87 protein-coding genes, 1 tRNA gene and 1 pseudogene (2 of these 89 cut by a window edge) are annotated in these 115,343 nt (G+C 71.1%); 45 read left to right on the forward strand and 44 right to left on the reverse strand.

What is annotated here, in order from left to right; all coding sequences use genetic code 11:
• On the forward strand, positions 1 to 127 hold the final stretch of the coding sequence (locus FHG10_RS05130) for a DUF2516 family protein (protein ID WP_152352246.1). It extends 200 nt beyond the left edge of the window; the window shows 127 of its 327 coding nt (coding positions 201-327); the start codon falls outside the window, past its left edge; it ends in the stop codon at positions 125 to 127.
• Between the two features lie 232 nt (positions 128 to 359).
• Here the strand turns inward: FHG10_RS05130 and fbaA are convergent, their stop codons facing one another.
• The 3 genes from fbaA to FHG10_RS05145 form a co-directional block, all read right to left on the reverse strand.
• The gene (gene fbaA / locus FHG10_RS05135; RefSeq protein WP_152352247.1) at positions 360 to 1,388 is read right to left on the reverse strand and encodes a class II fructose-bisphosphate aldolase; all 1,029 of its coding nucleotides are present in this window, start codon (positions 1,386 to 1,388) and stop codon (positions 360 to 362) included.
• A 171-nt stretch (positions 1,389 to 1,559) separates the two neighbouring features.
• On the reverse strand, positions 1,560 to 2,258 hold the full coding sequence (locus tag FHG10_RS05140; protein ID WP_152352248.1) for a TrmH family RNA methyltransferase: 699 nt from the start codon (positions 2,256 to 2,258) through the stop codon (positions 1,560 to 1,562).
• Positions 2,251 to 2,952 (reverse strand): DedA family protein, encoded by a 702-nt coding sequence (locus tag FHG10_RS05145; RefSeq protein ID WP_152352249.1) that lies wholly within the window; start codon positions 2,950 to 2,952, stop codon positions 2,251 to 2,253. Before FHG10_RS05145 ends, FHG10_RS05140 begins: the two co-directional genes overlap by 8 nt.
• Positions 2,953 to 3,087: 135 nt before the next feature.
• Between FHG10_RS05145 and ypfJ the strand changes: the two genes are divergently transcribed.
• The gene (gene ypfJ, locus FHG10_RS05150; protein ID WP_152352250.1) at positions 3,088 to 3,993 is read left to right on the forward strand and encodes a KPN_02809 family neutral zinc metallopeptidase; all 906 of its coding nucleotides are present in this window, start codon (positions 3,088 to 3,090) and stop codon (positions 3,991 to 3,993) included.
• 9 nt (positions 3,994 to 4,002) lie between these two features.
• Here the strand turns inward: ypfJ and FHG10_RS05155 are convergent, their stop codons facing one another.
• The 3 genes from FHG10_RS05155 to FHG10_RS05165 form a co-directional block, all read right to left on the reverse strand.
• The gene (locus FHG10_RS05155; protein WP_152352251.1) at positions 4,003 to 4,647 is read right to left on the reverse strand and encodes an orotate phosphoribosyltransferase; all 645 of its coding nucleotides are present in this window, start codon (positions 4,645 to 4,647) and stop codon (positions 4,003 to 4,005) included.
• A gap of 87 nt (positions 4,648 to 4,734) precedes the next feature.
• Positions 4,735 to 5,580 carry an SDR family NAD(P)-dependent oxidoreductase gene (locus tag FHG10_RS05160; protein ID WP_152352252.1) on the reverse strand — a complete coding sequence of 282 codons (846 nt, stop codon included), beginning with the start codon at positions 5,578 to 5,580 and terminating at the stop codon, positions 4,735 to 4,737.
• Positions 5,581 to 5,589: 9 nt separating this feature from the next.
• The gene (locus FHG10_RS05165) at positions 5,590 to 6,897 is read right to left on the reverse strand and encodes an amidohydrolase (protein ID WP_193636200.1); all 1,308 of its coding nucleotides are present in this window, start codon (positions 6,895 to 6,897) and stop codon (positions 5,590 to 5,592) included.
• A 125-nt stretch (positions 6,898 to 7,022) separates the two neighbouring features.
• On the opposite strand from FHG10_RS05165, the gene FHG10_RS05170 reads away from it, so the two are divergent.
• From FHG10_RS05170 to FHG10_RS18385, 7 genes and pseudogenes are all read left to right on the forward strand, one after another.
• On the forward strand, positions 7,023 to 7,841 hold the full coding sequence (locus tag FHG10_RS05170; protein ID WP_152352254.1) for an exodeoxyribonuclease III: 819 nt from the start codon (positions 7,023 to 7,025) through the stop codon (positions 7,839 to 7,841).
• 90 nt (positions 7,842 to 7,931) lie between these two features.
• Positions 7,932 to 9,149 carry a hypothetical protein gene (locus FHG10_RS05175; protein WP_152352255.1) on the forward strand — a complete coding sequence of 406 codons (1,218 nt, stop codon included), beginning with the start codon at positions 7,932 to 7,934 and terminating at the stop codon, positions 9,147 to 9,149.
• Complete coding sequence (locus FHG10_RS05180; RefSeq protein WP_152352256.1) at positions 9,146 to 10,405, forward strand: TadA family conjugal transfer-associated ATPase; 1,260 nt, start codon at positions 9,146 to 9,148, stop codon at positions 10,403 to 10,405. Before FHG10_RS05175 ends, FHG10_RS05180 begins: the two co-directional genes overlap by 4 nt.
• Positions 10,402 to 11,517: a type II secretion system F family protein gene (locus FHG10_RS05185; protein ID WP_152352257.1), complete on the forward strand. Its 1,116-nt coding sequence runs from the start codon at positions 10,402 to 10,404 to the stop codon at positions 11,515 to 11,517. The genes FHG10_RS05180 and FHG10_RS05185 overlap by 4 nt, the downstream gene beginning before the upstream one ends.
• A gap of 117 nt (positions 11,518 to 11,634) precedes the next feature.
• Positions 11,635 to 11,973 carry a DUF4244 domain-containing protein gene (locus FHG10_RS18195; RefSeq protein WP_227488046.1) on the forward strand — a complete coding sequence of 113 codons (339 nt, stop codon included), beginning with the start codon at positions 11,635 to 11,637 and terminating at the stop codon, positions 11,971 to 11,973.
• A gap of 155 nt (positions 11,974 to 12,128) precedes the next feature.
• Positions 12,129 to 12,488, forward strand: coding sequence for a TadE family type IV pilus minor pilin (locus FHG10_RS05195; protein WP_227488047.1), 360 nt, complete (start codon positions 12,129 to 12,131; stop codon positions 12,486 to 12,488).
• 74 nt (positions 12,489 to 12,562) lie between these two features.
• Positions 12,563 to 12,772: pseudogene (locus FHG10_RS18385) on the forward strand (Rv3654c family TadE-like protein); the annotation flags it as partial.
• Between the two features lie 32 nt (positions 12,773 to 12,804).
• On the opposite strand, the gene FHG10_RS05205 reads toward FHG10_RS18385, so the two are convergent.
• Positions 12,805 to 15,270, reverse strand: a complete 2,466-nt coding sequence (locus FHG10_RS05205) for a DEAD/DEAH box helicase (RefSeq protein WP_152352258.1) — start codon at positions 15,268 to 15,270, stop codon at positions 12,805 to 12,807.
• A 109-nt stretch (positions 15,271 to 15,379) separates the two neighbouring features.
• On the opposite strand from FHG10_RS05205, the gene FHG10_RS05210 reads away from it, so the two are divergent.
• The 3 genes from FHG10_RS05210 (at position 15,380) to topA (ending at position 20,956) form a co-directional block, all read left to right on the forward strand.
• Positions 15,380 to 17,008 (forward strand): DUF7059 domain-containing protein, encoded by a 1,629-nt coding sequence (locus FHG10_RS05210; RefSeq protein WP_152352259.1) that lies wholly within the window; start codon positions 15,380 to 15,382, stop codon positions 17,006 to 17,008.
• Complete coding sequence (locus FHG10_RS05215) at positions 17,005 to 18,117, forward strand: phosphatase PAP2 family protein (protein ID WP_264674026.1); 1,113 nt, start codon at positions 17,005 to 17,007, stop codon at positions 18,115 to 18,117. Before FHG10_RS05210 ends, FHG10_RS05215 begins: the two co-directional genes overlap by 4 nt.
• Positions 18,118 to 18,226: 109 nt before the next feature.
• Positions 18,227 to 20,956 carry a type I DNA topoisomerase gene (gene topA, locus FHG10_RS05220; protein ID WP_152352260.1) on the forward strand — a complete coding sequence of 910 codons (2,730 nt, stop codon included), beginning with the start codon at positions 18,227 to 18,229 and terminating at the stop codon, positions 20,954 to 20,956.
• 877 nt (positions 20,957 to 21,833) lie between these two features.
• On the opposite strand, the gene FHG10_RS05230 is transcribed toward topA, so the two are convergent.
• Genes FHG10_RS05230 through FHG10_RS05240 form a run of 3 tightly spaced genes read right to left on the reverse strand, consistent with a single transcriptional unit; the run spans position 21,834 to position 25,150 of the window.
• Entirely contained in the window at positions 21,834 to 22,778 is a 945-nt protein-coding gene (locus FHG10_RS05230; protein WP_152352262.1) for a carbohydrate ABC transporter permease, read from the reverse strand.
• Entirely contained in the window at positions 22,775 to 23,824 is a 1,050-nt protein-coding gene (locus FHG10_RS05235) for a carbohydrate ABC transporter permease (RefSeq protein ID WP_227488048.1), read from the reverse strand. Before FHG10_RS05235 ends, FHG10_RS05230 begins: the two co-directional genes overlap by 4 nt.
• A 3-nt stretch (positions 23,825 to 23,827) precedes the next feature.
• Positions 23,828 to 25,150 carry an ABC transporter substrate-binding protein gene (locus FHG10_RS05240; protein ID WP_152352263.1) on the reverse strand — a complete coding sequence of 441 codons (1,323 nt, stop codon included), beginning with the start codon at positions 25,148 to 25,150 and terminating at the stop codon, positions 23,828 to 23,830.
• Between the two features lie 272 nt (positions 25,151 to 25,422).
• Here FHG10_RS05240 and FHG10_RS05245 point away from each other — a divergent pair, with 272 nt between their 5' ends.
• From FHG10_RS05245 to FHG10_RS05255, 3 genes are read left to right on the forward strand one after another with little or no spacing between them, the layout of a single operon-like run.
• Positions 25,423 to 26,517: a Gfo/Idh/MocA family protein gene (locus FHG10_RS05245; protein ID WP_152352264.1), complete on the forward strand. Its 1,095-nt coding sequence runs from the start codon at positions 25,423 to 25,425 to the stop codon at positions 26,515 to 26,517.
• Positions 26,517 to 27,251, forward strand: coding sequence for a dTMP kinase (gene tmk, locus FHG10_RS05250; protein WP_152352265.1), 735 nt, complete (start codon positions 26,517 to 26,519; stop codon positions 27,249 to 27,251). The genes FHG10_RS05245 and tmk overlap by 1 nt, the downstream gene beginning before the upstream one ends.
• Positions 27,248 to 28,459 (forward strand): DNA polymerase III subunit delta', encoded by a 1,212-nt coding sequence (locus tag FHG10_RS05255; protein ID WP_152352266.1) that lies wholly within the window; start codon positions 27,248 to 27,250, stop codon positions 28,457 to 28,459. The genes tmk and FHG10_RS05255 overlap by 4 nt, the downstream gene beginning before the upstream one ends.
• A gap of 343 nt (positions 28,460 to 28,802) precedes the next feature.
• On the opposite strand, the gene FHG10_RS05260 is transcribed toward FHG10_RS05255, so the two are convergent.
• From FHG10_RS05260 to FHG10_RS05275, 4 genes are all read right to left on the reverse strand, one after another.
• A complete protein-coding gene (locus FHG10_RS05260) occupies positions 28,803 to 29,879 on the reverse strand; it encodes a DUF3027 domain-containing protein (protein ID WP_227488049.1) in 1,077 nt (358 codons plus the stop codon).
• Positions 29,880 to 29,892: 13 nt separating this feature from the next.
• On the reverse strand, positions 29,893 to 30,279 hold the full coding sequence (locus tag FHG10_RS05265; protein WP_152352267.1) for a cold-shock protein: 387 nt from the start codon (positions 30,277 to 30,279) through the stop codon (positions 29,893 to 29,895).
• A gap of 182 nt (positions 30,280 to 30,461) precedes the next feature.
• Positions 30,462 to 31,253 carry an NUDIX hydrolase gene (locus tag FHG10_RS05270; protein WP_152352268.1) on the reverse strand — a complete coding sequence of 264 codons (792 nt, stop codon included), beginning with the start codon at positions 31,251 to 31,253 and terminating at the stop codon, positions 30,462 to 30,464.
• Positions 31,250 to 31,975: an endonuclease III domain-containing protein gene (locus FHG10_RS05275; RefSeq protein ID WP_227488050.1), complete on the reverse strand. Its 726-nt coding sequence runs from the start codon at positions 31,973 to 31,975 to the stop codon at positions 31,250 to 31,252. Before FHG10_RS05275 ends, FHG10_RS05270 begins: the two co-directional genes overlap by 4 nt.
• A 190-nt stretch (positions 31,976 to 32,165) precedes the next feature.
• Here FHG10_RS05275 and FHG10_RS05280 point away from each other — a divergent pair, with 190 nt between their 5' ends.
• Entirely contained in the window at positions 32,166 to 32,843 is a 678-nt protein-coding gene (locus FHG10_RS05280) for a Crp/Fnr family transcriptional regulator (protein WP_152352270.1), read from the forward strand.
• Positions 32,844 to 32,995: 152 nt separating this feature from the next.
• On the opposite strand, the gene FHG10_RS05285 is transcribed toward FHG10_RS05280, so the two are convergent.
• From FHG10_RS05285 to FHG10_RS18200, 3 genes are all read right to left on the reverse strand, one after another.
• Positions 32,996 to 33,832: an MBL fold metallo-hydrolase gene (locus FHG10_RS05285; protein ID WP_152352271.1), complete on the reverse strand. Its 837-nt coding sequence runs from the start codon at positions 33,830 to 33,832 to the stop codon at positions 32,996 to 32,998.
• A complete protein-coding gene (locus tag FHG10_RS05290; RefSeq protein WP_152352272.1) occupies positions 33,832 to 34,002 on the reverse strand; it encodes a DUF4177 domain-containing protein in 171 nt (56 codons plus the stop codon). Before FHG10_RS05290 ends, FHG10_RS05285 begins: the two co-directional genes overlap by 1 nt.
• A gap of 173 nt (positions 34,003 to 34,175) precedes the next feature.
• The gene (locus FHG10_RS18200; protein WP_283257913.1) at positions 34,176 to 34,478 is read right to left on the reverse strand and encodes a WhiB family transcriptional regulator; all 303 of its coding nucleotides are present in this window, start codon (positions 34,476 to 34,478) and stop codon (positions 34,176 to 34,178) included.
• 324 nt (positions 34,479 to 34,802) lie between these two features.
• On the opposite strand from FHG10_RS18200, the gene FHG10_RS05300 reads away from it, so the two are divergent.
• The 6 genes from FHG10_RS05300 (at position 34,803) to FHG10_RS05325 (ending at position 42,493) form a co-directional block, all read left to right on the forward strand.
• Positions 34,803 to 37,175 carry a transglycosylase domain-containing protein gene (locus FHG10_RS05300; RefSeq protein WP_152352273.1) on the forward strand — a complete coding sequence of 791 codons (2,373 nt, stop codon included), beginning with the start codon at positions 34,803 to 34,805 and terminating at the stop codon, positions 37,173 to 37,175.
• A gap of 14 nt (positions 37,176 to 37,189) precedes the next feature.
• Positions 37,190 to 38,221 (forward strand): metallophosphoesterase, encoded by a 1,032-nt coding sequence (locus FHG10_RS05305; RefSeq protein WP_193636201.1) that lies wholly within the window; start codon positions 37,190 to 37,192, stop codon positions 38,219 to 38,221.
• A gap of 80 nt (positions 38,222 to 38,301) precedes the next feature.
• A tRNA-Pro gene (locus FHG10_RS05310) sits at positions 38,302 to 38,378 on the forward strand.
• Between the two features lie 686 nt (positions 38,379 to 39,064).
• Positions 39,065 to 40,153: a C40 family peptidase gene (locus FHG10_RS05315; protein ID WP_152352274.1), complete on the forward strand. Its 1,089-nt coding sequence runs from the start codon at positions 39,065 to 39,067 to the stop codon at positions 40,151 to 40,153.
• A gap of 255 nt (positions 40,154 to 40,408) precedes the next feature.
• Positions 40,409 to 41,818, forward strand: a complete 1,410-nt coding sequence (locus FHG10_RS05320) for a beta-N-acetylhexosaminidase (protein WP_152352275.1) — start codon at positions 40,409 to 40,411, stop codon at positions 41,816 to 41,818.
• 21 nt (positions 41,819 to 41,839) lie between these two features.
• Positions 41,840 to 42,493 (forward strand): LytR C-terminal domain-containing protein, encoded by a 654-nt coding sequence (locus FHG10_RS05325; protein ID WP_152352276.1) that lies wholly within the window; start codon positions 41,840 to 41,842, stop codon positions 42,491 to 42,493.
• Positions 42,494 to 42,562: 69 nt separating this feature from the next.
• On the opposite strand, the gene FHG10_RS05330 is transcribed toward FHG10_RS05325, so the two are convergent.
• Entirely contained in the window at positions 42,563 to 44,779 is a 2,217-nt protein-coding gene (locus FHG10_RS05330) for an Ig-like domain-containing protein (RefSeq protein ID WP_152352277.1), read from the reverse strand.
• Positions 44,780 to 44,908: 129 nt separating this feature from the next.
• Between FHG10_RS05330 and FHG10_RS05335 the strand changes: the two genes are divergently transcribed.
• Positions 44,909 to 46,468 (forward strand): phosphotransferase, encoded by a 1,560-nt coding sequence (locus tag FHG10_RS05335; protein ID WP_152352278.1) that lies wholly within the window; start codon positions 44,909 to 44,911, stop codon positions 46,466 to 46,468.
• On the opposite strand, the gene FHG10_RS05340 is transcribed toward FHG10_RS05335, so the two are convergent.
• The 7 genes from FHG10_RS05340 to FHG10_RS05370 form a co-directional block, all read right to left on the reverse strand.
• The gene (locus FHG10_RS05340; protein ID WP_152352279.1) at positions 46,455 to 47,069 is read right to left on the reverse strand and encodes a hypothetical protein; all 615 of its coding nucleotides are present in this window, start codon (positions 47,067 to 47,069) and stop codon (positions 46,455 to 46,457) included. The two genes, FHG10_RS05335 and FHG10_RS05340, sit on opposite strands and share 14 nt — an antisense overlap.
• A 301-nt stretch (positions 47,070 to 47,370) precedes the next feature.
• Positions 47,371 to 50,757 (reverse strand): ATP-binding protein, encoded by a 3,387-nt coding sequence (locus FHG10_RS05345; RefSeq protein ID WP_152352280.1) that lies wholly within the window; start codon positions 50,755 to 50,757, stop codon positions 47,371 to 47,373.
• A 129-nt stretch (positions 50,758 to 50,886) separates the two neighbouring features.
• Complete coding sequence (locus tag FHG10_RS05350; RefSeq protein WP_152352281.1) at positions 50,887 to 51,819, reverse strand: hypothetical protein; 933 nt, start codon at positions 51,817 to 51,819, stop codon at positions 50,887 to 50,889.
• A gap of 373 nt (positions 51,820 to 52,192) precedes the next feature.
• Positions 52,193 to 53,578, reverse strand: coding sequence for an ABC transporter substrate-binding protein (locus FHG10_RS05355; RefSeq protein WP_227488051.1), 1,386 nt, complete (start codon positions 53,576 to 53,578; stop codon positions 52,193 to 52,195).
• Between the two features lie 151 nt (positions 53,579 to 53,729).
• A complete protein-coding gene (locus FHG10_RS05360) occupies positions 53,730 to 54,656 on the reverse strand; it encodes a carbohydrate ABC transporter permease (protein WP_227488052.1) in 927 nt (308 codons plus the stop codon).
• A complete protein-coding gene (locus FHG10_RS05365) occupies positions 54,653 to 55,594 on the reverse strand; it encodes a carbohydrate ABC transporter permease (RefSeq protein WP_152352282.1) in 942 nt (313 codons plus the stop codon). Before FHG10_RS05365 ends, FHG10_RS05360 begins: the two co-directional genes overlap by 4 nt.
• A gap of 316 nt (positions 55,595 to 55,910) precedes the next feature.
• Positions 55,911 to 56,786 (reverse strand): DUF4194 domain-containing protein, encoded by an 876-nt coding sequence (locus tag FHG10_RS05370; RefSeq protein ID WP_152352283.1) that lies wholly within the window; start codon positions 56,784 to 56,786, stop codon positions 55,911 to 55,913.
• Between the two features lie 41 nt (positions 56,787 to 56,827).
• Between FHG10_RS05370 and FHG10_RS05375 the strand changes: the two genes are divergently transcribed.
• The 6 genes from FHG10_RS05375 to FHG10_RS05400 all read left to right on the forward strand — a co-directional run bounded on the left by FHG10_RS05375 (position 56,828) and on the right by FHG10_RS05400 (position 64,258).
• The gene (locus tag FHG10_RS05375) at positions 56,828 to 57,169 is read left to right on the forward strand and encodes an MGMT family protein (protein WP_152352284.1); all 342 of its coding nucleotides are present in this window, start codon (positions 56,828 to 56,830) and stop codon (positions 57,167 to 57,169) included.
• 203 nt (positions 57,170 to 57,372) lie between these two features.
• Positions 57,373 to 59,292 carry a glycosyltransferase gene (locus tag FHG10_RS05380; protein ID WP_152352285.1) on the forward strand — a complete coding sequence of 640 codons (1,920 nt, stop codon included), beginning with the start codon at positions 57,373 to 57,375 and terminating at the stop codon, positions 59,290 to 59,292.
• Positions 59,292 to 60,539, forward strand: a complete 1,248-nt coding sequence (locus FHG10_RS05385; protein ID WP_152352286.1) for a CDP-glycerol glycerophosphotransferase family protein — start codon at positions 59,292 to 59,294, stop codon at positions 60,537 to 60,539. Before FHG10_RS05380 ends, FHG10_RS05385 begins: the two co-directional genes overlap by 1 nt.
• A 234-nt stretch (positions 60,540 to 60,773) precedes the next feature.
• Entirely contained in the window at positions 60,774 to 61,712 is a 939-nt protein-coding gene (locus FHG10_RS05390) for an ABC transporter permease (protein ID WP_227488053.1), read from the forward strand.
• Positions 61,699 to 62,583 carry an ABC transporter ATP-binding protein gene (locus FHG10_RS05395; protein ID WP_152352287.1) on the forward strand — a complete coding sequence of 295 codons (885 nt, stop codon included), beginning with the start codon at positions 61,699 to 61,701 and terminating at the stop codon, positions 62,581 to 62,583. Before FHG10_RS05390 ends, FHG10_RS05395 begins: the two co-directional genes overlap by 14 nt.
• A 103-nt stretch (positions 62,584 to 62,686) precedes the next feature.
• Complete coding sequence (locus tag FHG10_RS05400) at positions 62,687 to 64,258, forward strand: glycosyltransferase (protein WP_152352288.1); 1,572 nt, start codon at positions 62,687 to 62,689, stop codon at positions 64,256 to 64,258.
• A 57-nt stretch (positions 64,259 to 64,315) separates the two neighbouring features.
• On the opposite strand, the gene FHG10_RS05405 is transcribed toward FHG10_RS05400, so the two are convergent.
• The 3 genes from FHG10_RS05405 to FHG10_RS05415 form a co-directional block, all read right to left on the reverse strand.
• Entirely contained in the window at positions 64,316 to 66,847 is a 2,532-nt protein-coding gene (locus FHG10_RS05405; RefSeq protein WP_152352289.1) for a glycosyltransferase family protein, read from the reverse strand.
• Positions 66,848 to 67,048: 201 nt separating this feature from the next.
• Positions 67,049 to 68,803, reverse strand: coding sequence for a CDP-glycerol glycerophosphotransferase family protein (locus FHG10_RS05410; protein WP_152352290.1), 1,755 nt, complete (start codon positions 68,801 to 68,803; stop codon positions 67,049 to 67,051).
• A gap of 122 nt (positions 68,804 to 68,925) precedes the next feature.
• Positions 68,926 to 69,942: a hypothetical protein gene (locus tag FHG10_RS05415; protein WP_152352291.1), complete on the reverse strand. Its 1,017-nt coding sequence runs from the start codon at positions 69,940 to 69,942 to the stop codon at positions 68,926 to 68,928.
• A gap of 224 nt (positions 69,943 to 70,166) precedes the next feature.
• Between FHG10_RS05415 and FHG10_RS05420 the strand changes: the two genes are divergently transcribed.
• Positions 70,167 to 70,853, forward strand: coding sequence for an IspD/TarI family cytidylyltransferase (locus tag FHG10_RS05420; RefSeq protein ID WP_152352292.1), 687 nt, complete (start codon positions 70,167 to 70,169; stop codon positions 70,851 to 70,853).
• On the forward strand, positions 70,846 to 71,553 hold the full coding sequence (locus tag FHG10_RS05425) for an SDR family NAD(P)-dependent oxidoreductase (RefSeq protein ID WP_152352293.1): 708 nt from the start codon (positions 70,846 to 70,848) through the stop codon (positions 71,551 to 71,553). The genes FHG10_RS05420 and FHG10_RS05425 overlap by 8 nt, the downstream gene beginning before the upstream one ends.
• Before the next feature lie 114 nt (positions 71,554 to 71,667).
• Here the strand turns inward: FHG10_RS05425 and FHG10_RS05430 are convergent, their stop codons facing one another.
• Genes FHG10_RS05430 through FHG10_RS05440 form a run of 3 tightly spaced genes read right to left on the reverse strand, consistent with a single transcriptional unit; the run spans position 71,668 to position 75,244 of the window.
• Complete coding sequence (locus FHG10_RS05430) at positions 71,668 to 72,717, reverse strand: NAD-dependent epimerase/dehydratase family protein (protein ID WP_152352294.1); 1,050 nt, start codon at positions 72,715 to 72,717, stop codon at positions 71,668 to 71,670.
• 2 nt (positions 72,718 to 72,719) lie between these two features.
• Positions 72,720 to 73,439, reverse strand: a complete 720-nt coding sequence (locus FHG10_RS05435; protein WP_152352295.1) for an IspD/TarI family cytidylyltransferase — start codon at positions 73,437 to 73,439, stop codon at positions 72,720 to 72,722.
• Positions 73,436 to 75,244, reverse strand: a complete 1,809-nt coding sequence (locus tag FHG10_RS05440) for a CDP-glycerol glycerophosphotransferase family protein (protein ID WP_152352296.1) — start codon at positions 75,242 to 75,244, stop codon at positions 73,436 to 73,438. The genes FHG10_RS05435 and FHG10_RS05440 overlap by 4 nt, the downstream gene beginning before the upstream one ends.
• Positions 75,245 to 75,746: 502 nt before the next feature.
• Between FHG10_RS05440 and FHG10_RS05445 the strand changes: the two genes are divergently transcribed.
• Entirely contained in the window at positions 75,747 to 77,330 is a 1,584-nt protein-coding gene (locus FHG10_RS05445) for a polysaccharide pyruvyl transferase family protein (RefSeq protein ID WP_152352297.1), read from the forward strand.
• A gap of 92 nt (positions 77,331 to 77,422) precedes the next feature.
• Here the strand turns inward: FHG10_RS05445 and FHG10_RS05450 are convergent, their stop codons facing one another.
• From FHG10_RS05450 to FHG10_RS05460, 3 genes are all read right to left on the reverse strand, one after another.
• Positions 77,423 to 78,127 carry an acyltransferase gene (locus FHG10_RS05450; protein WP_152352298.1) on the reverse strand — a complete coding sequence of 235 codons (705 nt, stop codon included), beginning with the start codon at positions 78,125 to 78,127 and terminating at the stop codon, positions 77,423 to 77,425.
• A 208-nt stretch (positions 78,128 to 78,335) separates the two neighbouring features.
• Positions 78,336 to 79,736: a hypothetical protein gene (locus FHG10_RS05455; protein ID WP_193636202.1), complete on the reverse strand. Its 1,401-nt coding sequence runs from the start codon at positions 79,734 to 79,736 to the stop codon at positions 78,336 to 78,338.
• Positions 79,737 to 80,080: 344 nt separating this feature from the next.
• Complete coding sequence (locus FHG10_RS05460) at positions 80,081 to 81,844, reverse strand: polysaccharide pyruvyl transferase family protein (RefSeq protein WP_193636203.1); 1,764 nt, start codon at positions 81,842 to 81,844, stop codon at positions 80,081 to 80,083.
• A 549-nt stretch (positions 81,845 to 82,393) separates the two neighbouring features.
• Between FHG10_RS05460 and FHG10_RS05465 the strand changes: the two genes are divergently transcribed.
• From FHG10_RS05465 to FHG10_RS05485, 5 genes are all read left to right on the forward strand, one after another.
• Positions 82,394 to 84,277 (forward strand): hypothetical protein, encoded by a 1,884-nt coding sequence (locus tag FHG10_RS05465; protein WP_152352301.1) that lies wholly within the window; start codon positions 82,394 to 82,396, stop codon positions 84,275 to 84,277.
• Positions 84,278 to 84,386: 109 nt separating this feature from the next.
• Entirely contained in the window at positions 84,387 to 84,572 is a 186-nt protein-coding gene (locus tag FHG10_RS05470) for a hypothetical protein (RefSeq protein WP_152352302.1), read from the forward strand.
• Positions 84,573 to 84,674: 102 nt separating this feature from the next.
• On the forward strand, positions 84,675 to 86,012 hold the full coding sequence (locus FHG10_RS05475; protein WP_152352303.1) for an AI-2E family transporter: 1,338 nt from the start codon (positions 84,675 to 84,677) through the stop codon (positions 86,010 to 86,012).
• Entirely contained in the window at positions 86,012 to 87,193 is a 1,182-nt protein-coding gene (locus FHG10_RS05480) for a patatin-like phospholipase family protein (protein ID WP_152352304.1), read from the forward strand. The genes FHG10_RS05475 and FHG10_RS05480 overlap by 1 nt, the downstream gene beginning before the upstream one ends.
• 126 nt (positions 87,194 to 87,319) lie before the next feature.
• A complete protein-coding gene (locus FHG10_RS05485) occupies positions 87,320 to 87,751 on the forward strand; it encodes a VOC family protein (RefSeq protein ID WP_152352305.1) in 432 nt (143 codons plus the stop codon).
• A 49-nt stretch (positions 87,752 to 87,800) separates the two neighbouring features.
• On the opposite strand, the gene FHG10_RS05490 is transcribed toward FHG10_RS05485, so the two are convergent.
• On the reverse strand, positions 87,801 to 88,658 hold the full coding sequence (locus FHG10_RS05490) for a Gfo/Idh/MocA family oxidoreductase (RefSeq protein WP_152352306.1): 858 nt from the start codon (positions 88,656 to 88,658) through the stop codon (positions 87,801 to 87,803).
• Positions 88,659 to 88,895: 237 nt separating this feature from the next.
• On the opposite strand from FHG10_RS05490, the gene FHG10_RS05495 reads away from it, so the two are divergent.
• Positions 88,896 to 90,518 (forward strand): amidohydrolase, encoded by a 1,623-nt coding sequence (locus FHG10_RS05495; protein WP_152352307.1) that lies wholly within the window; start codon positions 88,896 to 88,898, stop codon positions 90,516 to 90,518.
• A gap of 10 nt (positions 90,519 to 90,528) precedes the next feature.
• On the opposite strand, the gene FHG10_RS05500 is transcribed toward FHG10_RS05495, so the two are convergent.
• Positions 90,529 to 92,082 (reverse strand): APC family permease, encoded by a 1,554-nt coding sequence (locus tag FHG10_RS05500; protein WP_152352308.1) that lies wholly within the window; start codon positions 92,080 to 92,082, stop codon positions 90,529 to 90,531.
• A gap of 153 nt (positions 92,083 to 92,235) precedes the next feature.
• On the opposite strand from FHG10_RS05500, the gene FHG10_RS05505 reads away from it, so the two are divergent.
• On the forward strand, positions 92,236 to 92,790 hold the full coding sequence (locus FHG10_RS05505; RefSeq protein WP_152352309.1) for a YdeI/OmpD-associated family protein: 555 nt from the start codon (positions 92,236 to 92,238) through the stop codon (positions 92,788 to 92,790).
• Positions 92,791 to 92,869: 79 nt separating this feature from the next.
• Here the strand turns inward: FHG10_RS05505 and FHG10_RS05510 are convergent, their stop codons facing one another.
• Positions 92,870 to 94,348: a DUF3375 domain-containing protein gene (locus FHG10_RS05510; RefSeq protein WP_152352620.1), complete on the reverse strand. Its 1,479-nt coding sequence runs from the start codon at positions 94,346 to 94,348 to the stop codon at positions 92,870 to 92,872.
• Between the two features lie 485 nt (positions 94,349 to 94,833).
• Here FHG10_RS05510 and FHG10_RS05515 point away from each other — a divergent pair, with 485 nt between their 5' ends.
• Complete coding sequence (locus FHG10_RS05515) at positions 94,834 to 97,908, forward strand: glycoside hydrolase family 2 TIM barrel-domain containing protein (protein WP_152352310.1); 3,075 nt, start codon at positions 94,834 to 94,836, stop codon at positions 97,906 to 97,908.
• 261 nt (positions 97,909 to 98,169) lie between these two features.
• Positions 98,170 to 99,180, forward strand: a complete 1,011-nt coding sequence (locus FHG10_RS05520) for a hypothetical protein (protein ID WP_152352311.1) — start codon at positions 98,170 to 98,172, stop codon at positions 99,178 to 99,180.
• Positions 99,181 to 99,254: 74 nt separating this feature from the next.
• On the opposite strand, the gene tgt is transcribed toward FHG10_RS05520, so the two are convergent.
• Genes tgt through rfbA form a run of 4 tightly spaced genes read right to left on the reverse strand, consistent with a single transcriptional unit; the run spans position 99,255 to position 103,987 of the window.
• Entirely contained in the window at positions 99,255 to 100,616 is a 1,362-nt protein-coding gene (gene tgt, locus FHG10_RS05525; protein WP_152352621.1) for a tRNA guanosine(34) transglycosylase Tgt, read from the reverse strand.
• Positions 100,617 to 100,656: 40 nt separating this feature from the next.
• Positions 100,657 to 102,081: a sugar nucleotide-binding protein gene (locus tag FHG10_RS05530; RefSeq protein WP_152352312.1), complete on the reverse strand. Its 1,425-nt coding sequence runs from the start codon at positions 102,079 to 102,081 to the stop codon at positions 100,657 to 100,659.
• A complete protein-coding gene (gene rfbB, locus FHG10_RS05535) occupies positions 102,078 to 103,091 on the reverse strand; it encodes a dTDP-glucose 4,6-dehydratase (RefSeq protein ID WP_152352313.1) in 1,014 nt (337 codons plus the stop codon). Before rfbB ends, FHG10_RS05530 begins: the two co-directional genes overlap by 4 nt.
• Positions 103,091 to 103,987: a glucose-1-phosphate thymidylyltransferase RfbA gene (gene rfbA / locus FHG10_RS05540; RefSeq protein ID WP_152352314.1), complete on the reverse strand. Its 897-nt coding sequence runs from the start codon at positions 103,985 to 103,987 to the stop codon at positions 103,091 to 103,093. The genes rfbB and rfbA overlap by 1 nt, the downstream gene beginning before the upstream one ends.
• A 274-nt stretch (positions 103,988 to 104,261) precedes the next feature.
• Between rfbA and FHG10_RS05545 the strand changes: the two genes are divergently transcribed.
• A complete protein-coding gene (locus FHG10_RS05545) occupies positions 104,262 to 105,590 on the forward strand; it encodes a UDP-glucose dehydrogenase family protein (RefSeq protein ID WP_152352315.1) in 1,329 nt (442 codons plus the stop codon).
• A gap of 147 nt (positions 105,591 to 105,737) precedes the next feature.
• Here FHG10_RS05545 and FHG10_RS05550 read toward each other — a convergent pair whose 3' ends face one another.
• Positions 105,738 to 106,814, reverse strand: coding sequence for a glycosyltransferase (locus FHG10_RS05550; protein ID WP_152352316.1), 1,077 nt, complete (start codon positions 106,812 to 106,814; stop codon positions 105,738 to 105,740).
• 232 nt (positions 106,815 to 107,046) lie between these two features.
• On the opposite strand from FHG10_RS05550, the gene FHG10_RS05555 reads away from it, so the two are divergent.
• The 3 genes from FHG10_RS05555 (at position 107,047) to FHG10_RS05565 (ending at position 113,860) form a co-directional block, all read left to right on the forward strand.
• Positions 107,047 to 109,329, forward strand: coding sequence for a DUF6541 family protein (locus tag FHG10_RS05555; protein WP_152352317.1), 2,283 nt, complete (start codon positions 107,047 to 107,049; stop codon positions 109,327 to 109,329).
• 170 nt (positions 109,330 to 109,499) lie between these two features.
• Complete coding sequence (locus tag FHG10_RS05560) at positions 109,500 to 112,349, forward strand: SGNH hydrolase domain-containing protein (RefSeq protein WP_152352318.1); 2,850 nt, start codon at positions 109,500 to 109,502, stop codon at positions 112,347 to 112,349.
• A gap of 155 nt (positions 112,350 to 112,504) precedes the next feature.
• On the forward strand, positions 112,505 to 113,860 hold the full coding sequence (locus tag FHG10_RS05565) for a M18 family aminopeptidase (RefSeq protein ID WP_152352319.1): 1,356 nt from the start codon (positions 112,505 to 112,507) through the stop codon (positions 113,858 to 113,860).
• A 65-nt stretch (positions 113,861 to 113,925) separates the two neighbouring features.
• On the opposite strand, the gene FHG10_RS05570 is transcribed toward FHG10_RS05565, so the two are convergent.
• Together FHG10_RS05570 and FHG10_RS05575 are read right to left on the reverse strand one after the other, a co-directional pair.
• Positions 113,926 to 114,567: a cysteine hydrolase family protein gene (locus FHG10_RS05570; RefSeq protein WP_152352320.1), complete on the reverse strand. Its 642-nt coding sequence runs from the start codon at positions 114,565 to 114,567 to the stop codon at positions 113,926 to 113,928.
• Between the two features lie 85 nt (positions 114,568 to 114,652).
• Positions 114,653 to 115,343 carry the 3' portion of a cation diffusion facilitator family transporter gene (locus tag FHG10_RS05575; protein ID WP_152352321.1) on the reverse strand. The gene runs 344 nt beyond the window's last position, so 691 of the gene's 1,035 nt are visible here — the last part of the coding sequence; its start codon lies off the right edge, out of view; its stop codon occupies positions 114,653 to 114,655.

Genomic DNA, 115,343 nt, shown 5'->3' on the forward strand with positions numbered 1-115,343 from the left:
GGTGGGCCGCGGGGGCGCCTCGATGCTGCTGATGGTGATCGGGATCGTGATCTCCGGCGTCTTCCTGGCCGACGTCCTGCCGGCCCTGCGCTCGGTCATGGAGCGCTCGCGCAACAACAGGTACTGACCCCGCCGCGCCGGTCGCGCGCCCACCGGTCGATCTGACGTTCGGGTGGGAATTCATGCTCGATTCCCACCCGAACGTCAGATCGACCCGCGGGAGGGCGCCCCGGACGCGGAACGGGGCACCCACCTCGATGGTGGATGCCCCGTTCGAGCGTCGACCCGTCGGCCCGCCGATCCGCCGGACCATCGGATCGGGCTTGTCGGATCGGGCCTGTCGGATCGGGCCTCTCGGATCAGGCCTCGTGGGATCCCGCGCTGCGCAGGTTCTGCGCGGCCTCGACGATCCGGGCGGCCATGCCGGCCTCGGCCTTCTTGCCCCAGGCGCGGGGGTCGTAGGCCTTCTTGTTGCCGACGTCGCCGTCGACCTTGAGGACGCCCTCGTAGTTGTCGAACATGTGGCCGGCGGCCGGGCGCGTGAAGGCGTACTGGGTGTCGGTGTCGATGTTCATCTTGATGACGCCGTTGTCCACCGCCTCCTGGATCTCCTCGAGCGAGGAGCCGGAGCCGCCGTGCATGACCAGGTCGAACGGCTTGTCCTGGCCGTACTCCTTGCCCACCGCGTCCTGGATGTCCTTGAGGACGGAGGGGCGCAGCTTGACGTTGCCCGGCTTGTAGACGCCGTGGACGTTGCCGAAGGTGAGCGCGGTGAGGTAGCGGCCGTTCTCGCCCAGGCCCAGCTTCTTGGCGGTCTTCAGGCCGTCCTCGGGGGTGGAGAAGAGCTTGTCGTTGGAGACGTCCGCCTGGACGCCGTCCTCCTCGCCGCCGACCACGCCGACCTCGATCTCGAGGATCTTCTTGGCCTCGGCGGACTTCGCGAGCAGACGCTCGGCGATCTCGAGGTTCTCGTCGACCGGGACCGCGGAGCCGTCCCACATGTGCGACTGGAACAGCGGGTCGAGGCCCTTCTTCACGCGGTTCTCGAGGTCCCACTCGATGAGGGGCTCGACCCAGGTGGGCAGGACCTCCTTGGCGCAGTGGTCGGTGTGGAGCGCGACGTTGATCGGGTAGTTGTCAGCGACGGCGTGGACGAACTGCGCGAGGGCGATCGAACCGGCGACGCGGTCCTTGACCGTCGAGCCGGACAGGTACTCCGCACCGCCGAAGGACACCTGGATGATGCCGTCGGTGTTCGCCTCGGTGAAGCCCTGCAGGGCGGCGATGGCCGTCTGCGAGCTCGAGACGTTCACGGCGGGGTAGGCGAACGCGCCCTTCTTGGCGCGGTCGATCATCTCGGCGTACTTGTCAGGGGATGCGATGGGCATGTGTGCTCCTCACGCGAGTGCGAGTAACGGCATCGGGACACGCGCCGCGAAGGCGCGCAGTGCTGTTGATTCTCTCACGCCCACGCCTGAAGGGAACCTCCGGTCCGCGCCCGTGGACACGGGTCCGCCGACGCTGCCGTGCGGACCCCGGCCGGAGGCGTCGGAGCGCGATCACACCGCGCCCGCGCTCCCGCTTCCCTCTCCGCCGGGAGCGTGCTGGCGCATCCAGCTGTGCATGGCGATCGCTGCCGCCGCCGCGACGTTGAGCGAGCGGGTCGAGCCCAGCTGGGTGATCTCGAGGACGTCGTCGCAGACCGCCAGCAGCTCCGGGCTGATCCCCGGCCCCTCCTGGCCGAAGACGAGGACGGCGCGCTCGGGCAGCCGGGCGTGCTCGAGCGGCCTCGCGCCGGGGAGGATGTCGATCGCGATCAGCGGTCTGCCGCTCTCGTGCGCCCAGGCGGCGAGGTCCGCGGCGTCGGGGTGGTGGATCTCGTGCTGGTAGCGGTCGGTGACCATGGCGCCGCGGCGGTTCCAGCGGCGACGCCCGACGATGTGGAAGGCGCCGACCGCGAAGGCGTTCGCGGTGCGCACGATCGAGCCGATGTTCGCATCGTGCTCGAGGTTCTCGATCGCGACGTGCAGCTCGGTGCGGTGGGCGTCGAGGTCGGCGATGATCGCCTCGCGCCGCCAGTAGCGGTAGCGGTCCACGACGTTGCGGCGGTCCCCGCCCGCGAGCAGCTCGGGGTCCAGGCGCGGATCCTCGGGCCACGGCTCGGGGTGCGGGCCGACGCCGATCTCCCGCTCGGGGCCGACGGGCTCAACGGGCTCGACGGGCTCGACGGGGTCAGTGGGCTCGCCCGGGTCAGTCATGACTCGTCGTCCTGTCGTCCCGGTCCATCCCGTCGTCGCCGTGCTCCTGCGCGCGGACGCGGAGGTCCGGGTCGGGCAGGCCCTGGGCGCGTCGGCGCCGCTCGCGCCGCACGAGCCGCACCACCCAGATCACGAGGAGCAGCGCGATCACCGCGTACACGATGTTCGAGATGACCTCGGTGAACGGCTCGATGACGTGCCAGTTCGCGCCGAGCGTGAAGCCCAGGGTGATGAACAGGGCGTTCCAGATCGCGCTGCCCGCGAGGGTGAGCAGGGTGAAGCGCCAGAACGGCATCGCGAACAGGCCCGCGGGGATGGACACGAGCGACCTGATCCCGGGGACCATGCGTCCGAAGAACACGCCCTTGGTGCCGTGTCGGCGCATCCAGTCGACCGTCCGGTCGAAGTCCTCGACGTGCAGCAGCGGCAGGCGCAGGAACAGGGAGCGCAGGCGGGCGGGTCCCAGGGCCCGGCCCAGTCCGTACAGCAGCCACGCGCCCGCAATCGACCCGACGAGGGAGAACAGCAGCATCTCGACGAAGGAGTGGCCCTCCTTCGCGGCGGCCACGCCCGCGAGCGGCAGGATCACCTCGGAGGGGATCGGCGGGAACACGTTCTCGAGGAAGATGAGGAGGGCGACGCCGAGGCCGCCCAGGGCGTCCATGGTGTCCACGGCCCAGTCGACGACGTTCATCGGAACGCCCCGGCTCGCGGGACGGATGCGGGGGCGCAGGTCATGGGGGCCTCTCGCTCGTGGACGGGCAGCACCATCGTAGAGGTCGCGCCGATCAGCTTCCTGGCACGGACCTGACCTTCTACTGTGTGCCCCATGACCTTCAATCCGAACGCCGACATCCGCTCGGACAACGTCTCCCGGGGCGGCGGAGGCGGCCGCGGCCGCGGCATCGCCATCGGCGGCGGGGGCGGCGGGTGCCTGCTGCTGGTGATCGTGGTGGTCTACGCGGTCATGGGCGGGAATCCGCTGGACCTGCTGCAGGGCTCGGATTCGGGCAGTTCGCAGTCCCAGGACCAGGGCGCGGGCGGGGACACCGGGTGCTCGACGGGCGCTGATGCGAACGCCTCGGACGACTGCCTCGTGCAGGCCACCGTCGAATCGGCCGACGCCACCTGGCGGGGCCTCGCGCCGCAGATGGGCATCTCCTTCAGCGAGCCGCGCGGGAAGCTGTTCTCCGGGCAGACGAACACGGGCTGCGGCGCCGCCTCACGGGACGTTGGCCCCTTCTACTGCCCGGCCGACAGCACCATCTACATCGACACGAGCTTCTACGACGAGCTCAGCTCGACCTACGGGGCATCCGCCGGCGCCTTCGCGAAGGAGTACGTGGTCGCCCACGAGTACGGGCACCACATCCAGAACCTGCAGGGCACGATGGGCCGCATCGACCACTCGCAGAAGGGCCCGAGGAGCGACGGGGTGCGCCTCGAGCTGCAGGCCGACTGCTACGCGGGCGTGTGGGCGGACCATGCCTCGTCCTCGAAGGACCAGGAGGGCCAGGCATTCCTCGAGCCGCTCACCGACGAGGACATCTCCGACGCGCTCTCGGCGGCGAGCGCCGTGGGCGACGACCACATCCAGGGCGAGGTCTCGGGCGGCGACGTGAACCCCGAGACCTGGACGCACGGCTCCTCCGCGCAGCGCCAGAAGTGGTTCACCACCGGCTACGAGTCCGGCGATCCGGCGTCCTGCGACACCTTCTCGACCTCGGACCTGTGACGGGTCCGCTCAGATGGTGAGCTCGTCGACCGAGAACGCGGAGAGGTACCGGTAGCCGGCCGCCTCGATCTTCTCGAGGGCGCCGGTGCCGCGGTCCATGATCACCGCGACGGCCCGGATCCGCGCGCCGGCCTCCTCGATCGCCTCGCACGCGGTGAGCACGCTGCCCCCGGTGGTGGAGGTGTCCTCGACGGCGATCACGTCGCGGCCCGCGATGTCGGGGCCCTCGATGCGGCGCTGCAGGCCGTGGGCCTTGTTCGCCTTGCGCACGACGAACGCGTCCAGGCGCGGCGAGGGCAGGGCGGAGGCGCCCTCCTCCGCCGCGAAGTTCGACCAGGGATGGGCGCCCGCGGCGGAGGCATCGTGCGCGGCGGTGTGGAGGATCGAGGTCGCGACCGGATCCGCGCCGAGCGTCAGGCCGCCCACGGCGGTCGCGGCGTCGGCCCCGTGGACCAGGCCCTCGGAGGCGAGCAGGTCGAGCATGACGCGGCCGACGAGCGGGGCCGCCTCGTGGTGCAGGGTGATGCGGCGCAGGTCGATGTAGTAGTCGGCCTCGGCGCCGGAGGAGAGCGTCACCTTCCCGCGCACCACGGCGAGGTCGTCGATGAGCTGGAGCAGGCGGGCGCGCGCGTCGGCGGTCGAGATGTCGGGCATGGCACCAGGGTAGACGCAGGGCGCGTCCCGCCGCGTCCCTCGTTCAGCCCGCCGTCGAGCGGCGGCCCGGGCTCTCGGGGGTCGCGCTCAGCCGTCCTCGCGCTGCCAGGGGGCCTTCAGCCGGCGCCGGGACGCGCGCCGGCGCGCGCGGCCGAGGGCCCGTCGGCCGGCCGCGGCCTCCCACCGGGGGGAGGCGAGCAGGCGCACCAGGCGTCGGGGCGCGAGGCGGGAGACCTCTCCCGCGGCCCGGTACTTGACCGAGGGGATCGAGAGCACCTGGCCCTTGGCGGCGTCGCGCAGGGCCTGCTCCACCACGAACGGGGCCTTCAGCCAGGTCACGCGCGGCAGGCCCTCGACGCTGATCGCGGCGCGCTCGTGGAACTCCGTGGCGACGAAGCCGGGCAGCAGCGCGGTCGCCGTGACCCCCGTGCCCTTGAGCTCGGTCGCCAGGGACTCGGTGAACACGGTGACCCAGCTCTTGGAGGCCGCATAGGGGCCGGCCGCGGTGTACCCGGCCAGGGAGCTGACGTTGATGATCGCGCCGCAGCGACGCTGGACCATCACCCGCGCGGCCGCGTGGGAGAGCACCAGGACGGCCCGGATCAGCGTGTCCATCTGCTTCTCGTGCTCCTCGACGCCGACCTCGAGGAAGCGTCCGCGCAACCCGTATCCCGCGTTGTTCACGAGCAGCGAGACCGGGGCCACGGGATCGGTGACGGCGGTGGCCACGCGATCCAGCTCGCGTCGCACGGAGAGGTCGGCCGCGAGCACGTCCACCTCGACATTGTGCACGTGGCGGATCTGCTCTGCGACCGCGCGCAGGCGCCCCTCGTCACGGGCGACGAGCAGCAGGTCGTGCCCCGTCCCGGCGAGCTGCCAGGCGAACTCGAGGCCCAGTCCGGCGGTCGAGCCGGTGACCAGTGCGCGTGCCATGTCCTGATGCTAGTCGCGCGAGGGCGCGCCAGCGGCCCTGTCCGAGGTGTCGGCGGAGGACTGCTCCGGGGCGCCGGAGTCCGGATGCTCCGAGGCGGCCTCGCCCAGGTACGCGAGGGCGGCGGCGACCTGCGCACGCGTCATCGCCTCGAGGGTGGGATGGAGCTCGGGCACGAAGGCGCTCTGGTGATTCGCGGGGACCTCGCTCGCGACCGTGCCGTCGGCCTGGGCGCGGCGGTACAGGTCGGGATCGGTGCCGCCGACGGTCCAGTACACGTACGGGGCACCGAAGGCGTCGGGGAGATGCGAGAAGTCCTCGCTCGCGGTCGACGGCGCCATCGTGATCACCTGGCCGTCGTCGAACGCCCCCTCGAAGGCGGCCCGCACGATCTGCTCCTGCTCCGGATCGTTGCTGGTCAGCGGGTACTGGTCGTAGTACTCGAACTCCGGTTCCCGCGTGCAGCCGGAGGCCGCGCACTCGGCCCGCACGATGCGCTCGAGGGCGGCGATCACCTCGTCGCGCACGTCCGGGTCGTAGTGGCGCAGGTTCAGGCGCAGCTCGGCGGTCGCGGGGATGACGTTGGACTTGGTCCCGGCGTTCAGCGCGCCGACGGTCACCACGGAGAACGCGCCCGGCGGGATCTCGCGGGACACGATCTGCTGCAGCCGCAGCACGATGCTGGAGGCGAGGACCACGGGGTCGACGGCGAGGTGCGGCATGGAGCCGTGCGCACCGCGCCCGTGCAGGGTGATGTGCACGGAGTCGCCCTGGGAGAGGACGGGACCGTCGGTGATCGCGACCTGGCCGGCGATCCCGGGCATGACGTGCTGGCCGAGCGCCACGTCGGGCCGCGGCACGGCCTCCGCGAGGCCGTCGCGGAGCATCGAGAGGGCGCCGTCGGCCTCCTCCTCGCCGGGCTGGAACACGGCGACGTAGGTGCCGCTCCAGTCCTCGCGGTTCTCGACCAGGGCGCGCACCGCGCCCAGCAGCGCGGAGAGATGGAAGTCGTGCCCGCAGGCGTGCATGACCCCCTCGGTCTCGGAGCGGTAGTCGACGATCTCGTCCTCGGTGACGGGCAGGGCGTCGATGTCGGCGCGGGCGAGGACCGTCGGCCCCTGCCCGTTCTCGATCACGGCGACCACGCCCGTCCCGCCGAACCGGCGCGTCTCCAGGCCCAGCTGCGCGAGCTCGCTCTCGATCCTCCCGGCCGTCCGCTCCTCCTGCATGCTCAGCTCGGGGTGGCGGTGGACGTCCTTGTAGAGGTCCTCCTGCCAGTTCCCCATCGATGTCAGGCTCTGCTCGATCGCGATGTCCATGCCCCTACTGTGCATCCTCGGTCGGCCGGTGTGCAGGGGGATCGGACGCGGCGGGTCCGGCGGGCCGGAGGCGCCGTGCCGATCGAGGGGACGGGCGCGTCGGCCCGCCCGCATAGACTCGTCCCATGCGGATCGCCACCTGGAACATCAACTCCCTGCGCGCCCGGATGGATCGGCTGCTCGCGCTGCTCGAGCGCCAGGAGATCGACGTGATCGCCCTGCAGGAGATCAAGGCGAAGCCCCAGCAGCTGGACCTCAGCGGTCTCGAGGCCGCCGGGTACGAGGTCGCCGCGCACGGCCTGAACCAGTGGAACGGCGTCGCGATCGCTTCGCGCGTCGGCCTGGCCGATGTGCGCACCGAGCTGCCGGCGGTCCCCGTCTGGCCCGAGGACGAGGACGGCGTGGTCGAGGCGCGCGCGCTCGGCGCCGTCGTCGGCGGCGCCGAGGACGGCTCCGGCGGCCTGCGCCTGTGGTCCCTGTACGTGCCCAACGGCCGCGAGATCGACCACCCGCACTACGGCTACAAGCTGCGCTGGCTCGAGGCGCTCCGCGCCGAGGGAGCCCGCGAGCTCGCGGCCGACGCCGACGCCCGTGTGCTGCTGACCGGCGACTTCAACGTCGCCCCCGAGGACGACGACGTCTGGTCGATCGAGTTCTTCGAGGGGAGGACGCACGTCACCGAGCCCGAGCGCTCGGCCTTCCGGGCCGTGGTCGACGAGGGCTACGCGGACCTCGTGCGCCCCGACCACCCGGGCCCCGGCGTGTACACGTACTGGGACTACCAGCAGCTGCGCTTCCCGAAGAAGGAGGGCATGCGCATCGACTTCGCGCTCGGCTCCCCCGCCGTGCAGGCGGCCTACCGCGCCTCCTTCATCGACCGCGAGGAGCGCAAGGGCAAGGGCGCCTCCGACCACGCGCCCGTGGTGCTCGACCTGGAGCTCTGACCCCGCTCCGCGGATCCTCCACAATGCCCGTTTATCCCCCATCCGGGGTGCAGGGCTGACGGGGAGGCCGCTCGCGCCGACGCTGGGGGCATGACCAGCCTCCTGGACCGCCCCGCACTCCGCACGCCCTCCCGATTCCCGGCCGCCTCCTCCCCGCCGGGTGCCGAGGGCCCGCGCGAGCGCACGCCGGTCCTTCGGGGACGCGGGCCGGCGTCCGGGGCCGCGGGCGGTGCGCCGGCCGTCGTCGTCTGGCACGACGCCGCCGCGGAGGACGATGCCGCGGGGAGCCTGCGGGCGCTGGTCGCGGACCATGCCGGCGCCGCCGGCGCCGTGCTGCGGGACGCTCGCGCGCTCGCCGCACCGGGACCTTCCGGACCTGCCGGACCGGCCGGGCCGGCCGGACCTGCCGGACCGGCCGGGTCCGCGGGAGCGGGCGAGGCGCTGCACCTGTGCACGCCCGCCGCGCTGCTCGCCGATCCGCCGCGCACCGCCCGCTCCAGGCTGCTCGTGGTCACCGATCGCCCGGTCTCCGAACCCGTGTGGCGGCGTGCGCTCGAGCTCGGGGCGGCGGCCGTGCTGCGCCTCCCGGAGGACTCGACGCGTCTGCTCTCTCTGCTGGGGGACGCGCTGCGACCGCGCCGGAGCGCGCGCATCATCGGGGTGGTCGGCGGGTGCGGCGGGGCGGGCGCCTCGAGCCTCGCGGCGCGGCTCGCCGGGGCGGCCGCCCGTGCCGGCCGCTCGAGCGTGCTGATCGACGCCGATCCGATGGGCGGCGGCCTCGACGCGCTCGTCGAGGCCCCGGAGCTGCGCGGCGCCTGCTGGGAGGATCTCTCCGGGATCGATGCGGCCGACGGCGAGGCCCTGGTCGCAGGACTCCCCGAGGTCGACGACGTGCGCCTGCTGGTGGCTCGGGAGGATCCCGCTCCCAGCGGCATGCAGCTCGACCACGTGCTGGCCGCGCTCGACTCCCTCACCGCGCAGGTCGTGGTCGACCTCGCCCCGGATCTGGTGGGCCCCGCGATCGCTCACCTCGACCGCCTGTACGTGGTGCTGCCGGCGACCGACCATGCCCTGCGCGCCACCGCCCGGCGCCTCGCCGCCTGGCATCTGCCGCCCGGGGGCGCCGAGGCTGTGCTCCGCGGTCGCGGACCCGTGTCCTCCGCGGATGTCCGGGAGCTGCTGCACCTGGGCGTCGCCGGGCGCTTCGCGGACTCCTCGCGCGGGACCGTGCCGCTGCTGGACGTGCGGCGTCGAGGCGCGGACGGCCTCGCCCGTCGCCTCGCGGCGAGCTGGGAGGACGGGCGATGAGCGCCGTGGACGCCCCGGAGGGCGCTCTCGACGCGGTGATCGACCGCGTGCGCGAGGATCTCGCGGCGGAGCCCGGCCCCGTCGACGTCCCTCGGGTCTCCCGGGCGCTGCGCCGGGAGGGCCGTGTGCTCGGGGCCGCCGCGATGCTCGAGATCACGAGCCGGGTGCGCGACCACGTCTCCGGGCTCGGGCCGCTCCAGGATCTCGTGGAACCCGGCGTCACCGACGTGCTCGTCAACGGCGACGGCAGCGTGTGGGTCGACGGCGCCGAGGGGCTGCACCGCAGCCCTGTGCATGTCACCCCCGAGCAGGCGCGCTCTCTCGCCGTGCGTCTGGCGACCCTGGGCGGCAGACGCCTCGACGACGCCGTGCCCTGCGCGGACGCGCGCCTGCCCGGCGGCATCCGGTTCCACGGGGTGCTCTCGCCGCTCTCGCCCACGGGCGCCCTGATCTCCCTGCGCCTGCCCTCCCGGCGCACGATGAGCCTCGCGGATCTCGAGGCCGCAGGTGCTCTCCCGGACCCGCTGCCCGAGGTGATGCGGGCGCTCGTCGCCGCACGCGCCGCGTTCGTCGTCACCGGCGGCACCGGGACGGGGAAGACGACCCTGCTCGGGGCGCTGCTCGCCCTCGTCCCCGAGAGCGAGCGCATCGTCGTCATCGAGGACGCGCAGGAGCTGCGCATCGACCATCCCCATGCCGTCCACCTGCAGTCCCGGCACGCCAACAGCGAGGGCACGGGGGCGGTGGACCTGGCCGACCTGGTCCGCCAGAGCCTGCGCATGCGTCCGGATCGCCTGGTGCTGGGCGAATGCCGCGGCGCCGAGGTGCGCGAGCTGCTCCAGGCGCTGAACACGGGACACGAGGGCGGGTGCGGGACCCTGCACGCCAACACCGCCCTGGACGTGCCTGCCCGGCTCGAGGCGCTCGGCGCGCTGGGCGGACTGGACCGGCAGGCGCTCGCCGCACAGGCCGCGAGCGCCCTCGAGGTGGTCGTGCACCTCGGCCGTCCGCACGGCCGACGCCGGATCGTCGAGCTCGCGGTGCTCGAGCGCGGAGACGACGGCGCGCTGCGCGCAGTGCCCGCGCTCGTCCTTCGCGAGGAGGTGACCGTCCCCGGTCCCGGATGGGACCGGCTCGCCCACCGCCTCCGCCTCGACATGCCGCCGACGGCGGGACCCGCGAGCACGGACCGCGCCAGGGGGCGCCACAGCGCCCGCGCGGACGGCAGGGCGGCGCGACCGGAGGCCGACCGATGAGCATCCTCCCGCCCCTGCTCGCCGCCCCTCTCGTCCTCCTCGTGGTCTGGAGCAGGGGCCCTGCCGTCGCGGCACCCGGCCGGCGACCGCCGCGCCCTCCCCGTCGGCCGCAGCACGCGAGCACGCTGGACGTGGCGCGCATGGTCGAGCGGCTCGCGGTGGTGCTCGGCAGCGGGTCGCCCGTGCGCGGCGCATGGAGGATCGTCGCCGACTCGCTGCCGCCCGGCGACCTCTCCCAGCTGGCCGCCCGGGTGAGCGCAGGCGCCGACCCGCACCGCGCCGCCCAGGGACGCCTCTCGCGCTCCGCGGAGATCCGGGCGCTCGGCACCGCGCTCGAGGTCTGTGAGCACAGCGGCGCCCCCATGTCCTCCCTGCTCGAGGGGCTCGCAGGCGCCCTGCGCGGGCTGCACGACGCCGCGGCCGCGCGCCGCGGCGCCTTCGCGGGTCCGCGGGCGACCGGCCGCATCCTGCTGGGGCTGCCCGTCGCCGGCATCGCCCTGGGCGCACTCCTGGGCGCCGATCCCCTGCGGATCCTGTTCGGCACCACCACCGGCCATCTGCTGCTGATCAGCGGCTGCGCTCTGACCCTCGCCGGCTGGTGGTGGATGCGCTCCCTCCTGCGCACCGCGGAGGGGCACGCGCACAGAGGTGTGGACCCCTCCGTGCTCCTGGATCTCATCGCCGGGGCGATGACCTCCGGGCTGCCGCTGGCCGGTGCCGCGTCCGTGGTGGCGCAGGCCCTCGCCGAGGATCCGTCCTCGCAGGTCGCCGCGAAGGACCTGGACCGCTTCGCGCAGTCCCTCGCGGCGGGCGTCCCCTCCGTGCTCGCGGCGCGGCACCTGCCGCCCGATCTCACGGTGCTCGGGGAGTCCGCGCTGCTGGCCGAGCGCTCCGGCGCGGACCTCACGCGCGTCCTCCGCGGGGCCGCGCGGGACGCCCGTCGCGACCGCGTCCGCGACGCCGAGGCGGCCGCCGCGCGCCTGGCCGTGCGACTGGTCCTGCCCACCGGCACCACCCTGCTCCCGGCCTTCGTGCTGCTCGGGATCATCCCGACCGTCGCCTCGCTGCTGAGCGGATCCCTGGGCGTCGAGACCTGGCTCCCCGTCGTCTGACCGCCGCTCGTCCTCCGACCTGCCTCACCCCTGACCCCCGGGCTCGCGCCCGGTCCGCGCCGCCGATCGGCGGCGCGCCATCACCCGCACGCGCGGGTCCACCCGAAGGAGATCACCATGTCCGCACCCGTCCTCACCCAGTCCGTCCCGCGCCGCCGGCGCGCGGCCGCCACCCGCCCTGCGCGCATCGGGCCCAGGACCACCCGGGCCGCGGCGGACCCGTCCCCGCGCCCGCGCGCCCACGCTCCCCACGGCGGCACCGGCGTGTTCGGGCCCACCCGGCACCGCCTGGGTGCGGCCCTGCGGGACGACGCCGGCGCGTCGACCGCGGAGTACGCCATCACGGTGCTCGCGGCCTGCGGCTTCGCGGCCGTGCTGGTGCTGCTGCTGAAGTCCGGCGAAGTGCGGGAGCTGCTGATGAACATCATCACCTCGGCGCTCTCGCTGGGGCAGTGACCGTCTGCTCCCCCGCCCCGCCCGCGCAGCGCGCGCACGCCGACGAGGCGTCCCGGCAGGCCCCTTCCCGGGCCGGCCGGGGCGTCCGCCGCCCGCATCCGCAGGCACATCGTCCGCGACTCCTCCGTCGCCGGCTGCGCGGCAGCACCGGCTCGGTGACGGCGGAGACAGCGATCGTGCTGCCCGTGGTCGTGCTGATGGTGCTCGTGATCCTCGTGGCCGGGATCGGGATCGGAACACAGGTGCAGCTCGAGTCCGCGGCCCGCGGCGCGGCCCGCGAGCTCGCGCGCGGGCAGAGCGAGGGCGAGGCCGTGCAGAGCGCACAGCGGATCGCCGGCGACGGCGCGCAGGTGAGCATCGGGTCCGACGGCGCGTGGGTGCGCGTGACGGTGACGCGCACCGTGGGCGCCCGGGGCGGCCTGCTCTCCGGTTCGAGCTGGGACCTCAGCGGCTCGGCACAGGCGCGCCGGGAACCGCACCTGGTGGGCGACGGGCAGGGAGGAGGCGCGCCGTGACGCCGCGACGCGCGCGTCAGGGCGCATGGGAGGAAGGATCCGCGCCCGCGAGCGTCCTCGCCTACATCGGGGCGATGACGGCAGTGCTGGGCGCGGTCGTCGTCATCGGGCAGGGGCTGCTCGCGCTCGCGGCCGCGGACACCGCCGCGGACCTCGCCGCGCTCGCGGGCGCCGACTCGCTCGCCGTCGGCGGCAGCGCACCGTGCGCTGTCGCCTCCGAGGCGGCCGCCCGCAACGACGCGACCCTGCTCGCGTGCACCGTCGCGGGTCAGGACGTGATCGTCGAGGTCAGCACGCCTGCCGGCGTGCTCCCGGATCAGCGCTCGCGGGCCCGCGCCGGTCCTGCGCCGTCGAGCAGCTCGAGGACGGCGAGCGCGCCCGCCTTGGACAGCGGCTCGTTGCCGTTGCCGCACTTCGGGGACACCACGCACGCCGGGCAGCCGGCCTCGCATGCGCACTCGCGCACCATATCCTCCGTCGCCCGCACCCAGGCGGCCGCGTCCTCGGCGCCGCGCTCGGCGAACCCGGCGCCGCCGGGCGCGCCGTCGTACACGAAGATCGTCGGCTGGCCGGTGTCCTCGTGATGGGCCGTCGAGACCCCGCCGATGTCCCAGCGGTCGCACGTGGCCAGCAGGGGCAGCATCGAGATCGCGGCGTGCTCGGCGGCGTGCAGCGCGCCGGGGAGCAGCTCGTCGACGATGCCGTCGGCCTCGGTGGTCTCCTCGGGCAGCACGAACCAGACTGCGCGCGTGGTGAGCGTGCGCGGCGGCAGGTCGAGAGGATGCTGGCCGAGGACCGCCTGGGTGTACACGTCGCGCACCTGGTAGCCCGTGACCTGGTCGGTGACGTCCACCGTGCCGAAGCACAGTCTCACGCCCCGCCCCCACTCCTCCTCGCGGTCGGTGGAGCGGACGCGGATCGTGGAGGTCGACTGCGGATGCGTGGAGTGGAGGGGGTCCTCGCGGTGCACGAGTGCGACCGCCCGCTCGACGTCCAGGTGGTCGACGACGAAGTTCCTGCCCTGGTGCATGTAGACCGCGCCGTCATGGACCTGGGTGTGGGCGCTGCCGGCGTCGACGGTGCCCAGCAGGGCGCCGCTGGACGCCTCGACGATCCGCACGGGCTCACCGCCGCTCCCGCGCAGGTCGGTGAGGTCGTGCGCGCTCTCCGTCATCGTCCAGTACCAGCCCGTCGGGCGGCGTCGCAGCACGCCGCGGGCGGCGAGGGTGTCCAGCAGCTCCCGCGCGGCCGGCCCGAAGATCTCCTCCTCGCCCTCGCGCAGCGGGAGCTCCGCGGCCGCGGCGCACAGGTGGGGAGTCATCACGTAGGGGTTCTGGGGGTCGAAGACGGCCGCCTCGACCTCCATGCCGAACACGGAGTCCGGATGGTGCACGACATAGGTGTCCAGGGGGTCCTCGCGGGCGACGAACAGGGCGAGCGCATCACCCTCCTGGCTGCGCCCGGCGCGTCCCGCCTGCTGCCAGAGCGAGGCGCGGGTGCCCGGCCAGCCGGCGATCAGCACGGCGTCGAGGCCGGAGATGTCGATGCCCAGCTCGAGGGCGTTGGTGGAGGCCAGCGCCCGCAGCTCACCGGAGCGCAGAGCGTCCTCGAGCGACCTCCGCTCCTCCGCGAGGTACCCGCCGCGATAGGCGGCGATCCGCCCCGCCCGGCGCGCGAGCTCGCCGTCCATGGTCTGCTCCGCCTCCTGTCCGAGGAGGCGCTGCGCGCCCGTCGAGACGAGCTCGGCACCGCGCCGGGAGCGGGCGAAGACGAGGGTCTGCACGTCGCGGCGCACGAGGTCCGCGAGCAGCGCGCCGGCCTCGCTCGTCGCCGAGCGGCGCAGCGGCTCCTCGCTGCGCTCGGTGTGCTCGGTGTGCTGGTCGACGAAGGCCTCGCCGCCGGGCCCATCGGGGCCACCGGTCCCGCTCGGGCCCGGCGGACGGCGGCCGTCGACGACGGACCTGGTGCCGGGCTCCCACAGCCCGAACGTGACGCCTCCGCGCGGCGAGCCGTCCTCGGTGACGGCGACAGCGTCCCCGCCGATCAGACGCGAGGCCGAGAGCTCGGGGTTCGCGGTAGTGGCCGAGGCCAGGATGAACGTGGGGTCGCTGCGATACGCGGCCGCCACGCGGCGCAGGCGCCGCAGGACCATCGCGACGTGGCTGCCGAAGACGCCGCGGTAGCTGTGGCACTCGTCGACGATCACGTACTTCAGGGCCCGGAAGAAGCTCGCCCACTGCTCGTGACCGGGGAGGATCCCGAAATGCAGCATGTCGGGGTTGGTGAGCACGAAGGTGCCATGGCGACGGATCCAGCGACGCTGCTCCGTGGGGGTGTCGCCGTCGTAGACGGCCACGCGGGCGTCGCGCAGCTCGGCGCCGTCGGCGAGCGCCGTGATGTTGGTGAGCTGGTCCGCGGCCAGGGCCTTCGTCGGCGCGAGGTACAGGGCGGTCGCGCGCGGCGCGGAGCGGTCGAGCTCGCGTGCGCCGATCGCGCTCAGCGAGGGAAGCAGGTACGCGAGCGACTTACCGGAGGCGGTGGCGGTGGAGAGGACGACGTGCCGTCCGTCGTGGGCGAGCTGCGCAGCCCGCTCCTGGTGGATCCAGGGGGCCGTGATGCCGCGGGTGGCGAGATGCTCGCGCAGGCGCGGATCCGTCCACTCCGGGAACTCGCCGGTGCGCCCGGGGCGCGCGGGCACGTGCTCCACATGGGTGAGGCAGGTGCGCCGCTGCAGGGGTGCGCTGAGGTCCCGCAGCAGCTCGTCGGCCCGCCCTCGTCGCACCCGCTCCCCTTCCCGACCGCGGTCCGGATCGGTGCCGGGACGGTGTCCCGGACCTTTCGTCCAGCGCATGCCCGGTTCACGTCCGGGCACCTGGGGCACAATCGTAGCCATGCCCGCCGACATCGCCCCCGCCACGCGCGCCCCCGCGTCCGCCGAGCGCGCGCCGGCGCCCCCGCGCGTGCAGACCGCCCTGCTCGATGCGCTGCGCAGCGACCTCGCGGCGGCTCCCTTCACCGCGCAGGCCTGCCGCGATCTGCTGGGCCCGCTCGCGCACGACGCCCTGGGGCGGGAGAACCCGATCCCCGCACGCCGCCTCCTGGCCGAGGACGAGAGGCCGACGGCGGTGCTGCTGTGGCTGTTCACACTGGGCGGCGCGCTGCGCCGGGACCTCGTCGAGCGCGCACTGCCCGCCCTCGGCCTCGAGGGGGCGCTCGCGCTGGGCCTCGTCGAGGAGATCGAGGAGAGTGCGCACAGCGAAGAGAGCGGAGCGAGCGAGCAGAGCGACGGGGCCGTGCGCGTGCGCGCCGTCATCGACCTCTCCCCCTACGCTGCGAGCGACGACCTCGGCGAGATCCAGTGGTGGATCGCCTCGGACCTCTCCGAGATCGCGACCGGCGCACCTCTCTCCTCGGACCACGTGCTCGGGGTCGGCGGCGCCTCGCTGACCCTCGCCAGGATCACGCCCCGCGGACACGTGGGGGGGGTGCTGGACCTGGGCTGCGGCGGCGGCATCCAGGCGCTGCACGCCTCCCGGCACGCCGACCACGTCGTGGCCACCGACCTCTCGCCCCGCGCGCTCGCCTTCGCGGCCTTCAACGCGGCGCTCAACGGCATCGAGCTCGAGCTGCGGGAGGGATCGCTGCTCGAGCCCGTCGCCGGCGAGCAGTTCGACCTGGTGGTGAGCAACCCGCCGTTCGTCATCACGCCCCGCAGCGGCGGGGTCGAGCAGTGGACCTACCGCGACGGCGGCCGCACGGGCGACGTGCTGACCGCCGAGCTCCTCGCCGACCTGCCCCCTCACCTGGCGCCCGGCGGGAGCGCCCTCATGCTCTCCAACTGGGAGATCAGCGCGGACAGCGCATGGGACGTCCATCCGCGGGCATGGCTCGAGCCGGTCCTGGCCGACGGGATCGACGCCTGGGTGATCCAGCGGGAGAGCGAGGACGCCGCCCAGTACGCGGAGACCTGGGCGCGCGACGGCGGGATCACCGTGCGGGATGCGGCGTGGCCGAGCATGCAGGAGGCCTGGCTCGAGGACTTCGCGGCCCGCGGCACCACCGGCATCGGCTTCGGCTACCTGATGCTGCGCCGGCCCGCGGCGCCGCGCCCGGACGGCGCCCGGGTGCTCCTCGAGGAGGTCACCGGGACGGGGAGCGGCACCCTGTCCGAGCACGTCGGGGCGGGGCTGGCGGCCTTCGACGCTCTCGCCCGCCTCGACGACGAGGCCCTGCTCGCCTCCCGTCCCGTGCGCGCGGCGGACGTCGTCGAGCGGCGCCACCTCACCCCCGGCGAGTTCGACCCGATGCTCATCGAGCTCGTGCAGGGCGGCGGCTTCGCCCGCGCCGTGCGCGAGGACCAGGTGCTCGCCGCCGTCGTCGGCGCCCTCGACGGGACGCTGACGCTCGGCCAGATCCTGGGCGCGGTGTGCGCCCTGACCGACGAGGACGAGGACGCCGCCCGCGAGCGCGTGCTCCCGCAGCTGCGCGAGATGATCCGCACCTCGATGGTGACGCTGTGAACGCGCGGCACGAGGACGCCTCGCACGAGGACGCGTGGCCCGAGGACGATCCGCGCGGCTCCCATCTCCCGGGGCCCGGGTACGGGCACAGCACGCCCGTCGAGCCCGACGAGCCCTATGACGTCCGCGAGCCCGACGAGGCCCGCGAGCCCTACGACCCCCGCGAGCCCGACGACGTCGGCGCGGTCGCCTCCCCCTCCGGACCCCATCGCCGCAGCGGCCTGGTGCCGCGGCTGCTCGTGGGCCTGCTGGGCGCGGCGGTCTGCACGGCGCTCGCGGTCCTGCTCGCGAAGGGCGCCGTCGGCACGGCGCGCGGGCAGCGGCTCGACCAGCTGATCCTCTCGGCCGCGCAGAACGACCACGGCCCGATCACGCAGGTCATCTTCCCCGCGCTGAACACGGTGACGGTCCCCGTGGTGCTGCTCCTGCTCGCCCTGGCTGCGGTGTTCGCGCTCGTGCGGCGCCGGCCGTCCCTGCTGCTGCAGATCCTCGTCATCGTGGCCGGCGCCAATCTCACGGTGCAGGTCGTGAAGTCTTTTGTCGTGGACCGCACCGCGCTCGCGGCGGACATCGACGTCACCCCCAATTCCTTCCCCTCCGGGCACACGGCGCTCGCGATCTCCGTGGCGCTCGCCCTGATCCTCGTCTGCCCCGCGAGGATCCGGGGCCTGGTCGCGATCCTGGGGACGGCGTGGGTCGCCGCCGCCGGGGTGGGCACGATCGCGGGTGGCTGGCACCGGCCCAGCGACGTGCTGGGGGCTCTGCTGGTCGCGGGAGCATGGACGTTCCTGCTGCTCGCGGTCGACGCGGCGCTCGCCCTCGCCCGCACCCCGCGAGGCCCCGAGGGGCTCGCGCATCCGCGCGACGCGCGGGCCGGGCGCGGCGCGGGACCGCTGCTCGCGGTGCTCGGCGCGGTCGCGGTCGCCGCGGGGATGGTGGTGCTCGCCACGGTCCCCACCCCCATCGACCTCGACGACGCGTCCCACCAGGCCCGCGCCTATCTGGCCACGGTGCTCGTGATCCCTGGAGCCGTCGCCGTCCTCACCGCCGCCGCGCTGGGACTGCGCGTGCCGGACCTCGCACGTCCCGCGGGACCCCGGTCCCGGTGACCACGTGGCCGGAGCGTGTACGGTGAGCACGCCGGAGCCACCCAGGCACCGCGCAACGGCCTCCCGGACCCGGTCCGGAGCCGCCAGAACCCCCGGAAGGACGGTACAAGTGCCCGGCTCGCGCCATCTCGTGATCGTGGAGTCCCCTGCCAAGGCGAGGACGATCGCCCGGTACCTCGGGGACGACTACGTCGTCGAGGCGTCCGTCGGCCACATCCGCGACATCCCCGTCCCGAGGGATCTCCCGGCGGACATGAAGAAGGGCCCCTACGGCAAGTTCGGCGTCGACGTCGAGAACGGCTTCGACCCCTACTACGTGGTCAGCGCCGACAAGAAGAAGACGGTCGCGGACCTCAGGAAGAAGCTCAAGGACGCCGACACCCTCTACCTCGCCACCGATGAGGACCGCGAGGGGGAGGCGATCGCCTGGCACCTGCTGGAGACCCTCAAGCCCAAGAAGTCCCTGCCGGTGCACCGCATGGTCTTCCACGAGATCACGCGCGACGCGATCCAGGCGGCGCTGACGAACACCCGCGAGATCGACGACCACCTGGTCGACGCGCAGGAGACCCGCCGCATCCTCGACCGGCTCGTGGGCTTCGAGCTCTCCCCCGTGCTGTGGCGCAAGATCCGCCCCTCGCTCTCCGCGGGCCGCGTGCAGTCCGTGGCGACCCGCCTGGTCGTCGAGCGCGAGCGCGAGCGCATGGCCTTCGTCCCCTCCGACTACTGGGACGTGACCGGCACCTTCGCCGGATCGGACGCGGCCTTCTCGGCCCGCATCGCCAGCGTCGACGGCTCGCGCGTCGCGACCGGCTCCGACTTCGCCGACGACGGCACCCTGAAGAAGAAGGCTGCCACGGCCACGGTGCTCACCGAGGAGTCGGCGACCGCCCTGGTCTCCGCGCTCGAGGGCGCGCAGGCGCGGGTCGCGAGCCTGGAGTCCAAGCCGTACACCCGTCGGCCCGCAGCACCGTTCACCACGTCCTCCCTCCAGCAGGAGGCCTCGCGCAAGCTGCGCCTGGGCGCCCGCCAGACCATGCGCGTCGCGCAGGGACTGTACGAGAACGGGTACATCACCTATATGCGTACGGACTCGGTCGCGCTGTCGGGCGAGGCGATCAGCGCCTCCCGCGCCCAGGCCGCCGAGCTCTACGGCTCGCAGTACGTGCCCGAGAAGCCGCGCCACTACCAGAACAAGTCCCAGAACGCGCAGGAGGCGCACGAGGCGATCCGCCCCGCCGGGGACCGCTTCCGCACGCCCGCACAGGTCGCCGGCCAGCTCTCGGGCGACGACTTCCGTCTCTACGAGCTGATCTGGAAGCGCACGGTCGCCTCCCAGATGGCCGACGCCAAGGGCACCACGAGCTCCGTCGAGCTGGCCGTCGAGAAGGCCGGCCGTGCCGCCACCTTCCGCGCCTCGGGCACCGTGATCACCTTCCGCGGCTTCATGGCCGCCTATGAGGAGGGCCGCGACGCCTCCCGCTACGGCGAGCAGGACGAGAACGACAAGCGCCTGCCGCAGATGGACGAGGGCGACATGCTGGACGTCGAGGCCCTCGTGCCCGACGGCCACACCACCACCCCGCCGCCGCGCTTCACGGAGGCCTCGCTGGTGCGCGCGCTCGAGGAGCGCGGCATCGGCCGCCCTTCGACCTACGCGTCGACCGTGACCACCATCCAGGACCGCGGCTACGTGCTGCGCCGCGGCTCGGCGCTCGTGCCCAGCTGGACGGCGTTCGCCGTGGTCAAGCTGCTCGAGGAGCACTTCGGGCCGTTCATCGACTACGACTTCACCGCCCAGATGGAGGAGCAGCTCGACAAGATGGCCCGCGGCGAGCTGGGCCGCAGCGAGTACCTCGAGGACTTCTATCGGGCCGACGGGACCGACGGCCCCATCGGCCTGCAGCCCATGGTCGAGCACCAGGGCGATATCGACCCCCGCGAGATCAACTCGATCCCGATCGGGGAGGGCATCACCCTGCGCGTCGGCCGCTACGGCGCGTACGTGGAGCGCCCCGCGCCCGTCGACCCGGACGCCGCTCCCGCGGCGCCCGACGCCGAGCCGGCCCCGCCCCAGCGCGCGAGCCTGCCCGACGATCTCGCGCCCGACGAGCTGACCGTCGAGAAGGCGCGCGAGCTGCTCGAGCGCCAGAAGGACGACGGTCGCGTGCTCGGCCAGGACCCGGAGACCGGCCACGACGTGATCGTCAAGGACGGCCGCTACGGCCCCTACGTCACCGAGGTGCTGCCGGAGGACCCGGACGACAAGACCCCGAAGTCCAAGCGCCCCAAGCCCCGCACGGCCTCGCTGCTGCAGTCCATGGACCTGGCCACGGTCGACCTCGACGACGCCCTGAAGCTGCTCTCGCTGCCGCGCGTGGTGGGGGCCGACGAGGACGGCACGGAGATCACCGCGCAGAACGGCCGCTACGGCCCGTACCTCAAGAAGGGCACGGACTCGCGCTCTCTGGAGACCGAGGAGCAGATCTTCTCGATCACGCTGGACGAGGCGAAGAAGATCTACTCCCAGCCCAAGCAGCGCGGCCGCGCGGCCGCGAAGCCTCCGCTCAAGGAGCTGGGCACCGACCCGACGAGCGAGAAGCCGATCGTGGTGAAGGACGGCCGTTTCGGCGCCTACATCACCGACGGGACGACGAACGTGACCCTGCGCCGCGACGACTCCCTGGATGCGCTCACCCACGAGGTCGCCGTCGAGCGCCTGGCCGAGAAGCGCGCGAAGGGCCCGGCCAAGAAGGGCGCCCGCAAGACGACGACGAAGAGCTCGTCCAGGAGCACGACGAAGAAGGCCGCACCCAAGAAGGCCGCGCCGAAGAAATAGGGCCCGCTGAGGCAGCGGGCCGCGGCGAGGAAGCGGGCCGGGGCTGAGCAGCGGGCCGCGGTTGAGCAGCGGGCCGCGGCGAGGAAGCGGGCCGGGGCTGAGCAGCGGGCCGCGGTTGAGCAGCGGGCCGCGGCGAGGAAGCGGGCCGGGGCTGAGCAGCGGGCCGCGGTTGAGCAGCGGGCCGCGGCGAGGAAGCGGGCCGGGGCTGAGCAGCAGGCCGCGGCTGAGCAGCGGGCCGCGGCTGAGCAGCGGGCCGCGGCAGGTCGCACCGCAGCAGCACCCTTCGCGGTGGCCCTCCTCGAAGCGGACCCCGTCGACGTGGGCCTCAGCGGCGCAGATCGCTTCGACGCGGACTTCTCGACGGCGAGCAGCTCGGGACACCGCGACGAGCTGACCGCCCCGGGCATGATCAGCCCCCGCTCCCCGTCATGGGATGGCCTATGGGCGACATCCGTGCGAAATAGTGCGCGGATGTCGCGCATAGGCCGCTCGGTGACGCTCCGCCCCATGAGCGGGACGCTGTGGGCGAGACCCTGCCCCCTGAGTGGGAGCCTGCGCCTTGAGCGGGACCCGCCACCAGCTCCACCATCCCGCGAACCCCGGCTCCGTGCCATCGGCAGGGATCCGCTCGGCTCCGTGCCGTCGGCAGGGATCCGCTCGGCCAGGGGCCGTCAGCCGGCCGCCGTCAGGTCACGACCTCGCAACAAACCGGCGAAACGCCCGTTCCGGGTGTGTCCCGGATCACCGGAAAGGCCTAGAGTGGCGGCGTCATGGAGTCGCTGGGCCCGAGCACCATCCGGTCGCCCGCCCCGTGATCGTCCGCCCCCGTCAACGACGCCGGGGGCGGACCCGTTCGTCCTCCCGATGCGGACCGGCGCTACTTCACGGAGCCCGCCGCGAGGCCGCCGATGATGCGGCGCTGGAAGACCAGCACCAGGATGATCAGCGGCACGGTGACGATCACGCCGGCGGCCATCTTGGTGCCGTACGGGGTGTCGAATTGCGAGGAGCCGGTGAACTTGGAGATCGCGACGTTCGCGGTCTGCATCGCGGGCTGGTTCACCATCGTCAGCGCGATGAGGAACTCGTTCCAGGCCGCGATGAAGGTGATGATCGCGGTGGTGAACACGCCCGGCGCGGCGAGCGGCAGGATGATCCGCCAGAACGCACCGAACCGGGTGGTGCCGTCCACCATCGCCGCCTGCTCGAGCTCGACCGGCAGCTGCCGGAAGAACGCGTTGAGGTTCCACACCGCCAGCGGCAGCGCGAACGACATGGTGGGCAGGATCATCGCCTGGTAGCTGTTGATCCAGTTGAAGGGCCACCACTCGAAGCCGCCGCTGAAGAGCTTCAGCAGCGGGACCACGAGCGTGATCACCGGGAACATCGAGGTGGCGACGATCATGAACATGACCAGCACCTTCCCGGCGAAGTCCAGCCGCGCGAGGGCGTAGGCCCCGAAGGTTCCCAGCAGGAGCACCAGCACCGTCGTGCCGCCCGCGACGACCAGGGAGTTCGCCAGCGCTCGGGCGAAGTGGTTGTCCGGGTCGAACACCGCCACGTAGTTCTCGAAGCTGATCGGGTGCGGGAGCAGCTCCGTGGAGCGGCCCTCGCTGGGCAGGCGGAGGGAGGAGACGGCCATCCAGTAGAAGGGCAGCAGGCAGTAGACGAGGATGAACGCCATGCCGATCGCGATGACGATCGACCCGGCGCGTCCGCCCTTGATCTTCTTGGGCGAGAGCACCTCGCCGGTGCGCGAGCGGACCTGCGCGCCGCCGCTCCGCGTGCGGCCTCCGGATGCGGTCTGGGCTGCGCTGCTCATGCCATGCTCCCCTCTGCGGTGGTGCGGAGTCTGCGGGCGGCGCGCCGGGACGTGCCCGGCCCGTCGGTCCCATCGGTCCCGTCGGCCCCGTCGTCGCCGCGGCCGCGGCCCCGACCGCGGCGCTTGGCCGGCTTGTTCTGCTCGCCGATGACGTCGGCCCCGAGCACGCGGATGAACACGAACGCCACCAGGCAGATGTAGGCGAACAGGATCATCGAGTACGCCGAGGCGAGGCCGTAGTTCGTCTTGCCCGCGGCGTCGGAGGCGAGCATCGAGAGGGTCTGCCCCGACTCGAGCCGCCCCAGCAGGACGTAGGGCAGGTCGAACATGCGCATCGCGTCCAGGAGGCGGAAGAGCACCGCCACCACGAGCACGGGGCGCACCAGCGGCAGCGTGATCCGCCAGAAGGTGTCCCAGCGGTTCGCGCCGTCCATCTTCGCGGCCTCGTAGACCTGGTCGTCGATCGTCTGCAGGCCCGCGAGGGTCAGCAGCCCGATGTACGGGGCGGTCTTCCAGATGTCCGCGATGAGCACGGCGACCTTGGCCTGCCAGCCCTCGGTGGTCCACAGCACCTGGTAGTGGATCACCCGGTTGAAGATGCCGTTGGCGTCGAAGATCAGCTGCCACATGAGGGCCGAGACCACGGTCGGGATCGCCCAGGGCACCAGGATCGAGGCGCGCACGATGCCGGTCGAGCGCATCGCGCGCGCCATGATCAGGGCCATGGACACGCCCAGCACGGTCTCGATGCTCACGCCCACCACGGTGAACAGCGTCGTGTTCCAGAAGGCGTTCCAGAACCCGGCGCCGGCGCCCGAGCCGGTGAACGCCTCCACGTAGTTGGTCAGGCCGACGAACGTGTCGCCCTGCTCGATGATCCCGGTCTCGGGGTCGATGTCACCGCCGGACTGGGTCAGCGACTGCCAGGCCGAGAGCACGAGCGGGAAGCCGACCACGAGAGCCAGCAGCACGAGCGTCGGCAGCAGCAGGAGATAGGCCATGCGGCCCTGCCCGCCGGTGACACGGCGGGAATGCGCGTCCGCCATGGGTCACTTCTTCGTCAGGTCGGTCAGCTGCTTCTGCAGATCGCTCAGCGCGGCGTCGGTCTCGATGTCACCGGAGAGGCAGCCGTAGGCGGCCTCCTGGATGGCCTGCGTGACGTCGCCGTACTTCACGACCTGCGGACGCACGGCGCCCTTGTCGATCGAGTCCTTGAGGGTGTCGAGGAAGGGGTACTTCTTCTTGAGGTCCTCGTCCTCGTAGACGGCCGTCGCGGCAGTCGGGTTGCCGGTCTGCAGGAACCAGGCCTTCTGCTGTTCGGCGGCGCCCATGAACGCGATGAAGTCCAGGGCCGTGCCCATGTTCTTGGCGAACGCGCTGATCGCGTAGTTCAGGCCGCCGACGGTCGACGTGCCCTCGCCCTTGACCGCGGGCACCAGGGAGACGGAGACCTTGTCCTTGACCTTCGAGGAGCCGTCGTCGGCCTGGAACTTGTCGTAGACGTACGGCCAGTTCTGCAGGAACACGAGCTTGCCGTCCTGGAAGGCCTGGCGGGACTCCTCCTCCTTGTAGGTCAGCGCCTCCTTGGGGATGTACTTCTTGTCGAAGCCGTCGCGGAGGGTCTGCAGGCCGAGGTTCGCGGCGTCGCTGTCGGCCTGGGGCTTGCCGTCCTTGTCGAACAGCTCTCCTCCGGCGGACTTCACGACCCCGGTGAGCTGGCAGGTCAGGCCCTCGTACTTGGCGAACTGGCCGCCGAAGCCGTTGATGCCGTCCTCATCGGCCATGACCTTCTCGATGATCTCGTACATCTCGTCGTAGGTGGCCGGCGGCTCGTCGTACCCCGCGTCCTCCAGCAGGTCCTTCCGGGAGAACAGCAGCTGCCCGTTGGTCGCGTAGGGCATCGCGTAGAGCTTGTCGAAGTAGGTCGCGGTCTCGACGGTCGCGGGGATCATGTCGTCGATCGGGAGCTTGTCCTTCGGCAGCTCGACGACCCACTGGTTCGCCGCGAACTCCGCGGTCCACACGACGTCCAGGCCCAGCACGGTGTAGGCGTCGGACTTCGCCTGGGCGTTGTTGATGAACTGGCTGCGCTGGTCGTCGGCGCTCTCGGGGAGCTCGACCAGGGTGACCTTCTCGTCGGCGTGGTCCTTGTTCCAGCGGTCGAGGAAGTCCTTGAGGACGCCCGAGGTGTCCTTGCCGGTCGCGAACGTGATCGGCCCGTGCTCGTCGAAGTCCGCGCTCGCGCCGCCGCCGGATCCGCCCGAGGACGAGTCGTCCGAGCCGCCGCACGCGGCGAGACCGAGCGCGGAGGCGCCGAGTCCGCCGGCCGCGAGGACCGAGCGCCGACCGAGACCGTGGTTGCTGCTGCTCATCTGGGGCTCCTTCATGCCGTGTTCCGTGCCGCTGCATGCGGTGGACGATGCGCTGACGGCGGTCGCCGCCGGCGGCTCGTGCGAAGGACCCGCGGAGGCTCCGTCGCCTGCGCTGAGAGTAACCCGGGCGCACCTGTGGCGTACCTCTCAGTCGACATTTCGGGCACATTCTTCACCGATCCGTGACCTGCGGGCTTGGGGATCGGCCGACGGGCCGCGGCGCCCCGTCCACACCGGCCCCGGGTGTCGGGGCGGACCGATAGATTGAAGGCATGACGTCCCGACCCCCGCTCGAGCTGCCCGTGTCGGCGGTCGCGGACCCGCGCGAGGCCCCGCCGCTGCGCTGGGCCGTGGTCTCCCCGGGGCACATCGCCACGCAGTTCACCGAGACGCTGAGCCGGGCCACCGCCTCGCGCGCCGTGGCCGTGGCATCGCGCTCCGCCGAGCGCGCGGAGGCGTTCGCCCGCACGCACGGCCTGGACGCGGCCTTCGACTCCCTGCCGCGGATGCTCGCCGCCGGCGGGTTCGACGCCGTCTACATCGCGTCCCCGCACTCCGCGCACCACGAGATGGCGCGCGCCGTGCTCGAGGCCGGCTTCCCGGTGCTGCTGGAGAAGGCCTTCACCATGACGGCCGACGAGGCCCGCGACCTGGTGTCCCTCGCGCGCGAGCGCGGGCTCTTCCTCATGGAGGCGCTGTGGTCGCGCTTCCTGCCGCGCTTCGACGTGGTGCGCAGCGTGCTCGCATCGGGCCTGCTGGGGGAGATCGTCTCGCTGCGCGCGACCCACGGCCAGCACTTCCCCTTCGACCCTGGGCATCGGCTCCACGCACCGGAGCTGGGCGGCGGCGCCCTGCTGGACCTGGGCGTCTACCCTCTGAGCTTCGCGCAGATGGTGCTCGGGGACCTCACGGAGCTGACGGCCTCGGGCACCCTCACCCCGGCGGGCGTCGATGAGACGGTGCACGTCCTCGCGTCCTCGGCCGCGCTCCCGCGGGCCCGGGCCTCGCTCGTCACCACCCTCGCGTCGCGCGGCGGCAACGATGCCGAGATCCTCGGCACCGCGGGCCGTCTCGTGCTCGAGGGCATGTTCTTCGCCCCCGGCGAGGTGCGCGTGGAGATGCACGACGGCCGCACCGCGTCCGTCCCCGATCCGACCTCGGCGCCCGACGCGCCCGTCGGCCCCGATGACGGCCTCGCCTACGAGGCCGCGGAGGCGGCGCGCCGGATCACCGCGGGCGACCTCAAGTCCCCGCTCATGACCTGGCACGACACCGTCGCCGTGATGGAGGCGCTCGACGCCGCCCGCGCCCAGGTCGCCGCACCGCGCACCACCCCTGATGCCCGACCCGAGGAGACCGCCCGCTGATGACCGGATCGTCGATCGGCATGCGCACGCTGCGCGTCCCCGCGCCCCATCCCCCGCGCCGGGGGCTGTTCATCTCGTTCGAGGGCGGGGAGGCCGCGGGCAAGACCACCCAGATCGGGATGCTCCGCGATCACCTCGTGCATCGCCGCGAGGTGGCCGAGGATCTCGTGCTCACCACGCGCGAGCCCGGCGGCACCGAGCTCGGGAAGAGCATCCGCGAGCTGGTGCTGCACGGCGATGACGTGAGCGCGCGCGCCGAGGCGCTGCTGTACGCGGCGGACCGTGCCCACCACATCGAGACGGTGGTGCGCCCGCACCTGGCCCGCGGCGGTCTCGTGCTCGCGGACCGCTACCTGGACTCCTCGATCGCCTACCAGGGCGTGGGCCGCTCGCTCTCGCAGGAGCAGATCGCCGCCCTCAGCCTGTGGGCGACCGACGGTCTGCTCCCCCATCGCACGATCCTGCTGGACCTGCACCCCGACGCCCTCTCGGAGCGCCGCGAGGCGCATTCGCTGGACCGGCTCGAGCGCGAGGGCCGCGCCTTCCACGATGCCGTGCGCGCCGAGTTCCTCGAGCTCGCCGAGGCCGAGCCGGACCGCTTCGTGGTCGTGGATGCCTCCCGCAGCCCCCAGGAGGTGCACGAGGAGGTCCTCGCGGCGATCGCCGACGACCTCGCGACGCTCGACCCGACCTTCGAGGTCGACACCTCGCATCCCGGGGCCGACGACCGATGAGCGCGCCGACGAGCACGGGTTCGACGGGCGCGGGCCTGACGAGCACGGACCCGACGGACCCGGGTCCGGCGGGGGTGTGGGCCGACGTCGTGGGCCAGGAGGCCGCGGTCGCCCAGTTCCGTCGCGCCGCCTCCCCCGAGGGCTCCCTCGCACAGGCCTGGCTGATCACGGGCCCGCCCGGATCGGGCCGGTCGACGGCCGCCCGCGCCTTCGCGGCGACCCTGCAGTGCGAGACCGGGGAGGGCTGCGGGCACTGCCATGCCTGCCGCACGGTCCTCGCGGGCACTCATCCGGACGTCACTGCGGTCGCGACCGACAAGCTGTCGATCTCCAAGGAGGAGGTCCGCTCCCTGGTGCTCACGGCGCAGCGCTCACCGGCGACCGGCGCGCACCGGGTGATCATCATCGAGGACGCCGATCGTATGAGCGCGGGCACCTTCAACGTGCTGCTGAAATCGATCGAGGAGCCGCCCCCGCACACGGTGTGGATGCTGTGCGCGCCGTCGGCCGAGGATCTCGCACCCACGATCCGCTCCCGCTGCCGTGTGGTCACCCTCGCGATCCCGCGGCCGTCCGACGTCGCCGAGCTGCTCGTCCGGCGAGACGGCGCCGACCCGGACCTCGCCGAGCGCGCGGCCCTCGCCGCGCAGGGGCACATCGGGCTCGCCCTGCGGTACGCGACGCAGCCCGGTGCGCTCGAGGCGCGCGAGGAGTCGGCCCGCACCCTGCTGGGTCTGCGCAGCAGCGGCCAGGCCGTGCTCGCGGCGGGCACGCTCGTGGAGCGCGCGAACGCGGAGGCCGCCGCGACGGCCGACGACGTCGCCGCGAAGGAGAAGGAGCGCTTCCTGCGCTCGGCGGGCATCGAGGACGGCAAGGTCCCCCCGTCCCTGCGCTCGCAGATGCGCCAGCTCGAGGACGACGCGAAGCGCCGGCGCACGCGCCTCGTGCGGGACGTGCTGGACCGTTACCTGCTGGATGCCCATTCCGTGCTGCGCGACGTGCTCGTGCTGCAGCTGGGCACGGACGCCGAGCTCGTGAACCCGGGCGTGCGCGAGGAGATCGTGCACGCCGCCGAGGGCGCGGATCCGCAGGTCACGCTCGCCCTGCTCGACGCGGTGCAGCAGGCGCGCACGCGGATCGCGGGCAACGTGCCCCCGCTGCTCGCGACCGAGGCGCTGCTCGCCCGGATCGCCGTCCGCGCCGGCTGAGCACTCGGGGAGTGTCTGCTCCTCGAAAAGCAGGACCAGGGTCCCGCGACGCGAGCCCCTGTCAGGTCAGGTCACGTCAGGCGGCGAGCTCGGGCGAGCGACCGCCGGAGCGTGGTCTCATCCCGGGGCGTGCACCACGTGTAGTAAGAGGTCGGGTGACGGCATATATGGCACGTCACCCGACCTCCTGCTACGTGTACTGCACGGGGTCGTTTCACGCTCCCGATCGGTCGCCCCGGATCCACTGATCCGCACGCCTCACGCGTGGGCCAGCGCATGGCACATGAACGCTGACGGCTGACGGTTCGCCGCGCGGTCTGCACCGATCAGAGGCGCAGGTCGCTCAGGGTGCGACGGTGTGCGAGTCGTCCGCCGTCGCCTCCGAGGCCGCGTCAGGTGCTTCTCCTGCGGCATCGGCCTCACCGGTCGCCACCGTCCCGCCGGCGGACTCGGTCTCTCCCGGCGCCACGGCCTCACCGGGCTCCTCGGCTGCAGCAGGTGCCTCGGTCTCCGCATCGCCCTCGGTCTCCGCGACGCCGTCAGCATCCGCAGCACTCTGGCCACTGCCCGTGCTGCGATCGAGGTCGACCCGGTACTCGTCGACCACGACGCCCTCGTCGGGGCCGGAGTCCTGCTGGGGCTCCTCCTTACCGGTCTCCGAGTGCGAGCCGCAGCCGTAATCGAGGTGCACCACATGGCCGTCGGCCACGGACCACTCGTTCGTGCACACGCCGAACTCGGTGCGCAGCGAGCCGGCCATGAGCGTGAGGAACCCGCACGAGGAGCAGGTCGCGGTCACGGTGCCCCGGCGCTTGCGGGCCGAGACCGGACGCGGGCCGAAATCGCCCGCGAACCAGCGGTCGGCGGCCTCCTCGCGCCCGAGGGGCGAGAGCACGCGCGGGCGTCCGAGCCCGAGCTCCCATTGCGCGACGCGGTCGGCCTCGGCGTCGTCGGTCTGCTCGTAGCCCTGTTCGAGGCGCTCGTCGGCCTCCTGGTAGGGCAGCAGATCGTCGGCCCCGACGTCGGAGGGCTTCAGGCGCTCCGACCAGGGCTCCCAGTCGGGGGCGAGCAGTGCGCCGTCGCCGGGCAGCAGCACGGTCTCGCACACAGTGGCCTGCTTCGCGCGGGGAGCGCGGGCGAGGACCACGTTCCACACCCAGCCGCTGTAGCCGGGCATCTCGCACGCGAACACGTGCGTGACCAGTCGTTCCCCGCTCGCCGCGACGCGCAGGTGCTCGCCCACCTGGCCGGGCTCGGTGACCTCGAGCAGCGCCTCGCGTGCGAGGTCGACCGCCGCGGCGCTCACGGCGTCGAGCTTCGGACGCGCGGTGCGCGCGCGGGGCCGCCGGGCGGCGACGGGGGCGGCGGGAGCGGCGCTCTCGCCGGTCTCGGGGGTGTCGGTCTCTGCAGTCATCGGCATGCGGTGGGTGTCCTCAGGCCTCGAAGTTGTCGGCGACGGCGCGCAGCACTGTCGCGATCTTGTGGGAGTGGCCGGCGTCGGGGTAGCGCCCCTTGCGCAGGCCGTTCCCGGCATCATCCAGCAGACGGATCAGGTCCTCGACCATCCCGGCCATGTCGTCGGGCTTGGGCCGGCGGGCGCGGGTCACCGAGGGTGCGGCCTCCAGGAGGCGCAGCGACAGCACCTGCGGGCCGCGGCGGCCGTCGGCGATGTCGAACTCGACCTTGGTGCCCGGGCGCAGCGTCTCGGCGCCCTCGGGGAGGGTGGAGGCGTGCACGTACACGCTCTCGCCGGACTCGTCGTCCCGCACGAAGCCGAAGCCCTTCTCGGCGTCGTAGAACTTCACCTTGCCACGAGGCACGCGGATCCCTGTCCTTCACGGAGTCGTCTGGGTGATGATGGTCGGTCGCGTCATGCCTTCGCGGGCGGCCCCGGCGGGCGTAGCCCGGGGCGGTGTCTGCGGGCGCAGACGCGGCGCTCCAGTCTAGCGCTCGCGCGGGCACGACCGCGCGGGGATTCTCCGCCGCGGTGAGGGGCGCCGCATCAGGCGCGCGGGCCCTCGCGGCGCCGCTCGGGCGGGATCTCGATGCGCGGCGGTGCGGCGGGCACTGCGCTGCCCGCATCCGACTCGTCCGCGGCACGTCCCGCGGCGGCCCGCGCCTCGCGGGCCGCATCGTCCGGGGCGAGGCCCATGATCTCGAGCGCGCCCTCGACGAGCATCGCCGTGAATCCCCAGACGAAGCGGTCCTGGCTGAGCGAGAACATGGGCCCGACGGCCCGCCCGTCGAAGCTGCCCATGAAGCGGCAGGACGGGTCGGTGAGCGAGTCGGGGCCGATGAGCGGGAGGCGGACCACGCGCTCCACCTCCACGGGGTCGCCGACGGCGAGGTCGGGACGGCGGGGCGCCCAGGCGGCGACGGGGTGGACGACCTGTCCGCGCCAGGGCATGGGGATGGGCGCGAACTCCCCGAGCACACGCACCTGCCCGGCGTCCAGGCCGATCTCCTCGCGCGCCTCGCGCAGGGCGGTCGCGCGGACGTCGGCGTCCTCCGCCTCGACCCCGCCGCCGGGCAGGGCGAACTGGCCGGGCTGGGAGCGCATGCGGTGTCCGCGCTCCTCGACGACGAGCTCCGCCTCCTCCAGAGCGGTGCCGCTGAGCAGGAGGAGGACCGCGCTGCGCCGGGTGATCTCGCGCGCGGGGCCGGGGCTGCGGGGCAGGGCGAGAGTGCGGTCCCCCGCGCGGGCGCTCTCGGCGAGCGGGCGCAGGAAGCCCGGCAGCTCGGGCCGGTCCGGGGTTCCCGTCCCCGTCGCCCCTTCGCCGTCGGCGCCGCTCATGCGGCCACGCCGATCCGCGGGCAGAGGTCCGCGAGCGTGCACTCCGTGCAGTGCGGTGACCGGGCGGTGCACACGCGCCGGCCGTGCAGGATCAGCCGCAGGGACAGGGCGGTGAGATCAGTCGACTCCGCCGCCGCGTCGCTCTCCCCCGCGTCATCCTCCTCCGCACCGCTCTCCCCCGCAGCGCGGTCTGCGCCGTGCACGAGGGCGACGACATCGCGCTCGACGGCTCGGGCCTGCCGGGAGCGGGTCCAGCCCAGGCGGCCGGCCACCCTGGTCACGTGCGTGTCGACGGCGAGCAGCGAGCGCCCGAAGTGCACGCCGCGCACTACGAACGCCGTCTTGCGGCCGACGCCCGGCAGCGACTCGAGGGCCTCCTGGTCGTCGGGCACCTCGCCCCCGTGGTCGGCGAGGAGCGCGCGCGCCAGGGCGATCGTGCGTGCGGCGCGGGTGGGCCCCATGCCCAGGGGCTTCAGCACCTGCTCGAGCTCGGCGGGATCGGCCCCTGCGAGTCCCTCCGGTCCCGGCCAGCGCTCGAACAGCTCCGGGGTCACGGAGTTCACGCGCGCGTCGGTGGTCTGGGCGCTGAGGACCGTGGCGACGAGCAGCTCGAAGGCGTCGCGGAAGTCCAGCTCGGTGCGTGCCCGGGGGTGCTCCGCGCGCAGCCGGGAGACGACCTCGCGGACGTCGGCCGGTCCGTCGGCCGATGAGACTCCCGACACTCGCTGCTCCTTCGTGGGCCCTCCGCGGCCCCTGCTCCCGGCGCCCCAGGGGCCTCCGCGGGGCGGGCCGGATGCGCCGTGCGACGCACGGATCGGGTGAGCAAGCACGCATATCCGCGCCACATCGGTCACAATGGTTCCCATGACGACGGTCCCGGACCCGACGGGATCACCTAGATCAGGAGGTTCCGTGGACGAGAACATCGTACGTTCATCCCCGCTCTTCGCGGCGCTCGACGACGACGGCAAGCAGGCCGTGCTGGCCTCGATGTCGCAGGAGGACTACCACCGCGGCGCGGTGATCTTCCGCGAGGGCGACCAGGGCGACCGCCTGTTCATCATCGGCGCGGGCAAGGTCAAGGTCGGCCACGCCTCGGGCGACGGCCGCGAGAACCTCCTCGCGGTGCTCGGCCCGGGCGAGACCCTGGGCGAGCTCTCGCTGTTCGATCCCGCTCCCCGCAACGCGACCGCCACGGCGGTCGCCGAGTCCACGCTGTACTCCCTCACCCAGCAGGACCTGTACCGCGTGCTCTCGCAGCGTCCCGAGGTGGCCCGCCACCTGCTGGCCTCGCTCGCCCGTCGTCTGCGCAAGACCAACGAGTCGCTCGCCGATCTCGTCTTCGCGGACGTCCCCGGCCGCGTCGCCAAGAACCTGCTGGACCTCGCCCAACGCTTCGGCCGTCAGACGGACGACGGCGTCATGGTCTCCCACGGCCTCACCCAGGAGGAGCTCGCCCAGCTCGTCGGCGCCTCCCGCGAGACCGTCAACAAGGCCCTCGCCGACTTCGCCTCGCGCGGCTGGATCCGCCTCGAGGCCCGCGCCGTGCTGCTGATCGACGTGGAGCGCCTGCGCCGCCGCGCACGCTGATCCTGCGCCGACCGCTCGACGCCCGCACCGCGGGCGCCGACGGCGGAACGAGGAGCGGGGCGTGACGATGACACCGGTCATCGTCACGCCCCGCTCCTCGTGCACGCTGGGCACCGGCTGAGCGACCCGCGGAACGGGCCCGCCGGTCGCGCTCAGCGGGTGCGGGCGATGTGGTCGAGGACCGCGCGCAGCGAGTCCTCGGCGGCGCCGCGCAGGGCCGGGTCGAGGCCCTCGCCGTAGACCGCGCGCAGCAGCCGGTCCATGCTCAGGGCGCCCGCGGCGCGGGCCTCCTTCACCTGGGCGATGCGCTCCTCGCGGTGGGCGATCATCGCCTCGATCGCGTCGATCGCCTCGAGAGGGTCGGTCGCGGGCGAGCCGTGCCCGGGGTGCAGGGAGGAGATGCGTCCGTCGATCGCCAGGGCGCGCAGGATCGCGAGGGACTGCATGTGCTCGGTGAGGCTGCCGTCGGGCGGACTGATCACGGTCGAGGAGCCGTCGCCCAGCAGGGTGTCTCCGGTGAGCATGCGCCCGCCGTCGACCAGCAGGCCGAGGGAGTCGGCGGTGTGCCCGGGCAGGTGGATGACATGCCCGACGACGCCGGCCTCGCTGATCAGGGAGGCCGGGGGCTTGCGCGCTCCGGCGACGGCACGGGTGTCGGCGGCCCACAGCGCGACCTCGCAGCCCGTGCGGTTCTGCAGCTGGCGGCGCAGGGTTCCGGCGCCGTCGGTGTGGTCGGCGTGGCGATGGGTGACGAGCACGCCCGCGGGACGCGAGCCGCAGGCGCGGATGATCGCGGCCAGGTGCTGGGCGTCCAGCGGGCCCGGGTCCACAACCCAGGACTCCTCGCCGTCACGCAGCACATAGGTGTTGGTGCCCTGCAGCGTCATCGGCCCCGGGTTGTCGGCGCGGATGAGCTCGAGCGCGACGGGCGGGGCGTCGGGGTCCCTCTGGAAATCGTCCTGGCCGCCCGGGGGGACGTCGTCCTCCATCAGGCGTCCGCGAGGGGGCGCTTCATGTAGGCGACGAGCGACTCGGGGTTCGGGCCGGGGATCACCTGCACGAGCTCCCAGCCGTCGGAGCCGTAGTTGTCCAGGATCTGCTTGGTCGCGTGGATCAGCAGGGGCACGGTGATGTACTCGAAACGCGTCACGGAGGTCATGCCCCGACCCTACCGGCCCACCCTCGGGCCCTGTGCGGACGAGTCCTGTGCGGACGAGTCCTGTGCGGACGGGCCCTGTGCGGACGCTCGGCAGCCGCGCGAGGTCCGGGCCGAGGTCATCTCGCACGGCCGGCGGCCGGGCAGCGGGTCAGCGCCTCGGCGGCGAGATCGATTCACCCGCCCGCCGCGCGGCGTGCAGTGCGGCCCAGCACGTCGTACCAGTCCTCGACGTCGGGATGCTGGCGCAGCAGTCGGCGCCGCTCGCGCTCCGTCATCCCGCCCCAGACGCCGAACTCGATCCTGTTGTCGAGCGCGTCGGCCAGGCATTCCATGCGCACCGGGCACCCCTGGCACGCGATCTTGATCTTCTGCTGGTCGGCCCCCTGCACGAAGAAGCCGTCCGGATCCAGCTGTGTGCACGCCCCCCGGGCGGCCCAGCTGCGATCATCCGTGCCGCGGATCCTGCTGATCGTCACGAATGTCCCCTCTCGAATCCTCGTCGATCCGTTCTGGTGCGTCAGCGTATCGAGATCGGCACAGGGGCGCCAATCCCGCCCCCGGCCGGCCCCCGCAGATCCGGTATGGGCGACGGGCGATCGGACGTGGGCCCCGTGGGATCCGGGCCCATCCAGCGTCGAGGCAGCCGTGCACGGACCCCGTCGGACGCGCATCCGGCGCCGGGGCAGGATCCGTGCGCACGTGAGCACGGGTGAGATCCATGCACCCGCGAGCGCGGGTGATATGCACCGGCACGGCCGCGCCTCGTGGTCCGCGCCCGCCGTGGGCCGTACTGTGTTCCCATGGCTGACCGTGACTCCGCTCCGCTCGGGAACCTCAGCTCCGAGGCGACCTCCGCGCCGCCGACGGGCCCCGCCACCGTGCCCGGAGCCGCGCTGCGCGCGCTGATGCTGCTGCTGGGGATGCTCGCCGTCGCGGGCATCGCCGGCGTGCTCCTGGCCGCCTTCTTCCTGCCCGCGGTGTCGATGAGCTCGGCCGTCGCGGAGGACGGCGTGGACCTCTTCGACTCCCTCCCGGCGGAGCTCGAGACCCAGCCGCTGAACGAGGCCAGCAGGATCGAGGCGTCCGACGGGTCGCTCCTCGCGACGTTCTACAGCCAGAACCGCATCATGGTCCCGCTCGACGAGATCTCGCCGAATGTCCAGCACGCCGTCGTCGACATCGAGGACCACCGCTTCTACGAGCACGGCGGCATGGACTTCACGGGCACGGTCCGCGCGCTCGCGAACAACGCCGCCTCGGGCGCCACCCAGGGCGGCTCCACGCTCACCCAGCAGTACGTGAAGAACGCGCTGCTCATGGACGCCGAGCAGCGCAACGACAAGGAGGCGCAGGCGGAGGCGACCGAGCAGAGCTACGGCCGCAAGCTGCGCGAGGCGAAGCTCGCGATATCCCTGGAGAAGCGCTGGAGCAAGGACGAGGTCCTCAACGCCTATCTCAACGTCGCCCAGTTCGGGCCCTCGCAGTACGGGGTGCAGACCGGCGCCCAGCACTACTTCTCGAAGGACGCCAAGGACCTGAACCCCGGTGAGGCGGCTCTGCTCGCGGGCATCACGAACTCGCCCAACGGCAACGACCCCGTCGCGAACCCGGAGGCCGCGAAGAAGCGGCGCAACGAGGTGCTCTCGGCGATGCTCCGCTACGACCACATCAGCCAGAAGGAGTACGACAAGTACTCCGAGCAGTCGATCGACGACATGCTGGAGGTCAAGAACGTGAAGGCGGGCTGCGGCGACGCCGGCACCAACGGCTTCTTCTGCGACTACGTGACCCGGTCCCTGCTGAACGATCCGACCTTCGCGGACACCTACGAGGAGCGCCAGAAGCTCCTGTACGGCGGCGGCCTCACCATCAAGACGACCCTGGACCCCGACCTCCAGAAGGACGCGCAGGACATCGTGGACCGCAAGGTCCCCCAGGACTCCGACAGCGGATTCGGCCACTCGATCGTCACCGTCGAGCCCGGCACGGGCGAGGTCCTGGTGATGGCCGAGAACCGCACCTTCGATCCCCACGCGGACGCCAGCGAGGGCGAGACCTCGCTGAACTACAACGTCCCGCAGGCGCTCGGCGGCTCGAGCGGCTTCCCCGTCGGCTCGACGTTCAAGCCCTACGTGCTCACCGACTGGCTCGAGCACGGCAAGTCGATCTACGACAAGGTCGGCACAGCCCGCCAGACCCTGAAGACCTTCCCCGCCCAGTGCCTGAACAGGGGCCGCTGGTACGAGACCCAGGGCTACAACCCGGACAACGCCGTGTCCGTGCCGCTGTCGGCCCAGGAGACGGTGCTGAACGCGACCAAGTTCTCCGTGAACACGGCCTACGCGAACATGGCCCGCCAGCTCGACCTGTGCGACATCGCCGAGCAGGCCCGGTCGCTGGGCGCGATCCCCGCCACCTACAACCCCTTCGACAAGTCCACCTGGGACATGTCGATCGAGGACATGTACGGCACCGAGCTCGCGCCCTCCGTGGTGGTCCTGGGCGAGCTGCGCATCTCGGCGCTCGACCAGGCCGCGGCCTACGCGACCTTCGCCGCCGAGGGCACCTACTGCAAGCCCACCGGCATCTCCGAGGTCATCGACCGCGACGGCAAGAAGATGAAGGACGTCGGCGCCGGGCAGTGCGAGCAGAAGATCGACAAGAAGACCGCCGACCAGGTCGCCTGGACCCTCGAGCAGGACCTCAAGGACCCGCGGGCGACGGGCAAGGGCAAGGTCATCCCCGGTCATGACGCCGGCGGGAAGACCGGCACCTCCGGTTCGCAGTTCCACACCTGGTACGTGGGCTTCACCCGCCAGATGTCGACCGCCGTCTGGTTCGGCAACCCCGCGCGCAACGTCCGCCCCGGAGGCTTCTCCGTGGACGGCGAGTACCTCGAGCGGGGCAAGGTCTGGGGGAACACCGTGTCCCTGCCCACCTGGCAGGAGTTCATGATCAAGGCCCACAAGGGACTGCCCGACGAGAAGTTCCCGAAGCAGCCCGCCGGCGCCCCGAAGGACACCGATCCCGGCAACGGCGGCGGCGGCAAGGTCGACACGGGCGGCGCGGCCTCCGGCACCAATGACACCGGCGGAGCCGCAGGCGGCGATGGTGGGGACGCAGGTGGGGACGGCGGAGACCAGGACTCCGGCGACCAGGACACCGGCGACTGAGCGGGCGAGCGAGCATGACCCGCACCCGTTCCCGCGGCGCGGGCGCCGGACGCGTCGCGCTGGCCCTCGCCGGGGCCGGCGCGATCGCCGCCGCGGCCGCCGACGTCTGGTCCCGCCACATCGAGATCCACCGCTTCACCGTGCGCGAGCACGAGCTGCGGATCCTGCCTCCCGGCACGCGCCCCGTGCGCATCCTGCACCTCAGCGACGCGCATCTGATGCCCGACCAGGCCCGCAAGATCGCCTTCCTGCGCCATCTCGAGACGCTCAAGCCGCACCTGGTGATCGACACCGGCGACAACATCGCCTCCGCGGCCTCCATCCCCGCGCTCGCCGACGCGATCGATCCCCTGCTGCGCCGTCCGGGCGCGTTCGCGATGGGGTCGAACGACATGTTCGCTCCTCACCGCAAGAACCCGTTGCGCTACTTCCTGCGCGACCCTCGGCCCGAGGGATTCACAAAGCGCCACCGCGAGCCGGACCTGCCCCTCGACTCCCTGCGCAGCGCGCTCACCTCCCACGGCTGGAAGGACCTCACCAACACCCGCGCGAGCCTCCGCCTCACGGGGCTGCAAGTGGACTTCGTGGGCGTGGACGATCCGCACCTGGAGCGCGATGTGTTCCCTGGGCGGGACGCCGCGCCGGATGCAGGGGCCGACGGGTCGGGGCGGACGCCCGCCGCTGACGCCGCTCCGGCCGCCGCCACCGGGGCCGACGAAGCCTCGGCGACCGACGTCCCGGACGTCCCGCACCTGCGGATCGGTGTCGCCCACGCGCCGTACCAGCGGGTACTCGACGCCTTCGTGGACGACGGAGCGCAGCTCATCTTCGCCGGCCACACCCATGGCGGCCAGCTGCGCGTGCCCGGGTTCGGCGCGCTGGTCACCAACTGCGACCTGCCGCGCGCCCAGGCTCGCGGCCTCTCCACGTGGCGCGGCGTGCCGCTCAACGTGAGCGGGGGGCTCGGCGCGAACCCCTACTCGAACTTCCGCTTCGCCAATCCGCCGGAGGCGACCTTGCTCACGTTGCGCCCTCAGCGGCGCTGAGAGGTCGCGACCACCGCGGGCGACTTGGTATCGTTGCTCGTCGGAGAGCGGCGCTCGCGTCTGCTCGCCGAACACGACCTCGGGGTGTGGCGCAGCTTGGTAGCGCGCCTCGTTCGGGACGAGGAGGTCGCAGGTTCAAATCCTGTCACCCCGACCAGATGTCGAAGGGCTCCGCTGCGGCGGGGCCCTTCGTCATATCCGGGCCCTTCGTCATATCTGGGCCCTTCGTCATGTCCGGGGGCGTTCGGCGGCTGACGCATCGGCAACGGTTTCGGCATCATCGGCTGCACCGGTAGCACCGGTAGCACCGGCATCACCGGCATCACCGGCATCACCCGAGGCGTCAGAGCCCCTCGAGCACTCCCGGGAAGCGCCGGTCGGGCGGCGAGCTGTCACGCGCCGGCGTATGGCGGACACCTCTGCCGTATATGGCAGAGATGTCCGCCATACGCCGTTCGCCGACACCAGTCCGACGCACTCCGAAAGGCTCTCTCACGCCCGCCGAACACCCTTGAATCACATCGGTGTGATTAACATATCGAATTCGGACATCGCCGGTACGACACGGCGAAAATCGTCGATTTAGTTAAAATCTTGGCAAAGGCCCTTGATAGCAGTCGCAAAGGCCCTGCGTGAAGGTCCTGGGTGGACCCATACAGTGACCACGGTGCCTCTCCCCAGGCGCCGGTCGAGAAGTCGCTCCCGCCACCGTTCTCGATCACTTCCTCACTTCCCTGGGTGGCGGGCGCAGCGAACCCCTCGGGTGTCGCCTCTCGGGTGTCGCTTCCCGCGGGCGGAACGCGAGCGGTGCCTGTGCGGCGACAGAGAAAGCGACCTCATCCGATGTTCCGCTCCAGCGCCCCGCGCACGCATCGCGCCGCGGGCCCTGCCGTGATCGACTACCGGGGCCTCACGGCCCCTGTCGGTCGCACCGTCGGCGGTCTCGCCGTCGTCGGTGCCGTGACGGCCACGGCCTCCATGCAGGCCATGGGTTCCGCCGACGCAGCAACCACCCCAGCCCCCACTCACCCGGCCACCACCGCGCCGACCTCGCCCCTCGCGGGCGCGGCCGCCGCGACGGCCGCGAAGTCCCTGGCACCCGCCGCCTACTCGAACGTGAAGCTGCGCTACGGCGCACGCGGATCGGCCGTCTCGGAGCTGCAGCGCAGCCTCCGGTCCCACGGTTCGGGCATCGCGGTCGACGGCGTCTTCGGTTCGAAGACCCTGAGCGCCGTGAAGTCGTTCCAGCGCAGCGCCGGCATCGGCGTCGACGGGGTCGTCGGCCCCAAGACCTGGAACGCCCTCGGGTCGTCCGCGTCCACGGGATCCTCGTCGAGCCACCCGAAGCTGCGCAGCGGCTCCCGCGGCTCGGCGGTCAGCACCCTGCAGAAGCAGCTGAACAAGCACGGTGCAGGCATCTCGGTCGACGGTGTCTTCGGGTCCAGGACCCTGAGCTCCGTGAAGGCCTTCCAGCGCGCGGCCGGCATCTCCGCCGACGGCGTGGTCGGACCCAACACCTGGTCGAAGCTGTCCTCGAGCAGCGTGTCCATCGGCGGGTCCGGCGGATCCTCGAGCGGTTCCTTCAACGGGCAGGGCATCATCGCCAAGGCCCGCAGCGTGAAGGGCACCAAGTACACGTGGGGCGGCTCGAGCCCCTCCACCGGGTTCGACTGCTCGGGCCTGGTGAAGTACGCGTACAACGCGAACGGCATCACCGTGCCCCGCACGGCGAAGCAGCAGACGTTCGCAGGCCGGATCATCCCCCAGTCGCAGGCGAAGCCCGGCGATCTGGTGGCCTTCACCGGCAACGACTACGGGCACATCGGCATCTATGTGGGCAACAACCAGATCATCGATGCCTCGGGCTCGCAGCAGAGGGTCGTGGAGCGCACCATCTGGAGCGCCCCGCACGTCTTCGTGACCTACCGCTGATCAGCGCAGGCCACCCGGACCACGTCATGCCTGCTCGGTGCTGAGCGCACCAACGGGAAGGAGCAGGACGGCGTGTGAGGAGCCCGGTCGGGGAACCGACCGGGCTCCTCTGCGTCCGGGGGCCGAGAGGGAGACGGCCGCAGCCCCGTGGCCCCGTTCGACAGGCCCGGCGCGTCGGCCCGACCCGGCCGATCGGCGGCGGAGTCTGTGACAGACTTGACCTGCACCACATCCCGGTCAAGGAGGATCCCTCGCATGTCCGACCCGATCAGCCTGGTCCCGCTCCCCCGCTCCGTCATCTGGTCCTCGGGGACATGGGAGACGACCGACCCGTGGGCCGGCCTGTCGGTCGGCATCTCGGAGGACCTCCCGCGCGCGGAGTACACCCTGTCGATCACGCCGTCGGGCGCGAACCTCACCGCCGGCAGCGAGGCGGCCCTCGCCGACGGCCGCAACACCTTCAACCAGATCGTGCTCACCGGCGAGACCTCGATCCCGTGCGTGACGATCAGCGACAGCCCGAAGCACGCCTGGCGCGGCCTGCACCTGGACGTCTCGCGCCACTTCTTCGACATCGACACCCTGCACCTGTTCATCGACGCGATGGCGCTGCACCGCCTGAACGTGCTGCACCTCCACCTCACGGACGACCAGGGCTGGCGCGTGGAGATCAAGGGCTACCCGCGGCTCACGGAGGTCGGCTCGAAGCGTCCGCGCTCCCTCGAGGGCCACATGAGCGGCGACCCCGAATCCTGGACCTTCGACGACACCCCCGTCGAGGGGTTCTACACGCAGGACGAGCTGCGCGAGCTCGTGGGCTACGCGCAGAACCGCGGCGTGATGATCGTGCCGGAGATCGACCTGCCCGGCCACATGCAGGCCGCGATCGCGGCCTACCCCGAGCTCGGCAACTTCCCCGCCAGCCCCGTGCAGGTGCGTGAGGTCTGGGGGATCTCCGACCATGTGCTCGGCGTCTCCGACGAGGTGTTCGACTTCGTGCGCGATGTGCTCGAGCAGGTCGCGGACATCTTCCCGGCCCCCTTCTTCCACATCGGCGGCGACGAGTGCCCGCGCGTCGAGTGGGAGCAGTCGGCCGATGCCCGCACGCGCATGAACGAATGGGGCCTCACCCGCGTCTCCGAGATCCAGGGCCGCTTCACCGACTTCGCCGCCCAGGTGCTCGCCGACAAGGGCAAGACGGTCGTCGCCTGGGACGAGGTCCTCGAGTCCCATGTGCCCGACGACGTGGTGGTCATGAACTGGCGCACGGAGGACGGTCTCGAGGAGTCCCTCGAGCGCGGCTTCCGCACCGTCGTCTCCACCTCGAAGGATCTCTACTTCGACTACTACCAGGCCTCCCCCAAGAAGGAGCCGCTCGCGATCGGCGGCGACCTCACGCTCAAGGACGTGTACACCGACCGCCTGCTGCCCAAGAAGCTCGACGACGACAAGGCCGCGCTCGTCCAGGGCATCCAGGGCCAGCTGTGGACCGAGTACATCGCCACCCCCGAGCACCTGGGCTACATGGCCTTCCCGCGCGTGTGCGCGCTGGCCGAGCGCGCCTGGGGCTCGCCCGAGCAGTCCTTCGGCGAGTTCGAGGAGCGGCTGCGCGGCCATCTCCCCCGTCTCGACGCGCTCGGCGTCTCCTACCGTCCTCTGGACTGACGAAGAGCGGATGGCACGGCCATGAGCTCCTCGCACCGCGACGCGCACCCCTACGGTCGCTCGAACGACGACGTGCGCCGGCGCGACCAGCGCCGGCGCCGTCAGCGCCGCGTCCGGATCACCCAGCTGGTGGTCTTCTCTCTCGCGATGATCGGCATGATCTGTGCGCTGACCTTCGCGTTCACCCAGCTCGCCGCCGACGACGACGTGGTGGCCGCCGGGCCCTCCGATGCCGGGGCCGACGTGGCCACGGGGAAGGACGGCGTGCACTGCCCGGACCCCGGTGCGAAGCCCGCGAAGCCGAAGAAGGTCGAGGTGAGTGTGCAGAACGGGACCTCCCGCAGGGGCCTCGCGGCATCGGTCACCGAGTCCCTCGCCGATCGCGGCTTCTCCACGGGGAAGGCCGGCAACACGAAGGCCGCCTCGGGCGCCGTGACGATCGTCTACGGGCCCGCGGGGTATCTCGAGGCCACCGCCGTGGCCGCGGAGTTCTCCAAGCCGTCCCTGAAGCTCGATGACCGCGAGGACTCGACCGTCGACGTGCTCGTGGGCGGCGGCTTCAAGGACCTCGTCGACGAGGACGACGCCGCCGAGGCCCTCACGAAGGCCGTGAAGATGCCCCAGGGGTGCTCCGGGGACGCGAAGGACTCGTCGACCGAGGGCGCGGAGGGCTGACCGTCCGAGCGGACTGTGGGCCGAGCGGTCGGCGGGCCGACGGCCCGAGCGAGCAGGGCCGGGGCCGGCTCAGTCCTTCCAGGTGCGGCGGTCGGACTCCATGCGGGCGCCGATGAACAGCGAGATCACGCCGGCGAAGCCCATCAGGACGACGATCGTGAGGAACACGGCCGAGGTCGAGGTCGCGCTGGGCATGAGGCCCGAGAGCATCGTGTTGATCCCGGCGCTGGAATCGCCGCGCGGATCCGAGGCGCTCGCGAGCTGCGGGTCCACCTGCACCGAGACGTTCGCGCGGTACTGGACGCCCTCGCCGTCCTGCACGGTGTAGTTGATCGACGTGGTGCGCCCGCGGAAGCCGCGAGCGGGCGTGAACCGCAGCACGCCGTCGCTTCCCACCTGGTACTCCCCCTCTCCGGGGACAACCAGGTGCGTGCCCGAATAGCGCTCGAGGTCGTCGAGGTTGGAGGCCTCCAGGGAGCTGATCCGCACGGTGGCGGGCGACAGCGGGTCGGAGGGGGCGCCGGCGGTGTCGTTCGCGAGCAGGTCCACCTGCACGGACTTCCCGGGCGCCGTGCGCAGCTCGTCGTCGCGCAGCACCGCTCCACTGTCGGTGACCAGCGCCGTGAGCGTCGCGCTCGAGCTGGTGGAGTCGGCGTACGAGCCGCTGCCGACGAGCTGCACCGTGCTGCGCAGTCCGTTCTCGGCGCCCGCTGCCGGTTCGAAGGTGACCGCACGCGCGTCGAGATCGATCTTCCAGCTGCCCTGCCCGGGGATCGTGAGCTCGCGGCCGTTGGAGGACACCTTCGCCGCGCTGGGCAGGTCGTCGTGCGCGAAGCGAAGGGAGTCGGCGCGCACGAAGCGGGCGTCGTCCATGGGTGCGAAGGTGATGGAGGAGCCAGCCGTGCCCACCTGCGTCTGGTCGAGCATCGCCGGGTAGCCGGGGGCGAGGGTCGCGACGCCCGCCTTGTTGCCCTCGGAGTCCTCACCGGTCAGCCCGATCGGGTCGGCCGCCTTCACCGAGTCGTCCGCGGGGTCGAAGCGGACCGTCTGCGTCGTACGGTCCAGCGTCCAGGTGCCCTGACCGGCCACGACGGCGCGCGTGCCCTTGCTGTTGACCTCCACGCCGTCGTCGGCCGAGTCGTCGGTCGTCGGGCTCCCGTCGGCCCCCGTCGTGGACTTCCCGTCGGCCCCGGCGGTGGAGTCCCCGTCGGTCCCGTCCCCGGCTCCGGCCGATCCGCTGCCGTCCGAGCCGCCGTCGCTCGCGGCCGTCGAACCGGCGTCCGCGCGGGTGAGCGGGACCAGGCGCAGCGTCGAGGTCTTCACGTCCTCCTGGCCGTCCGCGACGTCGAACTCGATGGGGTCGCCGAAGGGCGCGGCACGCACGAGGTCGGGCAGCACGGGCGTGGTGAGGCTGACGATCCCGGTGGTCAGCACGGTGCCGTCGGCTGATTCGGCGACATAGCGCATGGGCTCGGGCGAACGGCCCAGGTGGCTCGAGGACGGCGTGAACGTGAGCTCGGTGGCGTCCTCGGAGACCTGCCATTCGCCCTCACCGACGGCGATCAGACGGCGGCTGTCGCCCGAGAGCGTGCTCCCGGCGGGCATCGTGTCCAGCAGCAGGCGCACGCGCTTGGTGCCCGACGGGCGCAGATCTCCCTTGAGGGACACGCGGATCTCCCCGCCGGCGGGCGCAGCGATGCCCGCGTCGGCGACGGGGCTCGGGTCGACGGGAAGATCGGAGGGCAGGGAGCGGATCCCGTTGGTCGCCTCGATGGTGATCGCGATCGGGGCCGGATCGCTCTCGGACTCGGACGCCGGCGTGAAGACGAGCTCCTCGCCCTGGATCGTCCAGGTCCCTTCCCCCTCGACGGCGAGCGAGGTGCCGTCGGAGGCGAGGGTCATCGCGGACAGCTGCGCGTCCGGGGCGTCCGACGGGACGGCGAGCCGCACCGTCTCCAGGTTCAGCTCCGACTCGGCGTCGTCGTCGAGGAGGCTGGTCAGGGGGATGCGGTTGACGACGCCCGGCGCGATGGTGATGGTGTCGCGCGAGAGCGGCAGGTCGAAGGGGCCCTTCTCGCCGAGCGCGAGCGCCGCGGACGCGGTGAGCGAGCTCAGCACGCCGAGGGCGAGGGTCAGCGCGAGGACGAGGAGGGATCGCCCGGGGACCGTGCGGGGCGTCCGGGGCCGCGAGGCCATCGAGCGGGAGACCGGCCGGCGCGCGAGTGACCGGCGCGCAGGCGCGGGTGTCGCGCGCGCGAGCGGAGTGGTCGCATCCCTGCCTGGCACCCGGTCACGGTATCAGCCGAGGATGCGCGGACCCGGGGCCGCGGGCCCGCGTGAACCGGTGGAGCGCGTCGGCCGGCGGCCCTCACGGAGCGGCGGAGGCGGAGCGAGCTCGAGTCCTACAGTGGGCCCATGGATGAGCCTCGCTCGACCGACCGTCCTCTGCCCGACGGCCCCACGCCCGGCGACGGGCTCGCACGGCTGCTCGACGGCGCGCTGCCCTCGCTCGCGCAGTGGATGGTGCGGCAGCGCTGGTACCCGGCCAAGGGCGCAGGTGCGCCACGGCTCACGGTGCGGGGCGCCGCGGTGATCGCATCGGCGGGAGCGGCCGACGGGGCAGAGTTCGAGGGTGCTCGGGCCGACGGGGCGGGCCCGGAGAATGCCCGGACCGGCCGGGCGCAGGTGCTCGACGTCGTGGTGCGGGCCGTGGCCGACGGGGCGGAGACGGACTACCAGGTGCCGCTCGTCATGCGGTCCGGGAACGATGCCGAGGACCCCGACGCACTGATCACCGTCCTCGACACCCGCGCGGACGGCGACCTCGCGTCGGGCCCGATCAGCGTTTCGCCCTCCGGTCCGGAGACGCGCTCCGGGAACCTGCGGATCGAGGACGCGTGCCGCACCGACCTCGGCAGGCGCGTCCTGATGGACGTGCTCACTACAGGTCGCCCGCTCGTCGGTCCCCGACCGCTCGTCGGCCCCGGACTCTCGCTGGACCCCGCACCGGTTGCCGGCCGCACCGGGGCCCGCATCGTCGCGACGCGTCTGCTCAGCGGCGAGCAGTCGAACTCCTCGATGATCTTCACCCTGGAGGACGCCGACCCCGTCATCCTCAAGCTCTTCCGGGTGCTCGCCGCGGGCGAGAACCCCGACGTGGTCCTGCAGGGCGCTCTCGACCGCGCCGGCTGCACGCGGATCGCCCCGATGATCGGATCCGTGCGGGTGCGGGTCGGGGCCGACGAGAACGCCGATGCCCTGCTCGCGCAGGGTTACCTCCCCGATGTCGAGGACGCCTGGCGGGTGGCGCTGCAGGAGGCCTCGGGCGGCATCGACTTCCGTGCGGGCGCCCGCGACCTCGGCGCCGCGGTCGCCGAGGTGCACCGTCTGCTCGCCTCCGAGCTGCCGAGCGCACCGGCGACCCCGGCGGACCGCGCGCGCGTGCTCGACCAGATGCGCGCCCGGCTCGACGAGGTCGCCTCCCAGGTCCCGGAGGTCCTCCCCCATCGCACCGCGCTGCGCGGGCTCATCGACGCCGCGGCCGGCGCCGCCTGGCCGCCCCTCCAGCGCATCCACGGCGACCTGCACCTGGGTCAGGTGCTCGCGGATCCCTCGCGAGGCTGGGTGTTGCTGGACTTCGAGGGCGAGCCGCTGCGCCCGCTCGCCGAGCGCACGCTCCCGGACTGTCCCGTGCGCGACGTGGCGGGCATGCTGCGCAGCCTCGACTACGCGGGCGGCGCCGTGCTGCACGAGAGCGGCGTGGACGCGTCGGCGTGGGTCGAGGAGTCCTCGCGTGCCTTCCTCGACGGCTACCTCGACGCCATGGCGATCGCGCACGAGGACGCGTCGTTCCTCGCGCTGCTGCGCGCCTTCGAGGCCGACAAGGCCGTCTACGAGGTGCTCTACGAGGCGCGGAACCGTCCGAGCTGGCTGCCGATACCCCTCGGTGCGCTGGCCCGTCTCAGTTCTCGGTGAGCACCGAGGACTCGGGCGTGGGCGCGCTGATCGGGATCCCGGCGGGCGCGACGGCAGGCATCGGCAGGGCGGCGGGCACGGCGTGCGGACTCGGGGCCGGGCGCAGCACGCGCCGCACGGCCGACGGCGTGGTCGACACGTCGCCCTGCTCGACGCCGGGCAGGAAGGGCGCGCTGATCACGCGCAGGAGCAGGCGCGCACCGATGACGACCTCCGCATGGTCCCCCTCAGGTCCCTCCCACACGCGGGTGCGCACGCCGCTGACCTCGCCGTCCTCGCTCATGGCGAGGCCGACGCCACGCAGCTCACGATCGGCGACGCGCAGCAGCGATGCGGGGCTGGGCGAGGACGGCGGTTCCGCGGTCGAGCCGATGAGGGCGCTCACGTGCTGGATCGTGCGCACGCCCAGGTAGCGGGTGCCGGAGGCCCGGTCGCGACGCGGCCGGTGCTCGATGAGCTCGAGGCACGGTGCGCCGGCGTGGGGTGCGGCGTCGTGCGTGCGCAGCGCGTCCACCAGGACGCTGAGGATCTCGTGCACGCGGCTGCGGGCCTCGGCGGGGCCGCTCGGGACGCGCTCAGTGGTGTGGGGCCCACCCGTCATCGCCTCACCTCCATGCTGCGTCCCGCCCTGATGCCCGGGTGTCCTGATGCCCTGCGGCTCGAGCCACCGTATCGGCGCGGCGCTCCTCCTCACGATGGGGAGAAGTCCCCATCGACAGGCCGGTGCGAAGCCATTCCGCCCGCGCATGCCGTGCCTGGGGCGACGGCCGAGGATCGTGCGGTCAGGGATCGTGCGGGACGCAGCCGGATCGGGCACCGAGTCTGGCCACGGCGGCCCGGCGAGCTGGCGTCAGGACCGGCCGGGAGTACGGGCACGCCGGCCCGCCACCCGATCGGCGGGTTCAGTCGACGGGGACGAACTCGATCGGGCTGACCTGGGAGTAGCGGTCCTCGCGGATCGCGACCACGCCCACGCCGCCGATGAACGGGGCGAGGGCCTGGGGGTTCTTGCCGGGGTTGGCGAGGATGACCTGGAAGCCGAAGTGGCGGAAGGACTCCATCGCCGCGGTGATGAACTTGCCGGCGCCCTTGGAGAAGGCCTCGTCGATGATGATCGGCGCGTAGCGCGGGACGTCGATGCCGGTGCCGGCCAGCTGGTAGCGCAGCGCGGCCGCGAGGCAGAAGGTGGTCAGACGCTCGTTCTGGCCGCCCGAGAGCGGGCCGCCGGACTCGTGGGCGTGCACGACCTTCCCCTCGGCGTCGACCTCCTCGGCGTGGAAGTGCACGTGGCGGCGCACGTCCAGGATCGCCCGGGAGACCTGGTCGTCCTTGGTGCGGGCGTTGGAGATGAGCTCCATGAGGTGGCGCAGGGAGACGAAGCGCTCCTCGGCCCGGTCGCGGTCGCGGGTGATGTCGTTCTCGATGGTGCCGGCGACGGCGTCCTCGAGGGCCTTCTTGAACTCGTCGAGGGCGGCGAGATGCACGGGCCGCATGGACAGCTGCAGGTAGCGCCCGGAGTGGAACTCCACCTGGGAGAGCAGGGCGTTGATGCGCTGGAGGCGCTTCTTGATCTCGGCGGGCTCCCGGGCGATCGCGGTGGCCAGGGCCTGGACGTCGCCGAGGGTGTTGCCGGTGAAGAACTCGAAGAAGCGGTCCTCGACCTCGGGGAGCTTCTCCTCCTCGATGCGCTGGAGGATCGCGAGGTGGTCCCCGGCGGCGTCCAGGGACACGTCGGTGTCGCCGGCCTCGGCGGGCCAGCGCCGGGAGAACTCGCGCATCGCGGTGCGCATGTCCTCCTCGGCGCGCGAGGTGCGCTTGGTGAGGTCCACGAGCTCTGCGTCCAGGGTCGCCGAGGCGTCCTTGGTGACCTGGTCGATCGTCGAGAGGACGATCGTGGGGGCGATCGCGTGGAAGCGCTCGGAGAGCTCCTCCTCGACCTCGGGGCTCAGGCTCCGCTCGCTCAGCCGCTCCTTCGCCTTCCCGAGGCGCTCGGCGGCGCGCTCGGCCTGCTCGCCCAGCTTGCCGGCGCCGCGGGCGACGTCCAGCAGCTCCTCGTCGGCGTCGGTGATGGACTGCTCGACGTCGTCGATCTGCCGGGCGAGGTCCGCGAGGGCCTCGGAGCCGGACTCGGCGGCGCGGACCATGTCCCGCAGGTTCGCGATGCGGCGGGCGACGGACGCGGCGTCGATGTCGTCCCACTCGACGGCGGTGAGCGCCTGCAGCGCGAACAGCCGCTCGCGTCGGCGCTCCGCTTCGGCCTCGACGTCCTTGCGTCGGGCCTGGGCCTCGAAGAGGGCCTGCTCGGCGCGGGTGCGCTCGTCCTCGAAGACCGCGCGCTTGCCGCGGTTGTCGAAGCCCAGCACCCACTGGGAGCGGTCGTTGATCGCGCGGTCGGTGTTCTTCTCGTGCCGGGACGCGGAGTGCTTGATCTGACCCGAGCGCAGCACGGCGCGGTTCAGCCGCGTGAACTCCTCGAGGTCCTCCGCGCACACGTAGTCCATGCGGGCGGCGATCTCCCCGGAGAGCCAGGTGTGGAACTCGCCGTCCTTGACGTCGAGCTTCGCGGCCAGCGTCGTCGGGTCGATGCGTCGCGAGGGCCGGGTGAGGTCCGTGTTCACGCGGTTGTAGGAGATGCGTCGGCGCAGACGGGTGCGGTCGATGACCCCGGCGACCTCGCGGTAGACGCGCTCGGGCACGAGGATCGAGCGGGCGAGGCCGCGCAGCGCCTGCTCGGCGGCGGCCGTCCACTCCTGCTCGCCGTCCTTGACCTGCAGGAGCTCGGCCGCGAAGGGCAGATCGGTGGGGGCGATGCCGACCTCGCGGGCGATCATGTCGCGCACGGCGATGTCCTCGGAGTGCAGGTTCGAGGCGCGGGAGGTCAGCGAGTTCAGCTCGGCGACGGTCTGCTGGAGCTCCTGCTGGAGCTCGCGGACCTTCGCCTCGGACTGCCAGCGGTTCTCGTCGGCGTTCTTCTCCTCGGTCTCGAGGGTCCGACGGAGATCGCCGACCTCGCGCTGGGTCGCCAGGAACAGGTCCTCGCTGACGGGGGTGCGCAGCTCGACGGTCGCGAGCTGCGCGGCGAACTCGGCGGCGCGCTCCTTGCGGCGCTCGCGCTCCACGTCCAGGCCCGCGATCTGCTGCTTCCAGTCGTCGATCTCGCCGCCGCCGGCGCGACGACGCTGCTCCTTGAGCTGCGCGAGGTCGGCGCGGGAGTCCGCGAGATCCTGGGTGAGGCGGCGCTGCTGCGCGCCGACGCGGTCGCGCTCGAGCTGCAGCCGCTCCTGCTCGTCCTGCAGGAGCCGCACCAGGTGCTGGGCGGCGTAGACGTCGATGTCGCTGCGGCGGTCCACGAGCTCCCCGCCGCGCTCGCGCATCTCCTTCCACGAGGTGTGCGCGTCGCGCAGGCCGCGCAGCAGATCGCGCTGCTCACGAGCGGTGACCAGGGCGTCGTAGACCTCGGAGAGGTTGTGGAAGTTCGTGAGCGCCTGATCCGCGAGCTCGAAGGTGCGAGGCTCGTCGAGCATGTAGTCGCGCAGCAGGGCATTGACGTCGCCCAGCTCCTTGGCGCTCTGGATCTTGTGGAGGAGACCCAGGGCCTTCTCGTCGGGGATGCCCAGCAGCTGGCAGAACTTCGCCCGGTACTCGCGGAACTGCCGGAACGTCTCGGTGCCGGGATGGGCCGCCTCGAGGGCGCGGCCCTCGATCTGGCTGGAGACGAACTGGCGCAGGTCCGTCGCGTCGAGCGCCTTCCGGGAGATGACGTACAGGCTCTTCACGTCGGAGTCCGAGGTGTGCCCGGCCTGCAGGAGCAGCAGGCGGGAGAGCTGCACGACGCCGCCCTGCCCGTCCGCGAAGCGCAGCGAGAGCACCGTGAGGGTGGTCTTCTCGCGCAGCACCTCCTGGTTGAACTCGCCGGTGGAGGCGTCGTAGTGCATCGCCCAGGCCCCGCGCACGTAGCTCGCGACGGTGCGGCGGTACTTCGAGCGCGCCGGGCCCGCGTCGGACGCGGCGGCGTTGAAGTGCAGGGTGCGCGGCGGGGTGAGCAGCGCGCTGATCGCGTCCAGCAGCGTCGACTTGCCGGTGCCCGGGCCGCCGGTCAGGAAATAGCCGCGCGGGGAGATCTCCAGGTCATGGGTGCCGTGGAAGGTCCCCCAGTTCGAGACCTGCACATGCACGAGGCGCCACTGCCCGGGATGCGGGTGCGCGGGGTCCGTCTGCGCGGCGTCGGCGCGGTCGCCGGTGTCCTCGCCGAGGCCGGGCAGGTCGAGGGTCGTTGCGTCGGATTCCACCCCAGAAGGGTACCGGGGCGGGCGGGGGTCGGGGGCGGGGGTGGAGAAGCGGGGAGGACGGGGCGGCGACGGGTCGCGAGACGTTCGGTCGTCGACGGCGGGCGACGAGCGCGACGGCGGGTGCCCGTGTCAGCGCGTCCAGCCATGGCGGCGCAGCGCGTCGTCCACCCTGACCACCGCGCGCGAGCATCCCTCGTGCAGATCCGTCGCGACGGTGCGCACCTCGATCCAGCCTGCGCTCACGCGGCGCTCCGTGCGCTCGATGTCCCGCTCCTGCTGAGCACGCGTGAGGTGGCGCGGCCCTTCGTGCTCGAGGCACACCCGGTAGCGCGGCCAGGACAGATCCGGCTCGCCGAGGTCCGCTCCCCCGTCGTGCGTGCGCGCGTTGAGCCGGGGCTCGGGCAGGCCGGCGTCCTCGAGAGCCAGACGGAGCCTCGTCTCCGCCGGGGAGTCGCTGCCCACACGGGCTCGGTCGATTGCGGCGCGCAGCGCCCGGGCGCCCCGTCGCCCTCGGCGTGCCTCGACCGCTGCGGCGAGATCATCAAGGGACGCGTACGGCTCGGTGCGTCCCTCGAGACGGGGTCGGGGCCGACGCACGAGGTGATCGGCGATCGACACGAGATCGCCGGACCTCAGCAGCAGGGCGAGATCACACCACGTGCTGATCCTCGTCGTGGCCCGAACCCCTCCGACGAGGATCGCGTCCTTCGCCTCCGCGTCCGAGCTCATATGCCACCGGATCAGGGCCGAGTCCTCGTGCTTGCGGGGGCTGGCCACGTGGACGGTCCGGCTGCGCACGGCCGTGAGCCCGCGCGGGATCGGCATCTCGAGCAGCTCCGCGGCGGTCTGTCCGCAGGCGAAGGCCGACGAGTCGTCGAAGCACAGGGCGCGCACGATCTGCGCGGCGCTCGCCCCGGTCCCCGCTCTCGCGTAGAGCCCCCGCGCAAGGGTTCGGAAGTCCGAGCAGCGCAGACGGGCGGCACCGACTCCGGCGGCCCTCGCCTCTCGGGCGGTGAACACCGGCGGCAGATGCGCAGGCAGCGGCGCACGCGGCTTCGACATGGGCACCAGCGTCCCCGACTCGCACCCGGACGTCGGGAATCATCCACAATGCCCAGCTCACAGGACGCATCCCGGCCGACCGGACGGCCTGCGCAGCGCCCGGTCGACGCGGGCACGACGACACCGTCGCGCGACGGCGAAAAGTGGTCCCTGCGACGGCGAAAGGTGAGTTGTCGTCGTCATCGCCCGGTGAGAGGTGAGTTGTTGTCGTCAAACGGGCCTTTTGACGACAACAACTCACCTCTCGGTGAGCGGAGGTGTCGAGGGGTGGAACCGCGTGGAGGCTCAGGGCGGGCTGATCGGCGGCCTGGCCTGCGACCAACTGGGTCCGGGCGTGCCGGTCCCCGGGCAGGCCGGCCCCCGTCCGCGCAGGTCATCCTGCCGAGTCGTTGTACTGGTCGAGGGCGGACTGCAGGCCCTTGACGGCCTTGGTCAGCCCCTCCTTCGGGTCGTCGCCCTGGAGGATGCCTTCCCAGGCCTCCTCCACGGCCTTGCGGGCCTGGGGCATGATGCCCGCGGTGCCGCCCTGGGTGGGGGTGCTGAGCTCGGTCTCGTCGAGCTGCTGGATGGCGACGTCGAACTGCGGGAAGTCCTTGCGCCACTTCGTGTCCTCGGGCTCGTCGAGCGCCTTCTTCGAGACGGGGAAGTAGCCGGTGCCCGTGTGCCAGGTGGCCTGGTTCGCGGGCTCGTTGCAGAACTGCACGAACTTCCAGGCGGCCTCCTTCTCCGCATCGGAGTGCTTCTCCCCCACCACGTAGAGCGAGGCACCGCCGATGACCGGGCCGTACTCGCTCTTCTCGATGCGCGGGTAGAAGCCGACGCCCAGCTCGAAGTCCTGCTCGTCGGCCGCTTCCTTCATGCCTCCCAGCGCGCCGGTCGATTCGAGGGTGATGCCGATCGTGCCGGACTTGAAGGCGTCCTGCGCATCGGCCGGGGCGCGCCCCGTGTTGCCGGCGATGCCGTCGTCGACGAGCTTCTTCCACCAGGTGAGGAACTGGACGGCGGCGTCGTTGTCGAAGGCGAAGGCGCTCGCGCGCTCCTTGCCGCGGCCGTTGTCGGGCGTGCAGTAGAGCTCTCCGGCCGTCGCGATGATCTGCTCGACGAACCAGCCGTAGATCGCGCCGTTGAAGCCGAACTCCGCGGGTCCGTCGTTCTTCTTCGACAGAGCCTTCGCGGCCTCGGCGACCTCGTCGAGGGTCTCGGGCGCCTTCTCGGGGTCGAGTCCCGCCTTCTCGAAGAGCTTCTTGTTGTAGTACAGGACGGGCATCGAGGTGTTGAACGGCATCGACCAGAGCTTGTCGGCGACCGTGTAGTACCCGGCGATGTTGGGCTGGATGTCGGAGACGTCGTAGGAGTCGCGGTCGATGAACGACTGCATGGGCACCACGGTCCCCGAGTCGATCATGAACTGCAGGCCCAGGTCGTAGATCTGCACGAGCGCGGGTGTGCTGCCGGACTGCACGGCGGCCTTGTACTTGGTGATGCCGTCGTCGTACTCGCCCTGGTAGACGGGCTTGATCGTGATCTTGCCGGAGTTCTTCTCGTTGAACGCCTTGACGAGCTTCTCGAGGGTGTCGCCGTTGGTGCCGTCCATGGAGTGCCAGAAGGCGACGGTGGTCTCGCCATCGGCCTTGTCCAGGGCGCCGGAGTCCGGGGCCTTCGCCTCGGAGCCTCCTCCGCCTCCCGAGCAGCCGGCGACCAGCGGCGCCGTCACCGCCATCCCCGCCATCGAAGCCATGACCGTGCGCCGTCGGATCATCGTCGGGCCGCCTTTCGTTTCCGTGAGGTGCGGGATCGGTTCTGTGTGGGTGCGGGAGGCTCGAGGGAGCGCGTGCGGGTGCAGGAGTGTTTGCGGGTGCCGGGCTGTGAGCGGGTGCGGGGATGTGCGCCGTCCGCCCCGTCCGCGCCGCTCACTTGATCGCTCCGCCGGTGAGGCCGCGGACGATGAACCGCTGCCCGAAGATGAGGAGCAGCAGGGTCGGGACCACCGCGAGCACGGTGCCGGCGAGCACGAGGCCGGCGTTGAAGTTGTCGGCCGACTTGAGCTGGGTGATGCCGATCTGGATGGTCTGCATCTGCGGGGTCTGCGTGACCAGCAGGGGCCAGAAGTACATGTTCCAGGCCATGAGGAAGGACCAGAATCCGAGCGCCATCAGCGTGGGCCGCGACAGCGGAATGAGGATCCGCAGCAGGAAGCGCGGGTTCGAGCAGCCGTCGATGCGGGCGGCGTCGAACAGCTCCGCGGGGAACGACATGAACGCCTGGCGCAGGAGGAAGATCCCGAAGCCGTGCGCGAGGAACGGGAGCGTCAGCGCGGGCAGGGTGTTGATGAGGCCCGCGTCGGAGATGAAGAGGTAGTTGGGGATGATGATCGCCTCGACCGGGACCATCATCGTGCTGAGCAGCAGGAAGAACCAGAAGGTGCGCCACCGCATCGGCAGGAACACCAGGGCGAAGCTCGCCAGCACGCTCGTGATCATCTGTCCGGCGGTGATGATGCCCGCCATCGCCACGGAGTTCCCCCACTGCCGCAGCAGCGGGATCGCGTCGAGGGCGCCCGCGAAGTTCCGCAGCACCGCACCGCTCCTGGGCCACAGGGCGGCCGGGTAGGCGTTGATGTCGCCCGGGCCCATGAGCGAGCCGGCGAACCCGAAGTACACGGGGAACCCGATGAGCACCAGGAAGATCAGCAGCACGGCATAGGTGCCGATCTTCGAGGCGAGGCCTCCGGAAGGTCGTCGTCGGCGCGCAGTGCCCGACGGCCGCGCAGGGCCCGACGGCGTGGTCGGCGCCGGGCGGGTCGCGGACGACGGCGCGGTCGAGGAGTGCTCGTTCACTGGTAGAACACCTTCCTCTCGACGAGCCCGAACTGCAGGGCGGTGATCACGACGACGACGATCAGCAGCACGATCGCCTGGGCGGAGGCGTATCCGAAGTTCGAGTTGCCGTAGGCGAATGCCTGCTCGTAGATCGAGTAGACGAGCGTGGTGGTCGATCCCTGCGGCCCGCCGCGGGTGAGGATGTGGATCTGACCGAAGCTCTGCAGGGAGTTGATGGTGCCGGTGACGAGCAGGAAGAAGATCTGCGGGGTCAGCAGCGGGATGATGATCGAGCGCTGCAGGCGCAGGCCGCCTGCGCCGTCCAGGCGGGCCGCCTCGATGATGTCGTCGGGCACGGACCCCAGACCCGCCGAGAGCACCAGCAGGTTGTAGCCCATCTGCATCCACACGGTGGTGAGCGCGATCGAGATCAGCGCGATGTGGGGATCGGTGATCCAGCCGACGCGGCCGATGCCGAACGTCCCGAGGATGCCGTTCAGCACGCCCGTGGCCTGGTTGAACATGACCGCGAAGATCACCGAGGCGGTCGCCACGGAGAACGCGAACGGCGAGGCGAAGGCGGTGCGGAAGAAGCGGATGCCGCGGATCCTCTGGTGCAGCAGCAGCGAGAGCATCAGCGAGATCGCGATCACCGGGACCACGGTGAGCACCACGAAGGCGATCGTGCGCAGCAGGACCGCGTGGAACTCGGAGTCCTGCAGCAGCTTGAGGTAGTGCTCGGCGCCGACGAAGCCCGCAGGTCGGCCCAGGATGTCGTTGCCCTGGAAGGACAGCACGAAGGAGCGTGCGAGCGGGAAGAACATGAAGACCGCGAACACGGCGAGCGCCGGCACCAGGTAGAGCCAGGAACTGAACTGGCCCCGTCGTGAGGGCTTGCGGCGCGGGATCTCGGATGCGTCAGGGACGGTGGATGCGTCGGTCGACGTCGTGGTCATGCGACCCCTCCTCTCCTCGTCGTCGAGGCGGTGGGCGGGCGGTCGCCCTCAGGAGCGCGACCGCGGGTGGGGAAGTCGGGGGATGGCCCGAGCACAGGTGAACGGGAGATGAACACGGTGATCCAGGTCACCGTAGCAGAGGGTGTGCGGCGTATGTCGGACCCCGGCGTCGGCGACCTGTCTGACCGCGCGCCTTCGCCCGGGATGCACGGCCCTGTGCTCAGCGTCCGAGGTCCGACGCCCCGACCTCCCCTCCCGGAAGCAGATCAGCTCCCGAGGTCGGCTCCCGGAGGTGCCGACCATCATCCCTCGGTGCTCAGCGCCCCTCGTCCCCGTCCGCGGGGTCGATCGCGCCGTCCGCGGGGTCGATCGCGCCGTCCACGGTCTCGTCCTCGGCGTCCGTGCCGGCACCGGCGGCGCCCACGACGCGGCCCGTGGTGTCCTCGTCGGCGCCCTCCCCATCGACATCCTCCGCGTCGAAGTCCTCCGCGTCGGCATCGTCCGCGCCGGCGTCCTCGGGGTCGGCGCCCTCGGGGTCGGCGAGGCCGCCGGCTCCCGCCTCGCGGTAGAGCGCGATGAACTCGCGCGCGGTGTCGGGGCCGATCATCAGGCGCAGCACCGGGGAGACCTCGAAGGAGTCGCCCTGCTCCTCGAGCAGGCCCGCGCGCTGGATCTTGGTGATGGACGCGCGCACCTCCTTGGCGAAACCGGCCTCGTCGGTCGAGGTGGAGCGGCGATAGGCGGCGAGCGCCTGCTGGATCTCCGCGTCGGAGACCACGGCGCGCTGACCGCGCGAGGACTGGGTGAGCAGCATCTGGCGCAGCACCAGCAGCAGCACCGAGTCCAGACGGTTCAGGCCGGAGAGGCGGCGCAGCAGCTTGGGGGCGTCGGGGTCGGACTCGCTCTGGCGCACGAAGGCGACCTGGGCGTCGTCGTCCAGGACCAGCTCGAGGAACATGTCGGCGAGCCGGGCCTCGATGGCGGCGCGGTCGCGCAGCAGCTGGCCGTAGCGCTGGGGTTCGCGCCGGCCGTCGACGAAGGGGCCCTGCAGGAGGGCCACGAGGACGCGGCGGGACTCGTCGACGAGCGCGCCCAGGCCGGATGTGGTGGGCGCGTCCGGGTCGTCCGGGGACGGGGCCGAGCCCGAGGAGTTCGAGGAGGCCGCGGCGGCGGGCGAGGCGGGGGATGTCATGGGAGCCACGATCATCGAGGGTACCTGCGAGACTGGCCGTCATGGACGATCTCACCGTGGAGCGGGTGCTGCGCACCGTCGAGGCCATCCCGCCCGGCCGCGTCGCGAGCTACGGCCAGGTGGGCGACGTGTGCGGGGTGGGGCCGCGCCTGGTGGGTCGGATCATGAGCCAGTGGGGTTCGGGGGTGACCTGGTGGCGGGTGACATCGGCCGACGGGGACCTGCCCGCTCCGCTGCTCGCGCGCGCCCGCGACGCGTGGGACGAGGAGGGGATCGCGCTCAAGCCCAACGGGCGCGGCTGCCGGATCGCGCGGTACCGGGCCGACCACGAGCAGCTCGTGGCGGACGCCCGACGAGCCTGGGCGGACCTGCCCGAGGACTGAGATCGGCCGAGGATGAAACCCTGCACGACCCGACATCGGTCACGCCTCGTTCGTCGCCCGTTCGCCCTGTTGTAACCTCAGGAACGGCCCGGCGAGAGCCCGACCCCTTTCCGTGCAGACCCGGGTTCCGAGCCCAGCGATCGAGCTCACCGCGGCCTGCCGTCCATCACACCGTTCATGACCGCGCGTTCCGAGGAGGCCCCGTGCACGTCGGGACGACGCTCCAGCGCACGCGGAGCGCGGCCGCGCCCCTGTGGGAGCAGGCGTTCGCTGCGTGGGCGTGGCGCCATGCCGTCGGGCCGCGTCCGGTGCACGTCGAGGTCGAGGCCGTTGGCTCCGGCGGGGTCGACAGGGCGGACGTGGTCGACAGGGCGGACGTGGTCGACAGAGCGGACGGAGCCGACAAGGCGGACGGGGCTGACGTTCGCTCCGCCGCGCGCTCCTCCGACCGTCGCCCTCGTCTCCTGGGGGCCGACCCGGGCGACGTGATCGACCTGGGCGAGATCGGCGCCGAGGGCCTCACCGTGGATCTCGCCGACCCCTCCACCCCTGCCTGGCTGTGGGTCGAGGGGGCGGCCGCCGGGCCCGGCGCGACCGGGACCGGCGTGCGCTGGTGGGTCGACGAGGAGGTCGAGCTTCCGCGCGTAAGCGCCGTCGTCCCCACATTCCGCCGCGAGGACGATGCGACCGCGCAGGCCCGCGCCTTCGCCGCCATGCCGTTCGTCGCCCGCGTGCTCGTCATCGACCAGGGCGGCTCCCTCGCGGGCCACGCGCCCTTCACCCGGCTCCTCGACGCGCAGGAGAGAAGGTCGGGCGGCCTCCCCGACTCCCTCCCCGCCGCGCGGATCGAGCTCCTCGAGCAGCCGAACCTGGGCGGCTCCGGCGGATATGCGCGCGGCATGCTCGCCGCTCTCGAGGATCCCACCCAGGCCGTCTTCCTCTCGGACGACGACGCCCTGATCTCCGAGGAGTCCCTGCGCCGCCTGCTGACCTTCCAGGCCCTCGCCGAGGCGCCCACGATCCTGGGCACCGGCCTGCTGGATGCCGGCTCGCCCGCCGACGCCCCCACCCTGCTCACCGAGGCCGAGCACGTGGAGCGCTCGACCTTCTTCTGGCGCTCGGCCGACGGCATGCGCGGACCGCTCGACCTCGCCGGCACCACGCCCGCCGACTGGGACGCGCTGCTGCCCCGCACCGCCGCCGACTACACCGGCTGGTGGGGCACGCTGCTGCCGCCCGGGGCGGTCGGGACGCTGGGGCTGCCCGCGCCGTTCTTCCTGAAGTGGGACGACGCGGAGTACGGGCTGCGCGCGAGCGCGCTGGGCTATTCGACGATGGTCCTGCCCGGGGCCTCTGTCACCCACCCCTCCTGGGACGCGTACCGCACGCAGATGAGCTGGAGCGCGCGGATCCTGCACCGCAACCGTCTGGCGACGGCCGCCGCGCACGGCGCGGGCCGCGGAGTGCTCGCCGACTCCCTCGCCCACCAGCTCAAGCACGTGCTCTCGGGCCTGCACCTCACGGCGCGCCTGTGGGACGAGGGCGCGCGGTCCGCGCTGGCGGGCCCCGATGCATGGCTGGGCACGGACCTGCGCAGCGCGCGGGCCGACGGCCAGGCGGTGGTCGACGCCTGGCGCGAGCGCCAGCGCTCCCGCACCGAGGGACTCGAGCCCACGCGCACCTCCCCGTTCTCCCTGCCCGCGGGGGCGCTGCGGGCGCTCGCGCGCGTGCTCTCCCCCGCCCGCGCTCCGCGCAGCGTGCTGGAGATCCCCGCGAGCACGGTGTCCTGGCGCACCGTGCTCGGGGCCGACGCCGTGATCATCACCTCCGCGCAGGGCGAGAGGATCGACTCCTTCGTGATCGACGGGCACGATGATCGGTCCCTGCTCGTGCGGGTGCTGCGCACGCACGTGCGCCTGGCCCTCCGCTGGAGCTCGCTGCGCCGCCGGTATGCGCGCGCACTGCCGCGCTGGACCACGGCGAACGCCTGGCGGGAGATCCTGGACCACGCTGAGCAGGCGGAGAAGGCGGAACAGACCGAGCAGACCGGGCAGGCGGGGAGCACGAGCACCGAGGAGCGCAAGGACGACAGCGCTGAAGCGAGCCAGGAAGGAGGCCGCTGATGGCCGCACGCGGCAACTCCCTCAAGCGCTGGCTGCGCAGCACCGGCGGCAAGCTCCTGCGCCGCTTCCGCCTGCTGCCCGGCGGCGTGCCCGACGGCCTGGGCGATGACGACCGCCTGGGAGACACCGTCCTCGAGGGCGACGTCATCCTCTACTTCCCCGACACCCTGGAGAGCCTCTACCAGCTCGACGACTGGTTCGGGCCGCTGCGCGAGCTGCACCGCGAGCGGGGCGTGACCATCGTGTGCATGGACTCGCGGGTCGCCGCGGCGCTGCGCGAGAAGGTGGAGATGACGGTGATCACCGTCGCCCGCGATGCGACGCTGGACGCGCTGATCCTGCGCAGCGACACCAAGCTCATCCTCTACGTGAACTACAACCCGCTGAACACGGCGCCGCTGCGCAGCCGCTCGGCGCTGCACGTCTCGCTGCTGCACGGCGACTCCGACAAGGGCGTCTCCGTCTCCAACCAGATCAAGGCCTACGACTTCTCCTTCGTGGCCGGGCAGGCGGCGATCGACCGCCTCGAGCGCTACTCGACCCTGTTCGACGCGCGCACCCGCTGCATCCCCGTCGGCCGACCCAGCCTGGACACGGACCGCGTGCCCGCCCTGTCACGTCCCGAGGATGCTCCCCGCACCGTCCTCTACGCGCCGACGTGGGAGGGCGGGCAGGCGAGCGTCGCCTACTCCTCGCTGCTCACGCAGTCGGAGATGATCGCGCGCTCCCTGGTCGCCGCCGGCCTGCACGTCATCTACCGGCCGCACCCGCTGACCGGGGTGCGCGTCCCCGCCTTCGGGGAGGCCGACGCCCAGCTGCGCGAACTGCTCGCCGAGCGCGGGCAGGAGATCGCCGAGCACCACAGCATCCAGCAGGACTTCGCCCGCGCCGACCTCATGATCTGCGACGTCTCCGCCGTCGCGACGGACTGGCTGGCAACCGGCAAGCCCCTCCTCGTCACCGAGCCCGCACGCGCCGAGGGCGGACCCCGCGAGGCTGCCACACGCCTCCTCCAGACCGCCCCGCGCCTCACCGAGGAGCAGGCCCCGCGCGCCGGCGAGCTCGCCCTCGAGCAGATCACCGAGGACCCGCAGCGCGAACAGCGCCGCGAGCTCACCGAGTACTACCTGGGCGACACGAGCCCAGGGGCGTCGCTGCAGCGCTTCCTGGACGCCTGCACCGACCTCACCGTGCTGCGCGATCAGCTGTGGGCGTCGATCCAGGAAGAGGGCCCCGCGCAGGTGTAGCTGCGCGGGTCTCTGCCGCCCCGGCAGCGAGTCCGCGCGCTCCGGCGCCGTCCATGGAGGGCAGCCGTGGAGGGCAGCCGTGGACGTCGGGTGATCTGTAGGAGATTCCGTGGAGATGCGCACGCTGTGTGCGAGGACACCGCGGGCGCCGATCCCCGGCTGGGTAGGATGTGGGGTGCTTCGGCCCGCTGACGGCCGCTCCACGTTCCCGGCCCCGGAGATAGGTACGGCCTGTTGATTGCAAGCGAACCCGCGACACCCACGGTCCCGCCTCCCCTGGAGCGCACCTACGACCCCGCCTGGGTCGTGGAGACCGCGCGTAGCAACGGACTCGAGCGCATGGGAGTCCGCCCCCGGCTGGGCGAGTACCTCGGCGAGCTCTGGCGCCGACGCACCTTCATCCGCGTGCTCGCCGTCTCGAAGTCGCAGGCGTCGAACCAGAACACCTATCTCGGGCAGGTGTGGGCGTTGCTCACCCCGATCCTCAACGCCGCCGTCTACATCCTCATCTTCGGCATCATCCTGAAGGTGGGACGCGCAGGCATCGAGAACACCATCGCGTTCATCGTGGTGGGCGTGTTCTTCTTCCGCTTCTTCGAGCGGTCGATCCACGCCGGCTCGAAAGCCATCCGCTCCAACCTGAGCCTCGTGCGGTCGGTGCACTTCCCCCGGGCGGTGCTGCCGATGGCGGGCGTCCTGGCGGAGCTCACGACGCTTCTGCCCGCGCTGGTCGTGATGTGCCTCATCTCCTACTTCTCGGGTCTGCTCCCGAATGAGGGAGACGTGCCTCTCGCGTGGCGCTGGTTCCTGCTGATCCCCGCCGTGATCCTCATCTGGGCGTTCTCGACGGGCTGCGCGTTCATCATGGCGCGGCTGGTTGCGCAGACGCCCGATATCGACAACCTGATCCCGTTCGGCACGCGGCTGCTCATGTACGCCTCGGGCGTGATCTTCTCCATCGATCACTTCCTCGGATCGTTCTCCTGGGGATGGATCATGAAGTACCAGCCGGTCGCGGTGTACCTGGAACTCGCGCGCTCGGCGATCCTGAAGGAGCCCTCGGCACCACTCGACCCGATGATGTGGCTCATCGGCCTGGTGTGGGCGATCGTGTTCCTGGCAGGCGGATTCCTGTTCTTCTGGCAGGGGGAAGAGACCTATGGCCGCAATTGAGACGGACGAGGACGACTTCGAGGTCGACGCCGAAGATCTGGATGACACCCCCGTCACCGGATCGGTCTCGGACCAGCTCTCGCTGCTCGTCAACGACCTGCACGTCACCTATCGCGTGTTCGGCGCGAAGAAGGTGGGTCACGGGCCCGCGAAGGAGCAGAGCGCGCTGCAGAAGTTCCTCAGCCGCGGTGCCTCCTCCCAGCAGGGCGTGCGCGAGGTCCACGCCGTGCGGGGCATCTCCTTCAGCGCTCGGCACGGCGAGTCGATCGGCATCATCGGTGTCAACGGCTCCGGCAAGTCGACGCTGCTGCGAGCCATCGCGGGCCTGATCCCCGCGGCCCAGGGCTCCGTGTACGTCGCCGGAGACCCGGCGCTGCTCGGCGTCAACGCCGTGCTCATGGGTGATCTGACCGGCGAGCGGAACATCATGATCGGCGGGCTCGCGCTCGGTCTGACCCCGCAGCAGGTGAAGGAGCGCTATCAGGACGTCGTGGATTTCGCTGAGATCGGCGAATTCGTGAACCTGCCGATGAAGTCCTACTCCTCGGGCATGGGCCAGCGGCTGCGGTTCGCGATCTCCGCGAGCGCCGTGCCGGACATCCTCATGATCGACGAGGCGCTGTCCACCGGCGACGCCGGCTTCCGCGCCAAGAGCAAGGCACGCATCAACGAGGTGCGCGAGGCGGCGGGGACCGTGTTCCTGGTCAGCCATTCGCTGGCGACCGTGAAGAGCATGTGCGAGCGCGTGCTGTGGGTCCATCAGGGCCAACTGGTCATGGACGGTCCGGCCGAGGATGTCTGCAAGCGCTACCGGCAGTTCGTCGTCGCCTCGAGGGAGGCTGCGAAGGCGAAGGCCGAGGCGAAGAACTGACCTGCGGGCGCGGCCGGGCGTGCGCCCTGTCCAGTGCTGAGGCATCCTCCTCTCCAGGTGCTCACTCCATCTCGTTCCGTCGTACGTTCTGAAGGAGACTCATATGCGGCCCATCCTCATCGTCCTGCACCGCCTTGGTTCCGGAGGCGTCACCCAGGCGGTGCTTGATCAGGCGCGCATGTTCTCCGAGGCAGGCAGGGACGTCGCCATCGCCACCCTCGATGACAACCCCCATTTCGCGGCCTCGATCGAGGATCTGAGGAATTCCGGACGCCTCGCCGCTTCGGTGCCCGTCCACAACATCTACGCGGATTCGGCTCTCGCCGCCGAAGATGCGGGCCCTGCACGTCGGGCGATGTCGAAGGCCCGGCGAACACTCGGACGCCTTGCCGAGCCGCTCGCACAGGTCAGCACGGGCCAGGATCTGATCGAGACGGGCACCGACGCGCACGGCGCGTACCGACGTCACTTCACCGCCGCCGGCGAGTACTACGCCTTCGACCGTCTGGACGAGGACGGCGGGATCAAGCACACGAACTTCTTCGAGAATCGCTTCCTGATCCGGCGTGACGAGATGGCGGGCGAACATGTGGCCCGACGAACGTGGTTCACCACGGACGGCGGCGCCAACCGCGTCGAGTTCCTGACGGCCGAGGGATTCATCTATGCCCAGCGCTGGATGAATCCCGAGAACGGCCGAGGTGTCGGCGTCTACGTGGCCGAACCGTCCACGCGCAGGATGCGCCGGTTCAATGGGCTCCCCGACTGGCACGTCGCCTGGCTGCAGGGCCTCGTGGACCGCTCGTCGACGGCGCCGTACGTCATCGCCGAGACCGCCTCCACCATCGCGAAGACCCTCCGGCTCCGCCGCTCGAGCGCCGTGCGGATCGCCATGATGCACAACAGTCAAGTCGGCGAGCCGTTCGCCGTGGACAGTCCGCTGCGCACCGACTATGACGACGTCTTCGCACAGCTCGACCAGCTGGACGCCTTCGTCGTGCTGAGCGAGCGCCAGCGAGCCGACATGGTGGAGAGGCTCGGCAACGAGGACGGCTTCACCGTCGTCCCCAACACTCTGCGCCTCCCGCCGCGGCCCGACGTCGAGCGCGATCCCCGGTTGGTGTCCGTCGTGTCCCGTCTCGCGCCGCAGAAGGCCCTGCACGAGGCGATCCACGCCTTCTCCCGCGTGCTCGAGGACGTCCCCGACGCCCGTCTCGAGATCTATGGGCGGGGTCCTTCGAAGAAGAAGCTCGAGGATCTGGTCGAGGAGCTCGGGCTCTCCGGGAGCATCCGCTTCATGGGGCGCACGAGCGAGCCGAACGCAGCGATGGCGCGCAGCGTGTGCACAGTGTCGACCTCGGATTGGGAAGCTCTTCCCCTGTCGATCGCCGAGTCCCTGGCGGTCGGCACGCCCGTCGTCTCCTACGACTGCCTGTACGGCCCCTCGACGCTCATCCGCGACGGGGAGACGGGGATCATCGTCCCGCGCGGGGCCAGGGAGCAGCTCGCCGAGGGCATCGTGCGCCTGCTGCATTCCCCCTCGGAAACGAGCGCGATGGGCGCCGCAGGGCGAGCCGACATCTCCTCGCGCCTGTCGTTTCAGGCCGTCCTGCGCGAGTGGGACGAGACGTTCCGCCACGCGGATCGGCGCAGCGGGCTGCCCTCTTCCCGCTAACGGGAGGAGCGCTGCCCGCTGCGCCGATCGCGTCGGCGCAGCGGGCAACGTCGGGCCTCAGCCCCGCGCGCGGGCCTTCCAGTGCTCCGCGCCCGTGACGTACGAGGACGACCACGGCTTGACGCCGTCCGCCCAGTGGCGGATCTTCGGGTCCTCCACGACCTCCCGGTCCGGGACGTGCGCCCACTCACGCGGCAGGTCGTACCTGCGCGGACCGGCCGCATAGTGCAGTGCGCTGCGATCGTCCAGACGGTAGTGCGCCATGGCCGGCAGCACCTGGTCGCTGAGGCCCTCCGAACGCATGCCGGCGAGGTCGAGGACCATCACATCGGTGTCGAACGCCTCGAAGTCGAAGACGTGCCGACCGTGGATGTCGCGGTAGAACTCGTAGGCGGTCTGCGGAACAGCGTCCATGCGACGGGCTGCGCTGTAGAGCACGGCGAAACCGCTCGGCTCCGGCCGCGAGGTGCGGCGCGCGGCGAACAGGGCGTCTCCGAGATCCTGATCGGCGAGCTCGGAGAGGTCGGCGGAGACGGCGGCGTCCACAGGCAGCAGGATCGCGCGGTCCACGGGGACCAGGTCCGCCAGCAGCACTCTGTCCAGTGCCCTCGGGTCGATCCCTGCCTCGACGCGCGCGGCATCGATCGACGAGGTGTCGATCCAGTGGAGATCCACATGCTCGACGGCCAGCCCCGCCGGCTGGGCCCCGCGCGCGACGACCCAGGCACGGATGGGCCGCGCCGAATGGGCCGCCGCCGACGCGAGCACGCCCTGCAGGCGCCCCAGCTGCTTCGGCGTGGGCGTCAGCACGACGTCGATCGCGTTGTCCTGGCCGGACGCCGCCGGGGTCCTCACCGACGACGTCAGCTGCGAAGCCGACGCGCGGGCCGCGGGGATCGCAACCTTCCGGGCGTGCCGCGCACGCGCGGCCTCGACCTCCGGTTCGACGGTCCGGCGCCACACCTCGTAGACCTCGTCGCGGCTCTTCTGCTCGAAGATTGCGGTGACCACGGACTCGAGCCGGTCGCGCATGTTCGAGCGCATGGCGTCGAAGTCCTTCGAGGACAGCCGGAACAGGCCGTTGAAGCGCACGTCGGCGTTGTTCTTCGGCTCGAAGTCGACCCTCAGTCCCAGGGAGGTCGTCGGCAGGTAGCAGTGCAGGCGCGTGGTGACGACGTCGGTGTACTCCCGGCGATAGCGCTCGAGCACCTGCACGGCGTCCCACATGTTCGCGGTGAAGTCGCGCTTCTTCACCTCGGGGTACGACTGCTTGACGTTCTCATGCCCCGTGGGAACGGGGCTGCGAGCGACGTCGACGTAGACCGTCGCCTGCTCGGGCTTCTGCTCGAGATCCGGGAACACGGTATTCACCGTCGTGGTCAGACACCCGGAGAAGAACGCGGGGACATCCAGCGAGAGCAGCAGATCGACCGTCGTCCAATCGCGGCACCCGATGGGCCCGTGCTCCCGCAGGTACGCGAGGGACTCCTCGGAGAGGAGAGCCCGCTTGCTGCAGTGGAAGGAGACGAAGATCGGGTTGAGGTTGGGGTGCAGCGGGAAGTCGTACGCCTCCAGACCGAACAGCGAGTGCATGTGCCATCCGAACTCCAGGAGCCAAGTATTCGGAGGGATCGCCTGGTACGTCGTGGAGTCGCGGTCGATCGTCATGACATCGACGTCCGCGGAGACTCCCTCGCGGCGCAGCTCCGGCCGCACTCGCTCCTGCATGGAGCGGACGAAGTCCACGACACCGTCATCACCGTGGAAGCGCAGGTCCTGGTGACGCACCACGTGCCCCAAAGACGCGAGCGTCTGGATCTGGTCGCCGATGTTCTGCGAGGCGCGGGCGCGACCAGGCTGAAGATAGTCGATGAGACCGAAGGAGACGTGCCCCTCGGAGGCCGCGGGCGCATCCTGGTTGCGGCGTGCGCCGACCCAGCGCCGGCCCCAGGTGAGATCGTCCTGGCCGGTCTTCCACGCGTCCCGCTGCTTCGGGGTGGTGTAGGCGGCCGACGACTTCGCGAAGGCCTCGTCGGCGAGCTCGAGCTCGTCGGTGACGAAGAGGTTGCGGTAGACCTCGAACCAGTTGCGGGCGCTGAACGGACGATCCTCGGCGAGCCAGGTCCGCGCCAGTTCAGCGCCCCTGCGCGGATCCTCCGCGAAGAGCGTCTGGATCCTCTCGAGCGGCGCATAGCGCAGCGCGGCCTCGTGGTCCGACTTGTCGAAGTGGTGCAGCGCGAGCGCCGGATGGTTCCGGGAGGCGGCGACGATCCCGGCCGCGAGGTGCCCGGCGGCAGCCGTCGACTCGTCCCGCACGAGGGCGTCGGCGACCGACTGCGCCTCGTTCGTCCTCTTCTCCTTCAGGAGCGCACGGACACGCTCGGCGACGGCCCGGTCAAGGCCCTTGCCCTGCATGATCGCGCGCATGAGCGGATCGGCGGACTGCTTCTCCACGCTCTTGCGGACGCGATCCGCGACCGCCTGGGAGGGAACCGCCTTCGGAGCCGTCCCCGCCGAGCGTCCTTCGGCGGCCGCGAGGAGCTGCTCGTACGCATCCGCCCAGTCCTCCGATCGGGAGGCGGCTCGCACCTGATCCTTGGTGGCGATGGGCAGTCGGGATGCGGCCAGGCGGCGGAGCCGTCGTAGTCTCGGCACAGGGAGCTCCAGACGAAAGTGAACGGTAGATGACGGCGGGGAGTCTACAAGTCGTCGCCCTGCAGCGCTGTCAGCAATCGTGCGGACGCGTGGACTTCGGCAGCGGAGTGCTTCGGCTGCTCCATCCGGACACCGTCAGGGAGCGCCGGGACCCGAGACCACATCCGATCCGCCCTGGACCGTGATGCCCAGGTCCTCGCGGGCCACCGCCAAGAACCTCTCCGCATAGGAATCCCTGGGGATGTCCCCGAGGTAGTAGGTCGCGAAGTCCTTGCGCACCTGCGACATCGGATCGGGACCGAGCATCGTGTCGAGCACTCCGTCGATGTCGATGAGGCCTCCGTCAGCTCCCTCGATCACGTACGCCGCACGCGAGGTCGGGAACTCGCGCCGGAATTCATCGGCCGTAGCGTGCATCGATATCATCGCCATCGGCTTCTCGGAGTGGAGATAGTCACCGACCACGCTCGAGACGTCGGAGATCATCGCGTCCGAGGCGTTGAAGCAGTCGAAGACGGTCATCTCCTTCTCGGCCGCGAACCCGTGCAGGTGAGGGCGACCAGTGGACTCCCCGTCCGCGACGAGGAGTGCCTTGATCTGCTCACAGGCGTCGCGCAGCGCCTGCGTCCGGTAGCTGTACGGATGCGGGCGGAAGACGACCGTGCACCCACGCCCCAGGAGTCGTCGCACGAGATCCGGGCCCTGCAACAGGGACGAGTACTGGGCATCCTGGTGGAACCCCTGCCAGGTCGGCGCATAGAGGACCGTCGGCGCCTCGATCCCGCCGATCGGGCCCCGCGCCTCCTCGACATCCTCGACCTGGGGCCTGCCCACGATCCGGAAGATCGAATCGGGCATAAAGATCCCGCGCGCGGCGAAGCGATCGATCGCTGCCTGGCCGGCGACATAGTCGCGGTCGAACATCCTCGTGACGGGATTCGAGCTCGCAGCCTTGTCCGACTCACCGTGTAGGAGCTGGATGTGAAGGAGCTCGGAGTACCGGATCATGTGATTGTTGAGCACTGCGTTGTTCACGTAGAACGTGGCCCGAGCGCTCGGCACGATCACGGAGTCGAGGTCCGCGAGCGTTCTGCGCAGGATCAGGGGTGCATCCACCACGCCTTCGAGGTCCCGGAAGTTCGCGTCGCTGCGCACGATGATCGCGAACGGCACGCCGAGCCTCTCGAGATGGGGAAGCCACATCGTGATCTGGAACGCCGAGCCGCGCTGGGCACTCCAGTAGACGAAGAACCGGGGCTCGAGCTGCTCGACGATCTCGGGCATCTCGCGCAGGGTGGAGCTGCGTCGCGCGATCCGCCGCACGATGTCGACGAGCGCCGCGAGCGCCACGAGCACTGCGAGCACAGCGACGACGAGCAGAGCCCAGGCGCCGGCCGTGCCGATCACAGGCGCGAGCACGAGAAGCACGAGCCCCAGTACGCCCAGGGAGTAGAGATAGCCGTAGGCGAAGCGCGGCCGGTGCTCCGTATCACGGTCAGGGAGATGGGCGGCATAGGGACGGATGCGCCGATGCATGCGCAGTTCGAAGCGCTCCGCTTCCAGGGCGAGCGCGAGCAGGATGCCGGCGACTGTCCACAGCGCAGTCGGGATGCCGTGATGAGCCGCCTGGACGATCCCCACGATCAGCAGCAGGTACCGGCCGATCAGGTACTCCCCCAGTCCGCCTACCGACTTCAGACGGCGCGTGAGCGAACGGCGCGTGCGCCACATCATCACGAGCAGCGGGACGGCGAGCACGATGACGGTCCACGTCGCGTCCGGGTTCAGCAGGACAGCGATCGCTGCGACGACAACGAGCAGGTCGACGAGCACGGCCCAGGCTCGGAGCAGCTTGACGACCTTCTTGACGACAGGGCGAGGAGCGGGCATTCGCCTCTTCCTCTCTTGGACGAAGCGCGGATGAGGACATCAGATTCTCGCACGCACCCTCTGAATGCCCTGATGAGACAAGCCCCACCAGTTCGCGGACGCACAGGGCCCGTCGGCAGCGCTCAGGAGGATCCCGCGCGAGATCTCGGCCCGGCCCTGCGGGACAGGGCTCGACGCAGCAGACCGACCGGACCGCTCGAGCTCCCGGAAGCGGGTCGCTCCGCGGGCCCGTAGTGATGCGTGTGGAGCATGCTCAGCAGGGGGAACTCCTCACCGTTGACCCGTGCGTCCCGGATGACGGTGTACTGCCCTGACGTCGTCACCTCGTCGCCTGTCACGACGTCGCCGACCTCGACCCTCTGGCGCATGCCGGTCGGCATATTCTTGGAGTGCCCCGGGTAGGCCTTGAGGAACGAATCGTGCGTGCACGTCCAATGGCGCGGCGCGTGCGGCAGTCTCTGGTATATCGCGATGGCCTCGCGCAGCTTCCGCGCCCAGAGGGCCGCGGCGAGGCTGCCGTTCATGTGGTGGTCCTCGGGGTTCGGGTTTCGCATCCTCTCGTCCACGACTCCGGTCCGAGGATCGAGCACGTCCTGGTCGATATCGACGTAGGGAAGGCCGCGCTCCGCGGCCCGGCGCCTGAGCTCCGCGTTGTACCGAAGCGTGAGATCGGTGCGCTCCTTCTGCGTCGCCGTGATCGCGCTGCGTTTGACGACGACCTCACCGACCTGGTCGTCGTCGGTGATCGTGGGCAGTGTGGCGCCGGTGACGATGAGGCGGTGGAAGCCCATGTCCAGCAGCTCGTCGACGAACTCGAAGTAGGCGTCGAGCGAGTTGTCCACCTGGAGCTCGACGGGCTCGTCGTGCTTCTCGGCCCGGTACCACACCACGAAACCGCAATCGACCTCTCCGAGATGGAGCACCACGATCGACTCGCGCGACTTCTCGCGGATCCACCTGCGGAACCGGCCGATCGCATCCGTCTTCGAGTTCGGGTTCCTCATGCCGACTGCCGTGGCGCCGCCCACCTCGACGCCACTGAGCTCATGCGGCGCGAGGAGACCGATCTTCGCGGCCTTCTTGAAGTACCTGACGTGGCTGTCGCCGAGGTAGTGCACGGGAAGCGGTGAAACAGTCATCGGCCGATCGTAAATGAACGACAGATGTCGAACAGGTGAGAAGGGTCCCGCTCCCGGGCACCGACGACGGTCCAGGAGCGAGCGCATACGGTCTTGTAGGGTGACGCCCACGTGTCCGGGAGGTGAACTCCCGGCTGACCGACGTAGCGGTCGCGTGACCACGCCGGAGCGGCAAGCCCGCAGCGGAGCGGAGCGCGACACCGACTGCACGAAGGAACCCATCCATGTATTCACTGATCCTGCTGAACGGAGGGATCGGGGCTCGCATCGGCGCCAACCAGCCGAAGCAGCTGCTGAAACTCCGCGGCATCCCGATCCTGGTCTACGCGCTGGTCATGGCGAACCGGGTCGAGAAGATCGACCAGATCGTCCTGAACTACCCGCCGGAGTGGAAGGAAGAGGTCGAGGAGGTCCTCCGGGACTACGCGATCTCCACCCCGGTCACGCTCGTCGAGGCCGGCGACTCCCGACACTCGTCCGTCGCCGCGATGCTCCCGCACTGCACCAACGACGACGTGATCATCCACGAGGCCGCGCGCCCGCTGGTGACGAAGAGGAACTTCGAGGACCTCATCGCCTCCGAGCACAGCAATGTCTCGCTGATGACCCCGATCTCCTTCACCGTGGCACCCGTCGACCCCGAGACCCACGAGGTCACGGGCTCACTGGAGCGCGACCAGCTGCGCAACGTGCAGCTGCCGCAGAAGTTCTCCAAGGCCGACCTGCAGGACGCCCACGCCAAGGCCGAGCAGGACCACAAGGTCTACACGGAGGATGCGACCCTCGTCGCCGTCACCGGGCACCCCGTGTACTTCATCGAAGGGTCCGACGTGAACTTCAAGGTCACCACGCCCACCGATCTGCGCATGGCGGGCTTCCTCCTGCGCCCGGAGGAGGAAGACGATGACTAAGACTGCTCTCGTCACCGGTGCTTCGCGCGGGATCGGTCTGGAGACCACCCGCCGCTTCCTGCACAACAGCGAGGACATCACCACCGTGGTGATGTTCGCCCGCAAGTCCGACGACTTCGACGCCGCCGTCGAGGAGCTGCGCTCCTCGAGCCCCGTCGGACGCAAGATCATCACCCGCTACGTCGACGTGGGCGATCGCGATTCGCTGCACGAGGCCCTCGAGTCCGTGCACGGCGAGGTCGGCAACATCGACATCCTCGTCAACAACGCGGGCTACACGAACCCGGTCCCGCTGCAGCAGGCGGAGATCGAGGACTTCGAGAAGACGATGAGCGTGAACGTCTATGCGCCGTTCCTCATCGTCAAGCAGCTCCTGAACCGCGGGAACGAGTTCAAGCTGATCGTCAACATCGCCTCGACCGCCGGCATCAACGGGCGCTCGGGCTGGCTCACGTACTCGGCCTCCAAGGCGGCCGTGATCAACATGAGCCAGGTGATGCGCGAGGAGCTCGCGATCTACGGCACCCGCGTGGTCTGCCTCTCCCCCGGCCGCACCGCGACCGCCCTGCGCCGCACCCTGGCGCCGGAGGAGGATCCGTCCACCATCATGCAGCCGGAGCACGTCGCGCGGGTCATCGAGACCTTCGCGTCGCCCGTCGGCCGCTTCATCGACTCGGAGAACATCGTCGTGCGTCAGTGATCTCACCGGTCACTCGCACTCCCCCATTGCGACGAGGTCCGGGCGCAGCGCCAGCTGCTCCCGGACCTCGTCGCATGATCGGCGCCCGCTCCGCGAGCGTAGCCCGCCGTGGTATCAGACCTCGTCGCGGTGGCTGTCGACGGTGCGCGCCAGACCGTGCCGGAGATCGACCAGCGGACGCCATCCCAGGGAGAGCAGGCGGCCGCTGTCCAGCCCCTGCGCCTTCACGGGCGCATAGCGGCCGCCGGTGTCGGAGGGCTTGGTGTGCACCTGGAGCCCGAGTTCCGGACGCACGGTCGTGAACGCCTCCGCCAGCCCGCGGATGGACACGAGGCCATCGACGTCGGAGATGTTGTAGACCGTCTCGTCGCCCTTGAGAAGGATGACGAAGAGCCCTGCGATCGCATCGGCGACATAGGTGTACGTGCGCTGCGAGCTGCCGTCGCTGTTGAGGACGATGTCCTCCCCGGCGAGCACCTTGGCGGTGAACTCCGCCTGCACACGACCGTCGTCCAACGCCATCCCCGGGCCGTAGATGTGCCCGAAGCGGGCGATCCTGCTGGTGATCCCGTACTGCGCCGAGTAGGCCGCGCACAGGGTCTCCGCGGCGCGCTTGCCCTCGGAGTAGCACGCGCGGGGATTGAGGATGTCGAACCCGCCGTAGCTGTCCTCGGGGATCAGCTCGAGCTCCGCGTCCTGGGCGCCGTACACCTCGGCCGAGGACATCAGCGAGAAGGTGCTGCCCTTGCGCACCGCCAGATCCAAGAGATTCATGGTCCCCAGCAGATTGGCCCGCATGGTTCCGATCGGATCCGAGCTGTGGAGCGAAGGACGCGCGGCGCTCGCCCCGTGGATGATGAGGTCGAGCCTCCCCTCGATGTCCAGGGGCTCCGCGACGTCCTGCACGATGAGGCGGAAGTCCTCACGGTCCAGGACGTCGGCCAGTGCGCGGCGCGCCTTGTCCCCGTTCCGCACGAGTCCGTGCACGGTGACTCCAGTGCCGCGCTCGTCGTTCAAGCGCAGCAGGGTCCGCACGGCGTAGGACGGCAGCATGCCGCTGGCGCCCGTGACCAGCACGGTCGATCCGGAGAGGGCGTCCCACGGGAGGTCGCGCCCGATGATCTCGGCGAGGTCGGCGTCGATGACGCTCGAGGATGCGCTCATGGTCAGAACCCCGCGATCTGCTGGTTCTCGATCAGCTCGAAGTAGGTGCGGCAGATGTAGAAGTCCTCCGCGGTAGTGATCTTGATGTTGGACACCGGACCGTCGACGCGGTGCAGCGGCGCGCTACCGAAGTCCTTCATCACGGAACACGAATCGATCGTGTCATCCTCGCCACTGGCCACGGCCGCGTCATAGGCGGAGAGGATCTCACCGAGGCGGAAGCTCTGGGGTGCCCGGGCTGCGAAGAGGTTGCCGCGGGGGATGATCGACCCGACATCGCCGTGGTCGCTGGTCACGATCGTCTCGTTGACCTTGGAGCAGGTGATCGCGGAGCCGTGCTCCTCGACGCCGCGGATGTTCTTCGTGATGAGGTCCTCGTCGAGCAGCGGTCGCACGCCGTCGTGGACGAGCACTACGGTCTCGCCGGGACGGTCCTCCGCCACGGCCTGCAGCGCACGGTGGCGCGACTGCTGGCCCGTGCCTCCGCCGTCCACGATCCACTGCACCTTGGTGAGCTCGTAGCGGGAGACGAGCTTCTGGAAGTGCTCCCGCCACGCCGGGAGGATCGCCACGGCGACCGCATCGACCTCGGGGTGGTCCTCGAAGTGCTGCAGGGTGTGGACGATGATCGGACGCCCATTCACCTCGAGGAACTGCTTGGGCAGTGCCCGGGTGTTCATGCGGGTGCCGCTGCCTCCCGCGAAGATCACTCCGACGGTCATGATGCGTTCTCCTTCACGGTCGGGTCGTTCGTACCGGTCGTGTCCGCCGACTCGGCGGAGAGATCGTTCAGCGCCTGCGACTCGATCACGCCCTCGCCCTCGACGGGTGTGCCGATCGGACGGCCGAGGATCAGCCAGTCGATGACGCGGTCGGCGGAATGCGTGTCGACGTGGTCGAAGTTCTCGCGCACGAACTTCTCACGGCGCCACTGCTCGTAGTCCTCGTCCCGCATCGCCGTGAGCAGTTCGTCGAAGGTCCCGCACACCTTGCCCGGGGCGGTGTCGACGTAGTCACGGTGGAAGCCGCGGGTCGTGGAGTACACGTCCTTGTCGTAGGCGAAGAACAGCATGGGCCGTTCGAGCAGCGAGTACTCATAGATGATCGACGAGTAGTCGGTGATCAGCAGGTCGACATTATGGAGAAGGTCGTTCCCGTCAGGGAAGTGCGAGAAGTCGCGCAGGCGGTCCGAGTACTCCGGAGGGATCGGGATCGACTTGCTCACGAAGTGGTGCATGCGGAACAGGACGACGGAGTCGTCGCCGCAGTAGTCGTAGAGCGCCTGGAAATCGATCTTGTCGAAGTCGTAGTACCCGTCCTTGATCCCGCGGCCTCGGAAAGTGGGCGCGAACAGAATGAGCCGCTTGCCCCGGAGGTCCGGGTGCTCGCGATAGAAGTCCTGTTCGACCTGCTCGGTGCGGTCGGGGTCCAAGAAGGAGTCGATGCGCGGCAGGCCGGTGGGAACGACGGCCTCCTCCTCGATGCCGAAGACCTCCGCGTAGACCGGGACAAGATGCTTCGAACCGGTGATCGCGTACGTGTACCGGCGGTGCGCATTCTGGAGCTTGGGCGACCCGTAGTTCCCGAATCGGCTGTAGCCCACGGCCTTGAACCCGCTGCCCGCGTGCCAGACCTGCACGATGGTGCAGTCCTTGGCCAGCTTGAGGGAGTCGAACATCGCGAAGTAGTCGTCGATGAACACGAAGTCGGCCTCGGCGAGCAGCTTCACAGCGCGCAGCGTCGAGCGCTTGTCGCTCGTGCTGGGGATGCGGAAGGATTCGCTGAACTCGAAGTCCTTGTCCAGACCCCGCTCGATCATGCGATCGCGGATCCGCAGCAGGTTGCCGCCGATACGGGGGCGCTGCTCGGAGGCGAACAGGATGCGCGGCTTGCGTCCGGCAGGCCGGTGCTCGCGGACGTACTGATAGAACTTTGCGAGGGCTTCATTCTTCTTCTTGCGGCTGGTCAGTCGCTTGCGCAGTGTCGACGGATACCGCTTAATGCGCGCGGGAAGCTTAGGCTTCTTCGGCTTCTTGCCCCGCCGGAAGAGCTGGTAGACCCGCATGAGCAAGACCGGCGGGTCCTCGGCCTCGGAGAACCCGAAGGAGATCGTGTAGCCGGTCTTGTTCGCGTCGTACATGAAGACGCGGGAGAGATCGGGAATGGCCTCCGCGGAGGCGATGTCGTACGTTGCAGCCTTCCCACGACGGCCGTCCACGCGCGGGATGATGCGCCAGGTGCCATCCGGGAACTGACGGCGGCCGTTGAACCGGGTGACGTTGATGCGGACCTCGTAGTCACGCCCGCCCAGGTGCGTCGCCTCGGCGCGCTGCACACGCTTCTTGTCCACGAAGATGAACTCGACGGTCCCGGACTCGATGTCCTCGAGCGCCGGCACAGTGGAAGGTCCGGTCGCGATCTCCTGCGCCACGGGGACCTCGACGACGCCCTCGGCCTCGGCCTCGGTGGACTCGACCCCCGTATCGACGTCGAGTGCAGTGGGGTCATCGGATGAGTCTTCATCCATGGTCCCGCCGACCGACGCACCGGCAGCGTCGGCGAGCTCCTGCGGGACATCCGGCAGCCCGCTATCCGTCGAGGCGCTCTGGGATTCTCTCGCGTCAGTTCGTCCGTCGGCCGAAGCGCCGGTCGACGGCCCCTCGATCCCGTCGAAGGTCAGCCTGAACGTCACCCAGATATGACTCCAGGTGATCTCTGCCACTCTCAAGCGCGCTGCCACTCGACAGGTGTCCTCTCCATTGCTTCTTCGAACGATGTTTCCCACCCCCGGAACCCCGGAGGCCGACGCGGCAAGGGCTGAGCCGTGTCGCGGAAGCAACCCGGAGTACGGGCAACAGTGCAACCACCCCGGGGCGACGACGTCCATAGCTCAGCCGCTTCCGCGCCCAGCCAGCCCTGGGTACTGTACGTCGAGTAAACGCAGGGTGGACGCCCGGTGACATCGTAACCGCAGTCGCCCCCTGTTCGGCTTGCGGCGAGCCGCTGAACACGACGAAAACGGAGCAAAAGTGTCCAAGTTCAAGGTCCTCCTGTTGACGAACAACGACTCGGACAACGTCGGCGACCAGATCATCGAGGCATCGGTGATCGCACTGATCAAGGCAGCCATGCGGAACCTGGGCCGCGGCGACGACTCGTTCGTCATCGACAGCCGCGCGGCGGGCATCATCAACAAGAAGTACCTGCAGCGCAACGATCCGAAGCACCTCGCAGCCGCACGCAAGGCCATCTCGAGCGCGGACCTGCTGATCTTCGGGGGTGCGCCGCTCTTCAACTACTCCTACCAGGTGTTCTACCGGAAGACGATCACGACTCTGGAGATCGCGCAGGAGTTCGGGGTGCCCGTCCTCTTCTCGAGCATCGGCGTCGAGAAGTACAGCTCCGAGAACGAGAAGTCCCAGCAGCTGAAGCGGGCCCTGCAGCTGCCGGTGGTCCGCCAGATCACGACGCGCGACGACTTCGACTCGGTGCGCAGGTACACCGAGGAGACAGGAATCCCCGTGGCACACGTCGCCGACCCCGCGGTGTTCGCAGACATCGTGTTCGGACCGATGACGGACCCGGTGGCGCACAGCGCCGCAACGGACCTCGGCGCGTCCCTGGAAGCAGACGCAGGCGAGTCCGTCGACGAAAGCGCGACGCAGCCGACCGTCGCCGCGCTCTCGCGAGCGGTGTCGACCTCGCGTCGGCAGATCGAGCAGATCGCCCGCCGGACGGCTCATCGGGCACTCCCCCGTCTCGCCGTGCAGGCTCGCAGGCAGCAAGAGGCCGCCACCAGCGCGGTGACCCCGAAGCCCGCACCTACGACAGCTTCGGCGTCCTCGCCGAAGAAGTCCGGACGCCGGATCGGTCTCGTGGTCACCCGCGCCGGCATCTTCAAGGACAACAAGATCAACTTCTCGGAAGCAGATCAGCAGAACTTCTGGCTCGATGTCATCGCGAAGCTCAAGGCGCGAGGGGATGATTATCGACTGTTCACGACCGGACATTTTGCCGATGAAGTGTTCCTCGACAACATCGTCCGCAAGCGGGACGTCCCCATCAACAAGACGATGTTCACCGTGAACTCACCCGAAGAGCTGATCAGCGAGCTGACCGCCTGCGACGGGGTGATCGCCTACCGCCTGCACGCGAGCATCACGAGCTTTGCATACTCCGTCCCCTGCATCGGGCTGTCCTGGAACTTCAAGGTGCCCTACTTCTACGACTCGGTGGGATACGGGCACCGGTCGATCTCGTCGGAGAACTGGAACGCGGACCACGTGCTCAAGCAGTTGGACCGGGCGATGGAGGAGGGCGTGTCGAAGAAGCCGTCCGAGCTGATGGACGTCTACCGGACGCTCTTCGAAGGCATCAAGGACGTCGTCGCCCCGGAGAGCGCGGCGCGCCCCTACACCTACGGCCAGCTCGAGAAGAACCTGCCCCGATATGAGGGCACCTCGCACGAGCAGTATCAGGGGAAGGTGCGACGGAAGCTGCGCCGCGGCTACGAGAGCTACAAGAAGAAGGATGTCGCCCTGGCCGAGACGCGCAAGGACCTGGCGCAGGCCCGCAAGGACCTTGCTGCGGTCAAGGGCGAAACGCAGAGATGAGAAGCGCCCGGGGTGCCATCAGCACCGCCGGGCATCACAGTGAGGCTCCGAAAGGAGAGGAACCGAGCACGCGGCGACTGCCGCTGCTCGGATCAGTCCTCTCGGGTCTTGTTCCAGTACTTCTTGGACTTCTTGTGCCCTCGGGGAAGTCCGCCGATGCCGGGTTGCCGATAGGTCAGCAGAGGGCGCTCCCACGCGGTGTCCCGCTTGACCACGCGCGCGGGAGCCCCGACGGCGACGCAGTTGTTGGGGAGGTTCTTCGTGACGACCCCGCGAAGGCCTACGACGGACCCGTCTCCGATCTTCACGCCGCCCATCACCACCACGTCCTTGCCGAGCCAGACATGCTCCCCCACCTCGATCGAGGCTGCTGGATTGGACCTCTTTCCGGTGCGCACGTCGTATATCGCGTGCGAGTCATCGGCACGGAATGCGACGCCGGAAGCGAGCATGCAGTCATCGCCGATATTGACACTCTGCCCTTCGGAGACCCGGATGAAGGACTTGGTCTCGGCGCCGACGTTCGCCCCGATCCGGACGGTGCACTGGTGCCCCAGGCGCATCGAGAAGCGCAGTCCCGTGCGGGGCACCGTGGTGTCCCCGATGACGACCAGCGCGTCGTCGCCGGAGAAGTCGACCATCAGGTCCACGATCTTCGAAGTCGGGGCGACCACGAGCCTGTTCCCGGAGCCGCGGAGCTTGATGGTCACATTCGCGCTCGGGGGAAGCTCGCCGTCGTATTCGATCGAGTTGCCACGCTCGTCGAAGTAGGGCACGAGCTCGCGAAGCGTCTCCAAAGGTGGGACCTGCTTTCTGGTGGGTCGGGAGCCATGTGATCAGGGCTATCACACGCGGAAAAGATCAGGCTCCACCGGGTCGACCCGAGCACGGTACGTCCCGGCGAAGGTCCGTTCAAGCGACACATCGAAGTGTGCCCTGCCCACGTCAAGGTCGAGCAACAACCGTGGCACGAGTCCGGCGTGCCCTGCAGAGCACCAGCTGGCTTTATTCCCCGTGACGCCAGGCTGCGAAACGCTCCCAGGACCGCACCGGCCACATCTTCTGGAGCCGCCCGAGCTTACTCGCGTTCGTGACCGTGCGAGCCTCCGTCACCGCCAGACGCTTCTCGAGAGTCCGCATACGCTTCTCCAGGGTCGACGGGGAGGCCTCATCCAACGCACCCGCGGAGGTTGCTACCGCCTTACCTTTCGCGGGACCTGCCTTCTTGGCCGACGCAGACTTCGCAGCGCCGGTGACGCCCGTGTTCGGCGGGGTCACCGCACCATCGCTGTTCGCCTTCGCACCAGCGGCGAGCCCCCTCTTTCGAACCTTGGCGTCGTACTCGGAGATCAGACCGCGTAGAATTTCGGCCACGTCATCAGCCCCTTTGGCCTCGGCGTGATCCAGGTTCGCCTGTGCGTAGGATCGCTTACCATCGCTGGACACCTTCATCTCACGAATCGCGTCCAGGGAAATATTGGATTCGAAGGTCTTGAACTTCGGCAACACGCCCTCCACGGAGAGCGTAATCATAGTGCGCTTGCACTTTTCACATACGCCGCAGTTGTACTTACCGGTGTTCTGCCAGCACACACGCAAGTGCCGCTGGGCTACGGGGTCACGCGAGATTCCCACGATCTTCGTGACGCGATCCGAGCCATTGCCGTCGTCGACGACGGAAAGGCGATCGCTTGACCATCGGTGGTCAAGAATCGGGTGAGTCCCCCACGCGAACGTATCGCTGAAGGTGTAGGAGCCTGGCATGAGCATGCGGCCGAAGCGGCTGCTGAGCAGGTGTCCGACCGATGAAAGCGCTGCGCCGTGGGCAATCAGCGGCCAGGAGCCCGCTCGGTTCTGGAACCGGCGGATGTTGGTGGAAATCTCGATCAGCTCCTTGCCGGTCTCCTCGGCCACCGCCTGCAGGTGCTCAGAAGTCACCTCGCGAATCTCCTTGCGAGACAACGCGATATCGAAACCATGCACGTACACCAGCGCATCGATGTCACCCTTGTTGTTGACCAGCGTGTCGAACGAGTCCACACCACCCGTGAAGCAGGCCATGGTGCGATTCGACCGCGGAGCGCTGTCCGCCTTCCGCACAGGAGCGTCGACGTCGAAGGCCCGCAGCTTCTCCGGATACCAGGTGAGAAAGATGTCCTGGATGGCCCGCTTGTTGTACACGAGTCGCTTCGAAACGGGACTGTCCAGTCTCAGCGTACCGTCGCTGCCCAGAGCGAGGATCATCCCGATCGTGAAGAACGAATCCGCTGCGCCCTCAATGTCCGTCCCGGCGTCGAGCGGCAGTCGGTACCACGCCTCACCTTCGTATTCGGGCATGGCGATGTTCGCCGACACGACAAGAGCGTCACCGTCTTCCCGAATTGCAATGGATGAGATGTCAACCATGACCCTTCCCCTCTTCCTGCGCTTTAGACTTCCATACGAACCCGTACACGCGCACACATGCAATGTGCTCGAGGAAGCGTCACTGCCCCCTCGGGTGTCGACACAGTGGCCGGTGGCAGATGTGCACCATTGCTGATCCGTCGTCACGGATACTAGCCGACGACATGCGACTACCCAGGCTGCGACTCACAGCCCTCCACATCGCGTCGCGCCGGATCCGGCGCGACCGCAGCGGCGGCGATTGATAATCGGATGGGGCAGCCCACGGCACGCACCGGAGAGTCTTCGCGCAGGAAGAGGCAGCGTCGCTCACGTTCACGCGGTAGTCATCTGCACGATGATCACTATTCCCCACGCACGAAAGCTCTGCGCACTCGGCCGAAGGTCCTGCCCAGCGGAGCGAGCAGGGCGCGCCCTCTCGCAAACCGGCCTCCAGGCGTCCCCGTCGCAGCCGTGTCCTGCCCTGAGTCGACAGGCAGGGACGTCTCGTCCTTCTTCCAACGTGCCTCGAACACAACCGAGCTGATGTGGTTAACAGGCATGTGAGGGATCCTCGCCCCGTCGGGAATGACCGCCTTGGCCGCCCGGCCGCCCGCTGTGAGCTGCTCACTCGTCGCGAATGAGCCGTCCGCAAGGTACCACTGCCAACGATTGTCGATCCTGAACCGCATGGCCCACCCGACGAACGCGCGTCCTGCGGCGACGAACTCTCCTCGCGGCAACGCGCTGCGACCGTCGTTGACGAAGCGACGACCCGGCCACCAGTACTCAAGCGCTCCGCTGGACACCACCTTCGTCTTCACGCGCTCGCCCTCTGCGCGAAGGCTGACCGACGGGCTGGCACCACCACTGTGGAAATGGGCAGGGAACTGAATGCCACGACGTTTCTGCTCGAACCGCTCGCGATCGATGGAGGATCCGTCCGCGATCGAGGCTTCAGCGCGACGAAGTGCATCGAGGATGAACGCCTCCGAGCGCTCGCGCAGTGACCGCAACGGAGCGTCGGTCGAGCGGAAGTCGACGTCCGAGGACAACGCGCGGACGTCGTCATCCGGCGCGAACTGCTGGTCCTGGAGGCCGAACGTGGCCAGAAGATTCGGAACCTTCTGCCCCATCCTCTTCCCGACGAAGAAGGGAGTCTCGAACAACAGCGAGAAGCAGCAACCGTGGAAGGAGTTCGTGAATACGCACTCCGCATTATCAATGTATCCCAGCCACTCGTCCTGCCCAACGTCATACCGCGTCACGTGCCGCACGTCAGGGTCGTTGACCTGACCATATTTCAGAGGCCTGTCGGACAGCTCGACGATCGTCAGATCATGCAGCTTCGCATATTCTACGGCCTTCTCCACCGTGTCTGCGGAACGCCCCATCACGTAATAGAGCAGCAGGTACCTCTCCTCACGCGGTGCTACCGCAAGATCCCGCCAGAAACCGCCATCATGCAGCAGTACCGGGTCGAGAACTGTCGTCGCCTCGAGATCAGAGTTATGCTCGATGTACTCTTCGAGGTCCGCTTCCCGCACCCCTATCGCATCGATCTCCCTGATGTAGGAGAAGAAGAGCTCTTCTGTTTTTCCAGTGAAGTCCTTGGAGATGCCGCGGCTAGCCGCATAGGCGATCTTCGGCTTACCCTCGAACGCCTTGCTGCCCAACAAGAAGCCCCGGTCGAACACGTATGCGGGGTGGGAAGACCAGATCACGTCGGTCACGCAGATGTAGCAGTCGAAGCCGGGGTCCCGGAGCTCCAGAAGGTCGGAATCGTATTGTTCCTCGGTGACGACGAGATTCCTGCGCTCGAACTCCTGGAATCGGTCGAATCTTCGGGCGCGCTCGACAGTGAGGCTCCTGTAACCGACGGCCAGATCGGCCAGCTTCTCGAGCTTGGCCGGCGACGCGCCAGCCATGACGGCCGCCCGGTACTCCTTCTCGGCGTGCGCTGCCGGATTGCGCATGTTGTAGTCGCCGTACGTCACGGGCTTATAGTCCAGGATCGTAGAGGAGTATCCTTTCTTCTCCAGGAATTTCTGGAATGCATACCCATGCAGCTGGCATGCAAAATTTAGGAATCGCGCATACTTGTTTATGCCGATGAGACCGATCTCCACGTTGCACCCTCGCCTTCTGAGTGCACCGACGTTGGCGCACCACCTAGAGGATAGCCAGAACGTGGCCGTCACTGGGCTCGGATCGCCTACTGGGACGCCCCTCGCACCACGATTGCTCCCGACACATTCGCTGGGCGCCGAGGCCGAAGGAGGCGCTTTACATCCGTATCCGCATCGGGATCTGCTTCGCGTCGACGCTGCAGCGCATCGTTGGGATGAGTCCATCCCCCATCGCCGGTTGCCGGGGGCACGTCCAAGTAGCGTCGATCCGCAGCGCGACATAGGCCAGATCGCGAGCAACGCCGCTCGACTGAGCCCCCGATAGGCAGGGGTTACCGGAAATCGAGCAACCGGGCCATCGACTTCACCGACTCCAAGATGTCGCGCATGCAGTTAGGTGGACGACCCCTCCCGGCCAGTTGCGCGGCAGCCGCATCTGAGCTAGCTGTGGCGCCCGCCACACATTTCTGGTGGAATGCACAGCACGGCAGTGACTGCCGCGCACATCCTCCCGGCCCGGAAGAACGGGTCAGATCGAAGGAGAAGCACATGGGTAACCTGCCCGGCTGGGTCATCCCGGTCATCATCCTCGTCATCGTGGTCCTCGCCATCCTGATCATCGTGGGGGTCGTCAGCTCCCGGCGTCGGCGCGCCCGCCAGGAGGAGATCGACCGTCAGCGGGCCGCCGAGCTCCGGACCGAGGCGCAGAAGGACCAGGTCGAGGTCAAGGAGCGTGAGATCCAGGCGCGCGAGACGGAGCTCGAGGCCGACAAGGCCAAGGTCGAGGCCGAGCGCCGCGACCAGACCGCGCAGGAGCAGCGGCAGGATGCCGACAGGGCGCGCGCCGACGTGGACGACCGGCTCCGCCAGGCCGATGAGCTCGACCCCGACGTCGACGCCAAGGCATCGGGCGGCCGACACGGCTCCGACGCGCCCCTCGACGAGACGACCACTCGGGACGCCGGCGACGCCGAACCGCGGGCCGACGAGCGCGGAGCTCCCGGGCACAGTGCCGGTGTCGCCGCCGGCGCAGCCGGAGCCGGTGTGGCAGGCGCAGGAGCTGCCGGTGCAGGAACTGCCGCCTCGCACGAGGAGCACGTCGACCGTGCGGAGCAGAGTGCCGGGGCCGACGGAGCCACAGCACGGCAGGATGCGGCCCCGCAGGAACGGGTCGAGGATCGTCCGCGCGACGCGCACACGGTCGACGCCGCTCCCCGTGAGGCGACCGTGAACCCGGCCGGCACCGGCGACGAGCGCACGCCCCGTCCGGGTGCGCACATGGAGAACGCACCGCGGCCCGGAGCGCACGCGGAGCACACGGCCCAGCCGGATGCGCGCAGCGAGAGGTCGACGCAGCCCGCACCGCGGGAGGCGAGTGCGACCCCGACGGGCGCAGCCCCTCGCGATCAGCGGATCCCCGAGGATGCGCCCGAGACCGCCGAGTCCGTCGACGGGCATCGGCCGCAGGGCCGTCACGAGGACGACACGCGCGGTGCCCATCGCGCACCCGCCAAGGGCGGCCATGCCGTGCCCGGCGAGAGCGGCCATGCCGCACGAGCCGAGCACGACCGTGCCGCAGCGGCCGGTGGTGCAGGAGCCGCAGCGGGCGCCGGCGTCGCCGCCGGTGCGCACTCCGGCGATGCTCAGGCCGCGCAGGATCAGCGCGCATCGCGGGCCCCGCAGAGCCTGCAGGATTCCGGGGCCCCGCAGAACACGGGAGCCGGTCGCGTGCAGGCCGGCCAGAACCGCGCCGAGGCCAGGTCGCATGCCGGCGGGGTCGACGACGCCGCACACCGAGACGATGCTCTCGCCGGGACGCATCGCGAACCGCTGCCCGGTGAGCAGACCGAGGGCCGCCACCAAGATGCTCAACCGGTGGACGGCGGCGCATCGCGCGAGGCGTCGCTCATCGCGGACGACGGAGCAGCACGTCGGGCACAGCCGGTGGAGGACGGTGCGGCCGCCCCGGCGACCGGCACGTCACGCGACGCCGGCCGACAGCCCGGAGACGCCGACGGCCACGTCCTGAGTGAGGACGAGATTGACGCCAGGGCGACCGCGAGCGGCCCGGGCACCGATCGGACGAACGCCGCGCCCACCGCGGGCGACACCGCGCCCCTGTCGGGTGACGCGTACGAGGATCCGCGCGGCGCGGTGACCCCCGTGGAGAGCCCGAGGGCGGACGACCGACGCGCGCCGCGACCCGTGGACGAGGCCGACGACCGGGCGCCTCTCCCCGTCGGCGAGGCCGACGGACGCGCGCCGCGCCCTGAGACCGACGCCAACACCGACGCCGACGCCGAGGACGGCACGTCGCGCCCCGTCGACGACTCGGATCCGTTCAGCGTGTCCGAGAGTCATGTGCGTCGGGCGCGTCGTCCGCGCGAGGGCGAGCTCGACGACGGGATCGAGGACACCGAGCGGGGTCTGTGACCCCAGCTCCGCACCACGAGGGCGGGGGCGGTCTCATCCGAGGCCGCCCCCGCCGTCCGTCCCCGTCCTCTGTCGTCCGCCCCGGGCGTCGAGGATTAGACTCGTGGGAATGATGCCGCTCGAGCCTCTCCTCGCCTTCTACGGGATCTCCGCGCTCGTGCTGATCCTGCTCGTCGTGGTCGGCGTCGTCATCGGACGGCGCTTCCGCCGTCACGACGAGGAGGACAGTCGCCGCGAGCGGGAGCGCGCCGCCGCCTCCCCCGTCAGCCCGCCGGAGGACGAGTCCGGGCGCTGACGCCCGGCCACTCACGATCTCCAGGCACCGAGGCCGCGTGACCCCCACCACAGAACGCGCCGGTGAAGTGAATCCGCACCGCAGGCGGGATATGCCGTACCCATGACAGAACCGGACACCTCATCCACGGGCACCTCGGCGCGGCCCTCCTCGCCGCTGCCGCACCCCGACCCGATCCCCGAGGGGCTCAAGATCGGCGCCGGCTACACCTGGCGCGTGCTGATCATCGGGTTGGGAATCGTCGCGGTCGCGCTCGCGGCGGTGTGGCTCTCCGAGATCGTGATCCCCTTCATGGTGGGCCTGCTGCTCTCGGCGCTCCTGGTGCCGGTCTCCGCGTTCCTGCAGCGCCACCACTGGCCCAAGTGGGTCGCCATCATCACCGCCTGGGTGGTGGTGTTCGCCGTGATCGTGGGGCTCGTGGTCCTGGTGACCAGCCAGATCCGCAGCCAGCTGCCGTCGATCCAGAAGCAGGCCACTGACGCGCTGGCCCAGGCCGAGTCCCTGCTGGCGACCCATCCCTTCGGGATCACCGAGTCCGACGTCGACGGCTACGTCACCAAAGCCACCGAGTGGCTGCAGAAGCACGCCTCGGAGATCGGCGCGGGCGCCGCCGAGGCGGGCTCGAGCGTCGCCCACATCCTCGAGGGCCTGTTCATCGTCATCTTCGTGACCCTGTTCGCCCTCATCGACGGCAAGCACATGTGGATCTGGACCTCTCGGCTGTTCCCGCGCGCGGCGCAGCCCCGGATCCTCGCGGCGGGCGCCGCGGGCTGGCACACCCTGACCAGCTTCATCCGCATCCAGCTCGTCGTCGCCGCGACCGACGCCGTGTTCATCGGCATCGGCGCCGCGATCCTGGGCGTCCCGCTCGCGATCCCGATCGCCGTGGTCGTCTTCTTCGGCGCCTTCGTGCCGGTGGTCGGCGCGATCGTGGGCGGCGCGGTCGCCGTGGGCCTCGCGCTCGTCTTCAACGGCTGGGTGCACGCGCTGATCATGCTCGCGATCGTGGTGGGCGTGCAGCAGATCGAATCCCACGTCCTGCACCCCATGCTCACCGGCACCGCCGTGAAGGTGCATCCGCTGGGCGTCGTCCTCGGCGTCGTCACGGGCACCGCGATCGCCGGGATCGCCGGCGCGTTCTTCGCCGTGCCCTTCATCGCCACGGTCAACTCGATGATCGTCGCCGCCCGCCGCTGGCAGCCGGGCACGCCCGTCGACGACGTGCCCGCGATGCTCGGCGTCCCGGACGTCCCCGGGGACGACGATGAAGGGTCCGACGACGGCGATGACGGGGCCGACGGCGATGGAGACCGCAGAGTCGGCGGGGACGAGGTCGCCGCCGCGGACGACCGGGACGACAGACGCGACCGGGATGACAGGGACGACGGGGAGCCCGGAGCGCCCGAGACGCCCGCCGGCCCTGCCGCACCCGCTCGCTGATGGCGTCGGAGGAACACGACGCCCACCAGGGAGGCGACGCCGAGGCATCCCGCGCCGACCTCGTGCTCGAGGGCGGCGGCGTGAAGGGCATCGCCCTCGCAGGGGCGATCGAGGTGCTCGAGGAGCGCGGCTATCTCTTCGGCCGGGTCGCCGGCTCGTCCGCGGGAGCGATCGCCGGTGCGCTGGTCGCCGCCGACGTGCCCGCCAAGGACCTGGTGGGGCTCCTGCGCGAGATCGACTACGAGAAGTTCCGCGACGGCCCCTGGTGGACGCGTCCGCTGGTGGGCAAGGCCGCCGCGATCCTCGTGCGCAAGGGCGTGCATCGCGGGAGGTACGTGGGAACGTGGCTCGCCGAGCAGCTGGCCGAGCACGCGCAGCCCGCCGATCCCTCCCGTCCGTTCACCTTCGCCGATCTCCCCTATCAGGACCCCGAGGGCGAGGCGCCCGACCGGCCCGTCGGGGACGGTCGGTCCGTCGGGAACGGTCGGTCCGTCGGGAACCGTCGGCCCGTCGAGGACGCCGCCGCGGACTCGTCCACCGGCGCCGACACTGACCCCGGCACCGGCACCGGCGCGGACGCGTCGCGCCTGGTCGTCACCGCCTCCGACGTCACCGCAGGGCGACTGCGATTGCTGCCCCGCGACGCCGGCAAGTACGGCATGACCGCCGCCGATCTCCCTGTCGCCGAGGCCGTGCGCGCCTCGACCGCGATGCCCTTCTTCTTCCGGCCCGTGCGATGGGCGACCTCGCAGGGGCGGCGCGCATACCTCGTGGACGGCGGGATGCTCTCGAACTTCCCCGTCGGCGTCTTCGATCGGGCCGACGGCGCGCTCCCGCGCTGGCCCACGTTCGGCATCAAGCTCTCGGCTCGTCCGCCGGCCGACCCGGCCCCGGTGAACCGCATCCGCGGCGCCCTGTCCTACGCGCTCGCCCTGCTGGACACCCTCATCGGCGCGCGCGACCGCATGCACATCGACGACCCGCACGTGCAGGCCCGCACGATCTTCGTCGACACGAGCTTCGTGAAGCCCACCCAGTTCGACCTCACGGACGAGGACCGCGAGAAGCTCTACCGCACGGGCAGGCAGGCCGCGATCGACTTCCTCGACGGGACGGCGACCCGCGAGGGCTGGGACTTCGCGCGCTATGTCCGGACGTACCGCGCGGGCGCGGCGGGCTGAGAGCACCCGCGGGGCGAGGACCGAACGCCACGGCCGCGCTCGGCCTGTTCGGTCCGGCGTGGGCCCGTCAGCCCCATGGAGTCCTCGCTCTCCACCTCCAGCGATCGCACGGACTACGCTGAGGCGATGGCCATGATCTCAAGCAGCGGTCTCGCACACGTCCGATTGACGGTCACCGACATCGGCCGATCGAAGGCCTTCTACGATCGCGTGTTCGGTTGGCCGGTTGCCATCGACGCCTCGGCGCAGGCGGGCGACGCGAACGTGCGGCGATCTCAGCAGCAGTATTACGGCGGAGTGGTCTACCAGACCCCGCAGGGCACGCTGTTCGGGTTGCGGCCGGTCGGGGAGAACGCATTCGACCCCGATGTGACTGGCCTGGACCACCTGAGCTTCGCCGTGGAATCCCGTGAGGAATTGGAGCGCGCTGCGCGCGCGCTCTCCGAGGCCGGGATCACGCACGGCGACGTGACCGACCTGGCCGACGCGGGGCTCGCCATCCTGTCCTTCCAGGACCCCGATGACATCAACGTGGAGCTGTCCGCGCCACTCGGCTGACCCGTTCCCCCTCAGCCGAGAGCAGGCACCGTGATGCGCACCCCCTCGCTCATCGCCGACTCGTGCGCGCAGATGCCCGGCAGGTCCATTCGGCGGCGCGCACGCTGTCGATCCGAGACCGTCGGTCCTCCGTGATCGCGGCGAGGAACTCGTCGACCAGGTACGGGTTCGACCCTCCGTGCCCGGCGCCGATCCTCACCGGTTCGCCCATGCCGGGAACCTGGACCACGGTCTCGTGGACGAACTGGCGAAGCTCCGCGCTCAGGGAGCCCCGTTGATCGGGTGGATCGATCTCCTCGACCGCTGTCCGGTTCCCGCGTCCGCCCTGGGCGGGTCCGGTCATCGTATGCACCAGCATCGGTCCTTCCTGGTGGGTCGGCCATTCCAGACCCATGCGACTGCCGTAGAGCCAGAAACCCTCGATGTACTCGCGAGCCGTGCGGAAGAAGGACATCTGCACCTCGGCGAGGGCGTCACAGTTCCTGAGCCGGAAGGCGCCGATCTCTGTCGGATAGGGGTTGTCGAAGCCGCCGGCGGCGCGCGTGGCCTCGTCGAGGTGCACGGACCCCTCGGCGCTCACGCTCTCGACGCTGGTGCCCAGCAGCGCGAGCGCCGGGGACAGAGCGTGCGTCAGGTAGTGCATCGGGGGGAAGCCCTGCCAGTAGCTCGGGAATCCGTCGAGGTTCTGGATGTGCACACCGCGATAGAACGTCACGTCCCCGAGTGCCCCCTCGCGGTGCAGGGCAGCCGCCCAGCGGAATTCGCGCCCGTAGACCGATGTCTCCATCATCATGCAGCGCCTGCCGGTGCGCCGTTCGGAGGCGATGATCGACGACGGGGTCCTCGACGCGACCGTCGATGTCACCACCACCGAGCTCGAGCCGGCCGTCGTGGATCGGTGTCTCACGGAGGGCTCCTGGCTTGCGGCCCTGTCTGGTGAACAGGCGCCCTCGGGTGGGCGGTCGCACCCCCCCCGGGGCCGGGCGGGCTGCCGCCTCTGTGAAGCGGACGCCGTGGAACGGCGCGCTCCCACGGGACGTCTGCGGGTGACGAAGGCGCGCACACGCAGGGCTGCGGGATACGGTGGCTCGGCCGACGCGCGCGGCGCGCCGACGCCTCACCCCCGCATCGAAGGAGCCGCAGCGTGCAGACGCTCTACCATTCCGGCCGCATCCTCACCATGGTCGACCGCGACGACGCCCCCGAGGCCGTGCTCGTCGAGGACGGCCTGATCTCCGGCGTCGGCGCTCTCGCCGACCTCCGCGAGCGTGCCGGCGAACCCGCCGAAGTGGACCTCGCCGGCCGCACCCTGATGCCGTCCTTCGTCGACTCCCACGGCCACCTGCTGGGCCACGGCCGGCTCGCCGCCCTCGTCGACCTCGAGGACGCCCGCAGCATCGACGAGGTGGTCGCGGCACTCCGCGAGCGCCTCGCCGCGCGCGAGGCGGGCGATGATTCGCCGCTGGTCGGCGCGAAGTACGACCCGACGCAGCTGGCCGAGGGGCGCCACCCCACGCGCGACGACCTCGACCGCGTCTCCACCGAGATCCCCGTCCTCGCCATGCACCGCAGCATGCACGTGGGCGCGGCGAACTCCGTCCTCGTCGAAGCCGCAGGGATCACCGCCGAGACCCCCGATCCCGAGGGCGGGCGCTTCGGCCGTCGGCCCGACGGCACGCCCGACGGCTTCGCCGAGGAGCATTCTGCGCTCGGCGCCCTGTTCACCGCGCTCGACCCGGAAGGCGGCGCAGGCGGCATCTTCGGCGGCGGCGACGCCGCGGACGCACTGCGCCTGGCGACCCAGGACTATCTGCGCCACGGGATCACGACCGCGCAGGAGGGCGCCGCCTCCCCCGAAGCGGTGGCGGACCTCGCCGCCGCGGCACGCGAGGGTCGGCTGCCGCTGGACCTCGTGGTCTACCCCGTGGCCGCCTGGGGCACCCCGGCGCGCGAGCAGTTCGCCGAGTTCACCGGCGACTACACGGGGCGTCTGCGCCTGGGCGGGTACAAGCTGATCCTCGACGGCTCCCCGCAGGCGCGCTCGGCCTGGATGAGCGAGCCCTACGAGCCGATCCCGGGCGACGAGGACCCCGGCTGCGCCTACGCCGCCCACTCGGACGAGCAGGTGCTCGCCTGGACCCGCGAGCTCGCAGCCCGCGGCGTCCAGCTCATCGCCCACTGCAACGGCGACGCCGCCGCACAGCAGTGGATCGACACGGTGACGCAGGTGGGCGCCGAGAACCCCGCGCTGCTGGCCGAGCGCCCGGTGATGATCCACGCCCAGACCGTGCGCGACGACCAGCTCGAGCAGATGGCGCGACTGGGCATGATCGCCTCGATCTTCAGCGTGCACACGTACTTCTGGGGCGACGCGCACCTGCGCAACTTCGGCCCCCGGCGCGGCCGCCGCGTCTCCCCCGCCCGCTCGGCGCTGGACCGCGGCGTGCGCGTCACCCTGCATCAGGACTCCCCCGTCACGCCCCCGGACATGCTGCTGAGCGTGTGGGCGGCCGTGAACCGGATCAGCCGCGAGGGCACGCCCGTCGGCCCCGAGGAGCGCATCTCGACGTGGGAGGCGCTGCGCGCGGTCACGACCGACGCCGCCTACCAGTACGGCGAGGAGGAGACGAAGGGCCGGATCCGCGAAGGGATGCGGGCCGACCTGGTGATCCTCTCGGCCGACCCCCTCGCGACCGCGCCGCAGGACCTGCGGGACATCGACGTGCTCACCACCATCAAGGACGGCGAGGTCGTCTACTCCGCGTGAGAGCCGGGCCTCAGGGCTCGGGGTGGAGGATGACCTCCTCGAGCTCCGCCTCGGGGGCGGCCATCAGCCGCCGGTGGCGCACGGCGAGGAAGACCGCGCCGAGCGCCACCCACACGGCGAGCGCGACGAGCGGCTGGGTGCCCAGGCGCCCCGGGGAGCCCGGGACGAACAGCAGCAGCAGGAAGCCCAGCGACAGCAGCGCGCCCAGCAGGGAGATCGCGCGGTAGACGGGGCGGGCGCGGCCGAAGGCGTCGTGCTCCCCCGAGCGCGCGGGGTGGGCCAGCTTGAACGCGGCCAGGCACGTGTACCCGTAGGCGATGGTCACGCCCACCGAGGTCATGTCCACGATCCACTGCAGCGCGGAGCGCCCGAAGAACGGCGCCAGCAGGCACAGGGCGCTCGTGAACACGATCGCCACCACGGGCGTGCGGTGCCGGCTCTCGACGCGGCCGAAGAACGCCGGCAGCATCTTCGCCCGGCCCATCGCCATCAGCACGCGCGACGAGGAGACGGTGAAGCCGTTCAGGCCCGTCGCCACGCCCATCAGCACCGCGATCACCATCAGGCCCTTGCCGAGCGGCCCCATGATCCCGGCGATCACCTCGGCCGTGGGCCAGGCGGCGTCGGGGTGGGTGTCGCCGTTCGGACCCAGCGCGACGGAGCTCGAGAAGATCATCGCGAGGTAGACCAGGCCCGCCGTGCCGATCGCGGCGAGGATGAGGAACAGCGCCTTGCGGGGCGAGAAGTCGAACTCCCCGGCCGCCTGCGGCACGTTGTCGAAGCCCACGAACGCCCACGGCGCGAAGGCGACCATCACGGCGATCGCCGGCAGCGGCGAGGAGCCCTCCGGGAACGCCGGGTAGAACGCGAAGCCGTGCTGCATGCCGTGGAGCAGCGCCCCCACCAGGATCGCGACGACCGCGATGATCAGCACCACGCAGGCGATGAACTGGAAGCGCCCGGACAGGGCCGTGCCCATCGCGTTCATGAAGCCCGTGGCGACGATCGCGAGGGCCGCGATGATCACCTCGGGCAGGTAGATGTCCCAGCCCGCGACCGTGTACAGGTGCACCTGCTCCATGACCGAGGGCAGCAGCATGCGGAACACGAGCGCGACGGCCGTCGCGTTCAGGGCGACGATGCACGCGTACGCGAGCGCCAGGAACCAGCCGACCACGAACGCGTGGCGGCGCCCGAACTCCTGCAGCACGAAGGCGAGCTCGCCTCCGGTCACGGGCAGCACGCGGATGATCATCCCGTAGCTGATGCCGATGATGCCGATGAGCACGGCGCCGATCGTGAAGCCCAGGAGCGCGCCGGCGGTGCCGCCGTCCTGCAGCCAGTCCACGGGCAGCATGAACGCGCCCCAGCCCACGGCCGAGCCGAGCGCGATCGCGAACACCCAGGAGGGCTTGAGCGTGGACTGCAGGGAGCGCGTGTTCTCGTCGGCGCCAGCAGGGGCGGGCGCCGACGAGGCGTCCGACGGGGCAGGGCCCGATGAGGCAGAGCCGGATGAAGCGGGCGCGGATGCGGACGCGGGGGACGCGGAGGGTCTCTCCGACATGGGGAAGCCTTTCGATGGCGACTGTTCGTACGACAGCTTCATCGCTGCACAGCTTCGTCGCGCGGGCGGAGCCGGGGAGCCATGATGCCACCGATGCGGGGAGGGCGTACCCTCTTCCCCGTCCACTGCGGACCGCGACCCCAGGAGCACACCATGGCGAAGAGCACCGCGTCGGCGGCCGAGCCGATCGAGGGCACCGCCCGCATCCGCTCCATCGGCGAGCGGCTCATCCTGCCGCTGCCCGCCGAGACGAGCGCCCGGCTGCGCACGCGCGGGCAGAACGCCGTGACCGCGGTCTTGGACGGCCACCCCTTCGACCTCGTCGTCGAGCCCGACGGCGCGAAGGGGCACTGGATCGCCCTGGACGCCGAGATGCTCGAGGTGCTGGGTCGCGGCGACGGCGAGGAGGTCTCCTTCACCCTGACCCCGTCGGCCGCCTGGCCCGAGCCTGCGGTCCCCGAGGACCTCGGCGAGGCGCTCGCGGGTGCCGAGGATGTCGGCGAGGTCTGGGAGGACATCACGCCCATGGCCCGCTGGGAATGGGTGCGCTGGGTCGGCGCCACGAAGAACCCCGCCACCCGTGCGCGCCGCGTCGAGGTCTCCTTGGACAAGATGCGCAACGGCAAGCGCCGCCCCTGCTGCTTCGACCTCGCCTCGTGCACCGACCCCGAGGTCTCCACGAGCGGGAAGCTGCTCGGGCTCGAGTGAGGTCGCGGGGCGCTTCCCGGCTCTGCGCTGACGATCGCGGACCGGCTTCGGGGGCGCCCGACGTCGTCCGGCTCCGGGGTCACTCCACCGGGACGTCGTCCAGGAAGTAGTAGGCGGGCACCTTGGCCGCGTAGTCGTTGCCATCCAGCTCGCGCCAGGAGACCACCTCCGTCGACCCCTCGCGCTCCTGGGCGAACTGGGTGGCCAGGAACATCAGGCCGATCACGGAGGCGAGCCCCTGGCGGGCCGGCTCCTCGCGCAGCACGTCGCCGATCGAGGCCTGCCCGGCGAGCGAGCGCACGCGGTTCACCGAGCCGGTGAGGCCCACGGTGTCGATGTCGTTCGTGCGCACCAGGTCCTGGAGCACCTCGACGCTGAGCGTGGTCGCATCGTGCACCTCGGCCTCCACCGGGGCGCCGGGATCCGTCGGATCCTTCAGACGGTGCTGGGAGACCGAGGACATCCGCACCCGCGCGACCCGCAGGTCCAGCGAGAACGGGAAGCGCGTGGAGACCTCGTCCTTCTGCGCGAGCGCGAGGCCCTGCGCCTCCTGCAGCAGGTCCAGCAGCACGCGGTGCTGGCGGAAGTCCTGGGAGCGCACGAACCGCGCCAGCGAGCGGTACAGCTCGGTCTTGACGTCGAGCACCTCCTGCGCGGGCTCGTAGAGATCGCTGAACACGTTCGCGAGCTTCTCGCGGTCATCGCGCGTGAGGTGCTGGGTGAAGTCGCGCTCGAGCAGACGGTCCACGACATCCTGCGCCCGACGGGTCTGGGCGGGGTCGTTGAGCATCCGGAAGAAGGCGGTGAAGGTGCGGCCCACCTGGGACTGGCCCAGCAGGTCGTCGCCCGCGAGCAGCTGCTCGAGGATCTCGCCGCGCGAGGCCTCCGGGGAGAGGATCTGCTCGCGCAGGTGGAGGTCGACGGCGCGCAGGTCCTCGCGGTACTGCAGGAAGTCGCCCGAGAGCTCGGAGGCGATCTGCAGGATGTCCCGCAGCCGGTCGGCGGAGGTACCGGCATCGGGCAGCAGCAGCTCCCCCTCGGAGAGGTCGCGGATCTCCTGCTCGATCGCCGCGCGCCGACGCTGCAGGTCCGCGAGCCTCACGTCGCGATCGGTCTCCGTCTCCTGGGCGAGGCGATCGAACTGCTGGAGGACCAGCTGCAGGCGCGACTCCGTGGTCGTGGGCCGGTGCTCCTCGAGGGAGGCGATGAACTGGACCGCATCGATCGTCGCCGGGGACGGCTCGAACATCGTCTCCAGGTGCTGCGGGTCGTCGCGGCGGGTCAGGTACCCCTCGCGCACCCACGAGTCCACGTACTCGGGCGCGGTGCGGCCCTGGCCGTCCTCGTGCAGCAGGTCCAGGTGCGTCTCGACGCGCGCCACGAGGTCGCTGCGCCCCAGGCGGCGGCTGCCGCCCGGGAAGACCGTCTGCAGGATCGCGAGCACCGCCGGCGCCTTGGTCGCGCTCAGCAGACGCCACGTCGAGAGGCGTCGCAGCTGCTCGTAGGCGTCCTTGCGCGCGGAGACCGTCTGCGGGCGGTCCGTCGAGGACCCCGGGATCGGGGAGGCGGGGTGCGGGGCAGGGGCGAGCGCGGCAGGGGCGAGCGGGGCAGGGGCGAGCGGGGAGCCGGCGTCGGAGCGGGCCGATGCGGACTCCGGAGGCTGCGGCTGGGACTCGGGCGTGCTCACGGCCGACGAGTCTACTGGGGAGCGGCGGGCGGGGCGGCACCGGAGGTACGGGTGGGGTACGGCGCCGGTTCCCGGGCGCTGGGGGTGCCGTTCCCGGGTTCCTCGGCATCGAGAGGTGAGAAGTCGTTGCCACACGGCGCTTTTGACGACGACTTCTCACCTCTCGGCGCCGCGCAGGGGCGAGGTCGGAGCGGCCAGGGGCCGTGGAGCCCTGTCCCAGCGATCCGGACCACGCGGGCCGCACCCCGCCCCTCACGTGAACGCTCACGAATCTGTAGGCTGGAGGCAGTGCCGCCGTCGGCCATGAGCCCCCGGCCCGGCGCGCAGACCCCACCTGACCTGGAGGAATCCTCACGATGACCACCGTCGCTCCCGTGACCGCCCCGACCGACCGCTGGTGGGAGGCCCTGCCCGCCGGCAGCGGCCGCCTGCGCGGCCGGGCGCACCTGCACTCCGACGCCCCGGAGCTCAGTCTCGACGGCACCTGGGACGTGCGCTTCGGCACCCGGGCCGACGGCTCCGACCTGGACGAGACCGTGCAGATCGAGGTGCCGGGCCTGTGGCAGCTGCAGGGCCACGGCGCCCCGCAGTACACGAACGTCACCTACCCCATCCCCGTCGACGTCCCGCACGTGCCCGACGAGAACCCCACCGCCCACTACTCGCGCACGCTCTCCGTCCCCGCCGACTGGGGGCAGCAGCTCGCCGAGGGCGCTCGCGCGATCCTGCGCTTCCAGGGCGTGGACTCGGCGGCGAAGGTGTGGATCGACGGCGCCGAGGTGGGCGTGACCGCCGGCTCCCGCCTCACCCAGGAGTTCGACGTCACCGACCTGCTCCGCGCGGGCGCCGACCACCTCCTCGAGGTGCGCGTGGTCCAGTGGAGCGTGAACACCTACCTCGAGGACCAGGACATGTGGTGGGCCTCCGGGATCTTCCGCAGCGTGGACCTGCTGCTGCGGCCCGTCGGCGGCATCCATGACCTGGTCACCCGCGTCGACTACGACCCGTCCGCCGGCCGCGGCACGCTGAGCGCCCTGGCCACCGGCATCGACGGCGAGGTGCTGCCCGGCGCGCTGGTGCGCATCCCCGCCCTCGGCGTCGAGGCGCCGGCCGACGGCACCGGCATCGACGTCGGCCCCGTCGAGCCGTGGAGCGCGGAGGTGCCGGCCCTCTACGACGCGACGGTGACCGCCCCGGGTCCGGACGGGGCCGACGGCGCTGGCGCCGCCGGTCGCGTCGCGGGCGCATCCGGCGGTGCCGCGGGCGAGACCGTCTCCCTGCGCGTGGGCTTCCGGCGCGTGGAGATCGACGGCGAGATCTTCCGCGTCAACGGCGAGCGCGTCGAGATCCGCGGCGTGAACCGGCACGAGGTCGACCGGCTCGTCGGCCGCACGCAGCATCCGGGCAACCAGGATCTCGATGCGGCGCTCATGAAGCAGCACAACATCAACGCCGTGCGCACCTCCCACTACCCGCCCCACCAGCGGTTCCTCGAGGTGTGCGACGAGGTCGGGCTGTACGTGGTCGACGAGGGCGACTTCGAGGCGCACGGCTTCCACGCCGACACCACCGGCGAGGACTCCACGGGCGCCGCGAAGCGCCCGGCCGACGACCCGCAGTTCACCGAGTCCCTGCTCGAGCGCACCGACCGCTTCGTGCGCCGCGACCTCAACCACCCCTCGATCGTCATCTGGTCGATCGGGAACGAGGCGTCGACGGGGCGGAACACGACCGCGATGATCCAGCGCGTCCGCGAGGTCGACCCCACGCGTCCCGTCATCTACGAGCAGGACTACCGAGCGCTGGACGCGGACTTCTTCTCGCTCATGTACCCCAGCCACGAGCAGTCCCGCCAGATCGGTGAGCGCACGCTCGATGCGGAGAACAGGAAGCAGCTGGTCGGCATGCTGCGCCACCTCGGCGTGGATGCGGCCGACGATGCCTTCGACGACGTCCCGGCGCTCACCAAGCCGTTCCTGTGGATCGAGTACGCGCACGCGATGGGCAACGGCGCGGGCTCCCTGAAGGAGTACTTCGACCTGGTCCACGAGTACCCGGCGATCCAGGGCGGATTCATCTGGGAGTGGATCGACCACGCCCTGGCCACGACCGACGCGGACGGCCATGCGATCGACGGCTACGGCGGCGACTTCGGCGAGCGCCTGCACGACGCGAACTTCGTGGCCGACGGTCTCGTGCTGCCCGACCGCACCCCCTCCCCGGCGCTCGTGGACACCAAGCACCACTACTCGCCCGTCGGGCTCGAGATCCTCGAGGGGCCGACGAACGGCGGGTCCGGCGCCCGCGCGGCGCGGGTGACGAACCGCTACGCGTTCCGCACCCTCGGCCATCTGCGCGCGGAGGTCTCGCTCGACGCGCAGGAGACCTGGCAGGAGCTCGCGCTGCCCGACCTCGCGCCCGGGGCGTCGGCCGAAGTGCCCCTGCCCGAGGGCGACGGCGCCGTGGCGACCGTGCGCCTGCTGACCCGCGAGGAGGAGGGGCCTGTCCCGGCCGGCCACCTCGTGGTCGCCGCCGATCACGTGGATCGCGCCGTGCTCTCCGCGCAGCAAAAGGGCCTGGGCGAGCTCGTCGCACCGATCCCTCCGGATGCGGCCGTGGGCCGTGACAGCTGGCGCGTGGGCCCGGCGGTGCTCGACGACCTGGGCCGACTGGTGAAGGTCGGGTCGGTCGACGTCGCCCACGCCGCGGTCGACCTGTACCGGGCGCCCGTGGACAACGAGCGCGCCTTCACCGCCGTGGCGCTGGAGACCCGGTGGAAGAAGATCGGCCTGGACGTGGCGCGGCTGCGACTCGTCTCGGCCGAGGCGGAGGGCGATGTGCTCGTGCTCCGCCGTCGGCTGGGGCTGGACGGGTCGAGCCTCGGCGCGGACGTCACCGAGCGGTGGAGCAGCGACGGCGAGCGCGTGGGCATCGAGGTGGAGGTGGAGCCCGCGGCGCACTGGCCGGAGGATCTGCCGCTGCCCCGCGTGGGCTGGACCTTCGCGGTGCCCGGCGGTCTCGACGACGTGCAGTACACCGGCTACGGGCCGCACGAGGCCTACCCGGACACCGGCGGCGGCACGACCTTCGCGACCTACCGCTCCTCCGTCGCCGATCTGCAGACCCGCTACGTGATGCCGCAGGAGAACGGCAACCGCACGGGCGTGGTGCAGGCGGCCGTGCGCGGCGACGGGCATGAGGTCGATGTGTTCGCGCCGGAGGGTCTGGGGCTCGCGGTGCGCCCGTGGTCGACGGCCGAGCTCGACGCGAAGGCCCACGACGGCGCACTGGAGGCCGACGGCCTGACCTGGGTGACGCTGTCCGCCGCGCTGCACGGTGTGGGCTCCGCGGCCTGCGGCCCCGTGCCGCTGCCGCAGTACGTGCTCGGCGCGGATCCGGTGACCTTCCGCTTCGAGCTCGCCGCGCGCTGACGTTCCGCAGTCCGGTTGCCCGGCGCCCTGTGCACTTGGCGTAGCAGGAGGTCGGGTCACGTGTCATATGGGTCGTGACCCGACCTCCTGCTACGCGTACTGCTCACCCCCGCCGGAGAGCCGACCGACGCGGCTCTCGCGCGGACGGTGCGTGCGCGGCACGATCGACGTGACCGCGCGGGTCGGCCGAGGCCGGGGCGACGTGACCTGCCCGATAGGCTGGAACCACACGAGGGTCGACCAGCGCAGGGAGGACAGCACATGTCGCAGGGCTACGGGCAGCCGGATCCGCAGCAGAACCAGCCGGGGTACGGGCAGGCCCCCGACGAGCAGCAGGGATACGGCGAGCATGAGGGCGGCCAGCAGGCCGCCCAGCCGTACGACCCGTACCGCAGCACCTCGGAGCAGAGCGCTGCACAGCCGGGCTGGCCGCAGCAGGGAGGTCAGCAGCCGGGCTGGCCGCAGCAGGGCGAGCCGCAATCGGGCGAGCCGCAGCCGGGCTGGCCGCAGCCGGGCGAGCCGCAGCCAGGCTGGCCGCAGCAGAGCGCCGCATCGGCGAACGCTCCCCAGCCGGGCACGGGTCAGCCGGACGCAGGTCGCCCCAGCGCGTCCGAGCAGCCCTCCCCGTGGGGGCAGCCCGCGCAGTCACAGCCCTCGCCCGCGCCGCAGCCGTTCGGCGCCCCGCCGCAGCAGCCGTCGCCCTATGCGGCTCCTCAGCAGACTGCGCAGGGCGGCCCGTACGATCCGGGGAACGCCTCGATGCCCCTCTACGCACCGGCGGGAACGCCGGATCGCAGCCGGCTGACGCGCACCTTCGCGATCATCGTCATCACCCTCGGCGCCCTGTTCCTGCTGATCCGTTCGATCGCCATCATCGTGACCACCGCCGGCGGGTACTCGGCGGGGTACCAGGGCTCCGAGGCGGGGGTCGCCGGCTTCGCCGTGGGCGGCGTGCTGCTCGTCATCCTCAACGTGATCGTGGGCATCGCCCTTCTCGCAGCCGCCATCTACTTCCTGGTGATCGGCCCGCAGCGAGTGCGGATCGGTGGCGGACTGGTCCTCGCTCCGCTCGTGTGCGGCGTCGTGACGCGTGTGATCGTCTCAGCGATCGCGCAGGCCGCTCTGCAGTCCGCTCTCCAGGACGGGAGCTACGACGCCGCGCGGGGCATGCTCGTGGCGATGGTGATCGTCGAAGTGATCCGCCACGTCATCGAGGGCGCGTTCGTGATCGTCGGCGGGATCGTCGTGCTCCGCGCCGCGAAGAAGTCCTGACCTGGGCGCACAGTGCGCATCGCAGCCGTGCGGCTAGCAGCCGACCTCCGCGCGTCCGCTCACCGCGAGACCGCTCACCGCGCCTCGCCGTAGTAGGCGCCCGTGCGCTCCTCGCGCAGGGCCTCGAAGTCACCGCTCGCGATCGCGGCGCGGATCTCGTCGACCAGGCGCACCACGAACCGCTCGTTGTGGATGGTGCAGAGCGTCGCCGAGAGGATCTCCTTGGCGCGGAACAGGTGGTGGATGTACGCGGCGGTGTAGTGCGTGCACGTGAAGCAGTCGCAGGTCTCGTCGATCGGCGCGAACTGGCGCTTGTACCGCGCACCGGTGAGGTTCACCCGGCCCGTGCGCGTGTAGACGGCGCTGTTGCGGGCGACCCGGGAGGGCGAGACGCAGTCGAAGGTGTCGGCGCCGGCGGCCACGGCGATGAACAGGTCGTCGACCTCGCTGATCCCCAGCAGGTGCCGGGGGCGGTCCTCGGGCAGCTCGTCGGTCACCCAGCCGACGATCGTGCCCAGGTTCTCCTTCTCGAGCGCGCCGCCGATGCCGAAGCCGTCGAAGACCTGGTCGTCGACCTCCATCGATCCGAGGTCTCGGGAGGCCCGCCGGCGCAGGTCCTCGTACTGGGCGCCCTGGATGACGCCCCACAGCTGCTGGTAGGGCTTGGTGTCCCGCTCGAGGGTGAGCCGCTTGTGCTCGGCGAGGCAGCGGATCGCCCACAGCCGCGTCCGCTCGAGCGCCTGCTCCTGGTAGGGGCGGGAGTTCATGAGCGTGGTGAGCTCGTCGAAGGCGAACATGATGTCGGCGCCGAGTCCGTGCTGGATCTGCATGGAGATCTCGGGCGTGAAGCGGTGGACGTCGCCGTTGATGAAGGAGCGGAAGGTGACGCCGTCGTCGTCGACGTGCGCCAGACGCTCCTTGCCCTCGGCGACGGCGTCGTCCTCGCCGCTCGCGGTCCGGGCCTTCTCCCCTCCGGAGAACTCGCTGGAGAGGACCTTCTTGAAGCCCGCGCCCAGGCTCATCACCTGGAAGCCGCCCGAGTCGGTGTACGTGGGGCCCGGCCAGTTCATGAACGCGCCCAGACCGCCGGCCTCGTCGACCAGGTCGTGGCCGGGCTGGAGGTAGAGGTGGTAGGCGTTGGCGAGGACCGCCTGCGCGCCGAGGTCCGCGACGGCCTGCGGGAGCACGGCCTTCACGGTCGCCTTGGTGCCCACGGGCACGAACGCCGGGGTCGCGATGTCGCCGTGCGGGGTGCGGATCACCCCGGCGCGGGCCTTCTCGCCGTGGCGCGCGGTGATCGCGAAGCCGCGGCGATCCGGGGAGAGGTCCGACGGGGCGACCGGCGCCGGGTGCGGGGCCGGGCACAAGGCCGGGGCCTGCTGGGCCGACGGGGCCGACGGGGCCTGCTGCGCGGGATCGGACGACGGGGAGGGCATGGGGCTGGGCACCCGCTCAGTGTCCCACGCAGCGCTGTGGTCAGCCCCGGAGGTAGTCCTCGAGGGCCGTGTCCTGGTCGGCCGGGGTGAAGCCCGTCGCCTCGATCTTCGCGAGCGAGAGGACGGAGCTGCGGGGGCGGGGTGCGATCGTGCCGTCGCCCTCGGCGCGGCCCTGGGCGGCGTAGTACTCCGCCGTGGAGACGCCCCGGACGCGGGCGGGGTCGTGTCCGGTGAGGGCGAAGGCGCGCCGGGCGATGTCCGCCCAGCTGCTCGGCTCCCCCGCGCACGTCACGTCGTACACCCCGGACGCCGGGCGCACGCTCAGCAGATGGTCGATCGCGCGGGCGAGCTCGCTCGCGAAGGTCAGCCGCCCCACCTGGTCGTCGACCACCGCGGGGTCGATGCCGCGCGCGGCGAGGTCCGCCATGGTGCGCACGAAGTTCCGTCCCTCCCCCACGACCCAGCTGGTGCGCAGCACGTAGTGCTCGGACAGGGTCTGGACGAGGCGGTCGGCCGCGGCCTTCGTCTGCCCGTAGACGCCCAGGGGGCTCAGCGGCTCGTCCTCGTCGTGGACCTCCGCAGCGCCGTCGAACACGTAGTCGCTCGAGACGTGCACGAGCGTCGCCCGGTGCCGTCGTGCCGCCTCGACGAGCCGCGCGACGCCGTCGACGTTCGTCGCCCACGCCTCCCGACGTCCCTCGGGGGTCTCGGCGGCGTCGACGGCGGTGTGCGCGGCGGCGTTGACGATGACCCCGTACGGCGAGAGGTCGAAGCCGCCGACGGAGGCGGGATCGGCGATGTCCAGGCGGTCGCGTCCCACCAGGTCCACGTCGGCCCGGCCCTGCCAGTGCGCGGCGAGGGCGTGGCCCAGCTGGCCGCTCGCGCCCACGACCAGAGTGCGGCGCGGAGGCACCGGGGCCACGTCCGCGAGGCGCGGATGGGCGTGGTCCTTGTCCGAGAGCACGGCCTCCTCGAGAGGGATCGGCCAGGGGATGGCGGCGGTCTCGTCGGCCAGGTGCAGGAAGGTGTACTGGGCCTGCGCGGCCTGCGACCAGTGGTCGTTGACCAGGTAGGTGTAGGCGGCGGGGGCATCGAGGGTCTGGAAGGCGTTGCCGACTCCGCGGGGCACGAAGATCGCGACGCCCGGGGTGATCTCGTGCCAGTAGGCGGTCCCGAACGTGGGTCCCTCGCGCAGGTCCACCCACGCTCCGAACACCCGGCCGGTGGCCACCGAGACGTACTTGTCCCAGGGTTCGGCGTGGATGCCGCGGGTGACGCCGGCCTCCTGGTTGAAGGAGATGTTGTTCTGCACGGGGCCGAAGTCCGGCAGCCCCGCGGCGAGCATCTTCTCGCGCTGCCAGTTCTCCTTGAACCAGCCCCGCGCGTCGCCCGGCAGCGGCAGGTCGAGCACGAGCAGCCCGGGGATCGGCGCGGTGGAGACGACGAGGCCGCCCGCGCCCGTCACTGCCCTGCCTCCGCGTACTTCGCCTCGGTCGCGGCCTTCTGGCCCCGCCACCAGTCCTCGTTCTTCCGGTACCAGTCGATGGTCTGCGCGAGCCCGCTCGCGAAGTCTGCGAAGACCGGCTCCCAGCCCAGCTCCTCGCGCAGCTTCGTCGCGTCGATGGCGTAGCGCAGGTCGTGGCCGGGCCGGTCGGCCACGAGGTCGTAGTCGTCGGCTGCACGGCCCATGAGCTGCAGGATCAGCTCCACGACCTCCCGGTTGGAGGCCTCTCCGTCGGCCCCGATCAGGTACGTCTCCCCGATGCGGCCCGCCTCCAGGATCCTCAGCACGGCCGAGGAGTGGTCCTCGACGTGGATCCAGTCGCGCACGTTCGCGCCCGCCCCGTACAGGCGCGGGCGGATGCCGTCGATCAGGTTCGTGATCTGGCGCGGGATGAACTTCTCGACGTGCTGGCGGGGGCCGAAGTTGTTCGAGCAGTTCGAGATCGTCGCCCGCACGCCGAAGGACCGCACCCACGCGCGCACCAGCAGATCGCTGCCCGCCTTCGTCGAGGAGTACGGGCTCGAGGGGTTGTAGGCGGTGGTCTCGGTGAACCGCGCCGGGTCCTCGAGCGCGAGGTCGCCGTAGACCTCGTCGGTCGAGACGTGGTGGAGGCGGACGCCATGGCGGCGTGCGGCCTCGAGCAGGGTGAAGGTGCCCACGAGGTTGGTGCGGACGAAGGGAGCGGGGCCGGACAGGGAGTTGTCGTTGTGGGACTCGGCGGCGAAGTGCACGATCGCGTCGTCCTCGCCGGTGAGGGAGCCGACGAGCTCCTCGACCACGTCCTCATCGGCGATGTCGCCGTGGACCAGGGTCACCCTGTTCTCGGGAAGCCCCGTGAGCGAGGCGGCGCTGCCCGCGTAGGTGAGCTTGTCGAGCACGGTGACGGTGTCCTCCGTGCGCTCGATGACGTGGTGCACGAAGTTCGAGCCGATGAACCCGGCGCCGCCGGTCACGAGAAGGTGGCGGGGCATCAGCGGTCTCCTCCGGGGGATGCGGGGGCGGTCTCGCGCTCGAGGATGTCGAGCAGGTGGGCGCCGTAGCCGGACTTCACCAGCGGCTCGGCGCGCTCGCGCAGCTCGTCGTCGGACAGGAATCCCATGCGCCAGGCGACCTCCTCGGGGGCGCCGATGAACAGGCCCTGGCGCTTCTGGACGGTGCGCACGAACTCGGCGGCGGCCGCGCGGTCGTCGAAGGTGCCGGTGTCCAACCAGGCGGTGCCGCGGGTGAGGACCTCGACGCGCAGCGCGCCGTCCTCGAGGTACGAGCGGTTCAGGTCGGTGATCTCAAGCTCCCCGCGGGCCGAGGGCCGCAGCGCCTTCGCGCGCTCCGGTGCGGTGGCGTCGTAGAAGTACAGGCCCGGGATCGCGAGGTTGGAGCGGGGACGGGCCAGCTTCTCCTCGAGGGAGAGGGCGCGCCCGTCGGCCCCGACCTCGACCACGCCGTAGGCGCGCGGATCCTTCACCCAGTAGCCGAACACCGCGGCGCCGTCGACGTCGGCGAAGCGGCGCAGCTGCGTGCCCATGCCCTGGCCGAAGAAGAGGTTGTCGCCCAGGACCAGTGCGGCGGGGCCGCCGCCCAGGAACTCCTCGCCGATGACGAGGGCCTGCGCGAGGCCGTCGGGGGCGGGCTGCACGGCGTACTCGAGGCGGATCCCGAAGCGCGAGCCGTCGCCCAGCAGCGTGCGGAAGGACTCCTGGTCATGGGGCGTGGTGATGAGGAGGATGTCGCGGATGCCGGCGAGCATCAGGGTGCTCAGCGGGTAGTGGACCATCGGCTTGTCGTACACCGGCAGCAGCTGCTTGGAGACGCCCAGGGTCAGCGGATGCAGTCGCGATCCGGTGCCTCCGGCGAGGATGATGCCGCGCATGGGTGCACGCTCCTGAGGGTGTCGACACGGGTGGGGCGCGGGGCGCCCGCTGATGCTCCTGCCCGGATGCTATCGAGCGGGGCGCCGAGCGGACGGGATGGACGCGGGTCGGGGCGGCCGGGGCGAGGGAGGAGGAATGCATTTCACGTTTCGACCGTATTCGAGAACATCGGACACCATTTCGACGTCTTCGATTCACCCCGCAGACGTATTGAATTCACCTGGCGGCGGCCGAAGAGGAACATAGCCATTCTCCTGGTTAGCATGCGGAATCATGAAGATGACGACAGTGGGCTGCGGGTATCTCGGAGCGGTATATGCAGCGTCCATGGCCTCGATCGGCCACGAAGTGCTCGGGCTCGACATCGACCAGGAGAAGGTCGACGCGCTCAACCGCGGGGAAGCACCATTCCACGAACCCGCATTCGATGAGACGCTCACCCGGGCCCTGGAAGAGGGCCGGCTCCGCTTCTCCACCGATTACTCCCTGGCGGCGGACTACCAGGCGCACGTGATCTGCGTGGGCACGCCCCAGCAGATCGACGGCGCGGGGGCCGATCTCCGGTTCGTGCACGCCGCGGTCGACGCCCTGATCCCCTGGCTCGACCTCTCCCCCGACGGGCCGAGCGTCGTCATCGGCCGCTCCACCGTGCCCGTGGGCACCGCACGAGAGCTGCAGGGGCGGATCCGCGACGCCGGCTCCGATGCGGTCCTCGCCTGGAATCCCGAGTTCCTCCGCGAGGGCTTCGCGGTCAAGGACACCCTCCACCCGGATCGCATCGTCTTCGGGCTCCCGGATGACGAGGCCGAGTCGGCGACCGCACGGGCCGTGCTCGATGCGATGTACGCCCCGATGCTGGCCCGCGAGATCCCGCTCATCACCGCGAACCTCGAGACCGCGGAGCTCGTGAAGGTCTCCGCGAACTCGTTCCTGGCCACCAAGATCTCCTTCATCAACGCCGTGGCAGAGGTCTGCGATGCCACCGGGGCCGACGTCTCCGTGATCGCGGAGGCCATCGGACTGGACGAGAGGATCGGGCCGAAGTTCCTGCGCGCCGGAATCGGCTTCGGCGGCGGATGCCTGCCCAAGGACATCCGGGCCTTCATGACGCGCGCCGGGGAGCTCGGCCTCACCGAGGCGCTGTCGTTCCTGCGCGAGGTCGACAACGTCAACAACCGGCGCCGCGATCACGTCGTGAACATGGCTCGCGAAGCGCTGGGGGGCGAGTTCACGGACAAGCGCGTGGCCGTGCTCGGCGCCGCGTTCAAGCCCGACTCCGACGACACCCGGCAGTCCCCCGCCCTGTACATCGCCTCGAAGATGTCGGGCCGTGGCGCGCACGTCGTCGTCACCGATCCCGCGGCGAACGCGCGCGTGCACGCCGAGCGGCCCAACCTCGCCATCGCCGCGGACGCCTTCGAGGCTGCACGGGAGGCCGATCTCGTCCTGCTGCTGACCGAGTGGAGAGAATTCGTGCAGCTCGACCCGGCAGAGCTCCGGGAGGTCGTCCGGGTCCCGCAGATCATCGACGGCCGCAACGCCCTCGAGCCTGCGGCGTGGCGCCGGGCGGGGTGGACCTACGCGTCCATGGGGCGTCCCTGAGAGGCAGGGCCCGAAGGACACGTCCAGAGGGAGGGGGCTCCACGCAGGCGTTCCGAGGGAGACGAGCAGTGGCCGCGAGGGCGCGCACCGTCGCGGCCACTGCTGTGCTCAGCTGCTGTGCTCAGCTGCTGTGCTCAGCTGCTGTGCTCAGCGTCGCCGGGGCACCTCGGCGACGCTCGGCTGCCCCACGACCGCGGGGTCCGCCGAGCGCTCCTCGTCGATGGGCTCCACCTCCGCGCTGAGCTGCGGCACGGATGACCTCTCGGCACCCGCCGGCGGGGTCGGCACTCCGTACTGCACGAGCTTCAGACGCTCCAGGGCTTCTTCCATGAGCACTCGGTTCGTTCGCTGCAGGTCGGCGATGATCATGAGGACCACCGTGAGGAACGAGCAGGTCAGGAGCATCGTCCCGAAGATCAGCGACTGGATGTGCCCACTGCCCTCGCCCAGCAGCGCGAAGATCAGGAAGCGCACGAACGGGACCAGGCCCACGATCCCGGCGATCACCGCCAGCCAGCCCAGCACGTGGTGCGGCTTGAACATGAGGTAGGCGCGGACGATCGCCGACCCGGACTTCGCCATGTGCTGGAAGATGTTCTTGAACAGGCGCGACTCGCGGGTCTTGGGATTGGTGTCGATCTCCACCGAGGCGATGCGCAGGCGCTTGTTGCCCGCCTGGATGATCGTCTCCATGCAGTACGAGAACTGCGTCACGACGTTGAGGCGCATGAGCGAGGCCTTCGAGTACGCCCGGAATCCGGAGGCGGCGTCGGGCAGCTCGGTCTCGGCGGCGATGTTGACGACCTGCGATCCGACGCGCTGCATGAGCTTCTTGAAGGGCGAGAAGTGCGCGATCTTCGTCGTCTGCCGATCGGCGATGGCGATGTCGGCCTCGCCGGAGATGACGGGGGCGACCAGGTCGGCGATGCGCTCCTGCTTGTACTGGTTGTCCCCGTCGGTGTTGACCACGACGTCCGCGCCGTGGGCGAGCGCGTAGTCGACCCCGTCGCGGAACGAGCGGGCGAGTCCCATGTTGCGCGCGTGGCGCACGAAGTGCTGGACGCCGTGCTCCCGCGCGACCTCGACGGTGCTGTCGGTCGAGCCGTCATCGACGACGAGCACCACGACCTCGTCGACCCCGGGGATCTCCCGAGGGATCGTGTCCAACACCATCGGGAGCGTCTGCTCCTCGTTCAGGCAGGGGATCTGGACGAACACTTTCACCGGTGACACCTCATGTTCTCGATCTCGGGGAGGAAGGGCCCCGGGGCTGGCGCGTGCGTGGCGACGCTACGGAGGGAAGATGGCCCGGCGGTGAACTCCGGGCAACCAGCACCACCCGCGGAGGGCGGAGGATGAGGAGCGGGCCCTTCCGGTCCGGGCGCGTGTGGCATGGTGAGGTCGCCCGAGCGGCCCGTGCCGCGCCCGTCCCGTCGGACCGTGCCGAGGAGTGCGCATGCCGCTGGCCGAGATCTCGGCGTTCGTCGCCGCGCTCGGGGTGCTCGTGATCCCCGGGCTGCCGCTCGTGATCGCGCTGCGGCCGCGTCCGTTCACCGGTGCGGCTCTGCTCGCGCCGGCCTCGCTCGTGGTCGTCGCCATGGCGGCCGAGGGCTCCCATGCCGTGGGCGCGGGGTGGTCGCCGGCGACGCCCGTGGTCGTGGGACTGATCGCGGGGGCGCTCGTCCTCGCGGCCCGCAGGATCCTCTCGCGGCCTGGCCGCACGCGGCGGGCGGCACCCCGAGGCACGGTCCCGCGAGATGCAGCGGACGGCTCTCCGCGCGCCCGGGCCCTGGCCGCGCTGCTCGGGCTGGTGATCGGCGGCGTGGTGATCGCGGTGCGGGCGCTGCACGGGATGGGCGGCATCGACGCGATCAGCCAGACCTACGACGACATCTTCCATCTGAGCGGGGTGCGCGCGATCCTCGACGCCCGCGACGGGTCCGCCGCAGTGGTCTCGACGCTCAACCTGCCCGAGGGGAGCACCGGCTTCTACCCGGCGGGCTGGCACGAGCTCGCGAGCCTCGTGGTGATGACGTCGGGCCGCTCCATCCCGCTCGCCTCGAACGCGCTGATGCTGCTGGTCGGGGCGGTCGTGTGGCCGCTGGGCATCGTGGCCCTCGTCGCCGGCTGCACGCGTGCGCGCCCGGCCGGCCTGTGCGCGGCGGGCGCGCTGACGGGGGCGTCCTTCGCGTTCCCGCTGGCGCTCATGACGTGGGGGCTGCTGCTGCCGAACTTCCTGTCCACGGCGATGCTCCCGACGGTGGTGCTGGTGGCGGCGCAGGCGCTCGGCCTCGCGCCGCGCACCCGCGAGCGCCTGCGCCCGCTGCAGCTGGTGATCGCGGTCCCGGTGGCGGTGTGCGCGGTGCTCTGGGCGCACCCGCAGGGTCTGCACGCCTCGCTCGTGCTGGTTGCGCCGATGGCGCTGTGGGCGGCGGTCGGCGGGATCCTCGCCCGGGTGCGGGGACGGAGGGATCGGACATCGGCGTCCGCCACCGCCCGGGCAGCGGCGTCGGGCGTGGGGCGGATCCCCTCGACCGACGGGCGCGCCCCATCGGACGACGGGCGGAATCCCCGCCGGCGCTTCCCCCTGTTCGCATGCGGCGCCGCGCTCGTGCTCATCGCCCTCATCCCGTTCGCGTGGTCGCAGCTGCGACCTTCGCGCGGGGCGTCGGCCTGGCCTGCGCACATGCACATCACGGAGGCTCTCCGGGCAGGGCTCGGCATGTCCGGCGCGCACGTGCCGCCCGCTGTGCCGCCCGCACTGCTCGCGGGCCTCGCGATGCTCGTGGTGCTCGCGTTCTCCCGCTCGCGCTGGATGCTGCCGCCGCTGCTGGCGAGCACGTTCCTGTTCGTGGTGGCGGCGGCCGTCGGCGACCGGGACACCCGCTACCTGCTCACCGGCCCCTGGTACGACGACAGCTACCGTCTGGCCGCCCTGATCCCGGTGCTCGCGATCCCCGTGCTGGCCCTCGCGATCGATCTGCTCGCCCGCACGGCAGGCGCCCTGCCGGCACGGCTGAGACGGGTGCGAACGAGGCGCTCCGCGCGGGTCGGACAGCACTCAGCCCGGGCGGGACTCCCGGCGGAGGCAGGACACACGGCGGGAGCGGAACTCGCGACGGGGACGGAACTCGCGACGGGGGCGGGACTCGCGGCACGCAGCGGACGGCCGGCGCACGGCGGGCGCATCACGGCGCCCCGCGCGCAGGCCCTCGTGGCCGCGGTGTGCATCCTCGGCCTCCTCGCTCCTGCCGTCCGCTCCCCCACGGCACGGCACGAGGACGCCCTGATGGACCGCTACTGGCAGCATCCGCACGTCGTCTCCTCCGACGAGCTCGCCGTGTTCGCGCAGGCCGACGCCCTGGTGCCGGCGCACGCGACGATCATCGCGGATCCCTGGGACGGAGGCTCGCTCCTGTGGGCGCTCGAGGATCGCCGCGTCCTCGCCCCCACCCCGGCCTCTGCTCTGAGCGAGGACGACCGCCTGCTGCTGCGGGGGCTCGGCAGGATCGACAGCGACCCCGCGATGTGCGACGCCGCCGCGCGGCAGGACGCCCGCTACGTCTTCACCTCCACCGAGCCTGCTCTCTGGCGCAGGCGCAGCCCGAACCACGGACCGGAGGACGCCGCACGCAACGGCAGCGCCGTGGAGCTGCACCGGGTGGGGAAGGCCGCGCTGTGGAAGCTGCTCCCGTGCCGGGGGTCCGACGGCCGGATGGAGCTCACAGGCCATGGATGAGGCCGACTTCCTCGTCAGACGGGCCGCGCGGAGGCTCCCGACGTGACGCGGCAGGCCCCGGCAGGAGAGGCGCCGCTCACCCCGGACGCCGTGCACGGTGACGATAGGCTCTGTGCGCTCACCACTGCATGCGGGCCGCGACGGACAGGTGCGCTGACGAAGGGGGACGGATGTCGGACGATGACGCGCGGTCGGCACCGCGCGCCCACGGCCGGCGCCGCGGCGCTCCCCGGGACGAGACGCCGCCGGGCCCCGGAGGCCCCGAGGAGCGTCCCGGGGCCGACGGGCATCCCTCCGACTCGACCGCGCAGAACGCGTCGTCGGATCCGGGCGACGCCGGGCAGAGCACGGCGACCCCCTCGCCCGGGCGACGCCACGGCCGACGCGCCCGGCGCCTCCATGAACCGCCGTCCGAGACGCCCACCGCTGCATCCGAGGAGCCGTCCACCGAGGCCGCTCCCGCTCGCTCCGCCGACGCGCACGTCCCTCCCGAGTCCCTGGACGCCTGGCTCGAGCCCGGCGACGCCACGGCAGACCTCGGGTACCCCGTCGAGTTCGAGGGGACCGCGGAGAGCGAGCCCGCGGCGCACGAGCCCGCGGTGGACCAGCCCACGGCGGATGAGCCCACGGTGGATGAGCCCGCGGTGGACCAGCCTGCGGCGGAGCGGCCTGCGGAGCGCTCCGACGGCACCCACGGCGCCTGGACCACGCCGCCCCGGGCCGCAGCGTCCGCGCACGCGACGCGCCCGCTGCCCACCAGCACCGATCTCGAGCGCCTGACCCGCAGTCGCACGCACCCGGCACCGTCCGGATCCGCGCCCCGCCCCTCGGAGCCGGGCCTCTCCGTGCCCTTCCGCGTCGAGATCCACGGGCTGCGGGCGATCGCGATCCTGCTGGTCGCGGTCTACCACATCTGGTTCGGGCGGGTCTCCGGCGGCGTCGACGTCTTCCTGTTCATCTCGGCCTTCCTGCTCACGGGCTCCTTCGCGCGGCGCCTCGAGTCCGGCCGTCCGCTCGCCGTGCCCCGCTACTGGCTGAAGACGTTCAAGCGCCTGCTGCCGCCCGCGGTCGTCACCATCCTGGGATCGCTCGTCCTCGCGTTCACGGTGCTGCCGCCGACGATCTGGGCGACCGTGCAGCGCCAGGCGTGGGCGAGCGCGCTGTACGTCCAGAACTACGTGCTCGCGGCGGACAGCGTCGACTACTACGCGCACGACGCCGCGGCGGCCTCCCCGCTGCAGCACTTCTGGTCGATGTCGATCCAGGGCCAGATCTTCCTCGTCTGGCCGCTGCTGTTTGCGCTCGGCGCCCTGCTGATGCGCCGCCTGCCGATGCTGCGCGCCCACCCGCGCAGGCTGATGGCAGGCATGTTCTCGCTGGTCATCATGGTCTCCCTCGTGTGGTCCATCATCTCCACCGCGTCGAACCAGACCTTCGCCTACTTCGACACCGCGGCCCGGCTGTGGGAGTTCGCGCTCGGCTCGCTGCTGGGTCTGGCCCTGCCGCTGATCGATCGGGCGACGGGCGCGACGACGTCGGCGGCGGTCCGCCCGCGCTTCGGCGCGGTGCGCGCGGTGATCGGCTGGGCGGGCCTCGCGGCGCTGCTCTCGTGCGGGGCGATGCTGGACGTCGAGGGCATGTTCCCCGGCTGGATCGCGATCTGGCCGCTCGCCGCGGCGGGCCTGGTGATCCTCGCCGGGCGCTCGGGCCGCTCGTGGGGCGCCGATGCCTTCCTCTCGCTGCGCCCGATCGCGTTCCTCGGCTCGATCGCGTACGCCCTGTACCTCGTGCACTGGCCGCTGCTCATCGGCTGGCTCGCCCTCACCGGGCAGGAGCGCGCCGGGGCGCTCGACGGCGCCGGAGTGCTCGCCGTGTCCTTGCTGGTCGCGTGGCTGCTCACGCGCTTCGTGGACACCCCCGTGCGCCGCTCGGCCTGGCTCGATGCGCGACCGCGGCGCGCGCTCGCGGCGATCGCGGCGAGCCTGGTCGTGGTGCTCGTCGGCTCCCAGGCCGTCTTCCCCGCCGTCAGCGATCGCTCGCTCACCGTGGCCCAGGGCTCCGAGGACGGCGGCGCCGGCGCGAGCGACGGCGGCCCGGCCGCGCCGACCGTCCCGAACCCGGGCGCGCAGTGGACCGTGGACCCGATGGCGGACGGCTTCGGCGCCACCATCCCCTCGCCCGACGTGGTCACCGAGCCCTCGGAGCACACCTACGACGAGGACTGTCACGAGCAGCTGGGTCTGCCGGACACCGTGACCTGCCGTTATACGCCCGCGCCCGACGGTGACCCCGACCTCACGGTGGCGCTCGCGGGCGATTCCCACGCCGGCCAGTACACGGGCGCGATCCTGCAGATCGCGAAGGAGCGGAACTGGGCGGTGTACTACATCGGACACAGCGGCTGCACCTTCACGACCGATCCCGTCGACACCCAGTGCAAGGACGTGAACACCTCCTGGGAGACGCTGATCGACGGCGTCGATCCCGACGTGCTGATCACGATGGGCACCCGCACCTCCTTCGACGGCGGATCGGACACCGAGACCGACCGCGAGAACCTCGACAGCGCGCTCCCGCTGACCACCGAGCGCGGCATCCCCGTGCTGCTGCTGCGCGACAACCCGCGCTGGCCCAAGAAGGAGGAGTCCGGCAACCGCTTCGACTGCTCCTTCGACGTGCTGCGCGAAGGCGGCGACGCGGCGCAGGCCGACGCCGAGTGCGGCGACGACATGAAGAACCGGATGGACGCCGAGAACCCGTCGGCACACCGCGCCACCGACGACCCGTACGCGCCGATCCGCATCGCCGACCCCGCGACCGACGTGCTGTGCCCGAAGGGCCGCTGCTCGCCGATCATCGGCAACGTGTTCGTCTACCGCGACAGCTACCACCTGACCGACGCCTTCTCCCGCACCATGGACGACTGGTTCGAGGAGCAGATCGACGCGACCCTCGCCATGAAGGACCCCGACGCGGGGGCGCCCGAGGGCGGGGAGGCCGCGGCGTCCGACGGCGGCTGAGACGGAGCGGCGGGGGCCGTGGGCCCGTGGGCTCCGGCGGGGTCCGGCGGGGTCCGGCGGGGTCCGGCGGGTCCGGCGGGTCCGGCGGGTCCGGCGATGTTGGACGAGGGCCGAACCCGCCGTCTCGGCCCCGCCCGCTGTGGAACGATGAGGCCATGACCTCCACACCTGCCGAATCCGCCGTCCGCCCCACCGACGAGGCCCGCGATTTCGCGACCGACCTGGGCTCCTTCGTCACCGCCTCCCCCTCGAGCTTCCACGCCGTGCGCGAGGCCGCCCGGCGCCTGGAGGCCGCCGGGTTCACGGCCCTGGACGAGCAGGCGGACTGGGATGCGGAGGCGGTGCGCGGCAGCCGGTTCGTGCTGCGCGACGGCTCGCTCATCGCCTGGTCCGCACCGGAGGACGCGTCGGAGGCGAGCAGCTTCCGGATCGTCGGCTCCCACACCGACTCCCCCGCCCTGAAGGTCAAGCCCGATCCGCAGCTCGCCGCGGAGACGATCGCGCAGGTGGGCGTCGAGGTCTACGGCGGGGCGCTGCTGAACTCGTGGCTGGACCGCGAGCTGCGTCTGGCCGGTCGCCTGGTGCTGCGCGGCGGCCGCGAGGTGCTGGTCGCGACCGGCCCGCTGCTGCGCGTTCCGCAGCTCGCCGTGCACCTGGACCGCGGGGTGAACGCCGACGGCCTCACCCTGAACCCGCAGAAGCACATGCAGCCGATCCTGGGCCTCGGCGACGTCGACGTGCTGGGCCTGCTCGCCGAGCGCGCGGGCGTGGAGCGCGCGGAGATCCTGGGGACCGACGTCGTCACCGCCGACGCGCAGGCGCCCGGATTCTTCGGCGCCCACGAGGAGTTCCTGGCCTCGGGTCGGCTCGACAACCTCTCCTCCGTCCACGCCGAGGTCGAGGCCCTCGTGCGGCTCGCCGACGGGGCCGGCTCGGGAGCGGCCGACGGCGCGGGCTCGTCCACCGGCGCGGGCTCTGCGCGCCCGATCGCGCTCATGGTCGCCAACGACCACGAGGAGGTCGGCTCGGCATCCCGCTCCGGCGCCGCCGGCCCGTTCCTCGAGGACGTGCTGGTGCGCGTGCACGAGGCGCTCGGCGGCAACGAGGCCTCGCGGCGCCGCGCGCTGGCGGGGTCGATGGTGCTCTCGGCCGACGCCGGCCACGCCGCCCACCCGAACTACCCCGAGCGCCACGACCCGGTGAACCGTCCGCGCCTGGGCGCCGGCCCGATACTCAAGATCAACGCGAGCCAGCGCTATGCGACCGACGCCGTGGGCACCGCGGCGCTCAGCGAGGCCTGCGAGCGCGCGGGCGTGCCGCTGCAGGCCTTCGTCTCGAACAACGCCATGCCCTGCGGGTCCACCATCGGCCCGATCACCGCGACCCGGCTGGGCATGACCACGATCGACGTGGGCATCACCCTGCTCTCCATGCACTCGGCCCGCGAGATGTGCGCCGTCGCCGACCCGCTGCACCTCTCGCGGGCGTGCGAGGAGTTCCTGCGCGGCTGACGGCTCGGCGGGAGGCCCCGGGCGCGACTCGCGCGCCCATCCCACGCGGGCCCTGCGCCGGCACCTCAGTGCGCTGAGACGCCCAAGGCGGCCGTGCGACCGGGATCTCGCGCGGACTGCCGCTGCCGTGCCGGCGCGCGCCCGGGCGGCATCCTGCCGCGCCAGCGGTCGAGCACCTCCTGCACGCTCACGAGTTCCGCCTGCCGGTCGCCGACCAGCAGGTCCAGCACGGCGTCCTTGTGCTCGGGGCGCTCGTCGGCGACGGCGTCCGTGACCACGTCGGCCCGCAGCCCGTTGGCATACGCGTCACGCGCAGTCTGTGCGATGCAGGCGTGCGTCGACACGCCCGCGATCACCACTCGCTGCGCATCGAGGTTCCGCATGCGCAGCAGCAGGTCCGTGCCGAACCAGGCGCTGTCGCGCGTCTTCTCGACCCGTGTCATCCCGGTGGTGTCCAACTCGTGGATCACCTCGGTCCCGGGGTCGCCGTGGAACAGGAACCCCTGGTCGTCGTCGATCATGTTGAGCGTCCAGGTGGAGCGGTCCCTGCTGTGCTCGGTGGTGACGAGCAGGATGGGCACCTCGGCCGCACGCGCCGCCTCGGCGAGCGCGGTCACCGATTCCACGACGCCCGCTCGCGCGTCGGCCAGCCCGGAGGCCTCGAGAAAGGCCTCCTGCAGATCGACCAGCAGCAGTGCGTCTCTCATGCCATCGACGATACGCCGCCACTGCACTTGCATAGCCTCCCGCTTCCCGTCCCCGTCGGGTACGGGCCGCGCGGTGCGGCCCGCATCATGATGTCGCGCCGGAACCCGACCCACTGCTGCGGAAGGCCTGATCGGCCGGGATCTCAGAGACAGGGGCGATGACGACGTCGTGGACCTTCCAGTCGACGTCCCGCAGCGCTCTGCGCAGCTCCTCGCATCTCCTCCCTGTCACCTCCGCCCCGTCGGCGGGCACCACGAAGACCTCGACGTGGAAGACGTGCCCCTCGTCCCGCACTCGGCTCACCGCGTCGGCGACCCAGTCCGTCTCCCGCGCTTTCTGCTCGATGTCCCCTATGAGCGGGTGGGGCTCCTTGTCGTCGAAGGTCCGCGCTTCGGCGTCGGTGAGACCCCGGATGGACGAGCGCAGGTTCTTCACGCCGTCATGGAGGATCGAGACGGAGACCACGAGGGCGGCCACGGAGTCGGCCCACCACAGACCAGCGCCGATGCCGAGCACCCCGACCACGGTGGCGAGGGCCGAGGTCCAGTTGGCCTTGTTCATATCGGCGTCGGCGTACAGCACCTTGTCGTGCAGCGGCTCGGCGAGCTTCATCTTCGCGCGCCCGATGAAGATGGGAGGAATGTTGGTGACCACCATGACCGCGATCATCAGCCAGCCCGCCCAGAAGGCGTGCCCGAGCACGACCGTCAGCCCCACCGGCGGCCGCTCGACGGTGATGAGGGTGCTCAGCGAGTCGACCACCAGGAACACGCCC

It is taken from the genome of Brachybacterium subflavum (assembly GCF_009299795.1).
Classification (GTDB): Bacteria; Actinomycetota; Actinomycetes; order Actinomycetales; family Dermabacteraceae; genus Brachybacterium; species Brachybacterium subflavum.

What these genes read in the sequence shown, in the direction of transcription:
- FHG10_RS05145 (WP_152352249.1), bottom strand. Translation starts at nt 2,952, where the DNA reads ATGAACGTCGTCGACTGGGCCGTGGACACCATGGACGCCCTGGGCGGC.
- FHG10_RS05500 (WP_152352308.1), bottom strand. Translation starts at nt 92,082, where the DNA reads ATGTCGGAGAGACCCTCCGCGTCCCCCGCGTCCGCATCCGCGCCCGCT.
- FHG10_RS05435 (WP_152352295.1), bottom strand. Translation starts at nt 73,439, where the DNA reads ATGACCGTCGGAGTGATCTTCGCGGGAGGCAGCGGCACCCGCATGAAC.
- FHG10_RS05485 (WP_152352305.1), top strand. Translation starts at nt 87,320, where the DNA reads ATGGCCATGATCTCAAGCAGCGGTCTCGCACACGTCCGATTGACGGTC.
- FHG10_RS05300 (WP_152352273.1), top strand. Translation starts at nt 34,803, where the DNA reads ATGGCTGACCGTGACTCCGCTCCGCTCGGGAACCTCAGCTCCGAGGCG.
- FHG10_RS05155 (WP_152352251.1), bottom strand. Translation starts at nt 4,647, where the DNA reads ATGCCCGACATCTCGACCGCCGACGCGCGCGCCCGCCTGCTCCAGCTC.
- FHG10_RS05355 (WP_227488051.1), bottom strand. Translation starts at nt 53,578, where the DNA reads ATGATCCGACGGCGCACGGTCATGGCTTCGATGGCGGGGATGGCGGTG.
- FHG10_RS05420 (WP_152352292.1), top strand. Translation starts at nt 70,167, where the DNA reads ATGTATTCACTGATCCTGCTGAACGGAGGGATCGGGGCTCGCATCGGC.
- FHG10_RS05395 (WP_152352287.1), top strand. Translation starts at nt 61,699, where the DNA reads ATGGCCGCAATTGAGACGGACGAGGACGACTTCGAGGTCGACGCCGAA.
- FHG10_RS05270 (WP_152352268.1), bottom strand. Translation starts at nt 31,253, where the DNA reads ATGAGCGGCGCCGACGGCGAAGGGGCGACGGGGACGGGAACCCCGGAC.
- FHG10_RS05175 (WP_152352255.1), top strand. Translation starts at nt 7,932, where the DNA reads ATGACCAGCCTCCTGGACCGCCCCGCACTCCGCACGCCCTCCCGATTC.
- FHG10_RS05230 (WP_152352262.1), bottom strand. Translation starts at nt 22,778, where the DNA reads ATGAGCAGCGCAGCCCAGACCGCATCCGGAGGCCGCACGCGGAGCGGC.
- FHG10_RS05555 (WP_152352317.1), top strand. Translation starts at nt 107,047, where the DNA reads ATGCCGCTGGCCGAGATCTCGGCGTTCGTCGCCGCGCTCGGGGTGCTC.
- FHG10_RS18195 (WP_227488046.1), top strand. Translation starts at nt 11,635, where the DNA reads ATGTCCGCACCCGTCCTCACCCAGTCCGTCCCGCGCCGCCGGCGCGCG.
- FHG10_RS05430 (WP_152352294.1), bottom strand. Translation starts at nt 72,717, where the DNA reads ATGAGCGCATCCTCGAGCGTCATCGACGCCGACCTCGCCGAGATCATC.
- FHG10_RS05170 (WP_152352254.1), top strand. Translation starts at nt 7,023, where the DNA reads ATGCGGATCGCCACCTGGAACATCAACTCCCTGCGCGCCCGGATGGAT.
- FHG10_RS05440 (WP_152352296.1), bottom strand. Translation starts at nt 75,244, where the DNA reads ATGGATGAAGACTCATCCGATGACCCCACTGCACTCGACGTCGATACG.
- FHG10_RS05140 (WP_152352248.1), bottom strand. Translation starts at nt 2,258, where the DNA reads ATGACTGACCCGGGCGAGCCCACTGACCCCGTCGAGCCCGTCGAGCCC.
- FHG10_RS05470 (WP_152352302.1), top strand. Translation starts at nt 84,387, where the DNA reads ATGATGCCGCTCGAGCCTCTCCTCGCCTTCTACGGGATCTCCGCGCTC.
- FHG10_RS05570 (WP_152352320.1), bottom strand. Translation starts at nt 114,567, where the DNA reads ATGAGAGACGCACTGCTGCTGGTCGATCTGCAGGAGGCCTTTCTCGAG.
- FHG10_RS05370 (WP_152352283.1), bottom strand. Translation starts at nt 56,786, where the DNA reads ATGACATCCCCCGCCTCGCCCGCCGCCGCGGCCTCCTCGAACTCCTCG.
- FHG10_RS05260 (WP_227488049.1), bottom strand. Translation starts at nt 29,879, where the DNA reads ATGCCGATGACTGCAGAGACCGACACCCCCGAGACCGGCGAGAGCGCC.
- FHG10_RS05515 (WP_152352310.1), top strand. Translation starts at nt 94,834, where the DNA reads ATGACCACCGTCGCTCCCGTGACCGCCCCGACCGACCGCTGGTGGGAG.
- FHG10_RS05160 (WP_152352252.1), bottom strand. Translation starts at nt 5,580, where the DNA reads ATGGCACGCGCACTGGTCACCGGCTCGACCGCCGGACTGGGCCTCGAG.
- FHG10_RS05480 (WP_152352304.1), top strand. Translation starts at nt 86,012, where the DNA reads ATGGCGTCGGAGGAACACGACGCCCACCAGGGAGGCGACGCCGAGGCA.
- FHG10_RS05385 (WP_152352286.1), top strand. Translation starts at nt 59,292, where the DNA reads ATGGCCGCACGCGGCAACTCCCTCAAGCGCTGGCTGCGCAGCACCGGC.
- FHG10_RS05320 (WP_152352275.1), top strand. Translation starts at nt 40,409, where the DNA reads ATGTCCGACCCGATCAGCCTGGTCCCGCTCCCCCGCTCCGTCATCTGG.
- FHG10_RS05210 (WP_152352259.1), top strand. Translation starts at nt 15,380, where the DNA reads ATGCCCGCCGACATCGCCCCCGCCACGCGCGCCCCCGCGTCCGCCGAG.
- FHG10_RS05365 (WP_152352282.1), bottom strand. Translation starts at nt 55,594, where the DNA reads ATGACCACGACGTCGACCGACGCATCCACCGTCCCTGACGCATCCGAG.
- FHG10_RS05350 (WP_152352281.1), bottom strand. Translation starts at nt 51,819, where the DNA reads ATGTCGAAGCCGCGTGCGCCGCTGCCTGCGCATCTGCCGCCGGTGTTC.
- FHG10_RS05545 (WP_152352315.1), top strand. Translation starts at nt 104,262, where the DNA reads ATGAAGATGACGACAGTGGGCTGCGGGTATCTCGGAGCGGTATATGCA.
- FHG10_RS05410 (WP_152352290.1), bottom strand. Translation starts at nt 68,803, where the DNA reads ATGCCCGCTCCTCGCCCTGTCGTCAAGAAGGTCGTCAAGCTGCTCCGA.
- FHG10_RS05165 (WP_193636200.1), bottom strand. Translation starts at nt 6,897, where the DNA reads ATGGACATCGCGATCGAGCAGAGCCTGACATCGATGGGGAACTGGCAG.
- fbaA (WP_152352247.1), bottom strand. Translation starts at nt 1,388, where the DNA reads ATGCCCATCGCATCCCCTGACAAGTACGCCGAGATGATCGACCGCGCC.
- FHG10_RS05505 (WP_152352309.1), top strand. Translation starts at nt 92,236, where the DNA reads ATGGCGAAGAGCACCGCGTCGGCGGCCGAGCCGATCGAGGGCACCGCC.
- FHG10_RS05290 (WP_152352272.1), bottom strand. Translation starts at nt 34,002, where the DNA reads ATGACCTCCGTGACGCGTTTCGAGTACATCACCGTGCCCCTGCTGATC.
- FHG10_RS05245 (WP_152352264.1), top strand. Translation starts at nt 25,423, where the DNA reads ATGACGTCCCGACCCCCGCTCGAGCTGCCCGTGTCGGCGGTCGCGGAC.
- FHG10_RS05475 (WP_152352303.1), top strand. Translation starts at nt 84,675, where the DNA reads ATGACAGAACCGGACACCTCATCCACGGGCACCTCGGCGCGGCCCTCC.
- rfbB (WP_152352313.1), bottom strand. Translation starts at nt 103,091, where the DNA reads ATGCCCCGCCACCTTCTCGTGACCGGCGGCGCCGGGTTCATCGGCTCG.
- FHG10_RS05185 (WP_152352257.1), top strand. Translation starts at nt 10,402, where the DNA reads ATGAGCATCCTCCCGCCCCTGCTCGCCGCCCCTCTCGTCCTCCTCGTG.
- ypfJ (WP_152352250.1), top strand. Translation starts at nt 3,088, where the DNA reads ATGACCTTCAATCCGAACGCCGACATCCGCTCGGACAACGTCTCCCGG.
- FHG10_RS05255 (WP_152352266.1), top strand. Translation starts at nt 27,248, where the DNA reads ATGAGCGCGCCGACGAGCACGGGTTCGACGGGCGCGGGCCTGACGAGC.
- rfbA (WP_152352314.1), bottom strand. Translation starts at nt 103,987, where the DNA reads ATGCGCGGCATCATCCTCGCCGGAGGCACCGGATCGCGACTGCATCCG.
- FHG10_RS05240 (WP_152352263.1), bottom strand. Translation starts at nt 25,150, where the DNA reads ATGAGCAGCAGCAACCACGGTCTCGGTCGGCGCTCGGTCCTCGCGGCC.
- FHG10_RS05315 (WP_152352274.1), top strand. Translation starts at nt 39,065, where the DNA reads ATGTTCCGCTCCAGCGCCCCGCGCACGCATCGCGCCGCGGGCCCTGCC.
- FHG10_RS05375 (WP_152352284.1), top strand. Translation starts at nt 56,828, where the DNA reads ATGGACGATCTCACCGTGGAGCGGGTGCTGCGCACCGTCGAGGCCATC.
- FHG10_RS05235 (WP_227488048.1), bottom strand. Translation starts at nt 23,824, where the DNA reads ATGGCGGACGCGCATTCCCGCCGTGTCACCGGCGGGCAGGGCCGCATG.
- FHG10_RS05305 (WP_193636201.1), top strand. Translation starts at nt 37,190, where the DNA reads ATGACCCGCACCCGTTCCCGCGGCGCGGGCGCCGGACGCGTCGCGCTG.
- FHG10_RS05340 (WP_152352279.1), bottom strand. Translation starts at nt 47,069, where the DNA reads ATGACGGGTGGGCCCCACACCACTGAGCGCGTCCCGAGCGGCCCCGCC.
- FHG10_RS05415 (WP_152352291.1), bottom strand. Translation starts at nt 69,942, where the DNA reads ATGACTGTTTCACCGCTTCCCGTGCACTACCTCGGCGACAGCCACGTC.
- FHG10_RS05285 (WP_152352271.1), bottom strand. Translation starts at nt 33,832, where the DNA reads ATGGAGGACGACGTCCCCCCGGGCGGCCAGGACGATTTCCAGAGGGAC.
- FHG10_RS05455 (WP_193636202.1), bottom strand. Translation starts at nt 79,736, where the DNA reads ATGGTTGACATCTCATCCATTGCAATTCGGGAAGACGGTGACGCTCTT.
- FHG10_RS05325 (WP_152352276.1), top strand. Translation starts at nt 41,840, where the DNA reads ATGAGCTCCTCGCACCGCGACGCGCACCCCTACGGTCGCTCGAACGAC.
- tgt (WP_152352621.1), bottom strand. Translation starts at nt 100,616, where the DNA reads ATGCCCTCCCCGTCGTCCGATCCCGCGCAGCAGGCCCCGTCGGCCCCG.
- FHG10_RS05560 (WP_152352318.1), top strand. Translation starts at nt 109,500, where the DNA reads ATGTCGGACGATGACGCGCGGTCGGCACCGCGCGCCCACGGCCGGCGC.
- FHG10_RS05425 (WP_152352293.1), top strand. Translation starts at nt 70,846, where the DNA reads ATGACTAAGACTGCTCTCGTCACCGGTGCTTCGCGCGGGATCGGTCTG.
- FHG10_RS05465 (WP_152352301.1), top strand. Translation starts at nt 82,394, where the DNA reads ATGGGTAACCTGCCCGGCTGGGTCATCCCGGTCATCATCCTCGTCATC.
- FHG10_RS05520 (WP_152352311.1), top strand. Translation starts at nt 98,170, where the DNA reads ATGTCGCAGGGCTACGGGCAGCCGGATCCGCAGCAGAACCAGCCGGGG.
- FHG10_RS05400 (WP_152352288.1), top strand. Translation starts at nt 62,687, where the DNA reads ATGCGGCCCATCCTCATCGTCCTGCACCGCCTTGGTTCCGGAGGCGTC.
- FHG10_RS05335 (WP_152352278.1), top strand. Translation starts at nt 44,909, where the DNA reads ATGGATGAGCCTCGCTCGACCGACCGTCCTCTGCCCGACGGCCCCACG.
- FHG10_RS05180 (WP_152352256.1), top strand. Translation starts at nt 9,146, where the DNA reads ATGAGCGCCGTGGACGCCCCGGAGGGCGCTCTCGACGCGGTGATCGAC.
- FHG10_RS05565 (WP_152352319.1), top strand. Translation starts at nt 112,505, where the DNA reads ATGACCTCCACACCTGCCGAATCCGCCGTCCGCCCCACCGACGAGGCC.
- tmk (WP_152352265.1), top strand. Translation starts at nt 26,517, where the DNA reads ATGACCGGATCGTCGATCGGCATGCGCACGCTGCGCGTCCCCGCGCCC.